This window comes from Pseudorhodoferax sp. (assembly GCF_047601025.1).
GTDB lineage: Bacteria > Pseudomonadota > Gammaproteobacteria > Burkholderiales > Burkholderiaceae_C > Pseudorhodoferax.
The window spans coordinates 1,342,480-1,452,766 of record NZ_JASGJZ010000001.1 but is presented as its reverse complement, the minus strand read 5'-3'; the positions used below and the strand labels follow the sequence as shown (position 1 = coordinate 1,452,766).

Below are 110,287 nucleotides of genomic sequence, written 5' to 3'. Positions count from 1 at the left end.
GCTGGTCGAAGCCGCGCAGGGCCTCGAACAGGAAGGCCGGCGCGCCCTGCACGGCGGGCTGGCCCAGGCTGAAGTGCAGCGGCCACAGCACGAAGCAGGTGACCGCCAGCAGCTGCGCCGTGAGTAGGCGCGCGGCGTGCCGGTCCACGGCGTGCCGGCTGCGGCCCAGGAACAGTGACAGCGCGTAGAAGACGTTGATCGACCAGTAGGGAAAGATGGTCCAGGCCCAGAACGGCAGGCCGCGCTCCCAGTCGAACACCACGCTCGGCACCTGCGCGCGCGTGCTGGCCCACCAGTTGGCCAGGCCGTAGCTCAGGTAGAACAGCGGACCCAGCAGCGCTAGCCAGGCGGCGGCGCGTTTCCAGGGGCGCGGCCGGGCGGGCCGCGCGCCATCGCCGCGTGCGGCAGCCGGCAGCGGGGGGGTGTTAGCGGCCATGGACGGTGTCGGGCACGCAGCCTTCGCGGGCCTCGTCGTGGGCCGGGCGGTCCGGCGCGGCCAGCAAGGCGCCCAGTCGCTCGCGCTCCGACGGGCTGAGCAGCTCTTCCCGGGCCCCGTTGGCCAGCAGGATGCCCGCCATCGCCTTGTTCTCCAGGTGCACGGCATGCTGCAGCGGCGTCCGCGTGTCCGGCCACATGGGGATGTCGACGCGTGCGCCGTGCGCCACGAGCATCTGCAGGAAGGGGCCGGCCCGCGCAGGGTCGCGGACGTCGAGCATGTAGCGGGACAGCGCGAGCACCGGCGGAGTTCCCGGGGAGGGGCTGGCGATCTCGACGATGCTCGGCGTCCTGGCGGGCTGCACGGGCATGCCGTGCACGTCGATGAGCCAGCGCCCCACGCGCAGCGCGGCCCCGCTGGCGGCCGCGACCAGCAGCGTGTCGTTGTCGGTGTCCAGCATCCGGCCCCGTATGCCGATCGGCACCCCCCGCGCCAGCAGCTCCTGGAGGCGCTCGAGCCGGTCCAGCTCGGCCGCCGTCCACAGCGCTTTGCGCCGGGCCGTTTCGTCGCTCACGGGAAAGAGCAGCTGGAGCATCGCCGCATCGTCGCGCGCCACCGCGACTTCCAGCGCCGACAGCAAGGGCAGATAGCGCCCTTCGCACGTGTGCATGCTCAGCTGGGGCGCGCCATGGCCGGCAGCGGCGGTCAGGCCCTGCGCGACCAGGAAGGCGGCAGCGCGTCGCGCCCGGGCGTCCGCGGCTTTCAGGAGTCCGTCGGACCCGCAGTGGTCGCCGCAGTCCGCCCACGCCGTGCGCAGTGCGTCCACGTCGTCGCGCGCGATCGCCGCGTGCACGGCGGCCTGCCGCTCCCAGCGTCGTGCTTCGACGTGGGATTCCCAGGCCGCCGGCGCCAGCCACACCACCGTGCCCAGGACGACCAAAGCCTGGCAGACCACCAGGCCCTTGAACCACGTGGCCGCGCCGTAGAAATACCAATAGCCGGCGTGCAGCAGCAGGGACACGGCATTGCCCGCCAAGGCGACCAGCAGTGCAACGGCATAGCCCAGGCCATCGAACCAGCCGGACGAATCGGAGGCCAGCTCGGCCCCGATGCACCACGCGCAGGCGAACAGCCACAGGCCGCCCACGCAGCCACTGGTGACCGCCCACGCGTCTTTGCCGCTCTGCGGCGTCTGCCGGCCGCGCAGCGCACCGGCTGTCATGCCGTCGTCCGCATCGCCAGCGAGACCGTGAAGATGCCCCAGCGGTCCACGCGCTGCGCGATCTTGCGAAAGCCCGCTTCTTCGACGAGCTGGTCCATCTCGGCCTGCGTGCGCCGGCGCATCACCCAGGCCTGGCCCTGGCGGTGGCTGGTCAGCGCGCGGGCGATCATCTCCAGCTGCGGGTGCCAGGGCTGGCCGGTGTAGACCAGGTAGCCGCCGTCCTCCACCGCGTCGCCCACGCCCGCCAGCGAGCGGCGCACCATCTCGTTGTCGGGGAACAGCTCGTACAGGCCCGAGACCACCGCCAGCGTGGGGCGCGGCATGGTGGCGGCCAGGCTGGCGCGGTCGAAGGCGTCGGCCTGCACGAACTGCGCGCGGTCCTGCAGCTCGCGCTCGGCGATCAGCCGGCGGCCGTCGCGCACGTTGATCTCGCTGTAGTCGCGCAGCAGGATGGAATGCACCTTCACCGGGCTCGCGGCCACCGCGTCCAGCACGTAGCGGCCGTGGCCGGCGGCGATGTCCATCAGCCGCACCTCGCGGTGCGCGGCGGCCAGGCGCTCCATCGCGTCGCGCAGCAGTTCCTCCACGTGCAGCTTGCGTTGGCGGATGCCGCGCCAGCCGATGGAGTCGAGGTAGGTGCGGTCGATGGCCTGGCCGACCAGCGGCGCGCCGGCGGCCTCGTTGCGGTAGACGTAGTCCAGCGTGCTGCCCGAATCGAAGCCGGTGGCATGCCCCAGCGCGATGCCGCGCGAGAGCCTGCCGCCCAGGCGCAGGCCGGCACGCGTCGCGGCCCAGTACAGCCCGCGCGGCGACAGCGGATGCAGCGGCGCGGCCAGCGCGCGCGACTCGTCGGCCGTCGCGCCCTGCCGGTCGGCGCCGCGCAGGTCCACCGGCGGCGCCGGCTGGTCGAAGCCCTGCAGGACGAAGCGGCGCACCGCGGCCACGGCGCCGGCGCGGTCCTTCTCGCCCAGCGTGTCGTGGAAGAAGCCGGGCAGCTCGATCTTCTCCTTCACCGCGCTGCCCAGGCGTGCGAAGAAGCGGTGCTGCGGCGCGTGGTGCACCACCCAGTCGGCGCCCGAGATCAGCAGCTGCGTGGGCAGCACGATGGCGTTGGCGTCCTGCACCACGCGCTCGGCCGCCGCGTACAGGTCGAGCAGGATGTTGACCGCGATCGGCCGCGAGATCAGCGGGTCGCCGTCGTAGCTGGCGATGCGCGCGGGGTCGTGCGTGAGGAACTTCGCCTTCACGTAGCTGTTGACGAAGAACAGGCCGCGCAGCCGGTGCATGAGCGCCAACCCCGGCCGCGCGAACGGCACGTAGAGCTTGACCTTGAAGGCCGGCGAGGCCAGCGTGAGGCCGCGCACCTTCGGCGCGTAGTCGTGCGCCCAGGTGGCGATCAGCACCGCACCCACGCTCTGCGCCACCACGTGCAGGTCGGCCTCGGGCACGCCGTGGTGCTGCGCGATGTGCTCGACGAAGGTCTGCACGTCGCGCACCGAATGCGCGAAGCTGGGGCTGTGGCCGCGCGCGCCCGGCGAGCGGCCGTGGCCGCGCGCGTCCCAGGCGAAGAAGTCGAAGTCGGGCAGGTCCAGCTCGTCGACCAGGTGCGCCATGCGCGCGCCGTGCTCGTGGCCGCGGTGGAACAGCAGCACCGCGCCGCGCCGCGCGGCGCCGGTGGCCGGCCAGTGGCGGTAGAACAGCGCCACGCCGTCGTGCGTGTCGAAGTGCAGTTCCTGGGCGGTGCGGGGCGGGCTGGCGGTCATGGCAGGGTTGGCGGGGCGGCGGTGGCGCCGGCCTCGGCGAGGGCGCGGCGCACGCGGTTGACGGTGGTCCAGGCGACCAGCGCGGTCAGCAGCGGCATGAGCCAGGCGCTGGCCGCGGGCAGGGGGCCGCCCAGCGCCACGTACAGGCCCAGCACGCCGACGACGAAGGCGCGGTCGCTCTTGCCGAGCGGGCCGTCGTAGCGCCGGCTTGCGCCCACGCTGGGGCCGAGCGCGCCGGCGAATTCGCTGAGGCCGGCGGCGACGATGAACGCCCCGACCCAGAAGCCGCCGAGCGGCGCGACCAGCGCGAACGGCGCGTACAGCGCGGCGTCCGACAGCACGTCGGTCAATTCGTTGAGGAAGGCGCCCAGCCGGCTCTGCTGGCCGTGCTCGCGGGCCAGCATGCCGTCGATGGCGTTGAAGGCCATGCGCAGCAGCATCCACGCCGGCACCAGCGCGAAGGCCCGGCGGCCCGGCGCCGCGAAGAACAGCCAGGCGCCCAGGGCCACCGAGATGGCGCAGGCGGCCACGGTGACCTGGTTGGCGGTCGTGCCGGCGGCCGCCAGCCGGCCGACCATGGGCCGCAGCAGTGCCTGGAAGCGTGGTTTGAGTTGGTAGATGGACATCGCGCCGCCCCGCGGGCTCCTGGTCCCGGGCCCCCCGACCCGGCAGGGCGGCATTCTGCCTGCGGATGTGCGCCGCACGCGCGCCGCCTGGGGCGCATGTGTGACTTACGACCAGGGCAGCCGCGTCAGGCCGGCAGCGCGATCACGAAGCAGGCGCCGCCGCCGTCGCGGCCCTCGCAGCGCACCGAGCCGCCGTGCCGCTCGGCGATGGACTTCACCAGCGCCAGCCCCAGGCCCACGCCGCCGCTGCTCTCGCTGGCGCCGGGCAGGCGGTAGAACGGCTCGAAGATGCGCTCGCGCTGGGCCGGCGGGACGCCGGGCCCGCGGTCCGACACGCGCAGCACGGCCTGGCCGCCGGCGTGCGCCAGCTGCACCTCGACCGCGCCCTGGCCGCCGTGGCGGCGCGCGTTCTCCAGCAGGTTGCGCACGGCGCGGCGCAGCAGCTTGGGCACGCCGCGCACGATCACCGGCGCGGCCCCGCCGTCCTCGCCGGCGCCGGCTTCCAGGGCCACGTCCAGCCGCGCGCATTCCTCGGCCGCCAGGCCGGTCAGGTCGACCTCCTCGACGGTGCCCAGGTCGGCCTCGCGCGCGTCCAGCCGGCTGGCCAGCAGGATCTCGTCGACCAGTTGGTCCAGCTCGGCGATGTTGCGGCGGATCTCCTCGCGCAGCGCCGGCGTGGGCGCGTCCCCCATCAGCTCCAGCCCCATGCGGATGCGCGCCAGCGGCGAGCGCAGCTCGTGCGAGGCATTGGCCAGCAGCGACTTCTGCGCGCCGATCAGCTGCTCGATGCGCTCGGCCGCGGCGTTGAAGCGCTGCGCCAGGAAACCGACCTCGTCGTTGCCGGACATCGGTACCCGCGCCGACAGGTCGCCCGCGCCCCAGCGCTCCACGCCGCTCTGCAGCCGCTCCAGCCGGCGCGTGAGCCGGCGCGCCACCGGGTACATCACCAGCGCAGCGCCGATGCCCACCATGGCCAGCACCCACAGGAAGCCGTCCGGCGGCCGGCCCCAGGTCGAGCGCGGCGGGCGCGGCATGTGGATCACCAGGTCCTGCCCGTCGCGCATGTGGACCACGAACTCCGGCCCGCTCTTGAGCTGGGCGTAGCTGGCCAGCGTCTCCGGGTCCGGCGGCGCGTTCTCGCCCTCGCGGTGCAGCGGCACCCGGCCGTCCGGGCCGCGCATGCCGCGCCAGGCGCCCTGGCCGAGCACCTCGCCGGCCGTGTTCTGCACGATCACCGTGCGCGCCGGCGGGTCCGTCGTCATGCGCCAGACCCAGCCCAGCAGCAGCATCAGCACCGCCACGGTGGCCAGCACCGACAGCCAGATGCGCACGTACAGGCGCTGCAGCAGGCCCGGCAGCGGCCGGCGCGGCGCGGCGTCAGTCCTGCTGCTTGGCGAAGACATAGCCGGCGCCGCGCACCGTCACGATGCGCTTGGGGTTCTTGGGGTCGGTCTCGATGGCCGCGCGGATGCGGCCCATGTGCACGTCGATCGAGCGGTCGAAGGCCTCCAGCTCGCGGCCGCGCACGGCCTCCATGATCTGCTCGCGGCTCAGCACGCGGCCGGCGCGCTCGGCCAGCGTGACCAGCAGGTCGAACTGGTAGGCCGTCAGCTCGCACGGCCGGCCGGCCACGGTGACGCTGCGCGCGTCGCGGTCGATCTCCAGCGAGCCGAAGCGCAGCACCTGGCTGGCCTCGCGCACGCCTTCGCTGCGCCGGCGCAGCACGGCGCGGATGCGCGCCAGCAGCTCGCGCGGCTCGAACGGCTTGGGCAGGTAGTCGTCGGCGCCGAGCTCCAGGCCGATGATGCGGTCCAGCGGGTCGCCCTTGGCCGTCAGCATCAGCACCGGCACGCGCGCCATCTCGCCCTGGGCCGAGCGGATCCGGCGGCAGACCTCCAGGCCGTCCATGTCGGGCAGCATCAGGTCCAGGATCACCAGCTCGGGCAGGCCGACGGGCTGCTGCAGCCGCGCCAGCCCGTCGGCCGCATTGGCCGCGTGCTCGACCGCGAAGCCGGACTGGCCCAGGTAGGCGACCACCATCTGGGCCAGCCGGGTGTCATCCTCGATCATCAACAGGGGTGTGGTCATGGGTGTTCCGTGCGCGGGAAGACGTGCGGCCGCCATGGTGCGCGCATGCCGCGGACGGGCGTTGTCATCGCCGTAAAGATTCGTAAAGCGTGGTCAGCGCGGGCGGGGCCCGGCCTGGCGCGCCGCCAGCGCCACCAGCACCAGCACCGGTAGCCCCAGCAGCGCCGTGCCGGTGAAGAAGCTGGCGTAGCCGTAGGCGTCGACGAAGCGGCCCGAGAAGCCGGCGACGAACTTGGGCAGCAGCAGCATCAGCGAGCTGAACAGCGCGTACTGGGTGGCCGAGTACTGCACGTTGGTCAGGCTGGACAGGTAGGCGATGAAGGCCGCCGAGGCGATGCCGCCGGCCAGGTTGTCGGCCGAGACCACCAGCGTCAGGCCGACCAGGTCGTGGCCGCGCCCGGCCATCCAGGCGAACAGCAGGTTGCTGGCCGCGCTCAGCGCCGCGCCCAGCATCAGCACCCGCAACACTCCCAGCCGCATGGCCAGCGCGCCGCCGGCGAAGGCGCCGGCCAGCGTCATCGCCACGCCGTAGACCTTGCTGACGGTGGCGACCTCGGCCTCGCTGAAGCCCAGGTCCACGTAGAACGGGTTGGCCATGATGCCCATCACCACGTCGCTGATGCGGTAGACCGCGATCAGCGCCAGGATCAGCGCCGCGTCCCAGCCGTGGCGGCGGAAGAAGTCCGCGAACGGCTCGACCAGCGTCTGCCGCAGCCACTCGGCCGGGCTGCGCGCCGGCGCGAAGGCGCGCGGCGCCGGCTCGGCCGACAGCAGCACCGTCAGCACGCCGATCGCCATGGAGGCGGCCATCGCCAGGTAGGCCGCGGTCCAGGCCGCGTTCTCGTAGCCGGTGGCGCCGAGCCGCGCGGCGGCCACGATCCACAGCGCGCCGGCGCCGGCCCAGATCATCGCCAGCCGGTAGCCGGTCTGGTAGGCCGCGGCCAGCGCGCCCTGGCGCTCGGCCGCGGCCGACTCGATGCGGTAGGCGTCCAGCGCGATGTCCTGCGTCGCCGAGCCGAAGGCCACCAGCAGCGCGCACCAGACCAGCGGCGCGAGGCCACCGCGCGGATCGGCCAGCGCCATGCCCGCCAGGCCCGCCACCACCAGGCCCTGCGCCAGCAGCAGCCAGCTGCGCCGCCGGCCCAGCCGGCGCGTCAGCAGCGGCAGCGGCAGCCGGTCCACCAGCGGCGCCCAGACCCACTTGAAGCCGTAGGCCAGGCCGACCCAGCTCAGGTAGCCGATGGTGGTGCGGTCGATGCCGGCGCCGCGCAGCCGGAAGCTCAGCGTGCCCAGCACCAGCAGCAGCGGCAGCCCGGCCGAGAAGCCCAGCGCCAGCATGCGCAGCGTGGCCGGTTCGCGGTAGACCCGCAGCGTCTGCGACCAGGAAGGGCGGGCCTCGGGTGCCGGTCCGGCGGGAACTTCCAGGGGCTTTGCCGGGCGCGAGGTCATCCGGGAATAATACGTCGCGGCCCCTGTCGACCGGCCGCGCGAAGACCGCATGAAGCCCCTGAACATCCTGGCCGCGCTGGGCCTGTCCACGGCCCTGCTGGCCACGCCGGCGCTGGCCCAGCGCGACGGCATCGACGTCGGCGAGAACTCCGTGTTCACGCGCATGGTCTCGGCCGAGCAGATGGAGGCCATGGCCCAGCAGCAGTACCGCCAGGTGCTGAGCGATGCGGCCCAGCAGCGTGCGCTGGCGCCGGCCGACAACCCGCAGCTGCGGCGCCTGCGCGCGATCGCCGCCCGCATCGTCCCGCACGCGGTGCAGTGGAACCCGCGCGCCAGGAACTGGCGCTGGGAGGTCAACCTGATCGGCAGCAAGCAGATCAACGCCTGGTGCATGCCGGGCGGCAAGATCGCCTTCTACACCGGCATCCTGGACCAGCTGAAGCTGACCGACGACGAGGCCGCCGCCGTGATGGGCCACGAGATCGCGCACGCGCTGCGCGAGCATGCGCGCGAGCGCGCCGGCAAGAATGCCGCCACCAACCTGGGCGCCAACGTGCTGTCCGAGCTGTTCGGCCTCGGGGCGCTGGGCCGTACCGTGATGGGCGGCGGCGTGCAGCTGCTGTCGCTGAGCTATTCGCGCTCGGACGAGACCGAGGCCGACCTCGTCGGCCTGGAGCTGGCCGCGCGCGCCGGCTACGACCCGCGCGCCGCCGTCACGCTGTGGCAGAAGATGAACGCCGCCAACAGGGGCGCGCCGCCGCAGTGGTTCAGCACCCACCCGGCCGGCCAGACGCGCATCGCCGAGATCGAGCGCAATCTGCCCAAGGTCATGCCGCTGTACGAGCGGGCGCGCAGCGGCGGCTGAAGCACCGCGCCGCCGCCCCGCGGCGGTGGCGCTTCACGCCTGCGGCCGGCCGTTGCGCGCCGGCACCGCCAGCCCCAGTCGGCGCGCCAGCCGCACGAGGTTGGCCCGGTCCAGGCCGAGCGTGCGCGCCGCGGCGGCCCAGTTGCCGCCGTGGGCGGCCAGGGCTTCGCCGATGGCCTGGCGCTCGAAGGCGGCGACGCGCTCGCGCAGCGGCGGGGCCGGTGGGAGGGCGGGCGCGGACCGCGCGGCCGGCACCGGCGTCGCCGCCGCGGCGGCCGGCGCCAGGCCCAGGTCGTCCGCCGCCAGCGTCAGCACGCGCGGGCGCTGCGCATGGCGGGCGAGCGCCCGCAGCGCCGCGCGCGCCAGCACGTGCTCCAGTTCGCGCACGTTGCCGGGCCAGGCGTGGCCCAGCAGCGCCTGCTGGGCCTCGGCATCGAGGCGCAGGTTGCCCAGGCCGAGCGCGGCGCGCTGCTCCTCCAGGAAGGCGCCGGCCAGCAGCAGCACGTCGCGCCCGCGCTCGCGCAGCGGCGGTACGTGCAGCGGGTAGGCGACCAGGCGGTGGTACAGGTCGGCGCGGAAGCGCCCGGCGCGCACCTCGGCCGCCAGGTCGCGGTTGGTCGCCGCGATCAGCCGCACGTCCACGCGGTGCTCGCGGTCCGAGCCCAGGCGCTGCAGCTGGCCGTTCTGCAGCACGCGCAGCAGCTTGGCCTGTACCGCCAGCGGCAGTTCGCCGACCTCGTCGAGGAACAGCGTGCCGCCGTCGGCCAGCTCGAACTTGCCCTGGCGCTCGGCTACGGCGCCCGAGAAGGCGCCGCGCACGTGGCCGAACAGCTCGCTCTCGACCAGCGCGTCGGGCAGCGCCGCGCAGTTCAGGCTGACCAGCGGCCGGCCGGCGCGCGGCGAGGCCGCGTGCAGCGCCTGCGTCACCAGTTCCTTGCCGGTGCCGGTCTCGCCGCTGACGAGCACCGTCAGCGCGCTGGGGCCGACCAGCGCGATCTCGCGCAGCAGCGCGCGGTGCGCGGCGCTGCGGCCGGCCAGCCGGCGCGCGCGGCCCTGGCCGGCGGCGCGGCGGTATTGCTCGGCGCGGCGGTGCTCGTCCTCGGCGCGCAGCGCCAGGTCGTCCATGCGCTCGGCCGCGGCCACCGTGGCGGCGGCCAGGTCGGCCAGGCTCTGCAGCGCCGCCATGTCGACGGCGTCGAAGCGCGACAGCGCCAGCGCGTCCAGCGTCAGCAGGCCCCAGGGCCGCTCCTGCACCCGCAGCGCGCAGCCCATGCAGTCGTGCACCGGCAGGTGGCCGTGCACGTGCTCGACCAGGCCGTCGTAGGGGTCGGGCAGGCCGCAGTCGGGCGCGAAGCGCAGCGGGCCACCGGCGGCCAGCAGCGTCGCCAGGCGCGGGTGCCGGTCCACGCGGAAGCGCCGGCCCAGCGTGTCCGGCGCCAGGCCGTCCACGGCCAGCGGCACGAGTTCGTCGCCTTCCAGCCGCAGCAGCGCCGCGGCGTCGGCCGGCAGCAGCTGGCGCACCGCGTCCAGCAGCCGCCGGTAGCGTTCGGACGGCGGGATCTGGCGCGCCAGGTCGGCCACCAGCGGCAGCATCGCGGCGAGCAGGGCCTGGGGTGTCATGCGGACTCCGAAAAGGTCGATCCGACCTGGATGCGAAGCAGGTCATTCTGACCCATGGCGCGGCAATCGCTTGTCCTGCAACGGATTTCTCCCTGGCACGGACCCTGCCTCGTGGCCCGCTTCACCGTTCCACCCGAAAGAAGCATGCTGACCCCTGCGCAACGCGACATCGTCAAGAGCACCGTGCCCCTGCTGGAAACCGGCGGCGAGGCGCTGACCACCCACTTCTACGGCCTGCTGTTCCGCGACCACCCCGAGGTGCGCCCGCTGTTCAACCAGGCCCACCAGGCCAGCGGCGACCAGCCGCGCGCGCTGGCCCACGGGGTGCTGATGTACGCGCGGCACATCGACGAGCTGCAGGCGCTCGGCCCGCTGGTGCAGCAGATCGTGCAGAAGCACGCGGCGCTGCAGGTGCTGCCCGAGCACTACCCGCTGGTCGGCGACAGCCTGCTGCGCGCAATCCGCGAGGTGCTGGGGCCTGAGATCGCCACCGACGCCGTGATCGACGCCTGGGCCGCCGCCTACGGCATGCTGGCCGACCTGCTGATCGGCGCGGAGGCCGCGGTCTACGACCAGAAGGCCGCGGCGCCCGGCGGCTGGCGCGGCGCGCGGCCGTTCCGCGTGGCGCGCAAGCAGCGCGAGAGCGCCGAGATCACCTCGTTCTACCTGGAGCCGGTGGACCGCGGCCCGCTGCTGGACTTCGAGCCGGGGCAGTACCTGGGCCTGCGCCTGGTCGTGGACGGGCAGGAGATCCGCCGCAACTACTCGCTGTCGGCCGCGCCCAACGGCCACTACTACCGCATCAGCGTCAAGCGCGCCGAGGGCGGCGTGGCCTCCAACCACCTGCACGACGTGGTGCAGGTGGGCGACGTGCTCGAGGTGTTCCCGCCGGCCGGCGACTTCCGGCTGGCCGACAGCCACCGGCCGATCGCGCTGATCAGCGGCGGCGTCGGCATCACGCCCACGCTGGCGATGCTGGACGCGGTGCTGGCCTCGCCCGGCGACCGGCCGGTCTACTTCATCCACTGCGCGCGCAACGCCGAGGTGCACGCCTTCCGCGCGGACGTGGACGCGCTGGCCGCGCGGCATGCGCGGCTGCGGGTCTTCTACTGCTACGAGCAGCACGACGAGGACGAGGGCGACGGCGCGCCGCACGCCATCGGCCGCATCGACCGCGAGCGCCTGGCCGCCTGGCTGCCCGCCGACCGCGACCTGGACGCCTACTTCCTCGGCCCCAAGCCCTTCATGGCCCAGGTGCGGCGCGACCTGCGCGCGCTGGGCGTGCCGGACGCCCAGGCGCGCTACGAGTTCTTCGGGCCGGCCGCGGCGCTGGAGTGAGCGGCGGGGGCGGCCGGTGGATCCGGCGGGCGCGCGCCCGCCGCGCCGGCTAGCGGTACAGCGCCAGCACCCCGATGCGCCGGTCGATGTTGCCCCGCATGCGCTTGAACGCCGGGCTGCCCACCTCGCCGTAGCGGCGCTCGAACACGGCCTGCGGCAGGAACTCGGGCAGGTCGCGCAGCGGCGGCAGCAGGTCCTGCTCGGTCAGGCCCGCGGCCAGGCGCTGCTGCAGCCGGCCCTGGTCCGCCGCCACGGCCAGCGCGCCGAAGCGCGCGCCGGCGCGGTCGGCCGCGAGATCGGCGAAGGAAAAGCCGCCGCCGTCCTGGCCGGCGTCTTCCTGCGCCTTGTACGGGCCGACGGCGTCGGCCAGCGGCGTGCCGGCCACGGCGGCCAGCGCCGCCGAGACGGCGAAGTGCTGGGCCAGGTCGCTGCGGCCGGCCAGGTGCACGTTGCGCGGCAGCGGGGCCGGCGCATCGGCCAGCGCCGGCACGATCGCCGCCAGGCCCTTGCCGTTGACGTGGAAGGCCAGCGCCAGCAGCGCGGCGCGCTGCTCCGCGGCGCGCGCGGCGGCGTTGCCGGCGGCGCGGCGGCCGGCCAGCTCCAGCAGCGGCTGCAGCAGCGCGGGCAGCGGCTGTCCCGGCGCGGCCGCCTGTGCCGCCGCTGCTTGCAGGTGCTCCTGGTAGACGCGCAGGCGGGCGGTCTCCTCCGGGCCGGCCTGCGCGGCCTTCAGCGCGGCCGGCGCGCCGTCGTTCCAGGCGTAGGCGATGCGCAGCGCGTCGGGCGTGATCTGCACCTGGGCGATGGAATCCAGCGCCTCGGCGCCGGGCTGGCGCTGCAGCCAGCCCAGGCCGCGCGCCAGCAGCCAGTCGGCCACCGGCTGCGGCAGCGCCAGCCGGCCCAGGCGCATGTCCTGCACCTGCGGCAGGTCGCCGGCCTGCACCAGCTGCGCCTGCACGTTCAGCCAGGGGCCGAACGGGTTGCTGGGCAGCGGCAGGCTCAGCCGCAGCCGGGCGCGGCCGGGCTGCAGCTCGGCGCGCGCCTGGCCCTTGGCCGCGTGCGCGGCCAGGTGGGGCAGCAGCAGGTCCAGGTCCTCCTGCGTCAGCGTGATGGTGCGCAGCACGCCGGGCGGGGCGCGGCGCGGATCGCTGCGCGCGGCCAGCTGCCTGGCGCGGGCGGCCTCGGCGGGCGTGGCGGCGGCGCGCGCGACGGCCGGCGCCTCGTCGCTGCAGTACCAGGCCAGCGCCAGCAGGCCCGCCACGCCCAGCGGCAGGACGACGGCGGCCGCCAGCAGCAGCGCGGCGAGGCTCTTGGCAAGGAAACGCATCGCGGCATGCTACGGCATGGCCCTGGCACGGCTTTCGCATGACAATCCGCGGCCCCACCCGCTGCCGGAGAACCCGCTTGGACCTGCCCGCCCACCAGCTCATGATGACCGTGCTCATGACGCCGGACACCGCCAACTTCGCTGGCAACGTGCACGGCGGCACCATCCTCAAGCTGCTCGACCAGGTGGCCTACGCCTGCGCGGCGCGCTATTCGGGCTGCTACGTGGTCACGCTGTCGGTGGACGAGGTGATGTTCCGCGAGCCGATCAAGGTCGGCGAGCTGGTGACCTTCCTGGCCTCGGTCAACTACACCGGCCGCTCCTCGATGGAGATCGGCATCAAGGTCATCGCCGAGGACATCCGCACCCAGGCCTCGCGCCACGTGAACAGCTGCTTCTTCACGATGGTGGCGGTGGACGAGGAGCGCAAGCCGGTGCCCGTGGCGCCGCTGCGCCCGTTCTCGCCCGACGAGCGGCGCCGCCACGCCCAGGCGCAGGCGCGCAAGCAGCTGCGCCACGAGCTGGCCCAGCGCTCCGCGGAGATCCGCGCGCAGGCCGACAAGGTTTGAGTCGAACACGTCCCTTCACGCCCATGCTTGTCGATGCGAACCGCAAGCTCCTGCAACCGTTCGGGCTGCGAGAAAGGACGGTCCAACGCCTGCGCCCAGTGCCCACGCACGGGCTGCATGGACTGGCCCAAGGGACGGCGCTCGGGCGACCCGAGTCGGTCCGAGGCATCAAGAACAAGGCGTTGTGAACGGATCCCCCACACCCGCTCGAGGCCCCCGATGAGCGTCCGCGTGCATCGCCATCGCCGTGTCCGGGCCGGGGCACGCCTCCCGTTCGGGCGTTGCCGTGATTGCCTTGGCACCGGCCAGGGCCAGGGCGGCGCCCTGCGCCTGCGGCCCGTCGCCCTCCGTCGTGGGCGCGATCGATCCATCCACCGCTTCTGATCGGCGCGGCTGCTGCTGCGGTACGCTGCGGCCCCGTCACGACTTCCCTTCCGACCGCAGCCATGAACTCGTTCAGCCTCGAAGCCCCCGACACCCTGTTTGGCCTGCGCATTCCCATCGCCCAGGCCTTCGGCCTGCGCGGCGTGCGCATCGGCGACGACCAGGCCACCGTGCTGATGCCCGCCGATCCGCGCTACACCAACAGCCGCGGCGACGTGCACGGCGGCGCCTACGCGGTGCTGATGGACGCCGTGCTGTCCTGCGCCGCGCGTGCGCACGCCCCGAGCCGCTACGGCGTGATCACCGTGGACCTGGTGCTGCACTACGTGGCCGGCACGCGCGGCGACGTGATCGCCACCGCCCGCTGCGAGCGGCGCGGCAAGTCGCTGTGCTTCGTGCGCGGCGAGGCGCGCGACGCCGACGGCACGCTGCTGACGCTGGCCACCGGCACCTTCAAGCTGGTCGAGCGGGCGCCGGCGCCGTGACGACGCCCCCGCGTGCCGTGCCGCCGCCGGGCGGCCGCATCCGATGAACCCGCAGCAGGCCGCCGTCCTGCGCGGGCTGCTGCTGTCGCAGCAGGTCGCGGCGCTGGCCACGCTGCACCGCGGCGCGCCGGCCGTGTCCATGGTGCCGTACGCGCTGCTGCCGCAGGGCCGGGGCTTCGTGCTGCACGTGAGCGGCCTGGCCACGCACACGGCCGACATGCTGGCCGAGCCGGCCGTCGCGCTGCTGGTCGTGGCGCCGGAAGGCGCGGCCCCGTCCGCGCGCGAGCGCCCGCGCGCCAGCGTGCAGGGCCGCGCCACGCCGCTGGCGGCGGACGGCGCGGCGCATGCCGAGGCGCGCGCGTGCTACCTGGCCCGCTTTCCCGAGAGCGCGGAGACCTTCGGCTTCGCCGACTTCTCGCTGTTCCAGGTGGCGGTGCGCGCGGTGCGCTTCGTCGGCGGGTTGGGCGATGCGACGTCCATCCTGGCGCCGCGCTATGCCGAGGTGATGGCGTAGTAGCGGCGGCGGGGGCGCGCCGGGCGTGCCCGGGGCCCGGCGCGCCCTGGTGCGTTAATCAGTCGGCCGGGCGGTCCGGCCCGTGCGGCCGGCGCAGCTGCCCGGCCAGCCAGGTGGCTTGCGCGCGCGTGAGCTCGCCCGCGCCGCGGCCGAAGTAGTGCCGCGCGGCGGCCTCGGCGCCGCAGACGCCTGCGCCCCACGGCGCGTTGTCCAGGTACAGCCGCAGGATGCGGGCCTTGCCCAGCGTCTGCTCCATCTCCACCGCGTACAGCAGTTCGCGCAGCTTGCGCTCCAGGCGGCGCTCGCCGCCGGTCACCAGGCGCTTGGCCAGCTGCTGGCTCAGCGTGCTGGCGCCGCGGCGCACGCCGCCAGCCGAGCGGTTGGCCGCCAGCGCGGCCTGCAGCTCCTGCAGGTCGTAGCCGGGATGCTCGAAGAAGCGCTGGTCCTCGGCGGCCAGCACGGCGCGCGCGAGAACGTCGCCGCGCCGCAGCCGGCTGGGCGGGCCGCAGGCGGAGACGGCATCGGCCAGCAGCCCGGTGCCCAGGCCCTGGACGGTGAAGCCGTCCATCCGCGGCGCGATGCGCAGCCGGCCGGCCGGCAGGTCCCACGCCGCCTGCAGCGCGAGGCGGCCGCCGATGCGGGCCTGCGCCAGCTCGGGCAGGCGCGGGGCCAGCACGGCGTAGGCGTCGGCGATCGGCGTGCCGGGTAGCCGCAGGCGCAGCGCCAGGCCGTCCTGCCGCAGCCGGCCGCTGAACCAGGCCTGCAGCGCCGGGCCGCCTTCCGTGCCGGTGTCGGCGCGCAGCACGCCGTGCAGGTGCTCGCCGTCGCGGAACACCGCCAGCGCGAGGCGCGGCAGCTCCACCGGCGCGTCGCCCAGCGCCGGCAGCGCGACGCGGCAGGGCGCGCACGCCAGGTGCAGGCTGCGGTCGGCGCGCGACCACTGCCAGTGCACCGGGCCCCAGCGCGTGGCGAAGCGCCGCCCGTCCAGCCACGCCGCGAAGGCCGGTGCCGTGGCCAGGCGCAGCAGCGTGGGCACGCCGGCGCGGACCTGCCAGGGGCCGACCGGCAGCGTCGCCGCCCATTCCCCCGGCCGCGGCGCCAGCAGGTGCAGCAGCAGCGCCACCGCCGCCAGCAGGAGTGCGGCCAGGGCGAGCAGCGCGGGGACGGCGCGGCGCATCAGGGCACCGGCTGCGCGGTGGTCACGGCCAGCCAGGGGCCGGTGGACCGGCCGCGCTGGGCCGCCCAGTACCAGGCCGAGGTGTCGGTGAAGGCCTGGCCCCGGGCGTCGGTGATGCGCTCGCACACGCGCAGCGGCACGCTGCCGTCGCGCCGGGCCGTGAAGCAGCGCCAGTGGCGCTGCTGCGCGTCGCGCTCCAGGCCGGGGCCGGCGATGCGCCAGCCCAGCGCGCGGTAGCAGTCCGCGGCCGGGTGCAGCATGCGCGTGGGCGCGTCCACGTGGCGCAGCACCAGCGCTCGGCGGCCGTCGGTGGCGCGCAGCAGCGCGCCCGGGAACCGGCGCGCGAAGCGCTGCTCCACGGCCGTCGGCGCCAGCGGGCGCAGCGGCGCGCCGTCCCACTGCGCCGGCCATTCCCAGTCCGCCCGGGGTGCTGGCGCCGCCGCCGGCGCCAGCGCCAGCGCCAGCGCCTGCATGGCGGACCAGGCGGCGCTGGCGGCCAGCACCGCGCCGAAGGCCGTCTTGTGCAGCACGCGGTGCACGAAGCGGTTCGCGAACAAGGCCTCAAGCCGGCTGGGCATGGCGATCTCCGTTGAACGTTTGCGGCCGCTGCATGCGCCAGGCGATGGCGCCGCACACGGCCGCCAGCACCACCAGGCCCAGCGCCTCGTGGGCCCAGGCCGGCAGCGGCCGGCCGGCGCCCTCGGCCGCGACCAGCAGGCTGTTGCGCAGCACGTTGCCGGCCAGCACCGCCAGGCCGGCGAACGGCAGCCGCGCCAGCACCGCGCGGTCGGGCAGGCCCGACCACAGCGCCGCGGCGCAGGCCGTGGCATAGCCCAGCCAGGCCATCTGCACGCCCGAGCAGGGCGCATCGACGACGACGAGCCGCCCGTCCACCAGCAGCGTGCTGCCCTCGCGCCAGACCGTGAAGAACGGCGCCAGCAGCCAGCGCGAGGCCTCGGCCGTCAGCACCCGCAGCGGATAGCCGGCATAGAACTGCAGCGAGGACAGCAGCGGCAGCGCCAGCACCGCCAGCCCCAGCACCGGCGTGGCGGCGACGCGGCGCGGCAGGAAGGCCAGCAGCGCGCAGGCCAGCGCCAGCACGGCCAGCAGGCTGGCCGCCAGCGGCGGCAGGGCCGGGCGCGCCAGCGCGGCCGCCGGCGTCAGCAGCGTGGCCAGCGCCAGCCAGCCCAGCGCCGGCGACGGCCGCAGCGCGCGCCGGTGGTGCACGGCCAGCAGCGCCAGGGCGGCCACGGCCAGCAGGCCCAGCGGGTCGTCCGAGCCGTCGGCCAGCCGGCGCGCCATCCAGCTCCAGGCCGGCAGCAGGGCCACGGCCTGCAGCGCCAGCCAGGCGCCGGCGGGCAGCCGGTCGACGGCGATGCCCCAGCGCACGAAGCGCGGGCTGCGGACCAGCGCGTGGGCGTTCATGCCGTGAACCTCCCGGCCCGGGTGCGGCGCGCGCGCCGGTGCAGCAGGGCCAGCACCGACAGCGCGACCAGCGCCGCGCCCAGCGTCCCGGGCTCGGGCGTGCTGGGCACGGCCACGCCGGACACCACGGCGGCGGATTCGCCCAGCGCCAGCGGGCCGACGCCCTGCGGCAGCGGCTGCGGCTGCTGCACATGCGGGGTGCCGGCCGGATCGGGGTTGCGCACCACCTGGTCCACGGCGACGAAGCTGGTGTACGGCGTCAGCAGCGCGTGGGCCAGGCCCAGCCGCGTGATCTCGGCGCGCAGCGCGTCGCCGCCGTCCAGCGCCTCCTGGTCCGTCAGCTGCGCGATGCGCTGGCGCGCCCACAGCGCCGGCAGCGCGGCGCCCTGGCCGGGCCCGGCCGCCGGCGGCACCGGCACGGCCTGCCGCCAGGGGCCGTCGGCGCCCTGGCCTTCGACGACCAGCCGCCCCTGCGCCGGGCCGCGCCACTTGCCGAACACCACGACCGGCCGCTCGCCCAGCACGTCGGGCTGCACGGCCGGCTCCAGGTCGTACACGTCCAGGCCCTCGAAGCGCAGCCGCACGCCGGTCAGCACCGGCGCCTCGACCATGCGCCACAGGCGCACCGCCTGCTCGGGCGCCTGCACCGGGTCGGTGATGACGAAGGGCTCGCCGCCGCCGGCGCGCGCCAGGCCCTCGATCAGCGCACGGTTGACCGAGGAGCCGATGCCGAACGCGAACAGGTTGGCCTGGTCCAGGTGCCGGCGCACCAGCGCGAAGGCTTCCTGCTCGACCGTCACGTAGCCGTCGGTCACCAGGACGACGGTGCGCGACACGTCCGGCGCCTTGGGGCTGGCGTAGACGCGGCGCAGCGCCGGCAGCAGCTCGGTGCCGCCGCCGCCCTGGGCCGCGGCCAGCATGGCCAGCGCGCGCCCGATGTTCGCGGGCGTGGCCGGCACCGACGCCGGCGCCAGCATGCGGCTGCTGCCGGAGAACAGCAGCAGGTTGAAGCGGTCCGTCGGCCGCAGGCCGCCGGCCAGCCGCTGCAGCATGGCCTTGGCCGTGTCCAGCGGAAAGCCGTGCATGGAGCCGGAGACGTCGACCACGAACACGATCTCGCGTGGCACCACCTGCGTGGCCGCCACGGCCTGCGGCGGCTGCACCAGCGCGAGGAAGAAGTTCTCCGCATCCGGCCCCTGGCCCGGCGCCAGCATCAGGCCGGCGGCGAGCTGGTCGCCGGCCAGGCGGTAGTCGAGCACGAAGTCGCGGTCGTTGGCCGGGCCGCTGTCCACGGCCAGCCGGACGCGCGCATGGGTCGGCCGGTCCTGCGCCTGGTCCACCGCGATCGCATGCGTGCGCGAGCGGATGTCGTGCAGCGGCAGCGGCGCGTCCAGCCGGGCCTGCAGCGTGAAGCGGCTGGCCGGCGGCGCGCCGGCGGGCAGCGTGGGCTGCGCGGCCCAGGGCGCGCCGTCGCCGGCCGGCACGGCGGCGCTGGCGTAGCGCGGGCCGACGACGGTCGGGAACACGAACTGGTAGCGCCCGTCCTGCGGCAGCAGCAGCTCGGTGTAGCGCAGCTCCACCTGCACCGCGTCGCCGGGCAGGATGTTGGCGACGCGCATCTGGAACACGTTGGGCCGGTGCTGCTCCAGCAGCGCGGCGGTCCTGCCCTCGCGCCTGGCCGTGTCGTACTCGATGCGGGCCTGCTGCTTCTCGCGGATTTGCGCCGTGACCAGCCGGTCCGCGATGCGCACCTGCAGGCCGCCCACGGCCGCGCGTGTGGAGCCTGGGAACACGTAATCGGCCTCGATCGCGGCCGTGCCGCGGTTGCGGTAATGCTGGACCACGCGCACCTCGGCGATCACGCCGGAGACCTGCACCTCGACCGCGGTGCTCTCGAGCGGCAGCGTGTCCACGCCGGGCATGCCGCCGCGCACGAAGAAATAGGGGCTCTCGGTCTGCTGGCGCGGGCCTTCGGCGCGCGTCTGCGCCTGCAGGGGCAGGTGGAGCAGGGCCGCGTACGCGGCCAGTGCCGCGCTGGCGAGCCAGCGCCACAGCGCGCTTTGGGGAAGCAGGAGCAAGGTGTTCATGGGTGTCCGCCGCTGGGTTGCCGTGCGAAGCTGCACGCCGCGGACTGTGGGCGGCGCGTGAGAAGGCCGTTCGAAGCCTTGCCGCGTCTGTGAAGCCTGTGTGAAGTGCCGGTGACGCCGGCCTGCTTCTAGCCTGCTTCTACACTGCGGGGCCGTTGCCGCCAGCCGACGCTCGCCATGATGACTTCTGCGCTTGTTCCGACCCGCCGCACCAGCCTGAAGGCCGCCGCCGCGCTGGCGCTGCAGGGCGCCTGGCCCGGGCCGTCGCTGGCCCAGGCGGCGCCGACGCCGCGTTCCGAAGGGCCGCTGGGGCCGCTGCTGGCCCGGCGCCTGCAGCACCAGGGCGTCGCGCTGGCCGCGATGCGCATCCGCCAAGGCCAGGCCGAGCATGGCAGCGCGGCCGTGCGCGGCCCGCTGCCGGACGCGCTCGACCTGTTCGCGCTGGGCTCGATCACGAAGACCTTCACGGCGCTGCTGCTGGCCGATGCCGTGGTGCGCGGCGAGATCCGGCTCGACGACGCGGTCGAGGACGTGCTGCCCGACGGCCTGCGGCTGCGCGACAGCCGGGACCAGCCATTGCGCTGGCGTGACCTGGCCACGCACCGCAGCGGCCTGCCGCGCCTGCCCGGCAACCTGCTGACGGCCGGCGCCGCAGACCCGTATGCCGGCTACGGCTGGCGCGAGATGGCGCTGTTCCTGCGCGGCTGGCGCGGCAGCCGGCCGCGCGACACGCAGTACGCCTATTCCAACCTGGGCTATGGCCTGCTGGGCCAGGCGCTGGCCCTGCGCGCCGGCGCCGGCGACTACCCCGCCTTGCTCGCGCGCCGTGTGCTGCAGCCGTTGGGGCTGGCGGCCGACATCGGCTTCGCGGCGCCGGCCGGCCGCCGCACGGTGCAGGGCCACGACGCCGACGGCCGGCCCGCCGGCCCCTGGCACTTCGAGCCGGCCATGGCCGGGGCCGGCGCGCTGCTGGGCTGCACGCGCGGCCTGCAGCGCTATGCGCAGGCCGCGCTGGGCGCGTTCGAGCACCCGCTGCAGCCGGCCTTCACGCTGTGCCTGCAGCGCCATGGCGACGGCCCGGGACCGATCAACCCGGTCGGGCTGGCCTGGCTGCTGGCGCCGCTGGACGGGCGCACGCTGTTCAACCACGAGGGTGCCACGGCCGGTTTCGCCGCCTCGCTGTGGCTGGACCCGGTGCGCCGCACGGCCGCGGCCGTGCTGTCCGGCGCGGCCACCGAGGTCGGCGACCTGGCGCTGCACCTGGCGGCGCCCGAGGTGCCGCCCAAGGACTTCGCCGCCACGCGGCAAGCGGCCATGGAACTGCCCGCCGACGCCGTGGCGCCGCTGACGGGCGTGTACGCGTTCACGCCGCAGTTCAAGCTGCAGCTGCGCGCCGAGGGCGCGCGCCTGTTCGCGCAGGCCACCGGGCAGGGCGAGTTCGAGCTGTTCGCCCAGGGGCCGCGGCGCTTCTTCGCGCGCGTGACGCCGCTGGAGGTAGCGTTCGAAGGCGAGCAGGGCGTGCCGCCGGCGCTGCTGCTGTTCCAGGGCGGCCAGCAGATGCGGGCCGTGCGCGAGTAGCGGTTGCCGCACCCGCGCCCGTGCCCCGCCGGCACCGCCCTACCGCATCAGCGGCAGCACCAGCGTGGCCAGCGCGCCGCCGCCGGCCGCGTTCTCCAGCCGCGCCTGCCCGCCGTGCTGCTGCGCGATCTCGCGCACGAAGGCCAGGCCCAGGCCGGTGCTCTTCTTGCCGCTGGCGGGCCGCGCCAGCGAATAGAACTTCTCGAACACGCGGTGGCGCGCGTAGTCCGGGATGCCGGGGCCGTGGTCGCGCACGGTGATGCGGGCCTGGCGGCCGTCGGCGTCGAGCGCCAGCGCCACCGCCGTGCCGGCCGGCGCGAAGTCCAGCGCGTTGGCCAGCAGGTTGCTGACGGCGCGGCGCAGCAGGAACGGGTCGCCCCAGGCCGTGGGCCGCGCTGCGAGCGCCAGTTCGATGCGCAGCCCGCGCGCCGCCGCGGCCGCCTGGTGGCCGGCGGCCAGCTCCTCCAGCAGCGGCGCCAGCGGCACGGCCCGGGCGTGCGCCAGCACGCGGCGGCTCTCCAGCGCGGTCAGTTCCATCATGCGGTCGACGATCTCCTGGATGCGCTGCGTCTCGCGCGCGATGTGGGCCAGGAAGCGCTCGCGCTCCGGCGCCGGCATGGCCGCGTCCTCCAGCAGCTCGGCCGCGCCGCGGATCGCCGACAGCGGGCTCTTGATCTCGTGCGTCAGCGTGGCCACGTGGTCGGCCACGGTGTTGCGGCCGGTCAGCGCGTCGCGCGTCTCGTGCACGCCGGCGCGCAGCAGCGCCGCGGCATGGCGCAGCATCGGGCCGGGCCGCAGCCGCGGCTGGCCGCGCGCCCAGGCCAGGTAGTCGCGCACCAGGCCGAACGGGCGCACCAGCCAGGCCGAGACGATCAGCGACAGCACCAGCAGCGCCGCGGCCGAGCCCACGCCGACCCAGATGGTGCGCCAGCGCGCGTCCTGCACGAAGCGGCCGAAGCTCTGCAGCGGCTTGCCGACGCTGACCACGCCGATGGTCACGCGGTCGCGGCTCCGGATCGGCGCGGCCACGTACATGACCGAGCTGGCCGGGTCGTTGGCCGCGTCGCGCGAGGTGCGCGCGCCGTACAGGCCGTCCAGCGTGTAGCGCACGTCGCGCCAGCCGATGAAGTCCTCGCCCAGGTGGCGGTTGGTGCCCTGCCGGTCGGCGTCGAACAGCACGCGGCCCTCGGCGTCGGTCACGTAGACGCGCAGTTCCACGCGCGTCTTGCGCAGGCCGTAGATCTGCGCGTCGAACTGGCGCGCGTAGAGCGACTGCACCAGCGGCGCCAGCCGCGCGGCGTCGATGCGCTCGCCCTGCACGTCCTGCTCGATCAGGCTGGCCAGCAGGTTGGCCGTGTCCACCAGCGACTCCTCGGCCGACTCGCGGTAGCGTGGATCGATGTCGCCGACCACGCGGAACAGCAGGAAGGCGATGCCCGCGCAGTAGATCGCCAGGATGCCGAGGAAGATGCGCGTGCGGCGGCTCACGACGGCGCGCGGGCGGAAGCGGGCGGCAGGTCCTCGTGCAGCGCGTAGCCCACGCCGCGCAGCGTGCGGATCGCCTCGACCCCGGGCGCGACCGCCTTGAGCTTGGCGCGCAGCGTCTTCACGTGCGCGTCCACGGTGCGGTCCAGGCTCTGCGCGTGGTCGTCCCAGACCATGTCCAGCAGCTCCTCGCGCGTGTAGACGCGGCCGGGCCGCTGCACCAGCAGCGCCAGCAGCCGGTACTCGTAGCGCGACAGCTCCAGCGCGCGGCCGTAGTAGCGGATGCGGCGGCGCTCGCCGTCGACCTGGAACACCGGCGGCGCGGCCGGCGCGGATGCAGGCGCGGGTGCGGACGCGGGCACGGGCACCGCCGCATCGGCGCGCGCGCTGCGGCGCAGGATGGTGCGCACGCGCGCCACCAGCTCGCGCGGCGAGAACGGCTTGGCGACGTAGTCGTCCGCGCCCAGCTCCAGGCCGACCACGCGGTCGATCTCGTCGCTGCGCGCGGTCAGGAACAGCATGGGCACGGCCTCGGCGCCGGGCAGCTCGTGCAGCCGGCGGAACAGCTCGAAGCCGTTCATGTCGGGCAGGCCCACGTCCAGGATCGCCAGCGCCGGCGGACGGGCGCCGAACTGCGCCAGCGCCTCGCCGGCGGTGGCGCACCACACCGGCTCGTAGCCGTCGGCGCGCAGCACGTAGCACAGCGTGTCGGCGATGCCGGACTCGTCCTCGGCGATCAGGATGCGGGCGCGCGCGACGGGGGCGGGAGCGGACATGGGCGCATGGTAATCAGGCCGCCCGGCGGCCGCGTATGCTGCGCGCCGCGGCGATCCCGTCCATGCCGTGCCGCCGGCGCATCGAGGGAACCCATGCCTGCACGCATCCGCATCAGCTCCGGCTCGACGTTCGAGGAACAGATGGCCTATTCGCGCGCCGTCGTCGACGGCGAATGGATCTTCGTCTCCGGCACCACCGGCTTCGACTACGCCGCGATGACCATCGCCGGCGACATCGTGGCGCAGGCCGAGCAGTGCTTTCGCAACATCGCCGCCGCGCTGGCGCAGGCCGGCGGCAGCCTGGCGGACGTGGTGCGCGTGACCTACGTGCTGCCCGACGCCAGCCTGTTCCCGCAGTGCTGGCCGGTGATGCGCCGGTACCTGGGCGAGGTCAAGCCGGCCGCGATGATGATCAGCGCCGGGCTGGTCGATCCGCGCATGAAGATCGAGATCGAGGTGACGGCGCGGCGGCCGCCGGCCGGCAGCTGATCAGCGCGGCGCCAGCGCCGCCTCCACCGCCAGCGCCACCGCCGCCAGCCGCGCGTCGTCGCCGTGCACCGAGGCCAGCATCAGCCCCACCGGCAGGTCGCCCGGCGCGTGGCAGGGCAGGCTGAACGCGCAGCCGTCCAGGAAGTTGACGGCGAAGGTGTTGCGCAGCAGCAGGCCGTTGGCGCGGAAGAAGGCGTCGTCCGCGGCCAGCGCGTCGATCGGCGGCGCCACGATGGGCACGGTGGGGCACAGCAGCGCGTCGAAGCCCTGCAGCGCCTGCTCCATGCGCGCGATCCAGTCGCGGCGCCGGTCCTGCATCGCGATGTAGTCGGCCGCGCCGACCGACAGGCCCAGCGCGATGCGCGCGGCCACGCGCGGGTCGAACTCGGCGCGGCGCGTGGCGATGGCGTCGCGGTGCACGGCCGCGGCCTCGATGGGCGAGAAGCCGCCCGGCGCGTTGATCCGCGCGATCTCGGCCAGTTCGGCCAGCGTGGTGTCGACGACGATGGCGCCGGCCGCAGACAGGCGCGCCACGGCGCGCTCGAAGGCCTGGGCCACGGGCGCCTCGATGTCGTCGAACATCAGCGTGCGCGGCACGGCCAGGCGCAGGCCTTGCAGCGGGCGGCGGCGCACCGCCAGCGGCGCGTCGGCCAGCGCGGCGTCGGCCGCCAGGCAGTCGTCCACCGAGCGCGCCATCGCGCACACCGTGTCCAGCGTGCGCGACAGCGGGAACGCGCCGGTGCGCGGCGTGCGCGCCTGCGTGCTCTTGAAGCCGACGATGCCGCACAGCGCGGCCGGGATGCGGATCGAGCCGCCGGTGTCCGAGCCCAGGCCCAGCACCGACAGGCCCAGCGCCACCGCCACCGCCGCGCCGGAGGAGGAGCCGCCCGGGATGCGCGCCACGCCGGGGTCGGCCGGGTTGCGCGGCGTGCCGTAGTGCGGGTTGATGCCCACGCCGGAGAACGCGAACTCGGTCATGTTGGTCCGCCCGACGATGGCCGCGCCCTGCGCGCGCAGGCGCTGCACGGCCAGGCTGTCGCCGGCGGCGGGCGGCGCGCCACGGCGCACCACGGAACCGGCCAGCGTGGTCTCGCCGGCCACGTCGTACAGGTCCTTGACGGATACCGGCAGGCCGGCCAGCGGCGGCGGCCGCACGCCGGCGCGGCGCGCGGCATCGGCGTGGCGCGCGGCGGCCAGCGCGGCGTCGGCGTAGAGCCGGGTGAACACGTGCTCGGCGGCCGGCGCGGCGGCGCCCGCGAGCGCCTGGTCGACGAGCGCCTCGTGCGAGGTGCCGCCGGCGTCGAGCCGCGCGCGCATGGCGGCGATCACGGGGCGCGTCATGGCTGCGGCGCGGCGCTGGGGCGCGCGGTGGTGGGGGCGTGGTCGGAGGCGAGGGGCATGCGGGCTCCTGGGGCGGGGGTGCATCGTAAACGCGGTGGTGGTCCGGTTCGCGGCGGCGGGGCGTATGTCGTGAGACGTGGGTGCCTGGTCTGGGTGGAGGCAAATGAGGACCGCGAACAGTGCGTGCGGATTTTTCGGGCGGAGGCCAAGAACAATCCGGTGGGACGACGGGCTATGTGACTGCTGCAGGCTGCGAACTGCCGGTCGCGCCCCCGTTGGTGAAGGACTGCTTTGACCGGCAGCAGCGACAAGACCGGCTTGCACCCACAGCAGCAATTGTGGAATGCGCAGCTGCCAGCACGGCTTGATTCCCACGCCCTAACGGCCGGCTGCGGCGGAGGCTGCAGACGGGGCCGGCACGGCAGTGGAGACGGCTCCCGGGGCGTTGACTACTGCAAATGCCGATGGCAAGAACATGACGCAAGATTGTGCGACGCAAGATCATGTGGCGTGACATTTTTCACATTTGAGCGCTCAGAGACTCCGTGCATCAGCAGATGTGCCGAACGTTCAATGGGTATTTCCGGTGCGCCATTTGTGTGCAAACGTTACATTCATAAGAGCACTAAGGACGACGAATGGACGCCCCCCCGACTCTTGCGCCGGACGAGTTGACCGTGACCGACGGTCTAGTCATCGATATTGAAGCAGATGCCACCGTGGGCTATGCCTCTATTCAAAACTCAGTTCCCGTCATCCGGTCAATTCGAATAACGAACCGAGGCGACGAGCCGCTGAGTGGCATTGAGTTGGTGCTCTCTTGCAACCCGTCATTCGCAAGGGGCGCAAAGCTCCGATTCGATAGGCTCGGCCCTCATGAGTCACGCACTATCGCGCCAGTTGATCTCCATGCGGACCATGCCTTTCTTTCGGACCAGCAGGAAGGGCTGACTGCCTCTATCACAGCCGTGGCCACGGTGCAGGGTGAAGAGCTTCAGCGCGCGGTGCGGCCGGTGCAAGTCTTGGCCTATGACCAGTGGGCAGGGACCCGAGCGCTGCCCGAGTTGCTCGCTGCGTTCTCGATGCCGAACAACCCTTCTGTGGATGTCCTTGTGGGCAAGGCTTCTCAGTTGTTGCGCAAGACGCACCCGGAGCTGTCCATGGACGGCTATCAATCGAAGAATCGAGAGGTCGTATGGAAGCAGGTTTCGGCGATCTACAGCACGCTCGCCGCAGAAGGCTTGCAGTACGCGGAGCCGCCAGCGTCCTTCGGCAACGACGGCCAAAAGATTCGCACGCCCGATCGCATCTTGGAGACGAAGGTTGGCACATGCCTGGACTTGGTCATGCTCTTCTGCTCCTGCCTGGAGCAGGCGGGTCTGAGGTCTGTGGTACTCGTCAAACAGGGACACGCATGGGTAGGTGTTTGGCTTCATCAAGCGTCCTTCGCCCATCCCCTGCTCGACGATCCGCAGGACGTCCGCAAGCGCATCGCCACCGGCGAGTTCGTCGCTTTTGAGACCACGGGTGTCGCAATGCACCCCAGCCACCGGCCCTCTTTGCGTCACGCGATGGAACGCGGACAGGAGCATCTCGAATCTAGCGAGTTCCTGTTCGCGGTAGATGTCTTCATGGCGCGGGGCGCGCAGATTCGTCCTTTGCCGAGCCGGGTGACCGCAGCCAGGGCCGTCGCGGATGACACCTTCATCGAGCCGGATGCGATTGAACCGTTGCCCCTCCTTCCGCCATTGGACCCGGATTCACTGGCGCCCATAGACATTGCCGCTGAAGACACCCCGGAGGGGCGGCTCGCCAAGTGGAAAGCACGACTGCTAGACCTGACGCTGCGCAATCGGCTGCTGAACTTCAAGACGACCAAGACAACGCTGCAGTTTGTTGCGCCTGACTTGGCCGCGCTGGAGGATGCGCTTGCCGAAGGGCAGGAGTTCAGCATCAAGCCGCTGCCCACTTTCTTTGCCGAAGGGGGCGACCCGAGGGTCGCTCAGGTGCACGCCAGCCGCAACGGCAGTGCGCCTCTGGACGACATGGCCAGTGAGTCACTGGCAAACAAGGAGCTGATTGCTCGCATGCGTGCGGAGACGCTCGATGGCAATCTGCTGGGCATTCATTCCGTCGCGAAGACCGGCCTTGAAGAAGGCGGTGCCAACACGCTGTACCTGGCCGTTGGCTTGCTGAAATGGACTGAAGCAGAGAAGTCCGAGGCCTCGCACGTCGCTCCAATCCTGCTGATTCCGGTCACGCTTTCTCGCCAATCCGTGAGGAGCGGCTTTCGACTGTCTCGGCATGACGACGAAGCCATCGTCAATCCCACGCTTCTTCAGCTTCTGCGCAGTGCGTTCGAGCTGAAGGTGCGTGGCCTAGACACGGCGCCGACGGACGACAAGGGTGTTGACGTTCAGCGTATCCTGCAAGCGTTTCGACTCGCCGTTCGCGACATTCCGAAGTGGGAGGTCCTGGACGAAGCGCACCTAGGCATCTTCTCCTTCACCAAGTACCTGATGTGGAAGGATCTGCAGGACCGAACGGAGCAGCTCAAGGCGAATCCGGTTGTGAAGCACCTCATCGAGAACCCAGGTGAGGCATTTGCAGTTGAGCGACTTGAGGGCAACGGCATTCGGCTGGACGATGCCTATCGCCCTCAGGACATCTTTGCCCCGATGTTGTCCGACTCATCACAGCTCGATGCGATTTGCGCCATCGATTCCGGGCGCAACCTGGTTCTTGAGGGGCCACCCGGCACGGGCAAAAGCCAGACCATCACCAACATTATTGCCCACAGCCTGGCCAAGGGACGCACGGTCCTGTTCGTGTCAGAAAAGATGGCTGCGCTGGAAGTCGTCCATCGCCGCCTCACTGACATTGGCTTGGCACCTTTTTGCCTGGAGCTTCACTCCTCCAAGGCCAAGAAGACCGAAGTCCTTGCACAGCTCGGCAAAGCGCTTGAAGTTAGCGGGCAGAAGACGGAGAGCGAGTGGTCGCGTGAGGCAGAGCGCTTGGCGTCCCTGCGCAGCGAACTCAATGGTGTCGTTGACGCCCTCCACCGCGAACACCCGAACGGGCTGACGCCATTCACAGCTATCGGTACCTGTCTAGAAAACCATGGCGCGCCTTGCTCGGCGATGCCATGGACGGATGCGGCAGTCCACAGTCAAGACGATCTCGACAAGCTTCGCGAACTCGCTCGGCGGATTTCCGCATTGGGTCAAGCGCTACCGCAACTGGAAGGCCATCCGCTCGCACTCATCGGAAAGGCCGATTGGTCTCCATCCTGGCAAGACCAGTTGGTCAACGCCGGTGCACAGCTGAATGCCTCGGCAGAGACACTGAAGAAAAAGCTGGCGCCTGTAGCAATGACCCTGGGCTTGCCAGAAGCAGGTGTGAGTACCGAGATGCTGGCTGCACTGGATCACCTTGCTGACATCCTCATGGCTGCGCCGAAGGTCCCTCAGTCACTGGCGCGCAAGGCGCATGACGCAGACGCGAGAGCCCGTATATTGGCACTTACCAAGCATGGTCGTGCCCGCCAAGCTCACTGGGATCGTCTCGGCCCCGGCTGGAGCGTCCAGTTTGCCAAGCTCAATGCCGTGGAGCTGCGTGGGCAGTGGGCTCAAGCCGTCAACACCTGGTGGCCAAAGAATTGGTTTGCAAAGCGCTCAGTCCTTGGTCGACTGGCATCCGTAAGAGACGATGGTCGCCCACCGCTTGCGTCGATGCTGGATACAGCACTTGTGCCGCTGGCCGACGTGAACGAGGAAGATCAGGCCCTCCTGGGCATGCGACCTGAAGCGGAAGGCTTGCTGCAAGAGGCCTACGCAGGCTTGAGTACGGACTGGGGTTCCGTGGAAAGTCACGCCAGTTGGGCAAAGGACTTTTCTGACGCTTGCGTGCGACTTGCAGGCAGCGACCACGCTCTGAACGAGAACCTGAAGCAGCGGCTGGAACCGCTGGTCGGCGAGCAACGGGCGCGGCTTGAACCCTCAGGCGCGGTGGGCCGCAGCCTGATCGAGTTCCGAGAGGCACACCGACATCTGCTCGCGGGTCTTCAAGCTGTTAGTGAGTTGGCAATGCCGACGAAATCATTGACGGGCGCGGCGGAAGCCAACGGTGCTCTCGAACGGCTGCAGTCGACACTCCTAGCTTGGCAGCAGTCGCAGCGGGCACTGCAGTCCTGGTGCCTGTGGCGCAGCGTGCGCGACGCAGCCGTCGCTCAAGGCCTTCAAGGCCTTGTTACCACCGTCGAATCCGGACAAATCCCACTGTCTGGCGTCGAAGCTCATTTCGAGCACAGCTACCGCAGTTGGTGGCTCAAGCGGGTGGTCGACGTCGACCCTGTTTTGCGCGGTTTTTCGAGCGCGGACCATGAGCGCAAGATCCAGGAGTTCCGGGCGGCAGATTCAAAGTTCCAAGGGTTGACGCAAAGCTACATCGCCGCAACGCTCAGCGGCAAGGTGCCGTCGGCGACCTCGGCCATGGTCGGCGCCGACAGTGAAATGGGAAAACTGCGCAGGGAATTGCAGAAACAGCGTCGCCACATGCCTGTCAGGCAGCTTGTTCAGGGCATGCCAACGCTGCTTCCAAAGCTCAAGCCCTGTCTGCTGATGTCCCCGTTGTCCGTCGCGCAGTATCTGGCGGCCGGACACTCCCAGTTCGATCTGGTGGTCTTCGACGAGGCGTCGCAGATCGCCGTCTGGGATGCTGTGGGCGTCATCGCCCGCGGTCAACAGTTGGTGGTCGTGGGCGACCCCAAGCAGTTGCCTCCGACAAGCTTCTTCTCGAGTGGTGACAGTGGTGACACCACCGGTGATGGCCAGCAGGTCGACGACCTGGAGAGCATCCTGGACGAATGCCTGGGCGCCGGCATGAACAGGAAGAGCCTGAAGTGGCACTATCGCAGCCGGCATGAAAGCTTGATCACTTTCAGCAATGTTCACTACTACGACTCAGAGCTGGTGACCTTCCCCTCGCCGGTCACGGACGACGTGGCGGTTCGACTGCAGAAAGTCGATGGCGTGTACGATCGGGGCGGCTCGCGCACCAATCGAGCGGAGGCTGACGCGATCGTGGATGCCATCGAGCAGCATTACTTGAAAGAAGGCGGGCGAGGAAAGACCGTTGGCGTGGTCACGTTCAATTCCACACAGCAATCGCTCATCCTCAATCTCCTGGACGCTCGTCGGCGCGCGAACGTCAATCTGGACAAGGCGCTTGCTCAAGCTTCGCAGGAGCCGCTGTTCGTGAAGAACCTGGAGAACGTACAGGGTGACGAGCGTGATCTCATCTTCTTCTCGATCACGTACGGTCCCGATGCTGCGGGCAAGGTGACGATGAACTTCGGACCGCTCAATGGCGAAGGCGGCCATCGGCGACTGAACGTCGCCGTTTCGCGTGCTCGGCACGGCGTAGTCATCTTCAGCACGCTGAAACCAGAACAGATAGATCTGAATCGCGTCCGCGCCGCAGGCGTGCGCGATCTGAAGCACTATCTGGAGTTCGCACTGCGTGGGCCGCGCGCCATTGTTGAGCAGGCGCTTCCCACCGGGCTCGCGCCAGACAGTCCATTCGAAGTCGCAGTCATCAAGATGCTTCGTGACCGTGGTTGGGTTGTGCACCCTCAGGTCGGCTGCTCAGGGTATCGCGTCGATCTCGGCATCGTGGACCCTCGCGCGACGGGTCGATATCTGGCAGGCGTGGAGTGCGACGGCGCGACCTATCACTCCGCCGCGACTGCTCGAGATCGTGACCGTCTTCGCCATCACATTCTTGAAGGGCTTGGATGGCGGCTGTACAGAATCTGGTCGACAGACTGGTGGCTGGATCCTGAGCGCGAGATCGAAAAGCTAGTAGCCAAGCTCGAGTCCCTTCTTCAGGCGCCGGATCCTGCGGAGTCAGCACCAGAGGTAGCGGAGGTCGCTGAAGCGGCTGACGAAACTTCCTCACGGCCCACAGCCGACGTTGACGACCCATTCTCCACCGCTGAATCGACAAGTCCGACATTGCCAATCTATCGGCCGGCGGAGCTTGACCAAGGCTCACCAGACTCTTTCTACGAGGCGGCGGCATCAGCAGCACTCCAGCGTCAACTGACCTTTGTTATTGAGAAGGAAGGTCCGATTCTTGAAAGCGTTCTCTTCAGGCGAGTGGCGCGCGCCTGGGGCCTTGAACGAACCGGTACACGGATCGTTGATCGTCTTCGCCGGCTCACACCCTCCAGCATCGTCAAGACGGTGGATGGGGAGCGCACCTTCTACTGGGCCAGTGGCACTTCGCCTGCGCACCTGTGCCCATTCCGCGTGTCGGATGGCGACGAGCGCTCTCGCCGCGCCATCGCCGAAGTGTCACTTGAAGAGATCGCATCCCTGATGCGGCATATTTTGGATCAGGCAGGTGGCTCGACCAAGCTGGAGCTTGCTCGAATCACTTGCCGGATGCTGGGCACCAGTCGACTGACCGCAGAGGCGGAGACACGAACGTTGGCCGCTGCTGATTTGCTCGTGAGCCTTGGCATCGCGTCGACTGACGGCGATGTCATACGTCTGATGGCCTGACACGCCTCAGCCTCATGTCGATCTCTTCATTTCTGTTTACTTGATAGGGTCGCTCCAGTTCACATTGGTGGTTGTTGAACTCAAGCGTGACAACTGCGCGCATATGCAGCTTCAGGCGCTGTGCTATGCGTCAATGGTTTCAGCAATCCTTCATAAAGCTGCCTTTGGCGAGTTGGAGGTGAGCGACTGCAATCGCTGCAAACCAGACAACCCAAGCCCGCAGCCCCCGCAGCCGCGACGCCCCGCAAGCCGCCCGCCCCCGCCCCGCTCAAATCCCAAATTCGTACTCGACCGTCAGCGGCGCATGGTCCGAGAAGCGCTGGTCCTTGTAGATCGCCGCGGTGCGGGCGTGCGCGGCGGTGGCCGGCGTGGCCAGGTGGTAGTCCAGCCGCCACCCGACGTTGTTGGCCCAGGCCTGGCCGCGGTTGCTCCACCACGTGTAGCACTCGCTGGTGGTCTCCGGGTGCAGGCGGCGGTAGACGTCGATCAGGCCGGTCTCGGACAGCAGCTTGGTCATCCAGGCCCGTTCCTCGGGCAGGAAGCCGCTGTTCTTCTGGTTGCTGCGCCAGTTCTTCAGGTCGATCTCGCGGTGCGCGATGTTGATGTCGCCGCACAGGATGAACTCGCGCTCGCGCTTGAGCGCGACGAGGTAGGGGTCGAACAGGTCCAGGAAGCGGAACTTGGCGGCCTGCCGCAGCTCGCCGGAGGAGCCGCTGGGGAAGTAGCAGCTGATCAGCGAGAACTTGCGCTGCGGCGTGTCGAAGCGCAGTTCCAGGTAGCGGCCCTCGGCGTCGAACTCCGGCGCGCCGAAGCCGGTTCGCACCTCGCTGGGCGCATGCCGGGTGTAGATGGCGACGCCCGAATAGCCCTTCTTCTCGGCGAAGTGGAAATGGCCCTGCAGGCCGGCCAGCTGCTCGAAGCGGCCCTGCACGTCGGCCCACTGCGCCTTGACCTCCTGTACGCAAATACAATCCGGGCCCGTTGCGGCGATCCAGGCTTCCACGCCCTTGGTGGCGGCCGAACGGATGCCGTTGAGATTCAGGCTGGTCAACTTGAACAAGGAAGCTCCCATGTTGGAACCCAGGACCGGCGCCGCGGGCGCCGGCCGGAACGATGCACTGGCCCAGGACTTCGTGCGCTTCGCGGTCGAGACCGGCGTGCTGCGCTTCGGCGAGTTCAAGACCAAGGCGGGCCGCATGAGCCCGTATTTCTTCAACGCGGGCCTGTTCGACGATGGCGCCAAGCTGGCCCGGCTCGCGGAATTCTATGCGTCGGCCCTGGAGGCCGGCGGCATCGGCTTCGACATGATCTTCGGCCCGGCCTACAAGGGCATCCCGCTGGCCGCGGCGCTGGCCGTGGAGTTCGCGCGGCGCGGCCGCAGCCTGCCGTTCGCCTACAACCGCAAGGAGGCCAAGAACCACGGCGAGGGCGGCCAGCTGGTCGGCGCGCCGCTGCAGGGCCGGGTGCTGGTGGTGGACGACGTGATGTCGGCCGGCACGGCGGTGCGCGAATCCATCGCGCTGATCCGCGCGGCCGGCGCCGCGCCGCACGCGGTCGTGATCGCGCTGGACCGCCAGGAGATGGCCACCGAGGGCGGCCGCGACGTGCCGCACAGCGCCGTGCAGTACGTGCGGCGCCAGCTCGGCCTGCAGGTCTGCGCGATCGCGCGGCTGGAGGACCTGCTGCAGTACCTGGCCAAGGGCGGCGAGGCCGCGCTGGCCGAGCACCATGGCCGCGTGCTGGCCTACCGCCAGCGCTACGGCGTGCTGGAAGACGGGGCCCCGTGACCGCGCGCCGGGGCCGGCTGCTGCTTGGCGCCGCACTGGCCGCCGGCGCAATCGGCGGCGCGCAGGCCCAGCCGCAGGGCTCGATCTACACCTGCGTGGACGCGCAGGGCCGGCGCATCACCTCGGACCGGCCGATCCTGGAGTGCATCGACCGGGTGCAGAAGGAACTCAACCCCAGCGGCACGGTGCGGCGCCAGATCGGCCCGTCGCTGACCGCAGCCGAGCGCGAGGCGATCGAGGCGCGCGAGCACCGTGCCGCCGAAGAGCAGCGCCGCGCCGGCGAGGAGCTGCGCCGCAACCGCGCGCTGCTGGCGCGCTACCGCGACCAGGCCGCGCACGACCGCGCGCGCGCCGAGGCGCTGGCCCTGGTGGACGGCGGGCTGGACGTGGCGCACCAGCGCCTGGCCGAGCTCGCGCGCCAGCGCATCCGGCTGGACCAGGAGCTGGAGTTCTACGTCAACACGCCCGAGCGCGTGCCGGCGCCGCTGCGCCGCCAGGTCGAGGAGCACGACGCCGCCGTCGCGCAGCAGCGGCGCTTCATCGCCGAGCAGGAGGCCGAGCGCCGCCGCGTGAACGAGCGCTACGACGAGGAACTGGCGCGGCTGCGCCAGCTGTGGGCCGAGCAGGCCGCGTCGACCCGCGCGCCGCGCTGAGCCGCGTTCTCAGTGGCCGATCCGCGCGCGCAGCAGCGCGTTGACCTGGGCCGGGTTGGCCTTGCCGCCGCTGGCCTTCATGACCTGGCCGACCAGCGCGTTCAGCGCCTTGTCCTTGCCGGCCTTGAACTCCTCGATGTTCCGGGGGTTCGCGGCGACGACCTGGTCGACGATGGCCTGCAGCGCGCCGGCGTCGTTCATCTGCCGCAGGCCGCGGGCCTCGATCAGCGCGTCGACCTCGGTGCCCTCGCCGTTCCACAGCGCGTCGAACACCTGGCGCGCGGCGGCGTTGGACACCGTGTCGTCGGCGATGCGGGCCAGCAGCGCGGCCAGCTGCGCGGCCGACACCGGCGCCTGCTCGATGGCCAGTTCGCCCGCGTTCAGCCGGCGCGAGATCTCGCCCATGACCCAGTTGCTGGCCAGCTTGGCCTGGCCGCTGGCCTGGGCGGCCTGCTCAAAGTAGGTGGCGGTGGCCTTGCTGGCGGTCAGCTGCGCGGCGTCGTAGGCCGGCAGGCCGTAGTCGGCGACGAAGCGCTGGGCCATCGCGCGCGGCAACTCGGGCATCGCGCCGCGCACCTGCTCGATCCATTCGGGCGCGATGACCAGCGGCGGCAGGTCCGGGTCGGGGAAGTAGCGGTAGTCGGCCGCGTCCTCCTTGGTGCGCATCGCCCGCGTCTCGCCGGTGTCGGGGTCGAACAGCACGGTCGCCTGCTGGATCGCGTGGCCGTCCTCGATTTGCTCGATCTGCCAGCGCACCTCGAAATCGATGGCCTGCTGCATGAACTTGAAGCTGTTCAGGTTCTTGATCTCGCGCCGCGTGCCCAGCGGCTGGCCGGGCTTGCGCACCGAGACGTTGGCGTCGCAGCGGAAGCTGCCCTCCTGCATGTTGCCGTCGCAGATGCCGATCCAGGTCACGATCTTGTGCAGCTCGCGCGCGTAGGCCACGGCCTCGGCGGAGGAGCGGATGTCCGGTTCGGTCACGATCTCCAGGAGCGGCGTGCCGGCGCGGTTCAGGTCGATGCCGCTCAGGCCGGCGAAGTCCTCGTGCAGCGACTTGCCGGCGTCCTCCTCCAGGTGCGCGCGCACCAGGCGCACGGTCTTGGGCGTGTCGCCGAGGTAGAAGCTGACCGAGCCGCCCTGCACGACCGGGATCTCGTACTGGCTGATCTGGTAGCCCTTGGGCAGGTCCGGGTAGAAGTAGTTCTTGCGCGCGAAGATGCTGCGCGGCGCGATCGTCGCGCCCAGCGCCAGGCCGAGCCGGATCGCGCGCTCGACCGCGCCGCGGTTCATGACGGGCAGCGTGCCGGGCAGCGCCAGGTCCACCGCGCAGGCCTGGGTGTTGGGCTCGGCGCCGAAGGCCGTGGAGGCGCGGCTGAAGATCTTGCTGGCCGTCGACAGCTGGGCATGGGTCTCGAAGCCGATCACGACTTCGTAGCCGTGGACGAGGGGTGCGGTCATTGAAACAGCGTCCTTTGTGTGTTTTTTAGATTCGATGAAAGAACGTATCCCCTGGAATTCTCGGTTTCTCTTTCAATGAATCCCATGCTTTCCAACTGATTGAACACTCTTCGGATGTTGCGGTTGAAGGAGTCGAACGAGCGGATGTCGCGCTGGTCGTTTCCTTCCGTTGCCCAGAGGGCGAAGCTGGCCTGTTTTGCGCTGATGGTCCGGCGGGAACTGAAATGGTTGTACCGGTAGATCACCGCAAGCACCTTGCGCCATAGCAGCGCAAGATCGTCAAGAGCGCTGCCGAAAATATTGCGCAGTTCGGCCTCGAAGTTGTCGGACAGCAAATTCCGGTCGGCGACGTAGACTGGGTAAAGCTCAGTACTGCGGCTGTCGCGCTCGATCAGGCGTGCCGCCTCGAGCGTCTTGATTGCTTGTGCATGGTTGTTGTCAGACGTCAGCAAGACACAATACTTGCCTTCGGTGTTCGCCCATTCACTCTTGATCAAGTAGGCCAAGACCGCCTTCTTTTCCGTGCTGAGTTCATCGAAAGAGCCCAGCTTCTTCGCGATATAGGCATCACGCGAATCGAACAGTTCCTGCATCCGTTCATCGAGCAAGTTGCCGGCTTGCAGAACTAGAGTGACTTCGTCCGACTTGAACTTGAAGTACGGAAGATTGAGCTTGTCTTCCAGGCAGAGGTTGACCAGCGTCGACATGCCGATGCCCCGGCCCTCCCATTTTCTGTAGACCCGCAGCACGTCTGCCAGCCGGGGGTTGCGCGGCTTCGTCTCGGGGACGACGCGTAGCAGGGGGGGGGCAGGAGAGGAACCGATCTGGGGATGGTTGAGCAGCAACTGATCTCGGAAACGTCCGGGATTGGAGATTTCGAGTTGCCGCCCCGGGGTAATGGAGATGACGACTTGCTTGTTGATCGAATAGTCGCGGTGTGCCAGTGCGTTGTTGATCGTCTCCCGCAAGACCGCTTCTGGATACTGAGAACTGGCAACGCCGCCCTTCGATGTGCCGACGCCCACGTGGATGTTGCGCAGGACGTATGCGTTGGCCTGTTCCAGCAGTGGCAAAACGTTGGCGACGATGTCCTGCTTGTCCTGCACAATGACACTGTCTGTTCGTGCGGCATTCACGTAGCCATGCACATGGGCGCGAAATCCCAGGAGGTCGCCTGGATAAGCGCCGCAGACCAGCCCCCCGAGTATCGTGAGCTTGCCATCGATCAAGAACCGCTTGCGCGTCAGAAACGGGATTGCTTCCTGCAGGGAGGGTTTCAGGTTCTCGATGCGTTGAAGCTTGTTGAGCTGAATGATGTATTCGTTCAGCCGGTCGAGGTCGACGCTTTCGAGTCCTTCGCCATGCAGGGGCTCTAACTCTCGTGCCTGGGAAATCTCTTCCAGAAATTCTGTTTGCCGGTCGAGCTCCGCCTGCTTGACTGCATGATCACCTGTCAAGTGACGCCGGTACGCCTTTCCCTTGAAGAAGAGAAAGCGCTTGTCCGCTGGCAGTTCATCGACGCGCTGAATTGCAATCCGGCTTCCCATGAATGGAATGATCTCCACGGGTGGCAGGTACTCATTCACATCGAAAGGCCGTTTGTCTGCATCCGTGAACACGTGGCGCAGATCGAGCAATTTGGGCTCTACTGCAGGGTCATAGCCAGTCACTTCGTAGCGACGTTCACGGCCCTGCCCGGACTCTTTGATGCCCAGCACCAGTACGCCGCCGCGCGTGTTCAGAAAAGCGTTGACGGATTTATAGCGTTCCGTCCAGTCCTGGCTTGTCGAAGGACACGGCTTGAACTCGACTGTGTCGCTTTCCAGTTCCTCGAACCGGCTTTGAGCAACCAGCTGTGCAAGCTTCTCCAGCAATAAAGACAGGTCATCCATGCGTTGTCAGAGAGGCGGATGGAGGAGGTGGAAGTCGGTCGCCTGCTGCAGGCGGTGCGCCGCGTTCAGCAGCCTCGCCTCGGCGAAGTAGTTGCCCAGCAGCTGCAGCCCGACCGGCATGCCGCCGTCGCCGAAGCCGGCCGGCACGCTCATGCCGGGCAGGCCGGCCAGCGAGCCGGGCAGCGTGTAGATGTCGGCCAGGTAGTTGGCCAGCGGGTCGCCGGCCTTGTCGCCGAGCCGCCAGGCGACCGTGGGCGCCACCGGGCCGGCGATCAGGTCGCAGGCCTGGAAAGCCTGCTGGAAGTCGTCGGCGATCAGCCGGCGGATCTGCTGGGCCTTCAGGTAGTAGGCGTCGTAGTAGCCGTGGCTCAGCACGTAGGTGCCGATCATGATGCGGCGCTTGACCTCGTCGCCGAAGCCTTCGGCGCGGGTCTTGCGGTACATGTCGAGCAGGTCGTCGTAGTGCGCCGCGCGGTGGCCGAACTTCACGCCGTCGAAGCGGCTGAGGTTGGAGCTGGCCTCCGCCGGCGCGATGACGTAGTAGGCCGGGATTGCCAGTTCGGTGCGCGGCAGCGAGATCTCGACCAGGCGGGCGCCGAGCTTCTCGTACTCCTTCAGCGCGGCGTCTAGCGCCGCGCGTACGTCGGGCGCGAGGCCGTCGCCGAAGAATTCCCGCGGCAGGCCGATGCGCAGGCCGTCCAGCGGGGCGTCGAGCTGGCGGCCGAAGTCCTCGGCCGGGCGGTCCAGCGAGGTGGAGTCGCGGTCCGGGTCCGGGCCGCACAGGCAGGACAGCAGCAGCGCGCAGTCCTCGGCGCTGCGGGCCATGGGGCCGGCCTGGTCCAGGCTGGAGGCGAAGGCCACCATGCCGTAGCGCGAGGCGCGGCCGTAGGTCGGCTTGATGCCGGTGATGCCGCAGAACGCGGCCGGCTGGCGGATCGACCCGCCGGTGTCAGTGCCGGTGGCGGCCGGCACCAGCCGGGCGGCCACGGCCGCGGCGCTGCCGCCGGACGATCCGCCGGGGATGCGCGCGGCGTCCCAGGGGTTGCGCACGGCGCCATGGGCCGAGTTCTCGTTGGACGAGCCCATCGCGAACTCGTCGCAGTTGAGCTTGCCCAGCGTCACGGCGCCGGCCTCGGCCAGCCGCGCGACCGCGGTCGCGTCGAACGGCGAGCGGTAGCCGGCCAGCATCTTCGAGCCGGCCGTGGTCGGGAAGTCGCGCGTGACGAAGATGTCCTTGTGCGCGATCGGCACGCCGGCCAGCGGGCCGGCCGTGCCGGCGGCGATCGCCGCGTCGGCCGCGCGGGCCTGGGCCAGCGTGGCCTCGGGATCGAGCGCGACGAAGGCGTTCAGGTGGCCGTGCTGCGCGATGCGCGCGAGGAAATGCTGCGCGGCCTCGACGGCCGAGAGCTCGCGCGCCCGGATCTTGCCGGCCAGTTCGGCCACGGAGGCCCAGGTGGGGTCGAAGGCCATGCTCACTCGATCACCCTGGGCACCAGGAACAGGCCGCGCTCGACGGCCGGGGCGCTGCGCTGGTTGGCGGCGCGGTCGTCGGGCTCGCTCACGCGGTCCTCGCGCAGGCGCAGCTGGACGTCGGCGACGACCTCGGTCGGGTGGGCCAGCGGCACGACGCCGGCGGTGTCCACGGCCCGCATGCGCTCGACGATGTCGAAGAAGCCGTTGATCTGGCCGAGCATGCGGTCGCGCTCGGACGCGTGCAGTTCCAGCCTCGCCAGGTCGGCGATGCGGGTGATGTCGTCAAGGGTCAGGGCCATGGAAAACAAGCAAGCAACAGGGCCGCGCGAACGCCCGGCAGCAGGGCCGCTACAGGGGTTTTCACGGGGGGATCGGGTATTATCCCGCCTTTGCGCACCGGCCTTTCCCGGGCCGCCCGACGCGCCGAATTTCATCCCCGACCGATCTGAAGCAAGGGCGACCGCGCGCCCGCAGCGCGCCGCGCCCCCGAGAGGAATTTTTCAATGTTTGGTGCTTTCCGTCGGTACTTCTCGACCGACCTGGCCATCGACCTCGGCACGGCCAACACCCTGATCTACGTGCGCGGCAAGGGCATCGTGCTGGACGAGCCCTCGGTCGTCGCGATCCGCCACGAAGGCGGCCCGCAGGGCAAGAAGACCATCCAGGCCGTCGGCAAGGAAGCCAAGGCCATGCTGGGCAAGGTGCCCGGCAACATCGAGGCGATCCGCCCGATGAAGGACGGCGTGATCGCCGACTTCACCGTCACCGAGCAGATGCTCAAGCAGTTCATCAAGATGGTGCACCCGCGCGGCGTGCTGCGGCCCAGCCCGCGCATCATCATCTGCGTGCCCTGCGGCTCCACGCAGGTCGAGCGCCGGGCGATCCGCGAATCGGCGCTGGGCGCTGGCGCCTCGCAGGTCTACCTGATCGAGGAGCCGATGGCCGCCGCGATCGGCGCCGGCCTGCCGGTGGCCGAGGCCTCGGGCTCGATGGTGGTGGACATCGGCGGCGGCACCACCGAGGTCGGCGTGATCTCGCTGGGCGGCATGGTCTACAAGGGCAGCGTGCGCGTCGGCGGCGACCGCTTCGACGACGCCATCATCAACTACATCCGCCGCAACTACGGCATGCTGATCGGCGAGCCCACGGCCGAGGCCATCAAGAAGAACATCGGCTCGGCCTTCCCCGGCTCCGAGGTCAAGGAGATGGAAGTCAAGGGCCGCAACCTGTCCGAAGGCGTGCCGCGCAGCTTCACGATCTCGTCCAACGAGATCCTGGAGGCGCTGACCGACCCGCTGAACAACATCGTCGCCTCGGTCAAGAACGCGCTGGAGATGACGCCGCCCGAGCTGGGCGCCGACATCGCCGAGCGCGGCATGATGCTGACCGGCGGCGGCGCGCTGCTGCGCGACCTGGACCGCCTGCTGGCCGAGGAGACCGGCCTGCCGGTGCTGGTGGCCGAGGACCCGCTGACCTGCGTGGTGCGCGGCTGCGGCACCGCGCTGGAGCGCATGGACCGCCTGGGGTCCATCTTCACCAGCGAGTGATTCCCGGGGGGAGGCGATGCCGCTCGGTACGCTGGACAGGACCCCGCCACCCTTCTTCAAGCAGGGCCCGTCGGCCCTGACCAAGCTGATGGTGTTCAGCGCGTTCGCGCTGTTCCTGATGGTGGCCGACGCGCGCTTCACGCTGATGCGGCCGCTGCGCGCGGCCGTGGCCGCGGTGCTCTACCCGGTGCAGATGGCCGCGCTCGAGCCGATTCGGCTGCTGCAGGAAGGGCGCGGCTACCTGGACGGCCTGGCCGCGGTGCAGGCGCGCGCCGACGCCGCCGAGCGCCGCATGACCGAGCAGTCCGTGCGCGCCGGCCAGGTCGAGCAGCTGCTGCTGGAGAACGCGCAGCTGCGCAGCCTGCTGGGCCTGGGCGCCCGGCTGGCGGCGCCGGGCCAGGCGGCCGAGGTGCTGTACGACGCGGCCGACCCCTACACGCGCAAGGTCGTGATCGACCGCGGCCTGACCCACGGCATCGCGCCCGGATCGCCGGTGGTGGACGCCGACGGCGTCGTCGGCCAGGTCACGCGGGTGCTGCCGCTGGTCAGCGAGGTCACGCTGCTGATCGACCGCGACCAGGCCATCCCAGTGCTGAACGTGCGCACCGGCGCGCGCAGCGTGGCCTATGGCAACCCGGGCGTGCTGGGCGGCGTGCTGGAGCTGCGCTTCATGGCCGGCAACTCCGACGTGCAGGCCGGCGACCTGCTGACCACCAGCGGCGTGGACGGCGTCTACCCGCCCGGCCTGCGCGTGGCCCAGGTCGAGGCGGTGGAGCGCCAGGCCGATTCCACCTTCGCGCGGATCTACTGCCGGCCGCTGGCGCGGCTGGTCGGCGTGCGGCACGTGATGGTGCTGCAGCCGCTGGATGCGCCGCCGGACGCGCCGGCCGAGGGGGCCGCGCGATGATCATGCGCCGCGGCCAGCAGCTGCTGCTGCCGGCCAGACCGCTCTTCATCTGGTGCAGCCTGATCGCCGCGCTGCTGGGGAACATGGTGCAGAACATGGGCCTGTGGGGCCGCGCGCCCTGGGCGCCGGACCTGGTGGCCGTGGTGCTGGTGTTCTGGACCGTGCACCAGCCGCTGCGCGTGGGCGTGGGCACGGCCTTCGTGTTCGGCCTGTGCATGGACGTGCACCAGGCTTCCTGGCTCGGCCAACACGCGCTGGCCTACACCGTGCTGAGCTACCTGGCCATCATGATCCACCGGCGGCTGCTGTGGTTCGCGGTGCCGCTGCAGGCGCTGCAGGTGCTGCCGCTGTTCGTCGCGGCCCATGCCATCGAATGGGTGCTGCGGCTGCTGGGCGGCGGCCTCTTCCCGGGCTGGCAGGTGCTGCTGAGCCCGCTGATCGAGGCCGCGCTGTGGCCCGTCGTCAGCGTGGCCTTGCTGCTGCCGCAGCGCCGCGCGCCCGATCCGGACGACAATCGCCCGCTCTGAAACAGCGCCGCCGCGCGCCTGCACTTCCATGACCGAGTTCAAGGACGTCGAACGCGAACTCGCGGGCTTTCGCCGGCGCGTGGTCGTGGTCGGGCTGGTCGTGGTGCTGGCCTTCGCCGGGCTGTTCGCGCGGCTGGTGGTGCTGCAGGTCATGCGCCACGACGACCTGCGCGCCCAGGCCGAGCGCAACCGCACGGCCGTGGTGCCGGTGGCGCCCACGCGCGGCCACATCGTGGACCGCAACGGCGTGGTGCTGGCCAGCAACTACTCGGCCTACACGCTGGAGATCACGCCGTCCAAGGCCGGGCCGCTGGAGCCGGCGATCGACGCGCTGTCCCAGGTCGTCGAGATCACGCCGCGCGACCGGCGGCGCTTCCGCAAGCTGCTGGACGAGTCGCGCAACTTCGAGTCGCTGCCGATCCGCACCCGGCTGACCGACGAGGAGGTGGCCCGCTTCGCGGCGCAGCGCTACCGCTTCCCGGGCATGGACATCAAGGCCCGGCTGTTCCGCTACTACCCGCAGGGCGCGCTGGCGGCGCACGTGGTCGGCTACATCGGCCGCATCAACGCGGCCGAGAAGGAGCGGCTGGAGGAAACCGACGAGGACGGCGACTACCGCGGCACCGAGTACATCGGCAAGCTCGGCATCGAGCAGAGCTACGAGAAGGAGCTGCACGGCAAGGCCGGCGCCGAGCAGATCGAGACCTCGGCCGGCGGGCGCGCCGTGCGGCGGCTGGCCAGCAGCAAGGCCACGCCGGGCGACACCGTGGTGCTGTCGATCGACCTGCGGCTGCAAAAGCTGGTGGAAGACCTGTACGGCGACCGCCGCGGCGCGCTGGTCGCGCTCGATCCCAAGACCGGCGAGGTGCTGGCCTTCGTCAGCAAGCCGACCTACGACCCCAACCTGTTCGTCGAAGGCATCGACCAGGAAAGCTGGAGCGCGCTGAACGAGTCCATCGACCGCCCGCTGCTGAACCGCGCGCTGCGCGGCACCTACCCGCCCGGCTCGACCTACAAGCCGTTCATGGCGCTGGCCGCGCTGGAGACCGGCGCGCGCCGGCCCGGCGACATCACCCACGACGCCGGCTCCTGGACCTTCGCCGGCCACACTTACCGCAGCCACGGCGACTACGGCCTGGGGGCGGTGGACATGCACCGCAGCATCGTCAAGTCCAGCAACGTCTACTACTACGCCCTGGCCAACGACATGGGCGTGGACGCGATCCACGACTTCATGGTGCCGCTGGGCTTCGGCCAGATCACCGGGCTGGACCTGCCCGGCGAGGTGCGCGGCGTGCTGCCCAGCCAGGCCTGGAAGCGCAAGGCCTACCGCCGGCCCGAGCAGCAGCGCTGGTACGCGGGCGAGACCATCTCGCTGGGCATCGGCCAGGGCTACAACACCTTCACGATGCTGCAGCTGGCGCATGCCACGGCCATCCTGGCCAACGGCGGGGTGAAGCACACGCCGCACCTTGCGCTGGAGATCGAGGACGGCGCGACCGGCGCGCGCCGCCCGGTGGCGCCTGAAGCCGGCCGCAGCCTGGGCTACCAGCCGGCCAACATCGCCGTGGTGCGGCGCGGGCTGGTCGGCGTGACGCAGGAGGGCACGGCCGCGCGCGTGTTCGCCGGTGCGCCCTACGTGTCCGGCGGCAAGACCGGCACGGCGCAGGCCGTCACCATCGGGCAGAAGAGCCGCTACAACGCCGCGGCGCTAGCAGAGCGCCAGCGCGACCATGCGCTGTACATGGCCTTCGCGCCCGCCGACGACCCGAAGATCGCGCTGGCGCTGATCGTGGAGAACGCTGGCTGGGGCGCCGAGGCGGCCGCGCCGATCGCGCGCCGCGTGTTCGATTTCTGGGTCGCCGGCCTGTACCCGAGCGAGGCCGACCTGGAGCACGTGCGCGCCGGCAAGGGCGGCCCGCCGGTCGGCAAGCCGCGCGCGATCTCCGAGGTGCCGGACCTGCCAGCGCCGCCGCTTGCGGGCGCGGCGAACGCGGCGGACCTGGCCGGGCTCGCGCCGCTGCAGGTGGCGCGCAGCCCGGCTGCCGTGGCCGTGGCGCGCTGACGGAGGGGCTGCGGCCCGGGCAAAAAAAAGCGCCGCAGAAGCGGCGCCAGGGTAAACATCTCGTGTGGATGTCTGAGTGATGTTCTTGGAATGCTGAATGTCTCCTCGGACCTCTCGCGTTCACCGAGCCGGGGCTGGCGAACAACAAGCGGAAATATAGACAATTTGTCAGGCTTTCAACATCGGGATAAACCCTGTGTCAGCCCCGTGTCAGCTAGCGGGTGTTTCAGCGCGGCTCCAGGTGCCCCAGCGGCAGCGCGCTGCTGTCCTTGACCTCGCCGAGCGAGAAGCTGGTGTGCAGGTCCTTCACGTTCGGCAGGTTGATCAGCACCTCGCGCGCGAACTGCGCGAAGCTGTCCAGGTCGCGCGACACCACCTGCAGCTCGAAGGTGCCGGCGCCGCTGATGTAGTGGCAGGACACGACCTCGGGCAGCGTGCGGATCGCGTCCTCCAGCTCGCGCGTGACGTTGCCGCTGTTGCGGTCCGCATCCAGCCGCACGAAGGCCAGCACGCCGAGGCCGATCTTGCGGCGGTCGATCTCGGCATGGTAGCCCTTGATGAAGCCGGCTTCCTCCAGCGCCCGCACGCGGCGCCAGCACGGCGCGGCCGACAGCCCCACGCGCTGCGCCAGCTCGGCATTGCTGAGCCGGCCATCGGCCTGCAGTTCTTGCAGGATCTTCCGATCGAACTTGTCGAGTGTTTCCATATCGGCGTGTTTTGGGAAATGATCTTTCCAGATGTTCCGGAATCGGCGAATAGAAAGCAAGGACATATCGGCACCGGCTCAATACACTGGTCCGTAGAAGCGAGCGCATGAAGAGCGCATGCCCGCTGTGCATGAGGCGGCCGCCCCCGCCGGGAGATGTCCACGATGAACGCCCCTTTGCCCGAACACATCCGCAAGGCCCTGGAAACGGTCACGCTGGACGACAAGTACAGCCTGGACTACGGCCGCGCCTTCATGAGCGGCGTGCAGGCGCTGGTCAAGCTGCCGATGCTGCAGCGCCTGCGTGACGCCCAGGCCGGACGCAACACCGCCGGCTTCATCAGCGGCTACCGCGGCTCGCCGCTGGGCGGCTACGACCAGATGCTGTGGAAGGCGGCCAGCTACCTGCAGGCGCAGAACATCGTGTTCCAGCCCGGCGTGAACGAGGAACTGGCCGCCACCGCGGTCTGGGGCACGCAGCAGCTCGGCTTCGCGCCGCCGGGCAGCAACCGCTTCGACGGCGTGTTCGGCATCTGGTACGGCAAGGGCCCGGGCGTGGACCGCTGCTCCGACGTGTTCAAGCACGCCAACATGGCCGGCACCAGCCCGCTGGGCGGCGTGATCGCGGTGGCCGGCGACGACCATGTGTCCAAGAGCTCCACGGCCGCGCACCAGAGCGACCACATCTTCAAGGCCTGCGGGCTGCCGGTGTTCTTCCCGGCCAACGTGCAGGAGATCCTGGACCTGGGCCTGCATGCCTTCGCGATGAGCCGCTTCGCCGGCGTGTGGACCGGCATGAAGACGATCCAGGAGATCGTCGAGTCCAGCGCCACGGCCGTGATCGACCCCGGGCGCGTGCAGATCGTGCTGCCGACGGACTTCGAGATGCCGCCCGGCGGCGTGCACATCCGCTGGCCCGACCATGCGCTGGAGCAGGAGGCCCGGCTGTTCCACTACAAGTGGTATGCCGCGCTGGCCTACATCCGCGCCAACCGGCTGAACCACAACGTGGTCGCGGGGCCGAACGACCGCTACGGCCTGATCGCCAGCGGCAAGGCCTACAACGACACGCGCCAGGCCCTGCTGGACCTGGGGCTGGACGACGCCGCCTGCCGCCAGCTCGGCATCCGGCTGCACAAGGTCGGCGTGGTCTGGCCGCTGGAGGCGCAGCTCACGCGCGACTTCGCGACCGGCCTGCAGGAGATCCTGGTCGTCGAGGAGAAGCGCCAGGTCATCGAGTACCAGCTCAAGGAAGAGCTGTACAACTGGCGCGCCGACGTGCGGCCCAACGTGCTCGGCAAGTTCAACGAGGTCGAGGGCGATTTCTCGGGCGGCGAATGGTCCATGCCCAACCCGACCGCGAACACGCTGCTGCGCGCCAATGCCGACCTGTCGCCGGCGCTGATCGCCAAGGCCCTGGCCCAGCGCCTGGAGAAGACCGGCGTGCTGGCCGCCGGCGGCGCCGACATGGTGGCGCGCGTGGACGCCCAGCTCGCGATCCTGCAGGCCAAGGAGCGCGCCATGCAGAAGCTGGAGCTCGGCGGCGTGCAGGGCGCCGACCGGCTGCCCTGGTTCTGCTCGGGCTGCCCGCACAACACCTCCACCCGCGTGCCGGAGGGCTCGCGCGCGCTGGGCGGCATCGGCTGCCATTTCATGGCGACCTGGATGGACCGCAGCACGATCGGCTTCACCCAGATGGGCGGCGAGGGCGTGCCCTGGGTCGGCCAGCAGCCGTTCACGACCGAGCGGCACCTCTTCGCCAACCTGGGCGACGGCACCTACTTCCACAGCGGGCTGATGGCGATCCGCCAGAGCATCGCCGCCGGCGTCAACATCACCTACAAGATCCTCTACAACGACGCGGTCGCCATGACCGGCGGCCAGCGCGTCGGCGAGCGGCCCGAGGGCCATTCGGTGCTGCAGATCGCCGAGAGCCTGCACGCCGAGGGCGTGAAGAAGCTCGTCGTCGTGACCGACGAGCCGGAGAAGTACCGCGGCGTCGCGATCCCGGGCGACGACGTGCAGGTGCGGCACCGCGACGAACTGGACGCGATCCAGCGCGCGTTCCGCGAGATTCCCGGCACCACGATCATCATCTACGACCAGACCTGCGCGACCGAGAAGCGCCGCCGCCGCAAGCGCGGCACGGCGGTCGATCCGGCCGTGCGCGTGGTCATCAACGAGCTGGTCTGCGAGGGCTGCGGCGACTGCGGCGTGCAGTCCAACTGCCTGTCGGTCGAGCCGCTGGAGACCGAGTTCGGCCGCAAGCGCCAGATCAACCAGAGCAGCTGCAACAAGGACCTGAGCTGCCTGAAGGGCTTCTGCCCCAGCTTCGTGACGGTGGAGGGCGGCAGGCTCAAGGGCCGGGCCAAGGCCCAGGCGCCGTCGCCCTACGCCCTGGGCGAGCTGCCCGAACCGGCGCTCCCGCCGCTGTCCGGCACCTGGGGCATCGTGGTCGCCGGCGTCGGCGGTACCGGCGTGATCACGATCGGCCAGCTGCTGGGCATGGCCGCGCACATGGAGGGCAAGGGCATCGTCACGCAGGATGCAGCAGGCCTGGCGCAGAAGGGCGGCGCGACCTGGAGCCACGTGCTGATCGGCCCGTGCCAGGACGACATCCGCACCACGCGCGTGTCCATGGCCGCGGCCGACCTGGTGCTGGGCTGCGACCCGCTGGTCGCCGCCGGCAAGGAGACCACGGTGCGCATGCGCGAGGGCCGCACCCGCGTGGCGCTGAACACGCATGGCGCGCCGACCGCGGCCTTCGTGAAGAACACCGACTGGCAGAACCCGGCCGCGGCCTGCGCGGCCGAGTTGGCGCAGATCGTCGGCGAGGCCGCGCTCGGCCGCTTCGACGCCGACACGGCCGCCAGGCAGTTGATGGGCGACACCCTGTACGCCAACCCGATGATGCTGGGCTATGCGTGGCAGAAGGGCTGGATCCCGCTGGAGCGCGCCTCGCTGCTGCGCGCGATCGAGCTGAACGCCGTGGCCGTGGAGCAGAACAAGGCGGCCTTCGAATGGGGCCGCCGGGCGGCCGCCGACCCGGCGTCCCTCGGCGGGTTGCTCGGCGCTGCCGGCCAGCAGGTCATCGAACTGCGCAAGCGCGACACGCTGGACCAGTTGGTCGCGCGCCGCGTCGCCTTCCTGACCGACTACCAGAACGCCGCCTACGCCGCCGACTACCAGGCCTTCGTCGACAAGGTGCGCGCGCGCGAGCAGGCCATGGGCACGCCCCGGCACCTGCCGCTGACCGAGGCCGTGGCGCGCTATCTGTTCAAGCTGATGGCCTACAAGGACGAGTACGAGGTCGCGCGGCTGCACAGCGATCCGGCTTTCCTGCAGCGCATCGAGGGCATGTTCGAGGGCGACTACACGCTGCACTACCACCTGGCGCCGCCGCTGACCGCGCGGAAGAACGACAAGGGCGAACTGCTCAAGCGCAAGTACGGCCCGGCCATGCTGACCGGCTTCCGTCTGCTGGCGAAGCTCAAGGGCCTGCGCGGCAGTGCACTCGATCCGTTCGGCCGCAGCGCCGAGCGCCGGGCCGAGCGTGCGCTGATCGCCGAATACCGCGCCAGCATCGAGGAGGTGCTGGCCGGCCTGAACGCCGCCAACCATGCCGTGGCGCTGGACATCGCGCGCATTCCGGAGCAGATCAAGGGCTACGGCCACGTGAAGGAGCGCAACCTCGCGGCTGCGCGGCGCCGCTGGGCGCAGCTGCAGGCCGCCTTCCGCGATCCGGCGGCGCCGGCCCGCGCGGCCTGACGCCGGGCGCGCCGCCGGCCTTACGCCGGCAGGGGCCTCCCCGGCGCGCCCCAGACCGGGGCATACAATCCCATGCTTTTCGTCCGCCCCGCGCGCATGCGATGCGCGGGGCCGCGCGCCCACGCTGCGCGCGCCATCCGACCTTGCACCCTCTTGTGGAGCCGCTCCGTGCTGATTTCTTCCGCTTTCGCGCAAACCGCCCCTGCCGCTGCCGGCGGCGGTGGCCTGATGTCCTCGCTGGGCAGCATGCTGCCGCTGCTGCTGATGTTCGTGGTGCTGTACTTCATCATGATCCGGCCGCAGATGAAGAAGCAGAAGGAGCACCGCGCCATGATCGACGCGCTGGCCAAGGGTGACGAGGTCGCCACCGCCGGCGGCCTGCTGGGCCGGGTCACCAAGGTGGGCGAAGGCACGCTGAGCGTGGAGATCGCCAGTGGCGTGGAAGTGCAGCTGCAGCGCCATGCCGTGGTGCAGGTGCTGCCCAAGGGCACCATCAAGTAAGCCGTCGTTGCGAGGAGCGCGCCGCCCGCGGCGCACACGATCATGAATCGATATCCGGTGTGGAAGTACGCGACCATCGTGGTCGTGCTGCTTCTGGGGCTGATCTACGCCCTGCCCAATTTCTTTGGCGAGGCACCGGCCGTCCAGGTGTCCGCCGGCAAGTCCACGGTCAAGGTCGACGATGCGACCCGCGTGCGCGTCGAGCAGATCCTGCAGGAGGCCGGCGTCGCGCCCGACCTGGTCACGCAGGACGCCGGCTCCGTGCGCGCGCGCTTCGCGACGCCGGACCAGCAGCTCAAGGCCCGCGACGCGCTGCAGCATGCGCTGGTGCCCGATCCGGCCGACCCGTCCTACATCGTCGCGCTGAACCTGGTGTCGCGCTCGCCGGCCTGGCTGACGGCGCTGAACGCCCACCCGATGTACCTGGGGCTGGACCTGCGCGGCGGCGTGGACTTCCTGCTGCAGGTGGACATGAAGGGCGCCATCGACAAGCGTGCCGAGTCCTTCGCCGGCGACCTGCGCGTGGCGCTGCGCGACAAGAACATCCGCGGCGCCTCGGTCAACCGCAACGGCCAGGCCGTGGAGATCACGTTCCGCGACCGCGAGGCGCTGGAAGCCGCCCGGCGCGTGCTGCAGGACCAGTTCCCCGACCTCACGGCCACCGACACGCAGGACGGCAACGTCTGGCGCATGGTCGCCAGCATCAAGCCCGAGGCCGCGCGCCGGCTGCAGGATGCCGCGCTCAAGCAGAACATCACCACGCTGCACAACCGCATCAACGAGCTGGGCGTGGCCGAGCCGGTGATCCAGCAGCAGGGCCTGGAGCGCATCGTGGTCCAGCTGCCCGGCGTGCAGGACGTGGCCAAGGCCAAGGACATCCTGGGCCGCACGGCCACGCTGGAGGTGCGCCTGGTCGACGAGAGCACCGAGGCGCGCAGCGCCGAGACCGGCGGCGGCGCCGTGCCGTTCGGCTCCGAGCGCTATCCGGACCGCGCCGGCCAGCCCGTCATCGTCAAGCGCCAGGTGGTGCTGACCGGCGAGAACCTGACCGACGCCCAGCCCGGCTTCGACAGCCAGACCCAGGAGCCGACCGTCAACCTGACGCTGGACGGCAAGGGCGCGCGCATCTTCCGCGACGTCACGCGCGAGAACGTCGGCAAGCGCATGGCCATCATCCTGTTCGAGAAGGGCAAGGGCGAGGTCGTCACCGCGCCGGTGATCCGCACCGAGATCGGCGGCGGCCGCGTGCAGATCTCCGGCCGCATGACCACCACCGAGGCCAACGACACCGCGCTGCTGCTGCGCGCCGGCTCGCTGGCCGCGCCGATGGAGATCATCCAGGAGCGCACGATCGGCCCCAGCCTGGGCGCGGACAACATCAGCAAGGGCTTCAACAGCGTGCTGTACGGCTTCCTGGCGATCATGGTCTTCATGTGCGCCTACTACGCGCTGTTCGGCGTGTTCTCCTCGATCGCGCTGGCGTTCAACCTGCTGCTGCTGGTGGCCGTGCTGTCCATGCTGCAGGCCACGCTGACGCTGCCCGGCATCGCGGCCATGGCGCTGGCGATCGGCGTGGCGATCGACTCCAACGTGCTGATCAACGAGCGCATCCGCGAGGAGCTGCGCGCCGGCGCCTCGCCGCAGGCGGCCATCCACGCCGGCTACGACCGCGCCTGGGGCACCATCCTCGATTCCAACGTCACCACTCTGATCGCCGGCCTGGCGCTGCTGGCCTTCGGCTCCGGGCCGATCCGCGGCTTCGCGGTGGTGCACTGCCTGGGCATCCTGACCTCGATGTTCTCGGCCGTGTTCTTCTCGCGCGCGCTGGTGAACCTGTGGTACGGCCGCAAGAAGAAGCTCAAGAGCGTGTCCATCGGCACGGTCTGGCGGCCCGGGAACGACAGCGGCGACGTCGCCGTGCAGACCAAGTAAGGCGGGGGCACGACCATGGAATTCTTCCGCATCCGCAAGACCATCCCGTTCATGCGCCACGCGCTGGTGCTGAACATCGTCTCCTTCGTGACCTTCGCGCTGGCGGTGTTCTTCCTGTTCCACCGCGGGCTGCACCTGTCGGTGGAATTCACCGGCGGCACCGTGATGGAGGTGGCCTACCAGCAGTCCGCCGACATCGGCCAGGTGCGCGAGACCGTCGGCAAGCTCGGCTATTCCGACGTGCTGGTGCAGGCCTACGGCAGCTCGCGCGACGTGCAGATCCGCCTGCCCGCGCGCAAGGACATGAACGCCACGCAGCAGAGCGAGCAGGTGATGCAGGCGCTCAGGGCGGCCGATCCGGCCGTCGCGCTGCGCGGCGTGGAGTTCGTCGGCCCGCAGGTCGGCGAGGAACTGACCAGCAAGGGCCTGAAGGCGCTGGCCGTGGTGGTGGCCGGCATCATGATCTACCTGGCGTTCCGCTTCGAGTGGAAGTTCGCCGTGTCCACGGTGTTCGCCAACCTGCACGACGTGGTCATCATCCTGGGCTTCTTCGCGTTCTTCCAGTGGGAGTTCTCGCTGGCGGTGCTGGCGGCGGTGCTGGCGGTGCTGGGCTATTCGGTCAACGAGTCGGTGGTGATCTTCGACCGGGTGCGCGAGAACTTCCGGCGCTACCGCAAGCTGTCCACGCAGGAGGTCATCGATTCGGCGATCACCTCCACGATCAGCCGGACCATCATCACGCACGGCTCCACGCAGCTCGTGGTGCTGTCGATGTTCTTCTTCGGCGGGCCCACGCTGCACTACTTCGCGCTGGCGCTGACGATCGGCATCTGCTTCGGCATCTACTCGTCGTGCTTCGTCGCGGCGGCCATCGCGATGTGGCTGGGCGTCAAGCGCGAGGATCTGGTGAAGGCGGCCAAGAAGGAGGAAGATCCGAACGACCCCAACGCTGGCGCCGTCGTCTGACACCCACAGCCTTCCCATGGCCTCCCAAGCTCCTTCCGACCATGCCCTGGCGCGCCGGACGCGCGAGCGCTTCGTCGCCGAGATGTGCCGCGGGCTCGGCGAGCTCGGGGCGGCCGTCAAGGAGCGGCTGACCGAGGCGCTGGAGCAGGTCAGCTCCGTGCGCGAGATGCAGGAGCGCCGGGACGCCTGGACGCTGTTCCAGAGCCACGGCCGGGCCTGGGAGGAGGGCACCGCCAGCGCTTGGCGGCGGGCCGCGCAGGCCGTCGGCGCGCCCCCGGTGGCCGCGCGGCCGGCCGCGGCCGGGGGCGACCTGCAGCTCGAGCTCGTCGGCGACGAGGCGGTCGAGAACAAGATCCAGGCCTCGCGCCTGGCGCTGGCCCTGCGCGAGCGCGCCGGCGGCCCGCTGGCCGAGCTGTGCGTGGGCGTGCAGCATCTCGAGCGGCGCGAGGAACTGCCGGAGCACGACGTGCTGCGGCCCGAGGCGCTGATGCTGCTGCTGGTCGAGCAATGGACCGTGGCCGGCCTGCAGCGCAGCAGCCTGCCGCTGGTCATGGACACGCTGCAGCGCCATCTGGCCGGCGACATGCTGCAGGCCTGCAAGGCCTGCGACGCCCTGCTGAGGGCCGCCGGCGTGCAGCCGGACGCCGACCTGCGCCAGCGCGTGCGGCTGACCCAGATGGCCGGCCCCGGCGCCGCCCCGGCTGCGGCGCGGAGCGCGCCGGCGCCGGTGCCGTCGTCGTCCGGCTGGATGGCGACGGCCATCGGCGCTGCTGCCGCGGCGCCCGGTCCTGCGCCGCGCGGCGCGGCGCCCGCGGCGCAGCCGGCAGGCGGAGGGGAGGGCGGTGCAGCGGGCGAGGCGCCGCTGTCGCCGCTGGCGCGCGCGCGCCGGCGCGCCCAGGGCGTGCTGGGCCAGCTGCGCCGCGTGCTGAGCGAGCAGGCCGGCCATTTCTTCGAGCCCACGGCCAAGCAGGAGATCTCGCCCACGCTGGCCGACGCCATCCGCAGGAGCCGGCACGTGGTGTTCGACTCGGACCTGCTGCTCGGCGACACCGAGCCGGCCGGCACCGGCGGCTACACCCAGGCCAACGTCGTGCGCGCGGCCGCCGTGCTGCGCGAGCATTCCAACGAGCTCAAGCGCAAGGCCGCCACCGACAGCGAGAAGGCCACGATCGAGATCGTGGCGCTGATGTTCCAGAGCATCCTGGCCGAGGAGCGCATCCCCGCGGCGATCCGCGTGTGGTTCGCCCGGCTGCAGCTGCCGGTGCTGCGGGTGGCGCTGGCCGAGCCGGAGTTCTTCGGCACGCTGAACCATCCGGCGCGCCAGCTGATCGACCGCATGGGTTCCTGCGTGCTGGGCTTCGACGCCCGCGCCATCGGCGGCAGCGCGCTGGAGGCCGAGATCCGGCGCGTGGTGCAGGTCATCGAGCAGTACCCGGAGACCGGCCGGCGCGTGTTCCAGCTGGTCTACGACGAGTTCCAGAAGTTCCTGTCCCGGTACCTGACCGAGAAGGGCGCGGCGTCCAAGGTGGTCAGCGTGGCGCAGCAGGTCGAGCAGAAGGAGACGCTGGCGATCCAGTACACGATCGAGCTGCGCAACCTGTTGCAGGACATGCCGGTGCGCGAGGAGGTGCGCGAGTTCCTGTTCAAGGTCTGGGCCGAGGTGCTGGCCATGGCCGCCGTGCGCAAGGGTCCGCAGGACGAGGAGACCGTGGCGCTCAAGCGTTCGGCCGCCGACCTGGTCTGGGCCGCCAGCGCCAAGCCCAACCGGGCCGACCGCACGCGCGTGATCCAGAGCCTGCCGCAGCTGCTGCAGCGCCTGCGCCAGGGCATGACGCTGCTGGGCCTGGCCTCGCCGGTGCAGGAAGGCCATATCAAGCGCATCAGCGACACGCTGGCCGACGCCTTCATGTCCAAGACCGAGGCGATCCCGCAGGCCCGCATCGACCAGATGGCCCAGCGCCTGGCCAACCTGGAGGACTTCGTCAGCGACGACAGCATGGGCGACCTGGCGCTGGACGCCGACAGCATCGAGCTGATGCTGGGCATCGACGCCTCGTCGATCGACGTGATCCCCGACGCCGGTGCCCGGCCCGGCGACGCCATGCTGGACTGGGCGCGCGAACTCCAGGTGGGCCACTGGTTCACGCTGGACCACAACCAGAAGGTCAGCCAGGTGCAGCTGGCCTGGCGCAGCGAGCGCCGGCAGCTGTACCTGTTCGCGTCCATGGACGGGCGCAGCACGCTGATCCAGATCAAGCGCGTGGCCGCCTACCTGCAGGCCGGCCTGCTGATCCCGCAGGAAGAAGAGGCGCTGACGCTGCGCGCCACGCGCCAGGCGCTGGAGAAGCTGGACGCGAATCCGGAGCGGCTGCTGGCCGTGCCGGCGGGCTAGCCGGTCACGAGGCGCTGGAACAGCGCGCCCGGCAGGCGGGCGACCTGGCCCTGCAGCTCCAGCTCCAGCAGGCGCGCCTGCAGCCGCGGCGCCGGCAGGCCGGTGCGGGCGACCAGCGCATCCAGGCCGATCGGGTCGAAGCCCAGCTGGGCCAGCACCGCGTCCTCCGCCGCGGCCGGCGCCTCTTCGGCCGGCACGGGGCGCGGGGCGGGCGGTGCGCCGAACTCCTCGAACACATCCTCCAGGCAGGTCACCAGCTTGGCGCCCTGCTGGATCAGCGCGTGGCAGCCCTGCGACTGCGGCGCGTGGATCGAGCCGGGCACGGCGAACACCTCCTTGCCCTGCTCGGCCGCGAGCCGGGCCGTGATCAGCGAGCCCGAGCGCAGCGCTGCCTCCACCACCAGCGTGCCGCGCGACAGCCCGGCGATCAGCCGGTTGCGGCGCGGGAAGTTCTCGGCCAGCGGCGGCGTGCCGAGCGGGTATTCGGACAGCAGCATGCCGTGCGCCGCGATCGCGTGCGCCAGGGCCCGGTGCGCCTTGGGATAGACCCGGTCCAGCCCGGTGCCGACGACCGCGATCGTGGCCGGCTGCGGGCTGTCGGCGGGCATGCCGGCCAGCGCGCCCTCGTGGGCGGCGCCGTCCACGCCCAGCGCCAGCCCGGACACCACGGTCCAGCCGGCCGCGGCGCAGCCCTGGCCGAACTGGCGCGCATGGGCCAGGCCCTGCGGTGTCGGCTGGCGGCTGCCGACGATGGCCAGGCCCGGCGGCGCCTCGGGCCGGGCGACGAAGGCCGGCCAGCGCGCGAAGTCGCCCATCGCGTGCAGCAGCAGCGGCGGATCCTCCATGCGCAGCAGCGCCGCGGGATAGTCGGGCTGGCCGGGCGCCAGCAGGCGGCGCTGCTGCGGCGCCTCCTGCAGCCAGGCGAGCGTGGCCTCCAGCAGCGCGGCGTGGCCCGGCGGCGGCTGCCGCAGGGCCTGCGCCACGCCGGCCGGCACCGCCTGGGCCAGCACGGCCTCGTCGCGGGCGAACACCGCCTCGGGGGTGCCGAAGGCGCGCAGCAGGCGGCGCGCCGTGGCGTTGCCGACGCCGGGCGTGCCCAGCAGCCGCAGCCAGGCGTCGAGTTCGCTGCGTTCCATCGGCGGCGCCGTTCCCGCCGGCTTCTCAGCGCGGCGTGACGAGCCGGTCGCCGACCTTCACGCCGGTGCGGATGTCCAGCAGCAGGCCGTAGGACACGCGCTCGAAGGTGCGGAACACCATCAGCAGCCCGTTCGGCTCGTCGGGCAGCTTCATGACCGGCTTGGCCGGATCGGTGCCGTCGACCATGGTGCCGCCATCGCTCAGCACCATCAGCACGTGGCCGCGCTCCAGGCCGTCGCGCGTGCCGCGGTTGATGGCCACGACCTGGTTCTGCGCGGCATTGGTGTTGGGGATGGCGATGCCGTAGATCGAGGCGACGCGGCCTTCGATCTGCGCCGCCGGCGCGTGCGGCGTGTAGCTGCGCAGCTCCGGCGGCGGCTCGGGCAGCAGCCGGTCGCCGATGCGGATCTCTTCCTTGGACGACAGGATGCTCAGCGCGGCCGGCACGATCTCCACCGCGGGCTTGCCGTCGCGGCCGCGCGTCTCGCGCGTGCCTTCGGGCTGCGCCAGCGTGGCCTTGCCGAGGTAGTAGGCCTCGTAGCCCAGCACCTCGCCGGACGTCGGGTCCTTGATCGGCACCGCGTCGCGCACGACGCGGAAGTTCTGCGGCGCGTCGCCCGCGGCGGCGGCCAGCGGTGCCGCGGGCGAGCCGCGGGCGTAGGCGCGGTCGCCCGGCGACAGCATCACCCGCTGCTCGCGCGTGGCCACGATGCGCGGGGCCTGCTGCAGCGCGTTCTCCGCCACGATCAGCGATTCGGTCAGGAAGGGCTCGATCAGCCCGGGCTGCAGCGTGGGCAGCGCGCTGTCGGCCAGCGAGGTGCTGCGCACGCGCGGCGACACGCGCACCGTCTGCAGCCCGCCGTCCGGCGCGCGCGTGCCGAGTACGGCGCGGCCGCCGCTGCGGTCCAGGAACAGCTGCTGGCCGGGATAGATCAGGTGCGGGTCGCGGATCTGCTGCAGGTTCATGCCCCACAGCTCCGGCCAGCGCCAGGGGCGCGCCAGGAACAGGCCGGCAATGCCCCACAGCGTGTCGCCGCTCCTGACGGTGTAGCTGTCCGGCGCGTTCGGCGCCAGCTCGGACAGCGCCACGCCACGCTGCGCCACCTGGGCAGCGGTGTCGCGCTGGGCCGGCGTGACGGCGGGGGTGGGCTGGGCCAGTGCCGGCAGCGCCGCCAGCATGGCCGCGGCAGCCAGCGTGGCCGTGCCGAGGCGGTTGTGCGTCATGCGTTGCACCAAAGACTGTTCAGAAAATGCGCAAAAAAGCGTCGGCAATTGTGCGTCGTAGCCCCTGGCCGAACAACGATTATTGCGCCCGGCCTGCGAGCGCCCGGTTGAAAGTGGCGAAAATAGCCACACCTGCCGTTCTTGCCGCTTCCTCGCTGTCCATGGCCTTGCTTCCCATCCTCCAGTATCCCGACACCCGGCTCCACAAGGTGGCCAAGCCGGTGGCGGTCGTGGACGACCGCATCCGCCGGCTCGTCGCCGACATGCTGGAGACCATGTACGCGGCCAAGGGCATCGGCCTGGCCGCCACCCAGATCGACGTGCACGAGCGCGTGATCGTGATCGACGTGTCCGAGGAGCGCGACACGCCGCTGGTGCTGGTCAACCCCGAGATCACCTGGGCCAGCGCCGAGCGCAGCCTGGGCGACGAAGGCTGCCTGTCCGTGCCCGGCGTCTACGACGGCGTGGAGCGCGCCAGCCAGGTGCGCGTGCAAGCGCTCGACGAGCATGGCCGCTCGCGCAGCGTCGAGGCCGACGGCCTGCTGGCCGTCTGCATCCAGCACGAGATGGACCACCTGCTCGGCAAGGTGTTCGTCCAGTACCTCTCGCCGCTCAAGCGCAACCGCATCAAGACCCGGATGCTCAAGGCCCAGCGCGAGCTGGCGCGCGAGTCCGCCTAGCCCCCATCGCCCATGCGCTGCCTTCCGCGCCGGATTGCCATGGCGCTGGCCGCTGTCTGGCTCGCCGGCTGCGCCGTCGTGCAGCCGGGCATGACGCGCGCCCAGGTATTCGCCGCCTGGGGCCAGCCCACGCGCAGCGTCTCCCTGCAGGGCGGCGAGCGGCTGCAGTACACGCAGCAGCCGGCCGGCCAGCAGGCCTGGATGGTCGATCTGGATGCGGCCGGCCAAGTCGTCCGCGTGCGGCAGGTGCTGACGGAGCAGGAGTTCGCCCGCATCGCCACGGACGGTTCCTGGACGCGCGCCGACGTCGAACGCGAGTTCGGCCCCGCGCCGGACCGCGAGCGCGTCAGCAGCTGGGACGGCCCGATCCTGACCTACCGCTGGCGCAGCGGCGCCACCGACCTCTACTACTGGGTCTACCTGGACCACGCCGGCATCGTGCGCCGTGCCCACCAGGGCATGGACTGGCACGCCATGCGGCGGGTCCTCCACTGAGCATTCCATGCGCATCGTCTTCGCGGGCACGCCCGAGTTCGCGCGGGTGGCGCTGCAGTCCCTGCACGCCGCCGGCTTCCAGATCCCCCTGGTGCTGACCCAGCCGGACCGTCCGGCCGGCCGGGGCATGAAGCTGCAGGCCTCGCCGGTCAAGCAGTTCGCGCAGCAGCACGGCTGGCCGGTGGCGCAGCCGCGCAGCCTGCGGCTGGACGGCCGGTACCCGGAGGACGCCGCGGCCGTGCGCGAGGCGCTGCTGGCTGCGCAGGCCGACGCCATGGTCGTGGCCGCCTACGGCCTGATCCTGCCGCGCTGGGTGCTGGACAGCATGGGCCCGCCGGCCGCGGGGCACGGGGACGCCGCCGCGCCGGGCACGGGCGCCCGGCGCTTCGGCTGCCTGAACATCCACGCCAGCCTGCTGCCGCGCTGGCGCGGCGCGGCGCCCATCCATCGCGCGGTCGAGGCCGGCGACGCCGAGACCGGCGTGACCATCATGCAGATGGACGAGGGCCTGGACACCGGCGCCATGCTGCTCGCCGAGCGGCTGGCCATCGGCGGCGACAGCACGGCGCAGCTGCACGACCGCCTGGCCGTGCTGGGCGGGCGCCTGATCGTCGAGGCACTGCGCCGGGCCGAGGCCGGCACGCTGCGCCCGCAGCCGCAGCCCGACGCAGGCGTGACCTACGCGCACAAGATCGAGAAGGCCGAGGCGCCGCTGGACTGGCGGCTGCCGGCCGCCGTGCTGCAGCGCCGCGTGCGCGCGTTCGATCCGTTCCCGGGCGCCATCGCCCGGCTCGGTGGCGAGACCATCAAGTGCTGGGCGGCCGAGGCCCTGCCCGGTGCCGCCCAGGCCGCGCCTGGCACCGTGCTGCAGGCCGATGCGGCCGGCATCGCGGTGGCGGCCGGCGAGGGCGTGCTGCGCCTGACCGAGCTGCAGCGCGCCGGCGGCCGGCGCCTGCCGGCCGCGGCCTTCCTGGCCGGTTTCGCGGTGCAGGCCGGCCAGGTCTTCGACGCCGCGGCGGCCTGATGTTCCTGTCCACGGAGATCCGGCGCCGGCCGGCGTTCCGGGAGGGCTGGCGCGAGATGCTGCCGGTGGCCCTGGGCATCGGCGCCTGGGGGCTGATGACCGGCGTGGCCATGCTCAAGTCCGGCCTGTCGGTGGTCGAGGCGGTGGCCATGACGCTGCTGGTCTACGCCGGCAGCTCGCAGCTGGCGGCGCTGCCGCTGTTGGTGGCCGGCGCGCCGATCTGGGTGATCCTGGCCACGGGCTTCTGCGTGAACCTGCGCTTCGTGGTGTTCAGCCTGCACCTGCGGCCCTACCTGATACATCTGCCGCGCTGGCGCCGCATGCTGCACGGCTACCTGACGGCGGACATGGGCTATGCGATGTTCACGCGCCGCCATCCCCGGCCCGGCACCACGCCGGCCGAGCGCGATGCGCAGGAAGCCTACCTGACCGGCGGCTACTGCGTGGCCTGGCTGGCCTGGATGGGCATGAGCCTACTCGGCATCGCGCTGGCCAGCGCCATCCCCACGCACTGGGGGCTGGGCTTCGCCGGCGTGCTGAGCCTGCTGGCCATCGTCTGCTCCATGGCGACGACCCGGCTGCGCGTGCTGGCCGCGCTGATCGCCTCGGCCACGGCCGTGGCCGCCTACGCGCTGCCGCTGAAGCTGAACATCGTGGTGGCCATCGGCGTCGCCGTGCTGGCCTGCTTCTGGCTGGAGCGCCAGCTCGAGCTGAACCCCGACGAGGACGCGCGATGAGCGGGGCCTGGGCCGACTGGACCACGCTGGCCGTGATCGCCGGCCTGACCGGCGTGACGGTGCTCACGCGCTGCTTCTTCTTCATCCTGGACCGGCCCTGGGGCCTGCCGGAGTGGGCGCTCCGCGCGCTGCACTATGCGCCGGTGGCGGCGCTGGCGGCCGTGGTCGCGCCCGAGATCGTGATGAGCCAGGGCCACCTCATCGCGACCTGGCAGGACGCGCGGCTGTTCGCGGCCGCGGCCGGCGCGGCCTGGTACTTCCGGCGCGGCGGCGTGCTGGGCACCATGCTGGCCGGCATGGCGGTGTACCTGCCGCTGCACCTGGGGCTGGGCTGGTAGGGCGTTCCTACAATGGCGGGTTGTTCTTCCACCCTTCCAACGCCATCACCATGAACGTTCTCCGCTTTTCCGACCTGTGCGCCCAGGGCAAGGCCGCCGGCCAGCGCGTGTTCATCCGTGCCGACCTGAACGTGCCGCAGGACGACGCCGGCAACATCACCGAGGACACGCGCGTGCGCGCCTCCGTGCCCTGCATCCGCATGGCGCTGGACGCCGGCGCGGCCGTGATGGTGACCTCGCACCTGGGCCGTCCGAAGGAAGGCGAGTTCAAGCCCGAGGATTCGCTGGCCCCGGTGGCCCGGCGCCTGGGCGAGCTGCTGGGCCGCGAGGTGCCGCTGGTCGCGGACTGGGTCGACGGCGTGCCGCTGCAGCCCGGCCAGGTCGTGCTGCTGGAAAACTGCCGCGTCAACAAGGGCGAGAAGAAGAACGACGAGGCGCTGGCCAGGAAGCTGGCCGCGCTGTGCGACATCTACGTGAACGACGCCTTCGGCACCGCCCACCGGGCCGAGGCGACGACCTACGGCATCGCGCAGTTCGCGCCGGTCGCCTGCGCCGGCCCGCTGCTGGCGGCCGAGATCGACGCCATCACCAAGGCGCTGGCGAGTCCCAGGCGCCCGCTGGTGGCCATCGTCGCCGGCTCCAAGGTCAGCACCAAGCTGACCATCCTGCAGTCGCTGGCCAAGAACGTGGACGGCCTGGTCGTCGGCGGCGGCATCGCCAACACCTTCCTGCTGGCCGCCGGGCTGCCGATCGGCAAGAGCCTGGCCGAGCCCGACCTGGTCGGCGAGGCCAAGGCCGTGATCGAGGCCATGAAGGCGCGCGGCGCCGAGGTGCCGATCCCGGTCGACGTGGTGACGGCCAAGACCTTCGCGGCCGATGCGCCGGCCACCGTCAAGGCCGCCGCCGACGTGGCCGAGGACGACCTGATCCTGGACATCGGCCCCGAGACGGCCGCGCTGCTGGCCGCCAAGCTGAAGCAGGCCGGCACCATCGTCTGGAACGGCCCGGTCGGCGTGTTCGAGTTCGACGCCTTCGCCAAGGGCACCGAGGCCATCGCCCGCGCGATCGCCGAGAGCAGCGCCTTCAGCATCGCCGGCGGCGGCGACACGCTGGCCGCGATCGCCAAGTACGGCATCGAGAAGGACGTGGGCTACATCTCTACCGGCGGTGGCGCCTTCCTCGAAGTGCTGGAGGGCAAGACCCTGCCGGCGTTCGAGATCCTGGGCAAGCGCGCGGCGGGCTGAGCGGCCCGTTCAGCGCTGCGCGGGCGGCGCCACGCCGGTGGCGACCAGCCGGCGCAGCTTGGCCAGCAGGGTCTTGGCGCGCCGTTCGTTGGCCAGGCCCATGCGCACCATGATCTTCTGGCCGGCCGACAGCGACTGCAGCTCCGGGTCGGCGAACTCGTAGCGCACCCAGGGCCGCGGGTCGGCGATCTCGCCGCGCACTTCCAGCAGCCGTACCGCCAGCGGCCCCGGCGGCTCGGGCGCCTGCAACAGATGGTCCAGCACGGCGACCAGCCGGTCGTTGAAATAGCGGCCGGGGTAGCCCAGCTCCTCGTAGGCCTGCTGGAACAGCGGGTAGAGCCGGGCGTAGAGCTGCACCGCGCGTTCCAGCGGCACGGCCTCGGCGAACGACAGCAGCGCGCCGTAGCGTCCGGCGTTGGGCGGCGCGATCGTGGCGTTCTCGCCTTCGCCCTGCACCAGGAAGCGCTGCGGCATCGGCTGCACCGGCCACAGCCGGGCCGGCGCGCTGGCGCGCGGCAGGTTGTCCACCGTGGCGACCGTTCGGCGCACGAAGCCGTCGGTGAGCAACAGCGATTGCACCGTGCCCTCGCCGAGCAGGTCCGCCAGCGCGGCGGCCACGTGGGTATCTGCCTCGGCCAGCGCGGGCAGCGCCGGGTCGGGGTGCTGCAGCGGATCGACCGGGTTCTGCGGCCCGGAGGCGGTTGGTTCAGGCGCCGGTGCCTCGGCGGTTTCGGGCGGCGGTGTGGCGCTGGAGGCCGCAGCCGGCTCGGGTTCCGGCGCTGCTGGCACGGGAGCCTGGGACTCGCGCCACCAGAACCACCAGGCCAGCGCGGCCAGCAACGCGAGGAGCGCCAGCAGCCAGGGGCCGCGGGCGGAAGGACGGGGGGGATGCAGGTCGCGGTGGTCGGGCGGGGGCATGCGGTGTCCTTGGCATGGGGTGGTCGGCCGCCCGTGTGACCCGCGCCCGCCCGGGGCGTTCCGCCAGCGCGTTCAGGCGGGCGTGGCGCGCAGCGCGCTGGTCGCGCGGCCCTGGAAGTCGGTCCAGCACTGGCGCGAGAAATCGTACAGCTTGCAGGCGCGTGCCGTCTCGAAATACCACTTCCACGAGAAGCGTTGCACGATGATGCGCCCGGGCAGCAGCTGCTCCAGCACCGCCTGCGCTTCCTTGAGCTTGTACAGCGGGATGCTCATGTCCACATGGTGCGCCGTGTGCTCCATGATGTGGTGCAGCAGCGCGCCGATCTGCAGCGGGAAGGTCAGGTGCACCGTGGTCGAGACGAAGGGCTGGGCGCGCTGCCAGGCGGCCTTGTCGTCGTGCCACTGCACCTTCACGTGCGTGTGGTGGCCGTAGATCACGAAGCCCATCATGGTGAACCAGAACAGCATGGGCACCACGAAGCCGAACAGCAGCACGAGCCAGACCGCCTGCCCGGTGGCCAGCGCCGCGGCCACCAGCGCGCCGATCCACAGCAGCGCGAAGCCGGTGACCAGCAGGCAGTCCTTCGTGAAGATCGGGCGGTGGCTGTTGCCGATGGCCGACTTGCTCGGGAACATCATCTTCTTCCACCAGATCTCGACCATGTAGTACAGGCCGGGGCCCCAGCCGCTGCGGTAGATGCGCTCCATCAGCCGCCGGACGGGCGACATCGCCGCGTATTCCTGCTGCGTGGACGGGGCCCAGACGAAGTCCACGCCCTTCAGGTTGGTGAAGCCGTGGTGCACCACGTTGTGCCCCATGTCCCACAGGCTGTAGGCCGTCAGCGAGGGCAGGAAGGCGATGCGGCCCAGCCACTTGTTCAGCCGCCGGTGCGGCGTGAGGCTCTGGTGGCAGGCGTCGTGGCCGACCACGAACAGCCGGCCGATGACGAAGCCGGCCGCCAGCGCGCAGGCCAGCCTGGCCCACAGGCCGTCGAACCATACGGTGCCGACCACCAGGGCCGCGAACAGCGCCATGTCGAACGCCAGCAGTACCAGGGCGCGCAGCGTGGTGCGTTGTGCGATCGGGATCAGCCAGGAGCGGATGACCTTGCGGTGCGGCAGCGGAGCATCGGGCGCCAGGGGCGCCGGCAGGTCCGTCCGGGCGGAGGCAGGGGAAGCTTGCATGAAAAAAGCAGCGGAAAAAGTCAATCGAAAAACCTTGGACGATAGCGCAACCGCGCACGGCCAGGGTGACCGACGTCAAAGCGCAGCGAATCCGCCACACCGCCATGTGAGAATTGCACGATCAGGAGACATTCCCCATGAGCATTTCCCGACTGCCCCGCCACGCCACCAAGATCGTCGCCACGCTGGGCCCGGCTTCCAGCACGCCCGAGATGCTCGAGCAGATGATCCGCCACAAGGTCAGCGTGGTACGGCTGAACTTCAGCCACGGCACGGCGCAAGACCACATTGCGCGTGCGGCCATGGTGCGCGAGGCCTCGCGCAATGCCGGGCGGGAGGTGGCCATCATGGCCGACCTGCAGGGCCCCAAGATCCGCGTGGGCAAGTTCGCCGAGGGCCGGGTGATGCTGGTGCCGGGCGCCAAGTTCGTGCTGGACGCCGCCCGCAGCACGCTCGGCGACATCGACGGCGTGGGCCTGGACTACAAGGACCTGCCGCGCGACGTGAAGGCGGGCGACCAGCTGCTGCTGAACGACGGCCTGATCGTGCTGGTCGTCGACGCCGTCAAGGGCGAGCAGGTGTTCACCACCGTCCGGCTCGGCGGCGAACTGTCGAACAACAAGGGCATCAACAAGATGGGCGGCGGCCTGACCGCGCCGGCGCTGACGGCCAAGGACATGGAGGACATCAAGACCGCGATGAGCTTCCAGGCCGACTACGTGGCCGTGAGCTTCCCGAAGAACGCCACCGACATGGAGATGGCGCGCCAGCTGTGCAACGTGGCCGCGGCCGAGTACGGCCACAAGCCCGGCATGATCGCCAAGATGGAGCGGGCCGAGGCGATTCCGAAGCTGGAGGAGATCCTCTCGGCCAGCGACGGCATCATGGTCGCGCGCGGCGACCTGGCGGTGGAGGTCGGCAACGCCGCCGTGCCGGCGCTGCAGAAGAAGATGATCCGCACCGCCCGCGCGATGGACAAGGTCGTCATCACCGCCACGCAGATGATGGAGTCCATGATCACCAACCCCGTGCCCACGCGCGCGGAGGTCAGCGACGTGGCCAACGCCGTGCTGGACGGCACCGACGCCGTGATGCTCTCGGCCGAGACCGCCTCGGGCCGCTACCCGCTGGAGACGGTGCAGGAGATGAGCCGCATCTGCGAGGCCGCCGAGTCCGCCGAGGACAAGCAGCTCGACGCCGACTTCAGCGGCCGCACCTACCAGCGCATCGACCAGTGCATCGCCATGGGCGCGCTGTTCACGGCCCACCACGTCGGCGCCAAGGCCATCGTGGCGCTGACCGAGTCGGGCTCCACGCCGCTGTGGATGAGTCGGCATGCGGCGCACATCCCGATGTACGCGCTGACCTCGCGGCTGGCCACGCAGCGCAAGCTGGCGCTGTACCGCAACGTACGCCCGCTGCTGCTGATGGACGTGATGACCGACCGCGACACCGCGCTGGAGCAGGCCGAGGCCCACCTGAAGCAGCGCGGCCTGGTGGTCAGCGGCGACGTCTACGCGATCACCTGCGGCGAACCCATGGGCGCGCCCGGCGGTACCAACATGCTCAAGATCTGCCGGGCGAGCTGAGCGGCGCTGCCGCCGCCCGGTCCGGGCCGGCGGGGTGGCGTGCCTACAATTGAGGGTTCTTTCCGCCGTCGACACGGCCCCATCATGCAAAGAGGATGCACCCAGTGAACCAGGACCAGCTGAAGAAAGTCTCCACCGGCAACGGCTTCATCGCCGCCTTGGACCAGAGCGGCGGCAGCACGCCCAAGGCGCTCAAGCTCTACGGCGTCGCCGAATCCAGCTACAGCGGCGACGAGCAGATGTTCGACCTGGTGCATGCCATGCGCAGCCGCATCGTGACCAGCCCGGCGTTCGATGGCCGCCGCGTGCTCGGCGCCATCCTGTTCGAGATGACCATGGACCGCCAGTTCGACGGCGTGGACGTGGCCCGGTACCTGTGGGAGAAGAAGCAGGTCGTGCCGTTCCTGAAGGTCGACAAGGGCCTGGCCGAAGAGGTCGACGGCGTGCAGCTGATGAAGCCCATGCCCGAGCTGGACGCGCTGCTGGCGCGCGCCGTCGCCAAGGGCATCTTCGGCACCAAGATGCGCTCGGTCGTCAATGCCGCCAACCAGAAGGGCATCGATGCCGTGCTGGACCAGCAGTTCGCCGTCGGCCAGCAGATCCTGAAGGCCGGCCTGATGCCGATCCTGGAGCCCGAGGTCAACATCAAGGCCACCGACAAGAAGGAAGCCGAGGCGCTGCTCAAGCAAGGCTTCCTCCAGCGCCTGGACGCGCTGCCGCAGGGCCAGCAGGTCATGCTGAAGCTGACCATCCCGACGGTGGACGGCTTCTACACGGAACTGGTCCGGCATCCCAAGGTCGTGCGCGTGGTCGCGCTGTCCGGTGGCTACAGCCGCGACGAGTCCAACGCCATGCTGGCCCGCAACCCCGGCGTGATCGCCAGCTTCAGCCGCGCGCTGACCGAAGGCCTGACGGCCCAGCAGTCCGACGCGGAATTCAACCAGGCGCTGGACGGCGCGATCGAGTCGATCTACCAGGCCTCGATCACCTGATCGGCCGCTTGCGCCCCCTGCCAAGCCGCTCGCCGAGCGGCTTTTTCATGTCCTCGGCATTCTCCGGGCACACTGCCGGATCTGCACCCGCGCCGTTCCCCACTTTCCCCATCGAAGCCATGACCCCTGTCCTGCACACCTCCAAGCTGACCTCCCTGCCGCTGCTGGCGCGCGGCAAGGTGCGCGACAACTACGCCGTCGGCACCGACCGCATCCTGATGGTCGCCAGCGACCGCATCAGCGCCTTCGACGTGATCATGGGCGAGCCGATCCCGGGCAAGGGCGCGCTGCTGACGCAGATGGCGCTGTTCTGGTTCGACCGGCTCGGCCACCTGTGCCCCAACCACCTGACCGGCGAGGCGCCCGAGAGCGTGGTCGCGCCGGACGAGGTGGAGCAGGTGCGCGGCCGCGCGATGCTGGTCAAGCGCCTCAAGCCGATCCCGGTCGAGGCCGTGGTGCGCGGCTACCTGGCCGGCAGCGGCTGGAAGGAGTACCAGGAGGGCCAGGCCGTGTGCGGCGTGCCGCTGCCCGCAGGGCTGCAGAACGCCAGCCAGCTGCCCCGGCCGATCTTCACGCCGGCCTACAAGGCCGAGGCCGGCATGCACGACGAGAACATCCGCTTCGAGCAAGTGGTCGAGATCGTCGGCCCGACGCTGGCCGCGCAGATCCGCGACACCAGCATCGCGCTCTACGAGGCGGCCTGCGCGATCGCGCGGCCCAAGGGCATCATCATCGCCGACACCAAGTTCGAGTTCGGCCTGGACGAGGCCGGCACGCTGCACCTGATGGACGAGGTGCTGACGCCCGATTCCTCGCGCTTCTGGCCGGCCGAGAGCTGGCAGGCAGGCAGCAATCCGCCGAGCTACGACAAGCAGTTCGTGCGCGACTGGCTGGAGTCCGTGCGCATCGACGGCCGGCCCTGGGACAAGACGCCGCCGGCACCGCGCCTGCCGCGCGACGTGGTGGAGAAGACCGCCGCCAAGTACCAGGAGGCCTGGCAGCGGCTGAACGGCTGATCAGTTCAGCGCCATGCTGAGCTTGCGGCGGTAGCTGGACACCAGCGCCGCCTGCGGGTCTTCCGCCATGGCGGCCTTGCCGGTCAGCTCGATGCCGCCGGCGCTCTTGCCGGCGGCGTCCGGGCCGGCCTTGGGCTTGGGCGGCGTCAGCAGCTCCAGGAGTGCGACGTAGAGCTTGCGCGGCACCTCGTCGCCCCATTTCTTGTCGCGCATGACGATCTCCAGCAGCTCGTCCATGGCGGCCGTCCATTCGCCGCGCGCCACCAGCGCGCGCGCCTTGGCCAGCCGCAGGTCGAAGTCGCGCTTGTTCTGCGCGATGCCGGCGTCGAACTGTTCCACGCTCCAGTCGCGGCGCGGGTCCTGCGCCGCGGCCAGCAGCGCCTGGCGCCACTGGGCCAGCGCCTCGAAGCGCAGCTGCACCGGGATCTGCACCAGCGCCGGTTGCAATGCCGCGCCGGCTTCCTCGAACTGGCCGGAGGAGATCAGCAGCTTCACGTAGTCGTGGCGCGCGTCGTCGTTGGCCGGGTTGATGGCCAGCGCCTCCTGCAGCTTGGCCAGCGCGGCGTCGGCGTCGCCCGAGGCCAGCAGGTCCTGCGCCTGCTCGGCGTCGTCGGCGCTGGCCAGCTCGTCCTCGCCGGGCACGTGCTTGTCCAGGAACTGGCGGATCTGCGCCTCCGGCACCGCGCCGACGAAGCCATCCACCGGCTGGCCGCCGGAGAACATCACGCAGAACGGGATGCTGCGCACGCCGAACATCTGGCTGAGCTGGCCGGCGATCTCGGGCACCTTGTCGGCGTCGAGCTTGGCCAGCAGGAAGCGGCCGGCGTAGTCGCGCTCGAGTTTCTCCAGCACCGGGCCGAGCTGCTTGCAGGGGCCGCACCACTCGGCCCAGATGTCCAGCAGCACCGGCTGCTGCAGCGAGGCTTCGACCAGTTCGGCCTGGAAGTTGTCGAGGGTGATGTCGATCATCGGGAAGAGCCCTGGGGGGTGAAACGTAAAATTGCGCCCATGAGCGCAGTACAGGTCGGGGTCGTCATGGGCTCCAGCAGCGACTGGGACACCATGCAGCATGCGGTGGGCATTCTCCAGCAATTCGATATCGCCCACGAGGCACGCGTGGTCTCGGCGCACCGCATGCCGGACGACATGTTCGCCTACGCCGAGGCCGCGGCCGGCCGCGGGCTGAAGGCCATCATCGCCGGCGCCGGCGGCGCCGCGCACCTGCCCGGCATGCTCGCCGCCAAGACCACCGTGCCGGTGCTGGGCGTGCCCGTGGCCAGCCGCCACCTGCAGGGCGTGGATTCGCTGCACAGCATCGTGCAGATGCCCAAGGGCATCCCGGTCGCCACCTTCGCCATCGGCCAGGCCGGCGCGGCCAACGCGGCGCTGTTCGCCGTGGCCATGCTGGCGGGCGAAGACCCGGCGCTGCGCCGGCGGCTCGACGCCTTCCGCGCCGAGCAGACCGCCGCCGCGCGCGCCATGGCGCTGCCGCCGGCATGAAGCCGCCGGTGCTGCTGCCCGGCGCGACGCTGGGGGTCCTGGGCGGCGGCCAGCTCGGCCGCATGTTCGTGCACGCGGCCCAGGCCATGGGCTACGCCACGGCCGTGCTGGACGCCGACGACGCCAGCCCGGCCGGCCGCGTGAGCCACCACCACGTGCAGGCCGGCTACCTGGACGACGCCGGCCTGGCCGCGCTGGCGCGCTGCTGCGATGCCGTGACCACCGAGTTCGAGAACGTGCCGGCGTCCGCGCTGGCGCGCCTGGCCGCGCAGCTGCCGGTGGCGCCGGCGGCCGAGGCCGTGGCCGTGGCGCAGGACCGCGCACAGGAGAAGGCGCACTTCACCCGCATCGGCGTGCCCTGCGCCCCCTACGCCGTGATCGACGGTGCCGAGGCGCTGGCGCGCGTCGACGCCGCGTTGCTGCCCGGCATCCTGAAGACCGCGCGGCTGGGCTACGACGGCAAGGGCCAGGTGCGCGTGGCCACGCGCGAGGCGCTGGCCGCGGCCTGGCAGCAGTTGCGGGGCGTGCCCTGCGTGCTGGAGAAGATGCTGCCGCTGGCGGCCGAGTGCTCGGTGATCGTGGCGCGCGGGCGCGACGGCGGCATGGTCCATTTCCCGGTGCAGCACAACCTGCACCGCGACGGCATCCTGGCCGTGACCACCGTGCACGCGGGCGTACTGCCGCCCGCCGTGGCCGCGCAGGCGGTGGCCGCGGCCCGCGCCGTCGCCGAGGGCCTGGCCTACGTCGGCGTGCTGTGCGTGGAGTTCTTCGTGCTGCAGGACGGCCGCCTCGTCGTCAACGAGATCGCGCCGCGCCCGCACAACAGCGGCCACTACACGATCGACGCCTGCGACGTCTCGCAGTTCGAGCTGCAGGTGCGCACGCTGGCCGGCCTGCCGCTGGTGGCGCCGCGCCAGCACAGCCCGGCCTGCATGCTGAACCTGCTGGGCGACCTGTGGTTCGACCCGAACGCGGCGCGCGCCGCGGCCAGCGATGCGCCGGCCACCCCGCCCTGGGACCGGGTGCTGGCGCTGCCCGGCGTGCACCTGCACCTGTACGGCAAGCTCAAGGCCGCGCGCGGCCGCAAGATGGGCCACCTGACGGTCACCGGCGCCACGCCCGAGGCGGTGCGCGCCACCGCGCTGCAGGCCGCGGCGCTGCTGGGCATCGCGGCGTTCTGAACATGGTCCTCGACGCCGCCGCGCCAGGCGCGATCGAACGTGCCGCCCAGGCACTGGCCGACGGCGAGCTGCTGGGCCTGCCGACCGAAACCGTCTACGGCCTGGCCGCCGACGCCGGCAGCGACGCCGCCGTGGCGAAGATCTACGCCGCCAAGGGCCGTCCCTCCGACCATCCGCTGATCGTGCACGTCGCGCCCGGCGAGCCGGGCCGCATGCCGGCCGGCGTGGCCGCCTTCGCGCAGGACTGGCCGGCCTGCTGGGTCGAGACGCTGGCGCAGCGCTTCTGGCCGGGCCCGCTGACGCTGATCCTGCCGCGCCGCGCCGGCCGGGCCGAGGCGGCCGCGGCCGGGCAGGCCTCGGTCGGCCTGCGCTGCCCCGCGCATCCGGTCGCCCAGGCCGTGCTGCGGGCGGCGGCCCGGCGCGGCGTCGCCGGCGTGGCCGCGCCCAGCGCCAACCGCTTCGGCCGCGTGAGCCCGACCACGGCGGCCCACGTCGCGGCCGAGTTCGGCGAGCCGCTGCTGGTGCTGGACGGCGGCCCCTGCGCGGTCGGCATCGAATCGACCATCGTCGACGCCACGCGCGGCGTGCCGGTGCTGCTGCGCCCCGGCGGCATCGGCCGCGCGGAGATCGAGCAGGCCTGCGGCCTGCCCGTGCGCGCCCGGGACGAGCTCGCCGCCGACCCGCGTGCCAGCGGCACGCTGGCCGCCCACTACGCGCCGCAGGCCCGCGTGCGCCTGATGGCCGCCCCGGCGCTGCAGGCTGCGCTGGACGTGCTGGGCGCCGAGCCCGACGCCGCCGCCCCGGGCGACCCGCCGGCCGTGGCGGTGTACGCCCGCACGCCCCTGCGCACCCCGGCCCGGCGCGTGCGGCTGCACCCCATGCCGGGCGATGCCGCCGCCTGCGCGCGCGAGCTGTTCGCCGTGCTGCGCGCGCTGGACGCCACCGGCGTGCGCCTGATCTGGGTGGAGACGCCGCCCGACGCACCGGCCTGGGACGGCGTGCGTGACCGTTTGCAACGGGCGGCCGCGGCGTGAGGCCGGGCCAAGCCGCGCCGTACACTCGCCGCAACCCATTCTGGAGAGACCGATGAGTCGATTTTCCTGGCGCCGTACCGCCGCGGCGCTGACCCTTTGTGCCTCGGCGGCCCTGCTGGCCGCCTGCGGATCGAGCAGCACCGAGTCGCAGCTGTCGCCGGCCCGGCTGATCTCGTTCGGCGATGCGTTCTCGGACCTGGGGCAGGGCGGCGGCAAGTACACCGTCAACGATGGCACCACCAACCACTGGCTGCAGCAGCTGGCGGCCGAATACGGCCTCACCATCACCGCCTCGGCCAGCGGCGGCCTGGGCTATGCGCAGGCCAGCGCCCGCATCACGGCCAAGCCCGATCCGGCTGGCAGCAGCGCCACGCCGACCCTCACCGAGCAGATCGACGCTTTCCTGGCCGCCGGCGGCCGCTTCGCCGAGAACGACCTGGTCGTGGTGAACGGCGGCATGGCCGACGTGGTGACGCAGGGCAAGGCCTTCCTGGCCGGCAGCCAGACCGCGGACCAGATGGTCGCCAACCTGCAGCAGGCCGGGCGCGAGTTCGGCGCCCAGGTGCGCCGGCTGGTCGAGGCCGGCGCCCGGCACGTGGCCGTGGTCGGCACCATCAACCTGGGGATCACGCCCTGGGGCCAGAGCTCCGGCCAGCCCGGCGCGTTGGAGAACGCGAGCCTGCGCTTCAACGAGGCCTTCCTGGTGTCGGTGGTCGACCTGGGCAGCTCCGTGCTGTACGTGGACGCGGCCTACTACTTCAACCTCGCGGCCAAGGATCCGAGCAGCTTCTCGATGAACAACTCGGTCGACGTGGTCTGCACCTCGGTGGACGCCGGCGAGGGCATCGGCCTGGGCGCCGGCCGCGTCAACTCCGCGCTGTGCACGCCCGACACCATCCGCGCGGGCGCGACCTACAACAGCTACATGTTCGCCGACGAGTTGTACACCACGCCGAACCTGCAGCGGCTGTTCGGCGACTACGCCTACGACCGCATCCGCAACCGCTGGTGAGCCGGCGGCGGCGCTGCCGTCCTCCCGCACGTGAAAAGAGCCCCGCCGGGGCTCTTTTCCATGGGGCGGGCGTTTTTCAGCGCCAGCCGCGCGCGTCCAGCGCCGCCAGCACCATGTCGCGCAGCAGCGTGTGCCCGTAGGGCGTGGGATGCACCGTGTCGGCGAACAGGTAGCGCGAGGTGTCCTGGCCCGGCAGCGTGGTGGCCGTGGTGCAGGTCAGCGACGGGGCCAGGAAGCCCGGTGCGTTCGGGAAGGTGTTGGTGCAGGCCGGCGTGGTGACGTTGGTCAGGCCGTAGTTCGCCGGCGTGGCCACCTGGCGGGTGTTCTCGGCGTACAGGTCGATCTGCGCGACCGTGGCCTGCGTGCCCTGCAGGCCGGCCGCCAGCGCGGCGTTGAAGGTCTGCGTCATCTGGTCGACCAGCGCCTGGGTGCCGGGCGCGGCCGCCTCCGCGGCCAGCATGGCCGGCGTGCGGCTGACATTGGGCAGGTTCAGCACGGCGACGCGCGTGGCGCCCTTGGCCACGATCTGCTCGCGGATCAATTGGGCCAGCTCGGTGGCCGCCTGCGCCATCGCCGCCATCGTCTGCTGCACCGCGGCCGCGGCCTGCTCCTGGTTCGCCGCGCCGGCGATGGCCGCGCCCATCGCGTCGGCGTGCACCAGCAGGTCGTTGGCGCCGGCCAGCACCGTCACGAGCTCGGCGCCGGTGAAGCGGCCGCCGTGGGCCGCCAGGTGGTTGGCGATCTGCGTCGCCACGGGCACGGTCAGCTGGCCCAACTGGCCGGTGAAGGCCACCGCGGGGTCCGGCGACGCCGCGAGCGCGGCGTTCCACGGGCCGATGGGATCGGTCACGCGCGAGCCGCCCTGGCCGTAGGCCGTGCAGGCCGGATGGTCGGCGACGGGCGCCGCCAGGTCCGCGAACACGCCGGTGGCCTGCAGCCCGGTCTGCGCCGCGCACGGGGCGGGCAGGTCCAGCGCCGTGGCCAGTTGCTCGACCCAGACGCCCTGCGCGGCGCCGTTGACGGTGTACTTGCCGCCGCCCAGCGCCGCGATGCCCGGGGTGCGGTAGCTGCCGACGTCGGACAGGCTGTCGCCGAACGACACGAGCGCCTGGTACCGCGGGCCGTCGCCGCCGCCGCAAGCGGCCAGCGCCAGGGCCGCCAATACCGTCAGTCCTGCTGTCTTGAAGTGCATGGAGGCAACCTCTCGTCGGTGATGGGATGGGAAAGTGATGTGCGCGGATCGCGCACGGGATGTTCGTGTATTGGCAGATTCTTCTCGAATCCAGATGGGATTCCTGCCAGGAATCGGGCGGTAGGCTCCCGTGGCCGTGCGTTTTTCCGCAAATTTGTGGATGGCTGCCGGCGATTCGGCCGGGATCAGTGCAGGTCGTTGGCCGTCCACTCGAGCAGCGCGTCCAGGGCCGGACGGGCCGCCGAGGCCTGCGGGTGGTTCACCAGGCCCACGACCGCGTACTGCTGTCCGCTCTGGCCGCGCACGTAGCCGGCGACGGCGGCCACGTCGCGCAGCGTGCCGGTCTTGAGCCAGGCGTTGCCGACCACCTGGGCCAGGCCCCGCTCGCGCATGCGCTCGGTGGTGCCGTCGATGCCGGCCAGCGACAGCGACTGCCGGTAGACCTCGGCCTGCGCATGGTGGCTGGCCAGCAGCAGCAGGCGGCCGAGCGCGCCGGCGCTGATGCGCTCGTCACGGCTCAGGCCGGCGCCGTTGTCCAGCACCGGGGCCGGCGTGGCGGCACCGACGAAGCGGCGCCACCAGGCGGCGAGGGCGGCGCGGCCTTCTTCCATGCGGCCGGGCAGCGCGCGCCGGGCCGCCAGCGTCAGCACCAGCTGCTGCGCCATCACGTTGTTGCTGCGCTTGTTCACGTCGGCGATGACCTCGGCCAGCGGCAGCGAGGGCGCCTCCAGCAGCAGCCGGGCACCGGCCGGCCGTCGCCCGGCGCGGGCCGCGCCGTCCAGCTCGCCGCCGGCGGCGCGGAACAGCGCCAGCAGCGCGCGCTGGGCGTAGCTGGCCGGCTCCACGTAGGCCACCGCCCATTCGCGCTCGCCGCAGGCGGCCGGGTAGCGGCCGGCCAGCCGCACCGCGTTCGGGTCCGAGAAGTCCGCCTGCAGCGCGCCGCGCCAGTCGCCGCAGGCCGGGCCGCGCGCCAGCGCCACCTGGGCCGGCACCGTCACGCCGGCCAGCGGCGGCTCGGCATGGACCAGGGCCGTGCCGTCGTCCTGCGGGGCGAAGCGCAGGATCAGCGCCTTGAAGTTGACCAGCAGCCCGTCCGGCGCGACGTTGTAGGGCCGCAGCGGCTCGTTGTCGAAGGCCGCCGGGTCGCGCGCGGGCGCCTCGAACACGCTGCCGTCCAGCACCATGTCGCCGCGCACCTGGCGCACGCCGGCGGCCTGCAGCGCGCGGAACGCGGCGTCCACGCGTTCGAGCACCAGCTTGGGGTCGCCGCCGCCCTCGATGTACAGGTTGCCGTCGAGCACGCCGTCGGCGACGGGGCCGTCGGCATAAAAGCGGGTCTTCCAGGTGTAGGCCGGGCCGAGCTGGTCCAGCGCCGCCAGCGTGGTCACCAGCTTCATGACCGAGGCCGGGTTCATCGCCGCGCCCTCGCGGTGGGCTAGCCGCGGCGGGCCGCCGTCCAGCGGCTGCACCAGCAGCGCCACCGCGTCGCGCGGCACGCGGGCGTGCGCCAGCGCCGTCGCGATCTCCGGCGGCAGCGGGCGGGCGTCGCCGGACGGCGCGGCCCGTGCGGCCAGGGCCAGCGCGGCCGCGGCCAGTGCGGCCACGCCGGCGAGGGCCAGGCGCAGGAATCGTGATGGCAGCGGCGGCATGGGCGGCGAGTCTACCCACCGATAATCCCGGCGATGGACGAGGCTTCGGACGGCATGCACCTGCTCGCATTCGACACCAGCACCGAGCGCGTGTCGGTGGCGGTGTGCGCCGGCGCGCGCGTGCTGGCGTGCGAGGCCGCGGGCGGCGCCCAGGCCTCGGCCACGCTGCTGCCGGCGATCCTCGGGCTGCTGGCCGAGGCCGGCCTGGCGCTGGAGCGGCTCGACGCGATCGCGTTCGGCGCCGGCCCCGGCTCGTTCACCGGCCTGCGTACGGCCTGCTCGGTCGCGCAGGGCCTGGCCTTCGGCACCCGGGCGCGGCGTGCCGGCGGCGTGCCGGTGCTGCCGGTCGACACCCTGCTGGCCGTGGCCGAGCAGGCGCGCCAGCAGGCCGGCGCCACGCAGGTCGTGGCCGCGCTGGACGCCCGCATGGGCGAGGTCTATGCCGGCCGTTACCGGCACGTGCAGGGCCGCTGGCGGCGCGACGGCGATTTCGAGCTGTTGGCGCCGCAAGCGCTGCAGGTGCCAGCCGGTTGGGTGCTGGCCGGCAACGCCGGCGCGGCCTACGGCCCGCGCCTGGGCGCGGCGGCGCCGGGCCTGGCCGCGCTGCCCGAGGCCGCGGCCATGCTGCGGCTGGCGCCGCAGCTGCTGGCCGAGGGCGCGGCCGTGCCGGACCATGCGGCGCTGCCGCGCTACGTGCGCGACAAGGTGGCCAAGACCACGGCCGAGCGCGCGGCCGAGAAGGCGGCCGCGGGGGCCGTGCGGTGAGCGCGCGCCCGGTCGCCCCGGCCGAGGCCAGCTTCGAGCCGCTGACCGAGGCCTGGCTGCCCGCCGTCCTGCGCATCGAGCAACAGGCCTACACCCACCCGTGGACGCTGCGCAACTTCCAGGACGCGCTGTCCGCTGGCTACCAGGCCCAGGGGCTGGTGGCGGACGGGGAGCTGCTGGGCTACTTCATCGCGATGAAAGGCGTGGACGAGGTGCACCTGCTGAACATCACGGTGTCCCCGGCGTACCAGCGCCAGGGCCTGGCGTGGCTGATGCTGGACGCGCTGGCGCTGTGGTCGCGCGGCCAGCGCGCGCAGTGGCTGTGGCTGGAAGTGCGCGTCAGCAACCTGCGCGCGGCCCGGATCTACGCCGCCTTCGGCTTTCGCCGCGTCGGCCTGCGCAAGGGCTACTACCCGGACGCCGGCCAGCGGCGCGAGGACGCCATCGTCATGAGCCTGGCGCTGTGAGGAGCGGGCAGGCATGGCGCTGAACCTCGATGCGCGCCAGCGCGCGATGCTGGAGGAGATGCGGGTGCGCGTCTGGTGGCCGCAGCCGGCCGCGCAGCCACAGCCTGCGGCGGTACCGGTACAGGGATCGAATCAGGCGCCGGCCGATCCGCCACCGGCGCCGGTGCTGCGCGTGGCGGAGCCGCCTCCGCCACCGCGGGTGCCCATCGCGGTCCCGGTGGCTGTCGTGGTCCCGGAGCCGGCGCCGGCGCCGGCGCCAGTGCCGGCTGCCGCCGTGGCGCCCGACGGCCGCGCCGACGCCATCGCCGCCATGGACTGGCCGGCGCTGCAGCACGCCGTGGCCGGCTGCCAGGCCTGCAAGCTCTGCGGCACGCGCCGGAACACGGTGTTCGGCGTCGGACCCGCGGCGGCGGACCCGGCCACGCCGCCGCACGTCGACTGGCTGGTCGTCGGCGAGGCCCCCGGCGAGCAGGAAGACCTGCGCGGCGAGCCCTTCGTCGGCCCGGCCGGCAAGCTGCTGGACAACATGCTGCGCGCGGTCGGCGTCAGCCGCCACGGCGAGGCCGGGGCGCCGCAGCGCGCGGCCTTCATCGTCAACGTGCTCAAGTGCCGCCCGCCCGGCAACCGCAACCCGGCGCTGGAGGAGATCGCGCAGTGCGAGCCCTTCCTCAAGCGCCAGATCGCGCTGCTGCGGCCGCGCATCATCCTGGCGGTCGGCCGTTTCGCGGTGCAGTCGTTGCTGGCCGGCAGCGTGCCGAACGTGCACGCCACGCCGCTCGGCCGGCTGCGCGGCAAGGTCTACCGCTACGAGGGCGTGCCGGTGGTCGTGAGCTACCACCCGGCCTACCTGCTGCGCAGCCTGCCCGAGAAGGCCAAGGCCTGGGCCGACCTGTGCCTGGCCCTGGAGACGCTGCAGGCGCAGTGAGGCGCCGGCTCCGCCCGGCGCGCGGCTTGGCTACAGCCAGTTGCCGCCGTGCGGCAGCCGGATCTGCTGGGCCGGGTCGCCGCCGCCGACGAAGGCGCCGATCAGCAGGCTCAGCAGCGAGACGAACAGGCTGGCGAACAGCGCCGTCCAGAAGCCCGAGATCCGGAAGCCGCGCACCAGCGCGGCCACCAGCAGGATCACCAGCGCGTTGACGACCAGCAGGAACAGGCCGAAGGTCAGCAGCGTCAGCGGCAGGGTCAGCACGATCAGCAGCGGCTTGACGATGGCGTTCGCGAACCCCAGCAGCAGCGCCGAGACCAGCAGCGCGCCGGTGCTGTCGAACTTCAGGCCGCGGAAGATGTGGCTGGCGGCCCACAGCGACAGCGCGGTGATGGCCCAGTGGACCAGGAAGGGGGTCAGCGAATGCAGCATAGGCGGGCCATGCTACCAGCGCCTCTCCCGGCGGCCGGCCGCCACGGCGCTACTGGAACGCCACCTCGGCGAAGCTGCGCAGCTTGCGGCTGTGCAGCTGGTCGATGCCCTGGGCGCGCAGCAGCTCCAGCGCGCGGATGCCGATGCGCAGGTGCTGGTCCACGCGCTCGCGGTAGAAGTGGTTGGCCATGCCGGGCAGCTTGATCTCGCCGTGCAGCGGCTTGTCGGAGACGCACAGCAGCGTGCCGTAGGGCACGCGGAAGCGAAAGCCGTTGGCCGCGATCGTGGCGCTCTCCATGTCCAGCGCCACCGCGCGGCTCTGGCTGAAGCGGCGCTGCGGCTCGTTGTTCGGCAGCAGCTCCCAGTTGCGGTTGTCGGTGCTGGCCACGGTGCCGGTGCGCAGCACGCCCTTGAGCTCCGGTCCGGCGAGCTGCGTCACGTCGCGCACGGCCTGCTCCAGCGCCAGCTGGATCTCCGCCAGCGCCGGGATCGGCACCCACAGCGGCAGCTCCTCGTCGAGCACGTGGTCCTCGCGCACGTAGCCGTGCGCCAGCACGTAGTCGCCCAGCTGCTGCGTGTTGCGCAGGCCGGCGCAGTGGCCCAGCATGATCCAGGCGTGCGGGCGCAGCACGGCGATGTGGTCGGTGATGTTCTTGGCGTTGGCCGGGCCGACGCCGATGTTGACCATGGTGATGCCGGTATGGTCCGGCCGCGCCAGGTGGTAGGCCGGCATCTGCGGCAGCCGCGGCGGCGGCGCGCCGAGCGTGTCCGCCGCCGCGGCCGGCAGGCCCCGGCGCCGCGTGACGACGTTGCCGGGCTCGACGAAGGCCGCGTACTCGCCGCGCTCGTCGGCCATGGCCTCGTGGCCCATGCGCACGAACTCGTCGATGTAGAACTGGTAGTTCGTGAACAGCACGAAGTTCTGGAACCAGTCCGGCGCCGTGCCGGTGTAGTGGCGCAGCCGGTGCAGCGAGTAGTCCACGCGCGGCGCGGTGAACAGCGCCAGCGGCAGCGGCTCGCCGGGGCGGGGCGTGTAGGTGCCGTTGGCGATGCCGTCGTCCATCGCGCCCAGGTCGGGCAGGTCGAACAGGTCGCGCATCAGGCCGCGGCGCTCGGCGCTCAGCGTGCCTTCCACGTGGTCGTTCTCGGCGAACGAGAAGTGCACCGGGATCGGCTGGTGGCTGGTGCCCACCTCCAGCGGCACCTGGTGGTTCTCCAGCAGCAGGCGGAACTGCTCCAGGTAGTAGTTGCCGAACAGGTCCGGCCGCGTCAGCGTGGTCTCGTAGCGGCCGGCGCCGGCGACGAAGCCGTAGGCCAGGCGGTCCAGCTCGTCCTCGACCTTGGCGCGCGACAGCGTCTCGGTGTGTACCCGCACGAACGGGTAGCAGGCGCGCACGTGGCCGGCCAGCGTTTCGCCGGCCACGTAGCGCGCCATGGCGTCGCGCAGGTGGGCGATCTGCTGGTCGTAGATGCGGCGCACCTGTTGCAGCGCGGCGGCCGGATCGGTGTAGCGCGTCGGGGCGATGAACGGCGGCAGGTAGGGCATGCGGGCATTGTGCAACGCCGCATGGCCGCTCAATCCTGCGCCGGTTCGCGCAGGGTCACGAATTCCTCGGCGGCCGTCGGGTGGATGCCGATGGTGGTGTCGAAGACCGCCTTGGTCGCGCCCGCGCGCAGCGCCACGGCGAAGCCCTGCACGATCTCCGGCGCGTCCGCGCCGACCATGTGCAGGCCGACCACCCGGTCGGAGTCCTGGTCCACGACCAGCTTCACCAGCGTGCGCTCGCCGCTGCCGGACAGCGTGTGCCGCAGCGGCCGGAACTCGGTGCGGTAGACGGCGACGCGGCCGAAGCGGCGGCGCGCCGCGGCCTCGGTCAGGCCCACGGTGCCGACCGGCGGATGCGTGAACACGGCGGTGGGCACGTTGTCGTAGTCCACCCGGCGCGCCGCCCGGCCGGGCGCCGGGCCGAACAGGTGGTCCACCAGCGCCATGGCCTCGGCCGTGGCCACCGGCGTCAGCGGCAGGCGGGTCGACAGGTCGCCCAGCGCATGGATGGACGGCACGGTGCTGCGGTAGTGCGCGTCGACGACGACGGCGCCCCGCTCGTCCAGGCGCACGCCCAGCGCCTCCAGCCCGATGCCGGCCGTGTTGGGCCGCCGGCCGGTGGCCACCAGCACCGCGTCGGCGGCCAGCTGCGCGCCGTCGGCCAGCGTCAGGCGCAGGGCCTGCCCGTCCCGCGCGATGCGCGCCACCCGGGCATCCAGGCGCAGGTCGATGCCGCCGCGGCCCATCTCCGCGGCCAGGAAGCGGCTCACGTCCTCGTCGAACGAGGAGAGGATCCGCCCGCCGCGCTGCAGCTGCGTGACCTCGGCGCCGAGCCGGCGGAAGATCGCCGCGAACTCGCAGGCGATGTAGCCGCCGCCGACCACGACCAGCCGCCGCGGGAACGGCTCCAGGTCGAACATCTGGTCCGAGTTCAGCGCCAGCTCCCGGCCCGGGATGTCGGGCAGGAAGGGCGCGCCGCCGGTGGCCAGCAGGATGTGCCGGCCGGTCAGCCGGCGCGCGCCGACCACCAGCGTGTGCGCATCGGCGAGCCGGCCCCGGCCCTCGACGATCTCGGCGCCGGCGCCGCGGAGCAGGTCGCGGTAGACGCCGTTCAGCCGCGCGATCTCCCGGGCGCGGTTGGCCTTCAGCGTGGCCCAGTCGAAGCGCGGCGCGGCCGGCAGCGTCCAGCCGAAGCCGGCGGCCTCCTCGAAGGCCTCGGCGTACTGCGCGGCGTAGCTGTAGAGCTTCTTCGGGATGCAGCCCACGTTCACGCAGGTGCCGCCCAGCGCGGCCGCCTCCACCAGCGCCACGCGGGCGCCGCGCTGCGCGGCCATGCGCGCGGCCCGCACGCCGCCGCTGCCGCCGCCGAGCACCAGCAGGTCGTAGTCGAATTCGTCCATCGCCGCTCCTTCGGATACAGGGGCCCGCAGTCTAGGCAATCACCCGAACCGCCGCAGTCCGCGCCCGCGCGACCAGACCCAGGCCGACTGCGCCGGGTCGCCCGGGAAGTCCGGCCGGCGCCAGAGCCAGACCATCGCGAAATGCTCGGCGCAGGCGTAGTGCGTGAGCCAGACCTCGGCGCTGGCCAGCACCTGCGGCCAGGGCGTGGCCAGGTGGTCGGACCAGGCCAGCAGCTCCAGATCGCCGGCGGCCACGCCGTCGTACAGCCCGGCCTCGGCCTTCTTGAATTTGCGCGAGAACGCGTCGACCGCCGGCTCCAGCAGCGGCAGATGCGCCGGCGGCGCGTCCGGCGGCGGCAGGCGCGGCGCCTGGCGCGCCAGCGCCTGGCTGTCCTGCTCGGTCAGGCGCACCAGCTCCACCGCGATGCGGTGGTCGCTCTCGACGGACTTGGCCAGGATGTCGGGCTCCCGTTCGTTCGGGTTGCCGCTGGCGACGGAGGCCAGGTCCACGTCGGCCCGGTAGCGCTGCGCGAACTCCACGAAGATCGCGCGCTCCAGCGCGGCCTTGTGCTGGTCGCGCAGCATCGGCGACGGCCTGGCCATGGTTCAGCGGGCAGTGGACATCCAGCCCTCGCGCAGCTCGCGCTTGAGCACCTTGCCGATGGCGTTGCGCGGCAGCTCGTCCGCCAACACCAGCGCCGACAGCCGCTGCGTCTTGCCGACGCGCGCGTTGACCCAGTCCTTCAGCGCGTCGGCCTCGAGGGCCTGGCCCGGGCGCAGCACCACGAAGGCCACCGGCGTCTCGCCCCAGGCCTCGGACGGCACGCCGACCACGGCCGCCTCCTGCACGGCCGGGTGCTCGCGCAGCGCGGCCTCCAGGTCGCTCGGGTAGATGTTGAAGCCGCCCGAGATGATCATGTCCTTCTTGCGGTCGAACAGCACCAGGAAGCCGTCGGCGTCGAAGCGGCCGATGTCGCCGGTGCGGATGAAGCGCTTGCCGTCGGGCGCGAACCACTCGGCCTCGCGCGTCTTGTCGGGCTGGCCGTGGTAGCCGGTCATCATGCCCGGCGAGTGGCCGACGACCTCGCCGGCCTCGCCCGGCGGCACCTCGCGGCCGGCGTCGTCGATCAGCCGGATGTCGCTGGTGGCGGCCGGCCGGCCCACGGTGTGCAGCTTGTCCGGGTAGGTGTGCGCGTCGAGGATGCAGCTGCCGCCGCCTTCGGTCATGCCGTAGAACTCCACTAGACCGCCGGGCCAGCGCCGCAGCACCTCGGCCTTCAGCGCGGCCGGGAACGGCGCGCTGGTGCAGAACTTGAAGCGGAAGCTGGACAGGTCGTGCCGCGCGAAGTCCGGCTGCGCCAGGATGCGCTGGTACTGCACCGGCACCAGCATGGTGTGCGTCACGTGGTGCCGTTCGGCCAGGCGCAGGTACTCGGCCGCGTCGAACTTGGCCATCAGCAGCACCGTGCCGCCGAAGGCCAGCGTCGGGAAGAACAGCACCAGCGTGGTGTTGGAGTACAGCGGCGTGGACAGCAGCGTCACCGTGTGCGCGCCGTAGTCGTACTGCAGCCCGCGCTGCACGTGCGACCAGCGCATGCCGTGCGACTGCACGATGCCCTTGGGCAGCCCGGTCGTGCCCGAGGAGTAGATGATGTTGAACGGCGCCGCGGCCTCCACCGGCACCGGCTGCGGCGCGCGGCCGGCCGCGGCCAGCCATTCCTCCAGCGGCTGGCCGGCGGCCGGGTCGCCGTCCAGCGCGATGCGCGGCGGCTGGCGTTCGCCCTGCGCGACCTGGCTGCCGGCATCGATGAACAGCAGCCGCGCGCCGGCGTTGTCCACCATCTGCGCCAGGCCCTGCGGCGTGACGCCGGGCGCCAGCGGCGCGACCACCACGCCGGCGCGCAGCGCACCCAGGAACACCGTGGCGTAGGCGATGGAGCTGGCGGCGCAGACCGCGATGCAGTCGCCGGGCGCGAGGCCGGTCGCCTGCAGCGCGCCGGCCACGCGGTCCATGCGCGCGTCGAGTCCGGCGTAGTCCAGCCGTTCGCCGCCCTGCACGAAGGCAGGGTGCTGCGGCTGCCGGCGGGCGTGCAGGGCGATCAGGTCGGCGATGCGGGCGAAGGGCTGGGCGATCAGGTCGTGCATGGGAGGAGGGCAGTTGAGGATGGTCTCGGGTGGGTGCGGCGGTGCGCATCATGTCCGCCTGCAGGCGCGGCTACCATGCAGGCATTCCATGACGAACGACCCTGCGTTCCCCGCGCCCGGCGCAGCGCCGATTCTGCGGCCGGGCGCGCGCTTCATGCTGGCGCATCCGGCGCACTGGATCGCGCTGGGCTTCGGCTCGGGCCTGTCGCCCAAGGCGCCCGGAACGGCCGGCACGCTGTGGGCCTGGCTGGCCTACGTGGTGCTGCAGGCCTACCTGACGCCGGCCCAGATCGGCGGGCTGATCGCCGTCTCGCTGGCGCTCGGCTGGTGGGCCTGTACGGTCTGCGCGCGCCACCTGGGCGTGGCCGATCCCGGCGCCATCGTCTGGGACGAGGTCGTGGCGTTCTGGATCGTGCTGTGGCTGCTGATGCCGGCCGGCTGGGCCCTGCAGCTGGCGGCGTTCGCGCTGTTCCGCTACTTCGACGCGGCCAAGCCCGGCCCGGTGGCCTGGGCCGACGGGCTGTTCAAGGGCTTCGGCGCGCGCGGCGGCTTCGGCATCCTGTTCGACGACCTGGTGGCGGCCGGCTGCACGCTGCTGGTGCTGGCCCTGTGGAGGTTCTGGTGGTGAACGACGCATCCCCGGACGCGCTGGTCGCGCGGCTGGCCGACACGCTGCGCGCGCGCGGCCTGATGCTGGCCACGGCCGAGAGCTGCACCGGCGGCCTGATCGCCGGCGCCTGCACCGACCTGGCCGGCTCCAGCGACTGGTTCGAGCGCGGCTTCGTGAGCTATTCCAACGCCGCGAAGACCGAGCTGCTGGGCGTGGACGCGGCGCTGATCGCGCGCCATGGCGCCGTCAGCGAGCCGGTCGCGCGCGCGATGGCCGAGGGCGCGGTGCGCCATGCGCACGCCCAGCTGGCCGTCGCCGTGACGGGCGTGGCCGGTCCCGGCGGCGGCAGCCCGGACAAGCCGGTCGGCACGGTGTGGTTCGGCTGGTGCCTGCCGGGCGGCACGCACGCCGAGGCGCGGCGCTTCGACGGCGACCGCGCGGCGGTGCGCGCGGCCACCGTGCGGCATGCGCTGGCGCGGCTGCTGGAACTACTCGGCTGAAGGACAGGACGCGGCGCGCCAGCGCGCGTCCAGCGCATCGGCCGCCAGCGGCTGCGCGGTGTCGATGCGCAGCAGGTGCGGCTGCTCGGCGGTGGCCGGCCGCGGGGCGTGTGGCAGCAGGCGTTCCAGCACGGCGGCGTCGGCCTCCGACGGATCGTCGCGGCGCTGCATGCGCGCCGTCACGCGTGTGCGCAGCAGGTCCGCCGGCGCCTCGCACCACAGCACGGCGAACGGCACGCGCTGCTGCGCCGCCAGCGCCGCGAACGCGGCGCGCTCGCCGGCCTGCAGGAAGGCGGCGTCGACGATCACCGGCCAGCCCGCCGCCAGCGCGGCGCGCGCCAGCTGCAGCAGCCGCGCATAGGTCCGTGCGGTACTCGCGCGGTCGTAGATCGTGCCGTCCGACGCCTGCAGCGGGGCCAGGCCGTGCAGCCGCTTGCGCTCGACGTCCGAGCGGATGCGGATGGCGCCGGCGGCCTGCAGCAGCTGCAGCGCTACGTGGCTCTTGCCGCTGCCCGGCAGGCCGGCCGTGATGGCCAGGCGCGCCGCCGCCGGCTGCGCCAGCGCGCAGGCCAGCGCCAGGTAGCCGGCCGCATCCGGCGTGCCGCGCGGCAGGGGGCCGAGCATGGCCACGCGGGCGCGCACCAGCGCGCGGCAGACCAGCCAGAAGCGCAGCGCCGGCAGGCCGGCGTGGTCGCCGCCGTGCGCCAGGTAACCGTCGAGCAGCCGCCAGGCCAGCGCCGGCGCGCCGTGGGCGATCAGGTCCATCAGCGCGAAGGCCAGGTCGTGCAGCACGTCGATCCAGCGCAGCGCGGGGTCGAACTCCAGCGCGTCGAAGGCCGTGGCCTCGCCGTCGTCCAGCGTCAGCAGGTTGGCCAGGTGCAGGTCGCCGTGGCCCTCGCGCACGCGGCCGCCGGCCAGCCGCTCGGCCCACAGCGGCGCCAGGCGTTCCAGCTCCGTGCCGAGCCAGCCGCGCAGCGCCTGCCAGGCGCCGGCCTGCGCGCGGCCGGACGGCGTGGCGCACCAGGCGTCCAGCGCCTCGGCCAGATCCGCCACCACGTGCCGCTGCACCGCCGCGCTGCCGTAGCCGCTGGCGGGCGCCGCCACGGCCGCCTGCGCGTGGAAGCGTGCCAGCCGCTCGGCCAGGCGGTCCACCTCGGCGGGCTGCAGCCGGCCGGCCACGATGCGCTCGCGCCAGAGCGCGCCGTCCGCAAAGCGCCGCATGCGCAGCGCCACGTCCACGACCGGCCCGCTGCCGCCCAGCGTGGGGCCGCCGGGACCGTCGTGCACGTCCACGCAGTCGCGGTACAGCTGCGGCGCGAGGCGGGCGTTCAGCCGCAGTTCCTCCTCGGCGTCGCGCCGGCGCGCGGCGAGCGTGCGCCAGTCCAGGAACGGCAGCCGCACCGGCTTCTTGAATTTCCAGGCCGTGCGGCCGTGCAGCAGGATCCAGGAGATGTGGGTCTCGATCAGTTCGGGCGGTGCGCCGCCGCCGGCCAGGCTGCGGCGCAGCGCCTCGATGCGCGCGCGTGCGTCGGCCACCGTTCGTTCGGGGTCTTGCTGCATGTCAAGGGTCGATGCGGTGCCGGGTTCTAGACTGGTTGCAACTGCATTGTGGAGGCACCATGGCCCAGACCTATTCCGAATCCGACGTCCGCCGATTGCTCGATGCGCGCGAGCGCGAACTCGACGCCGAGATCGCGGCGTCGCAGCAGCGCGAGGAGCCGGCGCCGCGCGAGGTCGGCGACATGAAGGACGGCGCCGAGCTCAACGCGCTGGCCGAGGTCGCCACGGCCGAGATGGAGCGCGACCTGGCCGAGCTGCGCGGCCTGCGCGCCGCGCGCCAGCGGCTGGACGAAGGCCGCTACGGCATCTGCGAGGATTGCGGCGAAGACATCGACGCCGCCCGCCTGCGCGCCCAGCCGTCCGCGCTGCGCTGCATCCGCTGCCAGAGCGCGGCCGAGCGGCACCAGGGCGCCCCCGGCCATTGAGGGGGGGGAGGGCGTGGATATCCATGGGCCGTGCCGGGCGGCGCGCTTGCACTAGGATGCGCGTCCCTGCTTCGGACCGAAGCGTTCACTCCCAAGGAGCCACCATGACCACCCCGCTCGACAAAGTCCTCTACACCGCCCAGACCCATACCACGGGCGGCCGCGACGGCGCCGGCAAGTCCTCCGATGGCCGGCTGGACGTGCGCCTCAGCGCGCCCGGCGGTGCCGGCACCGGCACCAACCCCGAGCAACTGTTCGCGATCGGCTACTCGGCCTGCTTCCTGGGCGCGATGAAGGCGGTCAGCGGCAACGTCGGCGTCGCCGTGCCGGCCGATGCGGCCGTCGACGCCGAGGTTGACCTCGGCCCCACCGCCAAGGGCTACGGCGTCGCCGTGCGCCTGAAGGTCACGCTGCCCGGCGTGGAGGCCGCGGCCGCCAAGACGCTGGTCGACGCCGCGCACCAGGTCTGCCCGTACTCCAACGCCACGCGCGGCAACATCCCGGTCGACATCACGATCGCCTGATCGCCTGATCGCCTGATCGCCTGATCGCCTGATCGCCTGATCGCCTGATCGCCTGATCGCCTGATCGCCTGATCGCCGGGGCCGGCGCGTGCCCGCGCGACAATCGCGCGATGCCTTCCGACCCGCTGTTCGGCGACGCGCCGCGCCACCCCTACGACCGGCTCACGCCGGACCGCGTGCTCGACGCGCTGGACGGCATCGGCCTGGTCGGCGACGGGCGCCTGCTGGCGCTCAGCTCCTACGAGAACCGCGTCTACCAGGTGCACCTGGAGCGCGCGCCCGACGGTGTGCCCGAGGTCGTCGTCGCCAAGTTCTACCGGCCGGGCCGCTGGAGCGAGGCGCAGATCCTGGAGGAGCACGCCTTCGCCGCGGAACTGGCCGCGGCCGAGGTGCCGGCCGTGGCGCCGCTGGCGATCGGCGGCCGCACGCTGCACCGCGACGCGGATTTCCAGTTCGCCGTCAGCCCGCGCCGCGGCGGCCGCGCGCCGGAGCTGGACGACTTCGAGGTGCTGGAGTGGACCGGCCGCTTCCTCGCGCGCATCCATGCGGTGGGCGCCGCGCGGCCGTTCGCGGCCCGGCCGGCGCTGGACCTGGCCGGCTTCGGCCAGGCCTCGCGCGACTGGCTGCTGCAGCACCAGATGGTGCCGCTGGACGTGCAGGCCGACTGGGCGCGCGCCTGCGACGAGGCGCTGGCCCTGGTGGCCGCGAGCCCGCTGGCCACCGTCGGCCAGCCGGACGGCATCGCCTGCCTGCGCCTGCACGGCGACTGCCATCCCGGCAACATCCTGTGGACGCCGACCGACCGCCCCGGCGGCGGCCCGCACTTCGTGGACCTGGACGACGCCCGCATGGGCCCGGCCGTGCAGGACCTGTGGATGCTGCTCTCCGGCGACCGCCGCCAGCGCACCGAGCAGCTGGGCGGCCTGCTGGACGGCTACGAGCAGTTCCGCCCGTTCGACCGGCGCGAGCTGGCGCTGATCGAGCCGCTGCGTACGCTGCGGCTGATCCACTACAGCGCCTGGCTGGCGCGCCGCTGGAGCGATCCGATCTTTCCGGCCAGCTTCCCCTGGTTCGGCAGCAGCGACTACTGGCAGGGCCAGGTCCACATGCTGGTCGAGCAGATCGAGGCGATGCAGGAGCCGCCGCTGCGCGCCTAGCGTTCCGCGGGGCGGGGCTGCCGGCGGCCGACGAGGCCGTCAGGGGCCGCCGCCCTGTTCCTCGCTGCTGGCGGCCGGCCGGTGGCGGTCGCGCGGGTCGTAGATCACCGTGCCGGTGCCCACGCCGGCGCCCACGCGCGCGCCGCCGACGCTGGTGCCCACCCCCACGCCGGCGCCGGCCGAGACCTGGCCGCGCTGGTTGACGCCCACGCCCACGCCGACCGGCCCCACGCCGGTGCCGACGCCCAGGTGCACGTCGCCGCCCGAGCTGACGCCCACGCCGAGCGACACGCCGGGCAGCACCGGTACGCTGATCCCCGCGCCCGCGGCGCAGCCGCCGAGCACTACGGTGGCGGCCAGCGCTGCAGCGGCAGCGCGCATCGGGTGGGGCAGGGTGGTCGTCATCGCGGCTTGGACCCTCAGGCGAGCAAAGCGTTCACGCGCCGCACGTAGGCGGCCGGATCGTCCGGCAGCCCGCCTTCGGCCAGCAGCGCCTGGTCGAACAGGATGTGGGCCAGGTCGTCGAAATGGTCCGAGCCCTCCAGCTTCCGGACCAGCGGGTGCCCGGCATTGACTTCCAGCACCGGCTTCACGTCCGGCGCCTGCTGGCCGGCCTGCTTCAGCATGCGGGCGAGCTGGGTGCTCATGCCGTGGTCCTGCACCACCAGGCAGGCCGGCGAATCCACCAGGCGCGTGGTCACGCGCACGTCCTCGGCCTTGTCCTTCAGCGCCTCCTTCAGCCGGGCCAGCAGCGGCTTGAAGGTCTCGGCGGCTTCCTCGGCGGCCTTCTGCTCGGCCTCGTCCTGCAGCTTGCCCAGGTCCACGGCGCCCTTGGCCACGGACTGCAGCGGCGTGCCGTCGAACTCGTGCAGGTACGACAGCGCCCACTCGTCCACCCGGTCCGTCATCAGCAGCACCTCGATGCCCTTCTTCTTGAAGACCTCGAGCTGCGGGCTGTTCTTGGCCGCGGCCAGCGTGTCGGCCGTGATGTAGTAGATGGCTTCCTGGCCTTCCTTCATGCGGCTCTTGTAGTCGGCCAGCGAGACGTTCACGGCGTCGCTGGTGGTGCTGGCGTAGCGCAGCAGCTTGGCGATGCGCTCGCGGTTCGCGAAGTCCTCGCCCAGGCCCTCCTTCAGCACCGCGCCGAACTCGGCCCAGAAGCGTGCGAACTTGTCGGACTCGTCGGCGTACTGCGCGGCGGCCTCGGCCGCCGGCGTGGGGGCGTTCTTGTCCTCCACGTCGGTCACGCCCTCGGTCGGCTCCGGCGCCGGCACGGCATCGCCCGAGCCCACGTCGATCTTGCCCTCGGCGCTCTCGGGCGCGGTCTTCTGCTTCTTGGCCAGGTCCTCCAGCATCGACAGCACGCGGCGCGTGTTGCCGTCGCGGATCGCGCGCACGTCGCGGCTTTCCTGCAGCAGCTCGCGGCTGACGTTTAGCGGCAGGTCCGACGAATCGACCACGCCCTTCACGAAGCGCAGGTAGGTCGGCAGCAGCGCCTCGGCGTCGTCCATGATGAACACGCGCTTGACGTACAGCTTCAGCCCGCCCTTCTTGTCGCGGTTCCACAGGTCGTACGGCGCCTTGGCCGGGATGTACAGCAGCTGCGTGTACTCGGTGCTGCCCTCCACGCGGTTGTGGCTGTGGGCCAGCGGCGCCTCGTGGTCGTGGCTGATCTGCTTGTAGAACTCGTCGTACTGTTCGGGCGTGACGTCCTTCTTGGGCCGCGACCACAGCGCCGTGGCCTTGTTGACGGTCTCCCACTCGTCGGTGAGGACCATCTCGCCGCCCTTGTTGTCCTCGCCTTCCTTCCACTCCTCCTTGCGCATCAGGATCGGCAGCGAGATGTGGTCGGAGTACTTGGCGATGATGGACTTGAGCTTCCAGGTGCTCAGGTATTCCTCGGCGTCGGGCCGCAGGTGCAGCGTCACGCTGGTGCCGCGCGCCGCGCGCGTGATGGCCTCGACCTCGAAGTCGCCGGTGCCACCGGACACCCAGCGCACGCCCTGCTCGGGCGGCAGGCCGGCGCGGCGCGATTCCACGGTGATCTTGTCGGCCACGATGAAGCCGGAGTAGAAGCCCACGCCGAACTGGCCGATCAGCTGCGCGTCGACCTTCTGGTCGCCCGACAGCCGGGCCATGAACTCCTTGGTGCCGCTCTTGGCGATGGTGCCCAGGTTGGCGATCGCCTCCTGCTCCGACAGGCCGATGCCGTTGTCGGCGATCGTCAGGGTCTTGGCGGCCTTGTCGAAGGAGACGCGCACCTCCAGGTTGGGCGCGTCCTCGTAGAGCTTGGCGTCGTTCAGCGCCTCGAAGCGCAGCTTGTCGCAGGCGTCCGAGGCGTTGGAGATCAGTTCGCGCAGGAAGATCTCGGGGTTGGAGTACAGCGCATGCGTGACGAGGTGCAGCAGCTGCGCCACCTCGGCCTGGAAGGACAGGGTTTGCTTGGTCATCGTCGTCTTGGTGGGAGATGGGTGCCCCGGCGCCATGCCGGAGCGGCAGGGGCGCAATTATGGGCGGCCGCACGCGTCTTCAAGCCGTGGGCGCGCGGGCCGCGAATGCGGCACTGCACCAAATTGTTACAAACTCGGGGGGCTGCTGTTACGTTTTCGGGTGTGCGCGTGCCGACAATGCCAGCCCAGGGCGCCGACGGGCGCCTTCTCCTTTCCCGTTTCCTCGACAAGAAAGCGCACACACATGGATAGCAGCATCAAGAAATGGACGGCCGAGTTCCTGGGCACGTTCTGGCTCACCTTCGGCGGCTGCGGCAGCGCCGTGCTGGCGGCGGCGTTCCCGCAGGTCGGCATCGGCCTGCTGGGCGTGTCCCTGGCGTTCGGCCTGACGGTGCTGACCGGCGCCTACGCCTTCGGCCCGATCTCGGGCGGGCACTTCAACCCGGCCGTCTCCGTCGGCCTGGCCGTGGGCGGGCGCTTCCGCTGGGCCGAGCTGCCCGGCTACGTGATCGCCCAGGTGCTCGGCGCCATCGCCGCGGCCGGCGTGCTGTACCTGATCGCCAGCGGCAAGCCCGGCTTCGAGGTCGGCGGCTTCGCCAGCAACGGCTTCGGCGAGCTCTCGCCCGGCCACTACGGCATGACCGCCGTGCTGGTCTGCGAGGTCGTGATGACCGCCATCTTTCTGCTGGTGATCCTGGGCAGTACCGCCAAGCGCGCGCAGGGCGGCTTCGCCGGCATCTCGATTGGCCTGTGCCTGACGCTGATCCACCTGGTGTCGATCCCGGTGTCCAACACCTCGGTCAACCCGGCCCGCAGCACCGGCCCGGCGCTGTTCGCCAGCACCGCCGCGACCGGCCAGCTGTGGCTGTTCTGGGTCGCGCCCATCGTCGGCGCGGTGATCGGCGCGCTGATCTACCAGGCCGTCCTGAGCGACGACTGAAGACGCAAGGCCAAGCCGGGCCGCCCGCGAGTTCCTCGCGGGCGCCGGCTGGCTATCGCCGGGGCCGCTGGGCGCGTCCGTTCAGAACCGCTCCCCCGGCGCCAGGTAGCGCCACTGCCCCGGCGGCAGCCGGCCTAGCAGCACGCGGCCCATGCGGATGCGCTTCAGGCCGACCACGCGCAGGCCGACCAGCTCGCACATGCGGCGGATCTGGCGCTTGCGCCCCTCCGTCAGCACGAAGCGCAGCTGCTCGGCGTTCTCCCATTCCACCCGGGCCGGCTTCAGCGGCCGGCCGTCCAGCGCCAGGCCGTGCCGCAGCCGCGCCAGCCCCTCGGCCGGGAACGCCGCCCGCACGTCCTGCGCCACGGCGCCGTACTGCACGCGCACCAGGTATTCCTTCTCGACCTGCGCGTCCTCGCCGATCAGCTGGCGGGCGACGCGGCCGTCCTGCGTCAGCACCAGCAGGCCCACGGAGTCGATGTCCAGTCGCCCGGCCGGGGCCAGTCCGCGCAGTTGCGCCGGCGCGAACTGCAGCGGCGCGCGGTCCTCGGCCCAGCGGCTGCGCGCGCTGACCAGCGTGACGGCGGGCAGGTGCCCGTCCTCGGCCTGGCCGCTGACGTAGCCCACCGGCTTGTGCAGCAGGATCGTGACCTGCCGCGCCTGCGCGCCCTGGGCGGCGCGTTCCACCGTGATGCGGTCGCCGCCCGCCACCTTCTGCCCGGTCGTGGCCGGCTGGCCGTTCACCCGCACCCAGCCTCGGTCGATCCAGTCGTCGGCCTCGCGGCGCGAGCACAGGCCAAGGTCGGCCATGCGCTTGTTTAGGCGCACCAGGCCGTCGGGCGAAGGCGAGGCCGCGGCCGCGGCCGCTTCGGACCGGGGGATGCGGCGGACCGCGGGCGGGGCGGGGGGCTTGGGCGGTGGCGTGTTCATGCGGGGCCGGGCGCCGCCCCGGGCGGGGCGGGCGCGCAGTCTACGCCAGCGCCGCGTCCGCGGCCGGCGGCATCACCTGCCGGTAGCCGTGCCAGGTCGCATGGCCCAGCCAGGGCACGACCACCAGCACGCCCGCGGCCCAGGGCAGCGCCAGCGCGGCCAGCGTCAGCGCCACGATCAGCAGGCCCCACAGCAGCATCACGCCGGGCCGCGACAGCACCAGCTGGAAGCTGCGCAGCCCGGCCGTGATCGCGTCGAGGCCGCGGTCCATGATCATCGGGATCGAGACCGCGCAGGTCGAATAGACCAGCGCCGCGAAGATGCCGCCGACCAGCGCGTAGACCGCCACGAACTGCCAGTTGTGCGGGTTGAACACGGCCTGCAGCACGCCGGCCGTGGTCGGCATGCCGGTGTAGAAGAACACCGCGAACACCACCAGCGAGGCCCGGCCCCACAGCAGCTCCAGCACCATCAGCACCAGCACCAGCATGCCCATGCTGGGCAGGTGGCGGTCCCAGCAGGTCAGCGAGGCCGCGAGGTCCTGCGGCAGCCCGGCGCCGCGGCGCCGGCTGATGTCGTACAGCCCCATCGCCAGGAACGGCCCGACCAGGAAGCAGCCCGAGACCATGGTCATGGTCCATTCCGGGCTGCCGCGGAACACCAGCCGCAGCACCACCGCCATGGCCCAGAAGCAGGCGCCGAAGAACAGCGACTGCGGCCAGGCCGCCCACAGGTCGCGCCAGCCGCGCGCCAGCCAGCCGAACGGCGAGGCCAGGCGCAGCGTGCCGAGCGCGAGCGAGGGCGGCGCGGCCGGCGGAACCGCGGGCGCGGCGGCCGGGGAACTGGGGTCGGTGGTCATGGCGGCAGGTTCGGAAGGCGGCCGCATCGTCACGGCGCCGCCGCCCGCCGTCAATGCGGGATCGCCCTGCGCCGGCGAATGACAAAAATGTCACTGCCGCGCGGCAAAAAAGTCCCCACTGAGCACGTGGGTGTGACAAACGACCGCTGCGGCCCGGCATCGCAGGCCGTATCCGGGTGGCATGCAAACTGCTGAAGCGATCTACATCTTTTTCTGACAACGAACCGGGGAGTGCGCGAATGAAGCGATCCATGCAGCAGGGCTTTACCTTGATCGAACTGATGATCGTGGTGGCGATCATCGGCATCCTGGCGGCGGTGGCGCTGCCGGCGTACCAGGACTACACGGCGCGGGCCAAGATCTCCGAGGCGATCCTGGCCGGGTCGGCGTGCCGCACCAGCATCACGGAGACCATTCAGTCCGGCGTTTCCGGGACGACGACGGTCGATGCGAACCAGTGGGGCTGCGAAGTGAGCTCCGGCTCGGGCACCCGCTATGTCGACAAGGTGGAGACAACCGCTTCGGGCACTGGCGCAGGCGGTGGCGTGAACGTCGTCGTGACGACGACAGGCATTGCCACGGGCGCCGATGGCACGATCCGCTTGGCTCCGTGCAGCAACGCTGCGACGTCGTTCTCCACGTGCACCCAGCCCGCGTTCGGCCAGGCCGTGAACACGTGGATCTGCGGCCCCGGAAAAACGGGTACGCCGGTTCAGGCCAAATTCCTGCCCGGTTCCTGCCGCGTTCCGGACTGAGGGTCAACAACGCCTTGATCGATATGGATCGGTCCTCCCGGCCCAGATAGGCTGGGATCCCAAAGAAAGCGACTTCGGTCGCTTTTTTTGATGGCCTCTTCCAGAACCCTGTACCTCGGCCTGTTGTTGTTCGGCCTGTCCTGGCTGGGCTACGACCACTACCGCCCCTGGGTGAACTTCCACTCGGAGGCGCTGGCCTGCGCCGGCCTGCTGCTGCTGGTGGCCAGCCGCCTGCTGGACCGTGGCGCGCTGCCCGCCTGCCCGGCCATCGCGTGCTGGCCGCTGGCTGCCGCCGCGTCGGCCTGGCTGTGGTGGGTGCTGGGCATCGGCCTGTTCGCCGGCGACGCCCTGATGGCGAGCCTGTACCTGGCCGCCCTGGCGGCCGCGCTCGCCGTCGGCATGGCCTGGGTGCGGCATCCGGCGCCGGCCGTGCGCGAGCGCGTGCTGGTTGGCTTCGCGGCGGCCGTTGCGTTCGCCGCGATCGCCTCGGCCGCGATCGGCCTGCTCCAGTGGCTGGCGCTGACCGGTCCTCTGGGCATGTACGTGGTGCAGGGCGATCCGGGCGACCGGGCCATGGGCAACCTGGGGCAGCCGAACCAGCTCGCCACCCTGCTGCTGACGGGCATGGCGGCGCTGCTGATGCTGTTCGAATGGCGCCGCGTCGGCCGTGCCGTGCTGGCGCTGGCCATCGGCTTCCTGACCCTGGTGCTGGTGCTGACGCAGTCGCGCTCGGGCATGGTCGGCGTGCTGGTGGCGGCGGTGTTCCTGGGGTGGAAGGCGCCGCAGTTCCCGCGGCTGCGGCGCGCGGCCGTGCTGGCCTGGGTCGCCGGCTTCGCGCTGGCCACGGCCGTGCAGCCGGTGGTGGCCGATGCCCTGTTGCTCGGCGGTGGCCGCGGTGCCGCATCGCTGGCGCACACGGGCGACCGGCTGTCGATCTGGTCCCAGGTCGCCGCCGGCATCGCGCAGGCGCCGTGGGCCGGCTACGGCTGGCTGCAGACGCCGACCGCGCAGGCCGCCGCGGCGGCCACCGTGCCGGGAGACCTGACCTACGGGTTCGCCCACAACGTGGTGCTGGACCTGATGGCGTGGAACGGCATCCCGCTGGGATTGCTGTGGACGGGGCTCGTCGCCTGGTGGCTGTGCGTGCGCCTGGCGCGGGCCTCGGCGCCGCTGGCCGTGGCGGCGCTGGCCGGGCTGTTGCCGCTGGCGGTGCACAGCCTGCTGGAATTTCCGTTCGCCTATGCCTATTTCCTGGTGCTGGCGGGCCTGCTGGCCGGGATCGTCGAGGCGCTGCACCCCGGCGCACGCGCGCATCCGCTGCGGCTGCGCTGGGCGTGGCCGGCCTTCGCCTGCGCGGCCGTGCTCGGCGTCGCCATCTGCCGCGAGTACCTGCTGGTCGAGGAGGATTTCCGGGTCGTGCGCTTCGAGAACATGCGCATCGGCCGCACGCCGGACGACTACCGGGTGCCGGAGATCCGGCTGCTGACGCACATGGGCGAGATGCTGGCGGCGGCCCGCATGCGCCCGGCACCGCAGATGGCCGCGCAGGACCTGGAGCGCCTGCGCAGGACGGCACTGCGCTTTCCGTTCGGCTCCCTGCACCTGCGCTACGCCGGCGCACTCGCGCTCAATGGCGACCCGGCCGGCGCCGAGCGGCAGATGCGGGTCATCGCCGGCATGTTCGGCGCGTCCTACCACGCCGCGGCGCAGGCCGAACTGCGCGCGCTGGTCGAGCGCTACGCCGCAGAGGCGCCGGGCGGCCTCCACTGACGGCTCCGGCATCATCGAAGCATGGTCGCCTGGCAATTCCGATGGTTCGTCCGCCCGCTGCTGGTGGGGCGCGAGGTGTGCTCGACCGTGCCGCCGAACGGCGCGGATGGCCGCTTATCCGGTGGCATGGCCTGACGATGGCCGCTGGCCAGTCGCTGCCGCCACCGCTGCGGGCCGCTCCGGTCCTGGTCGCCGTGCTCTGTGCGCTGCCGTGGCTGAATCCCGTGGCGTTCGGCCCGGTGCCCTCGGTGCTGCCCTGGCTAGCCAGTGCGGCCGCGGTGGCGGCGGCGTTGCTGCTGTGCCAATGGGGCGCGCCGCCGGCTGCGGCGCGCCCCGCTGTCGCGGGCGGCTGGGGTTGGTGCGTGCTGCCCGTACTGTTGCTCTGCGCCGTCGCCTTTCCCCGTGCAGCTGCGCCGCCGCCGTACGAGGCGCTGGCGCTGGCCGGTGCCCTGGCACTGGTCGGCCTCGGTGCCGCGCTGGTGCGGCGGCATCCTGCCGGCAGCCAGGTCGCCGGCCTGCCCTGGCCCTGGTGGTGCGCGCTGCTGCCCTGGCTGCTCGCCGGCCTCGCCAGCAGCGTGCTGGCCCTGCTGCAGTACTTCGGCCTGGCCGACGCGCTGGTGCCCTGGGTCAGCTGGGCGCCGCTGGGCGAGGCCTTCGCGAACCTGCGCCAGCGCAACCAGTTCGCCTCGCTGACCAGCATCGCGCTGGCCGTGCTGCTGGCCGCGTGGCTGCTGCCGGCGCGCGGCCTGCCGCGCCGCGACTGGCCGGCATGGGCCATGGCGGCCGCGCTGCTGGTGGCCGGCAACGCGGCCTCGGCCTCGCGCACCGGCCTGCTGCAGCTGCTGGTGCTGGCCGTGCTGGCGCTGCTGTGGCGGCGCGACCGGCGCGTGTGGCTGGCGCTGGGCGGGCTGTTCGGCGTCTACGCCGTGGCCGCGTTCGCGCTGCCCTGGGCCGCCGGCCTCGACCCGGCCGGCCACGGCATGTTCTCGCGCCTGCGCAGCGGCGACGCCCTGTGCGCCAGCCGCCTGACGCTGTGGCGCAACGTGCTGCAGCTGATCGCGGCGCGGCCCTGGCTGGGCTGGGGCTGGGGGGAGCTGGACTACGCGCACTACGTCACGCTGTACGACGGCCCGCGCTTCTGCGACATCCTGGACAACGCCCACAGTCTGCCGCTGCACCTGGCGGTGGAATTGGGTGTGCCGGTGGCCGTGCTGTTCTGCGGCGCCGTGCTGGTCTGGGTGCTGCGCGGCCGGCCCTGGCGCGAGACCGATCCGGTGCGGCGCACGGCCTGGATGGTGCTGGCCGTGGTCGGCGTGCACAGCCTGCTCGAATACCCGCTGTGGTACGGGCCGTTCCAGCTGGCGCTGGGGCTGTGCCTGGGCCTGCTGGCGCCGGCGCGCCCGGCTGCGCCCGGCGGTGGGAGGGCGGCGCCGGTGGCGCTGGCCGCCGCCATGCTCGGTGCCGTGGCCTATGCCGGCTGGGACTACCACCGCATCGGCCAGATCTACCTGCCGCCGGAGCTGCGCGCGCCCGCCTACCGCGCTGACACGCTGGCCAAGCTGCAGCACAGCTGGCTGTTCCGCCGCCAGGTGCTGTTCGCGGAACTCGGTGTGACCGAGTCGACGCCGCAGAACGCCGCGGCCCAGTACGCGCTGGCGACCGAGCTGCTGCATTTCTCGCCGGAGCCGCGCGTGGTCGAGCGCCTGCTGGACAGCGCGCGGCAGCTGGGGCTGGACGACGAGGTCGCGTTCCACGCGGCGCGCCTGCGGGCCGCGTTTCCCGAGGCCTATCTGGCCTGGCTGTCGGCGGCGTCGTCCGACCGGTAGTCCCCCGACTTGCCGCCACGCTTTTCCAGCAGCCGCACGCCGGTGATGGCCATGCCGCGGTCCACGGCCTTGCACATGTCGTAGATGGTCAGCAGGCCGACCTGCACGGCCGTCAGCGCTTCCATTTCCACGCCGGTGGGGCCGATGGTCTCGGCCGTCACCGTGCAGTCGACGCCGGCCACCGGGCTGCCGGGCGCCGGCAGCGCGAAGGCGACGGCCACGCGCGTCAGCGCCAGCGGGTGGCACAGCGGGATCAGCTCGCTGGTTTTCTTGGCGGCCTGGATCGCGGCGATGCGCGCCACGCCCAGCACGTCGCCCTTCTTGGCGGTGCCGCTGCGCACCAGGTCCAGCGTGGCCGGCTGCATCTCGATGCGGCCGGTGGCCACGGCCACCCGGCGCGTGGCGGGCTTGCCGGCCACGTCCACCATGTGGGCCTGGCCGTCGGTGTCGAAATGGGTCAGCGGGGGCATTGGGCGGTCGGGAGAGGGGGGATGGGCGGGCGCGCGGCTGAACCTGCCGGCGCTTCGCGCATCATAGGGGCATGTTTTCTCCGATCCTGCCGGGCGCGCGGCGCCTGCTGTCCCTGGCGCTGGCCGGCGCGCTGCTGGCGCTGCACGCCGGCCCGCCGCACGCCCAGGGCCTGCCCAGCCTGGGCGATGGCAATTCGATGACGACCGCGGCCGAGCGCCGGCTGGGCGAGCGCATCGCGCGCGAGCTGTACCGCGATCCGGACTACATCGAGGACGCGGTGCTCGAGGACTACGTGCGCAGCATCTGGCAGCCGCTGCTGGCCGCCGCCAAGGCGCGCGGCGAGCTGACCGGCGAGCTGGACGAGCGCTTCGCCTGGGAGATCCTGATGGGGCGCGACCGCAGCATCAACGCGTTCGCGCTGCCGGGCGGCTACCTGGGCCTGCACCTGGGGCTGATCGGCGCGGTGTCCACGCGCGACGAACTGGCCTCGGTGCTGGCGCACGAGCTGACCCACGTCACGCAGCGGCACATCGCGCGGCTGATGGACCAGTCCTCGCGCATCACGCCCTGGGCCATCGGCGCCATGGTGCTGGGCGCGCTGGCCGCCAGCCGCAACCCGGACGCGGCCGGCGCCATGATCATGGGCAGCCAGGCCGCGGCGGCGCAGAGCCAGCTGAACTTCTCGCGCGACATGGAGCGCGAGGCCGACCGCATCGGCTACGGCGTCATGACCCAGGCCGGCTTCGACCCGGCCGGCTTCGTGGGCATGTTCGACAAGCTGCAGCAGGCCAGCAAGCTCAACGACAACGGCGCCTTCCCGTACCTGCGCAGCCACCCGCTGACCACGGAGCGGCTGGCCGACATGCAGGCGCGCCAGGCCTTGCTGGCGCGCCGCGCGCCGCCGGCCCGTCCGGACATCGAGCAGGCGCTGATGTCGGCGCGCGCGCGCGTGCTGTCCAACCCGGGGCCGGACCGGCTGCGCGCCTGGATCGGCGAGGCCCAGTCGCTGGCGGCGTCCGCCGCGCCGGCCCAGGCCGCGCCGGTGCTGTATGCCGGCGCGCTGGCGGCCAGCCAGCTGCGCGAGCGCGCCACCGCCGATGCGCTGCTGGAGCGCCTGCGCCCGGCCGTGCAGGGCGATCCGCGCGCGCTGCGCCAGCTCCACCTGCTGGATGCGGAGCTGGCCTCGGCCGCCGGCGACGTGGCGCGCGCCCAGGCCGCGCTGGCCGCCATCCCGGCCGCGCAGGCCGGGCGGGCCGAACTGCTGCTGGGCGCGCCGCTGTGGATCCGCGAAGGCCGGGCCGCCGAGGCCGCGCAGCAGCTGCAGCTGCAGGTCGCGCGCGATCCGCGCGACGCCACGGCCTGGCGGCTGCTGGCCAGCGCCTACGCGGCGCAGGGCCAGACGCTGCGCGCGCTGCGCGCCGAGGCCGAGCAGCAGGTCGCGCGGCTGGACTACCCGGGTGCGCTGGACCGGCTGAAGGCCGCGCAGAACTACGCGCGCGGCCCGCGCCAGGGCAACGGGCCGGACGACCACATCGAGGCCTCCATCATCGACACGCGGGCGCGGCAGGTCGAAGCCATCGTCCGCGAGCAGCAGCGGGAGGAGAAGGAGGAGCGCTGACCGCGCCGGGGCCGCGCCCGCGGCCCTAGCAGTAGTCGGCGGCCAGCAGCACCGCCAGGCCCAGCACGCCGGCGAGCATGCCCGGCAGCGGACGCGGCGGTGGCTTGTGCTCGGCCGGCGGCGGCGCCAGGGGCTGCAGCTCGGTGCCGAACTTGGGCCGGCGCGCGTCCAGCAGGTGCGGCGTGCGGTGCCGGGCCGCGAGCTCGGTCTGCAGCTCGGCCAGCGGGCCCTTGGCCAGCACCTCGGTGACGCGGTGGCCGCGCTGGCGCAGCCAGGGCGAGACCTCGCCGAACAGCTTGTCCGACCAGCGCGCGCGCCAGTTCTCGCGCGCGCTGTGGCTGACCCATTTGCTGATGCGGTGGGTCATGCGCGGCGCGCAGGCGACCAGCACCCAGTGCACCGGCGGCAGCGGCGTGGCGGCGGGTCCGGCGTCGAGCACGGCACCCAGCTCCTGCCGGGCGTGGGCCGCGTCGTCGATGTACACAATGACCGTCTCCATGGCATCTCCGGGTCGGCGGATCGTGGGGTCGGCCCGGGGCTGCCGCCGCAGTCCCGGGCCCTGTTCTCTGCGTGCTCAGGCGGCCGGCTGGCCGGCGGCGCGCCGCTCGCGCAGCCAGCCCGCGGCCAGCACGCCGGCGACGACGGCCGCCGTCAGGGCCCAGCGCAGCGCGGGATTGTCGGCGAAGGTGCCGCCCAGCACCGGTTCGTTGACGATCATCTTGGCCGCCGTGAACGCCAGCACCGCCGCGCCGGCCTTGATGATGACCGGGAAGCGCTCGACCAGCTTGAGCACCATGGTGCTGCCGAACACGACGATCGGCACGCTGACCAGCAGGCCGATGACCACCAGGTCCATGGCGCCGTGCGCGGCGCCGGCCACGCCCAGCACGTTGTCCACGCCCATCAGCGCGTCGGCGACGATGATGGTCTTCATCGCGCCCCAGAAGGTGGTGGCCGCGGGGCCGTGGCTCTCGCCGCCGCCGTCCTGGTTGTCGGCCAGCAGCTTGTAGGCGATCCAGACCAGGCCCAGGCCGCCGGCCAGCATCAGGCCGGGGATCTTCAGCAGCCAGACCACGCCCACGGTCATCAGCGCGCGCACGCCGATGGCGCCGACCGTGCCCCAGATCACGGCTTTCTTCTGCAGGTTCGGGGGCAGGCTGCGCGCGGCCAGCGCGATCACGATCGCGTTGTCGCCGGCCAGCACGAGGTCGATGAGGATGATGGCCAGCAATGCCGACCACCAGGCGGTGGACATGAACTCCATGGACGAGGCTCTCCGTGTGTGGACTGGATCGAACCGGAGGCGGGCGCGGCCGGCGGCGCGCACGGCGGACGCCGCGGCAAGCACGCTTCGACCAGCACCCGTCCCGGGTGTGGATCGAAGGTCTTGCTCGGCATGTCGTTGTCCGTTGTATGCCCGGCCTGCCGGAAGCGAACGCTTCGTCATGACGGCATGGCCGATGTCTGCCGCGGCGGCGCTCCTGCTGTGGAGTGCCTCCCTGCCGCGGCGGTGGGAGCTACTCCCCTTCGCGGCGCGGATTAGAGCATCGCGGCGTGCTGCGCCGGCGCAAATCCCCGGCGGCGAAGGGACTTGACGGGCGCTATGATCCGCGCCCCATGGCCGGCATCCACATCACCGACATCGAGGCCGCCATCAACCACTGGCGCGAGCGCACGCCCTCGCCCGACGGCGTGACGCTGGGCCCGGAGCTGCGGGCCCTGGCCGAGGTCTACGCGCTGATGGTCTACTACCACGAGGACGAGGCCGACGAGGCGACGATGCCGCCCGCGGCCAGGGACGCCTGGCTGGCCTGGTACGCCACGCAGCCGGACACGCCCTGCATCGCGATCTGCTCCACCAGCCAGGGCGACGACGCCTGCAAGGGCTGCGGCCGCACGTTCGAGGAGGTCCAGCTGTGGCCCGCCATGACGCCGGCCGAGAAGCGCGCCACCTGGCGCCGCATCACGCTGCAGGGCGAGGCCTGGCGCTTCAACCGCTATGCGGAGCGGGCCGGCGAGCGCCCCGCCGCCGGCGGGGAAGAGCCCGGCGCGGCCGGCTGAATCTCAGGGCTTCCAGCGCTCGCAGGCGATCTCCAGGCTGCGCTGCGCGTCGGACAGCAGCAGCTGCCCGTCCTGCACCGTGGCCTGCAGCTGCATGCTGCGCTCGGCCATCCGGGCCAGCGCCTGGCTGGTCTCCGTGGGAATGCGCCAGACCGTCAGCTTGTCCTGCCGCGCGAGCTTGTGGCGGATGCCCTGCCACCAGACCTCGGCCGCGTGGTGGTAGGCGTAGACCGCCACGGCGTCGGCCCGGCTGGCGGCCTTGGCCAATGCGCGTTCCTCGGGCTGGCCGACCTCGATCCACAGCCGCGCCTGGCCGGTGAAGTCGCGCAGGATCACGTCCGGATCGTCGGGGTCGGACAGCCCGGCGCCGAAGGCCAGCACGCCGTCGCCGCCGCAGACCGTCTGCAGCGCGTGCGCGTTCAGCGCCAGCGCGGCCAGGCGCACCATCATGCGCTCGTCGGTCTCGCTCGGGTGGCGGGCCAGCGTGAACGCGTGCTCGGCGTAGTAGCCGTGGTCGATGTCGGCGATCGAGAGATGCGCCTTGAAGACCGTGGACTTCAGCGCCATCAGGTGCGGCGCGCCAGTTCGACGGCCTTGCCGACGTAGGTCGCCGGCGTCAGCGCCAGCAGCCGCTGCTTCTCGGCCTCGGGGATCTGCAGCGAGCGGATCAGCCCGTGCAGGTCGGCCGCGGCCACGGTCTTGCCGCGCGTGACTTCCTTGAGCTTCTCGTAGGCGCCCGGCACGCCGTAGCGGCGCATCACGGTCTGGATCGGCTCGGCCAGCACTTCCCAGGCGGCGTCCAGGTCGGCGTCCAGCGCCTCGCGGTTCAGCTCCAGCTTGTTCAGGCCGGTCATCAGCGAGGTGTAGGCCAGCAGCGCATAGCCCAGCGCCACGCCCATGTTGCGCAGCACCGTGGAGTCGGTCAGGTCGCGCTGCCAGCGGCTGACGGGCAGCTTGTCGGACAGGTGGCGCAGCAGCGCGTTGGCCAGGCCCAGGTTGCCCTCGGCGTTCTCGAAGTCGATCGGGTTGACCTTGTGCGGCATCGTCGACGAACCGATCTCGCCGGCCTTGAGCCGCTGCTTGAAGTAGCCCAGGCTGATGTAGCCCCAGACGTCGCGCGACCAGTCGACCAGGATGGTGTTGGCGCGCGCCACGGCGTCGAACAGCTCGGCCATGTAGTCGTGCGGCTCGATCTGGATGCTGTAGGGCTGGAACGTCAGCCCCAGGCCCTCGACCACGCCGCGGCTGAAGCCTTCCCAGTCCACCTCGGGCCAGGCCGACAGGTGGGCGTTGTAGTTGCCCACGGCGCCGTTCATCTTGGCCAGCAGCGCCACGCCGGCGATGCGCGCGCGCGCCGTCTGCAGCCGGCGCAGCACGTTGGCGACCTCCTTGCCCACGGTCGTGGGGCTGGCGGTCTGCCCGTGCGTGCGCGAGAGCATGGGCACGTCCGCGTGGGCGGTGGCCATCTCGCGCAGCTTGTCGACGATCGCGTCCAGCGCCGGCAGCAGCACGGTGTCGCGCGCGGTCTTGAGCTGCAGCGCGTGGCTGGTGTTGTTGATGTCCTCGCTGGTGCAGGCGAAGTGCACGAACTCGGACGCCGCCTGCAGCTCGGTCCGGCCCTCGAACTTGCCCTTGATCCAGTACTCCACCGCCTTCACGTCGTGGTTGGTGGTCTTCTCGATCTCCTTGATCGCCAGCGCGTCGGCCTCGCCGAACTGCGCGACCAGGCCGTTCAGGTAGGCGCGCGACTCGGCCGACAGCGGCTTGAATTCGGCCAGCCCGGCATCGCCCAGCGCGATGAACCAGGCGACCTCGACCTGCACGCGCCGGTGCATGAAGCCCTGCTCGCTCATCAGCGGCCGCAGCGGGGCGAGTTTGGCGGCGTAGCGGCCGTCCAGCGGCGAGAGGGCGGAGATCGGGGGCAGGCTCATGGGCGCGGATTGTAGGTGCCGCCCTCCCCCTAGAATCCGGCCGGCCCGGGGCGTTTCCCGGAGGCGCTTCCACGATCCATGTCGCTCAAACTCATCGGTTCCCGGTCCAGTCCCTACGTGCGCAAGGTGCGCATCGTCATGGCGGAGAAGAAGCTGGACTACCAGTTCGTGGAAGAGGACGTCTGGGCCGACACGACCACCATCGCGCGCGCCAATCCGCTCGGCAAGGTGCCCTGTTTGCTGATGGAAGGCGGCGAGGCGGTGTACGACTCGCGCGTGATCGTCGAGTACCTGGACACCTTGTCGCCGGTCGGCCGGCTGATCCCGGTGCCGGGCCGCGAGCGCGCCGAGGTCAAGACCTGCGAGGCCCTGGCCGACGGCGTGATGGACGCCGGCGTGCTGGCCCGCATGGAGGCCATCTGGCCGCACCGCGCCGACAGCGAGCGCAGCCAGGCCTGGATCGACCGGCAGCTCGGCAAGGTCCACGCCGGCCTCATGGCCCTCAGCCAGGGCCTGGGCGACAAGCCGTTCTGCAGCGGCATCCACCTGAGCCTGTCGGACATCGCGGTCGGCTGCGCGCTCGGCTGGCTGGAGTTCCGCTTTCCCCACATCGACTGGCGCAGCGCCCATCCGAACCTGGCGCGGCTGCAGGACAAGCTGATGCAGCGCCAGAGCTTCGCCGACACCCGTCCGGGCTGAGAAGCCGTGGACGCATCCCTCGCAGCCATGCGAGGCCCTCGACAGGCGTCCACTTGCACCGCTCCACTTGCACCGCCACCGCCCTTGGGGCCGGGGCGCGATTGATGCCTGCCTAGCATCCGACGCCAGGGCCGTCCGGCCCTGGCTGTGTCGGCTGTATGAAAGGCTGCGAAGCGCCCCGGGGCGAACGAGGGGGAGGGAGGAGGAGGAGAACCACCCCGGGATTGCGTCCCGCCACACGGCGGGAAGGCTTCGCAGCGAAAAAGGATCGGATGCGGTGCCGGGCATGCGCCCAGCTGCATCACCCCCGCATGGAGCGCCGGGCGCAGCGAAAAGTTCCCGCATTGTTCCGCGTCCGCGGGTAAAAAAATGTTCGGGCCGCGATCGCCCTGCCTGGCTGCAGGATTCGGGCGACGGGCGGGGCGGACGGCATCCCCGGTGCACGCCGCGGCGCGCGGCGCTGCTAGCATCGCCGGCCATGAGCGCCTTCGCCCCCCCGGCCTTCCTCGCCAAGATCTGCGCGCGCGCCGACGCGCCGGCGCGGCTGGCCGCGCTGCCGCGGCCCTGGGTGTTCACCAACGGCGTGTTCGACATCCTGCACCGCGGCCACGCCACCTACCTGGCGCAGGCGCGCGCGCTGGGCGGCAGCCTGGTCGTGGCGCTGAACAGCGACGCCTCGGCGCGCCGGCTCGGCAAGGGGCCGGACCGGCCGCTGAACGGCGAGGCCGACCGCGCGGTGATGCTGGCCGCGCAGGGCGCGGTGGACCTGGTGACCTGGTTCGACGAGGACACGCCGCAGGCCCTGATCGCCGAGCTGCGGCCGGACCTGATCGTCAAGGGCGGCGACTACGACATGGAGCGCCTGCCCGAGACCGCGCTGGTCCGGCGCTGGGGCGGCCGCGCGCTGGCCATCCCGTTCGTGGACGGCTACTCGACCACCGCGCTGGTCGCGCGCATCCGGCAGCCGACGTAGGCGCCGCGTTCAGCGCGGCGCGGCGGCGTCCTGCCGGCCGCGCAGCCGGCGCGCCCCGCGGCGCAGCCACTGCTCGAAGTCGTCCACGTAGGTGAACACGGCCGGCACCACCAGCAGGCTCAGCACCGTGGAGGTGATCAGCCCGCCGATCACGGCCGTGGCCATCGGCGAGCGGAAGCTGGCGTCGGCCGCGCCCCAGCCGACCGCGATCGGCAGCATGCCGGCGCCCATGGCCAGCGTGGTCATGATGATCGGCCGCGCGCGCTTGTGGCAGGCGTCCAGCAGCGCGTCCCAGCGGTCCATGCCGCGCTCGCGCCGCGCCACGATGGCGTATTCCACCAGCAGGATGGAGTTCTTGGTCGCGATGCCCATCAGCATGATCAGCCCGATCAGCGAGGGCATGGAGAAGCTGCGGCCGGCCAGCAGCAGCGCCACGAAGGCGCCGCCCAGCGACAGCGGCAGCGCCGCCAGGATGGTGGCCGGCTGCAGGAAGTCCTTGAACAGCAGCACCAGCACCACGTAGATGCAGACCACGCCGGTCAGCATGGCCAGGCCGAAGCCGGTGAACAGCTCGGCCATGGCCTCGGCGTCGCCCACGTCCACGATGCGCACCGAGGGCGGCAGGTTCTTTACGGCCGGCAGCTGGCGCACCGCCTCGGCCACGTCGTTCAGCCCGCGCGTGGACAGCTCGATCTCGAAGTTCATGTTGCGCGCGCGGTCGTAGCGGCTGATCACCGCCGGCCCGCCCGACAGCTCCAGCCGGGCCACCTCGCCCAGGCGCACCGGGCCGCGCGCGCCGGGCACGGCCAGCCGCTCCAGCAGCGTCAGGTCGTGCCGCGCGCCGTCGGCCAGCCGCACCATGATCGGCACCTGGCGCTCGGCCAGGTTGAGCTTGGCGAGCTGGTTGTCGTAGTCGCCCATGGTGGCCACGCGCAGCGTGTCGGCGATGGCCGCGCTGGTCACGCCCAGGTCAGCCGCGCGCGCGAAGTCGGGCCGCACCACGATCTCCGGCCGCACCAGGCTGGCCAGCGAGGTCACGTTGCCGATGCCGGGGATGGTGCGCAGCTCGCGCTCGACGGCGGTGGCGGCCTGGCGCAGCGCGTGCGGGTCCTGGCTGGACAGCGCCAGCACGTACTTGTCGTTGGAGCCGCCCAGGCCCACGCCGGTGCGCGCGCCGGGCAGGTCGGCCAGCGCCTCGCGGATCTGCTGCTCGATCACCTGCTTGCGCGGCCGCGTGCCGCGCGGGGCGAGCTGCAGCGTCAGCGTGGCCTTGCGCGCCTCGACGAAGTTGCCCGAGAACGGGTCCGCGCCCGCGCTGCCGGCGCCGATGGCGGTGTAGATGTCGCCGATGTGGTCGATCCGCAGCAGCCGCTGGCGCACCTGCTCGGCCATCGCCACGGTCTGCGCCAGCGTGCTGCCGGGCGGCAGCTCCACGCGCACCTGGGTCTGGGCGTTGTCGTCCGGCGGGATGAAGCCCGAGGGCAGCAGCGGGATCAGCGCCAGCGAGCCGACGAAGAACAGCGTGGCGCCCGCCATCGTCGCCAGCCGGTGCCGCAGGCAGGCCCGCGCGGCGCGCATGTAGCCGGCCAGCCAGCCCGGCTCGCGCTCCTGCGCCACCAGCGGCTTGAGCAGGTAGGCCGCCATCATCGGCGTGAGCAGCCGCGCGACGACCAGCGAGGCGAACACCGCGAGCGAGGCCGTCCAGCCGAACTGCTTGAAGAACTTGCCGACCACGCCGCTCATGAACGCCGTGGGCAGGAACACCGCGATCAGCGTGAACGTGGTGGCCACCACGGCCAGGCCGATCTCCTCGGCCGCCTCCATCGCGGCCTGGTAGGGCGTCTTGCCCATGCGCAGGTGGCGCACGATGTTTTCGACCTCCACGATGGCGTCGTCCACCAGGATGCCGACCACCAGCGACAGCGCCAGCAGCGTGATGATGTTGATCGAGAAGCCCAGCAGGTGCATGCCGATGAAGGCCGGGATCACCGACAGCGGCAGCGCCACGGCCGAGACGATGGTGGCGCGCCAGTCGCGCAGGAACAGCCAGACCACCAGTACCGCGAGCACGGCGCCCTCGTACAGCAGCTTCATCGAGGCGTCGTACTCCTCGGCCGCGATCTTCACGAAGTCCAGCGTGCGCGTGAGCCGGATGTCCGGGTGGTCGTGCCGCAGCTGCGCCAGCGCGCGCTCGACCGCGGCGCCGACCTCCACCTCGCTGGCGCCGCGCGAGCGCGCGACCTCGAAGCCCACGACCGCGCGGCCGTTGAGCAGCGCGGCGGCGCGCGGCTCGGCCACCGTGTCCTCGACCGCGGCCACGTCCGCCAGCGCGATGCGCCGGCCGTCGGGCAGCGGGATCTGCACCCGCCGCAGCTCGTCGGCCGAGGCCACCGTGGCCAGCGTGCGCACCGGCTGCTCGGCGCCGCCCAGGTCGGCGCGGCCGCCGGCGCTTTCCTGCTGCACCAAGCGCAGCTGGCGCGAGACGTCGGCCGCCGTCGCGCGCAGGGCCTGCAGGCGCGCCGGGTCCAGCGCCACGCGGATCTCGCGCGTCGCGCCGCCCACCCGGTTGACCGCGCCCACGCCGGGCACGGCCATCAGCCGGCGCGCCACGGTGTCGTCCACGAACCAGGACAGCGCCTCGTCGTCCAGCCGGTCCGACGCGATCGCGAACGCCAGGATCGGCTGCGCCGCCAGGTCCAGCTTGGTCACGATCGGGTCGCGCAGGTCGGCCGGCATGTCCGAGCGCACGCGGCTGACGGCCGAGCGCACGTCGTCCACCGCCTCCTGCACCGGTTTCTCGAGCACGAACTCGCATGCGATGGTGGCCGTGCCGTCGGTCAGCGTGGTGGTGATGTGCTTGAGGCCCTGCAGCGTGGCGATCGCGTTCTCGACCTTGCGCGCCACGTCGTTCTCCAGCTGCGCCGGCGAGGCGCCGGGCAGCGTGGCGGTGACGATCACGACCGGCAGGTCCATGTCCGGGAAGTTCTGCACCTTCATCGCGCGGAACGCGAACAGCCCGGCCAGCGTCAGCAGCGCGAACAGCATCGCCGCCGGCACCGGGTTGCGGATCGACCAGGCGGACAGGTTCATCGCGCGGGCTCCGCGGCCGGGCCGTCCACCACGCGCACCAGGTCGCCCTCGTTCAGGAAGCCGGCGCCCTCGGTCACGACGCGCGCGTCCGGCGGCAGCGCGCCGGCGATCTCGATGCGCTCGCCCACGCGCCGGCCGGCCTGCACGCGCACCGGGCGCACGCGCTGGTCGTCCTGCAGCAGCATCACGGTGTTGAAGCCGTCGCGCGGCACCACGGCCGCGGCCGGCACCGTCAGCGCCTCGCTGCGGCCGAGCACGAACACGCCGCTGGCGAACATGCCGGCCTTCAGCGGCGCGGCGCGCGCCGGCGGCACGTCCACGTAGACCAGCGCCTGGCGCGTCTGCGGATCGACCGTGGGCGCGATGCTGCGCACGCGGCCGGCCACCTCGCCGCCGCCCGGCACGGCCACGCGCACCGGCATGCCCACGGCGAGGCTGGCGAGGTCCGCGGCGCCGACCTCGGCGCGCCATTCCAGCCGGCCCTGGCGGATCAGCCGGAACAGCTCGGTGCCGGCGCCGACCACGCTGCCGACCGTGGCGCTGCGCGCGGAGATCACGCCGTCGTCGGGCGCCAGCACCTGCGTGTACTGGCCGCGCAGCCGCTGCGCGGCCAGCACGGCCTCGGCCGCCTGCACGCGCGCCTGCGCGGTCTGCTCGGCCGTCTGGTACTGGGCGATCTGCTGCTGGCTCAGCGCGCCGGTCTGCTCCAGCGTGCGCGCGCGGGCCGCGTTGCCGGCCGCGTCGGCGGCGCTGGCGCGCGCCTCGGCCAGCGCGGCGCGGGCCTGGGCCACGTCGGCCTGCACGGCCTCGCCGGCGAAGCGCGCCAGCACCTGGCCGCGGCGCACCGTGTCGCCCACGTTCACGCGCACCTCGGCCAGGCGCAGGCCGTTCGATTCGGAGCCCACGCTGGCCTCCTGCCAGGCGGCCACGTTGCCGTTGGCCGGCAGCAGGCGTTCGAGCTCGGCCGGCTCGGGCGTGGCCACGCGCACGGCCAGCGCCGGGCGCGCGGCCGGCGCCGGCGCATCGGGGACGGTGGCCGGCGCTGCGGCCGGGCGCCGCAGCCACAGCGCGGCGGCGATCAGCGCCAGCACGGCGACGGCGGCGATCAGGAGGAGGCGGCGGGAGCGTTGCATGGTCTCGTCAGGGGGCGGGGGAGGGGGGCAGCGCGGCGGCGGCAGCGTCCGGCCGTTGCCAGCCGCCGCCGAGCGCGCGGTACAGCGCGACGAAGGCCTCGGCCCGCTCGCGCTGCAGCGCCACGCGCGCGGTCTGCGCCGCGAACAGCGCGCGGCGCGCGTCTTCCAGCTCGAACTGGCTGGCCAGGCCGGCGTCGCGGCGCGCCTGCACGGCGTCGAGCGAGGCCTGGTACTGGCGCACGGCCTCGTCGGCGTCGCCGGTGCGCGCGGCGGTGCCGTCCAGGCCCTGCAGCGCGTCCTCGACCTCGCGCACGGCCTGGCGCACGCGGGCACGGTACTGCGCCGCGGCCTCGCCGTAGCGCGCATGGGCGGCCTCGGCGTCGGCCGCGCGCTGGCCGGCGTCGAACAGCGGCAGCGACAGCGCCAGCGGGCCGATGCTCCAGGTCTGCAGGCTTTCGCTGACGCCGGCGCCGCGCACGCGCGCGGCGGTGATGCTGCCGGCCAGCGACAGGCGCGGGTAGCGCTGCGCCTCGGCCGCGCCCACGTCGGCGCTGGCCGCGGCCACGGCCAGCTCGGCCGCGTAGACGTCGGGCCGCTGCGCCAGCGCCTGCGCCGGCACGGCGGCCACGGGCTGCAGCGCGGCCGGCAGCGCCGCCTCCGCCTCCGCATCCGCGGCGGCCAGCCGGGCCTGCAGGCGCGGCGCGTCCCAGGCGGTCAGCGCGGCCAGGGCCTGCAGCTGCAGCGCGCACTGCGTGCGCTGCTGGCGCAGCCGGGCCGAGGCGTCGGCCGCGCCGGCCCGCGCCAGCGCCGCGTCCGCCGGCGCCGCGAAGCCGGCCCGCGCCGAGAGCTCGGTCAGCCGCGCGCTGTCGCGGCGCGAGCCGGCGTCCTGCTCGGCCACGGCCAGTTGGCGGCGGCAGGCGCGCTCGGCGAACACCGCGTTGGCCGTCTCGGCCGCCACCGCCACGCGCGCCTCGTGCCACTGCGCCTGGCTGGCGGCCAGGCGCGCGTCGGCCGCGTCGCGGCCGGCCGCCAGGCCGCCGAACAGGTCCAGCTCCCAGCCCGCCTGCAGCCCGGCCTGGGCCGTCGTGAACGTGGGCAGCGTGGCCGAGCCGCCGCCGGCCGCGCCGGACAGCGCATTGCCGCGGCTCAGCGCCAGCTGGCCGTCCAACGCCGGCAGGCCGGCTGCGCCGGCCTGCACGCGCGCGGCGCGCGCCTCGGCGATGCGCGCGGCCGCGCTGGCCAGCGTCGGGCTGGCGGCCTGGGCCGCCTCGACCAGTTCGGCCAGCAGCGGATCGCCGGCATCGCGCCACCAGGCGGCCAGTGCCGGCACGGCGCCGCCGTGCGGCAGCGGCGGGGGCCGCGGCGCCAGCCACTGTGCCGGCACCGGCGCCTCGGCGCGGGCGGGCGGCCGGGTGAGGCTGCAGCCCGGCAACAGCAGCGCCAGCGCCAGCCAGCCGGTCAGGGGCAATCGGTTCATCGTCTGCGTGTGGAGGGGGTGGCCGCGCCCGCGGGCGTTCCCGGCCGGGGGCCCGCACCCGGCACCGCGCCGACGGGCGGGCCGCAGGGTGCGGACGGGTGGCGCGCATTACATCACGCAAGGTTGACCGCCAGAGGGCACTGCCAACGTTGGCAGCAGGGCATTTGTTGCCGCTCGGGCGGATGGAGCCGCGCAGAGGGCGTGTTCGGGGCGCGTCCCCCGTCCTGGCCGCGAAAATGGCGCGCTTCAACTTCTTCGCCGTCCCATGCCGCACACCGCAGGCAGCGTTCCAGCGCCACCAAAAGAGACGTCTCCGCGAGGGATGCGTCGGGCCGGAGATGCCTTCAGTCTGCTCAAGCTTGGCCAGGCGCTGGTGGCTGGCTTCGGCAAGCCGAGGGAAGTGGTGAAGCCGGAGGTGGCCCATGGCTGACCCGATTCAACCGCTGCCCGGCGAATTCCTGCTCTACGAGACCGAGGACGGGCGCACCCGCGTCGAATGCCGCTTCGTGGCCGATACGCT

Annotated in this window: 97 protein-coding genes and 1 pseudogene (2 of these 98 running past the window's edge); 50 read left to right on the top strand and 48 right to left on the bottom strand. The window is 72.2% G+C overall.

Annotated features, from left to right (window positions below; all coding sequences use genetic code 11):
- The 7 genes from QM782_RS06810 to QM782_RS06780 form a co-directional block, all read right to left on the bottom strand.
- Positions 1-436, bottom strand: the 5' portion of a protein-coding gene (locus QM782_RS06810) for a phosphatase PAP2/dual specificity phosphatase family protein (RefSeq protein ID WP_415202158.1). It extends 962 nt beyond the left edge of the window; only the first 436 of its 1,398 coding nucleotides appear in the window; the start codon lies at positions 434-436; its stop codon lies beyond the left edge, outside the window.
- On the bottom strand, positions 426-1,658 hold the full coding sequence (locus QM782_RS06805) for a hypothetical protein (RefSeq protein ID WP_415202157.1): 1,233 nt from the start codon (positions 1,656-1,658) through the stop codon (positions 426-428). The genes QM782_RS06810 and QM782_RS06805 overlap by 11 nt, the downstream gene beginning before the upstream one ends.
- Positions 1,655-3,421, bottom strand: coding sequence for a bifunctional alpha/beta hydrolase/class I SAM-dependent methyltransferase (locus tag QM782_RS06800; RefSeq protein ID WP_415202156.1), 1,767 nt, complete (start codon positions 3,419-3,421; stop codon positions 1,655-1,657). Before QM782_RS06800 ends, QM782_RS06805 begins: the two co-directional genes overlap by 4 nt.
- Positions 3,418-4,047 (bottom strand): CDP-alcohol phosphatidyltransferase family protein, encoded by a 630-nt coding sequence (locus tag QM782_RS06795; protein WP_415202155.1) that lies wholly within the window; start codon positions 4,045-4,047, stop codon positions 3,418-3,420. The genes QM782_RS06800 and QM782_RS06795 overlap by 4 nt, the downstream gene beginning before the upstream one ends.
- A gap of 125 nt (positions 4,048-4,172) precedes the next feature.
- Positions 4,173-5,450: a sensor histidine kinase gene (locus QM782_RS06790; RefSeq protein ID WP_415202154.1), complete on the bottom strand. Its 1,278-nt coding sequence runs from the start codon at positions 5,448-5,450 to the stop codon at positions 4,173-4,175.
- Positions 5,425-6,135 carry a response regulator gene (locus QM782_RS06785; RefSeq protein ID WP_415202153.1) on the bottom strand — a complete coding sequence of 237 codons (711 nt, stop codon included), beginning with the start codon at positions 6,133-6,135 and terminating at the stop codon, positions 5,425-5,427. Before QM782_RS06785 ends, QM782_RS06790 begins: the two co-directional genes overlap by 26 nt.
- Before the next feature lie 93 nt (positions 6,136-6,228).
- Positions 6,229-7,584, bottom strand: coding sequence for an AmpG family muropeptide MFS transporter (locus QM782_RS06780; protein ID WP_415202152.1), 1,356 nt, complete (start codon positions 7,582-7,584; stop codon positions 6,229-6,231).
- A 49-nt stretch (positions 7,585-7,633) separates the two neighbouring features.
- Here QM782_RS06780 and QM782_RS06775 point away from each other — a divergent pair, with 49 nt between their 5' ends.
- Positions 7,634-8,449: a M48 family metallopeptidase gene (locus QM782_RS06775; protein WP_415202151.1), complete on the top strand. Its 816-nt coding sequence runs from the start codon at positions 7,634-7,636 to the stop codon at positions 8,447-8,449.
- A gap of 33 nt (positions 8,450-8,482) precedes the next feature.
- Here the strand turns inward: QM782_RS06775 and norR are convergent, their stop codons facing one another.
- Positions 8,483-10,069: a nitric oxide reductase transcriptional regulator NorR gene (gene norR, locus QM782_RS06770; RefSeq protein ID WP_415202150.1), complete on the bottom strand. Its 1,587-nt coding sequence runs from the start codon at positions 10,067-10,069 to the stop codon at positions 8,483-8,485.
- Positions 10,070-10,213: 144 nt separating this feature from the next.
- Between norR and hmpA the strand changes: the two genes are divergently transcribed.
- Positions 10,214-11,407 (top strand): NO-inducible flavohemoprotein, encoded by a 1,194-nt coding sequence (gene hmpA, locus QM782_RS06765; protein ID WP_415202149.1) that lies wholly within the window; start codon positions 10,214-10,216, stop codon positions 11,405-11,407.
- Between the two features lie 49 nt (positions 11,408-11,456).
- On the opposite strand, the gene QM782_RS06760 is transcribed toward hmpA, so the two are convergent.
- The gene (locus QM782_RS06760; RefSeq protein WP_415202148.1) at positions 11,457-12,731 is read right to left on the bottom strand and encodes a hypothetical protein; all 1,275 of its coding nucleotides are present in this window, start codon (positions 12,729-12,731) and stop codon (positions 11,457-11,459) included.
- A 77-nt stretch (positions 12,732-12,808) separates the two neighbouring features.
- Between QM782_RS06760 and QM782_RS06755 the strand changes: the two genes are divergently transcribed.
- The 3 genes from QM782_RS06755 (at position 12,809) to QM782_RS06745 (ending at position 14,683) form a co-directional block, all read left to right on the top strand.
- Positions 12,809-13,300 carry an acyl-CoA thioesterase gene (locus QM782_RS06755; protein WP_415202147.1) on the top strand — a complete coding sequence of 164 codons (492 nt, stop codon included), beginning with the start codon at positions 12,809-12,811 and terminating at the stop codon, positions 13,298-13,300.
- Between the two features lie 446 nt (positions 13,301-13,746).
- A complete protein-coding gene (locus QM782_RS06750) occupies positions 13,747-14,169 on the top strand; it encodes a PaaI family thioesterase (RefSeq protein ID WP_415202146.1) in 423 nt (140 codons plus the stop codon).
- A gap of 43 nt (positions 14,170-14,212) precedes the next feature.
- The gene (locus tag QM782_RS06745) at positions 14,213-14,683 is read left to right on the top strand and encodes a pyridoxamine 5'-phosphate oxidase family protein (protein WP_415202145.1); all 471 of its coding nucleotides are present in this window, start codon (positions 14,213-14,215) and stop codon (positions 14,681-14,683) included.
- 58 nt (positions 14,684-14,741) lie between these two features.
- Here the strand turns inward: QM782_RS06745 and QM782_RS06740 are convergent, their stop codons facing one another.
- From QM782_RS06740 to QM782_RS06725, 4 genes are read right to left on the bottom strand one after another with little or no spacing between them, the layout of a single operon-like run.
- Positions 14,742-15,860, bottom strand: a complete 1,119-nt coding sequence (locus tag QM782_RS06740) for a biosynthetic peptidoglycan transglycosylase (RefSeq protein ID WP_415202144.1) — start codon at positions 15,858-15,860, stop codon at positions 14,742-14,744.
- Positions 15,860-16,438, bottom strand: coding sequence for a hypothetical protein (locus QM782_RS06735; RefSeq protein ID WP_415202143.1), 579 nt, complete (start codon positions 16,436-16,438; stop codon positions 15,860-15,862). Before QM782_RS06735 ends, QM782_RS06740 begins: the two co-directional genes overlap by 1 nt.
- Positions 16,422-17,285, bottom strand: a complete 864-nt coding sequence (gene xrtQ / locus QM782_RS06730) for an exosortase Q (protein WP_415202142.1) — start codon at positions 17,283-17,285, stop codon at positions 16,422-16,424. Before xrtQ ends, QM782_RS06735 begins: the two co-directional genes overlap by 17 nt.
- Complete coding sequence (locus QM782_RS06725; RefSeq protein ID WP_415202141.1) at positions 17,282-19,372, bottom strand: VIT domain-containing protein; 2,091 nt, start codon at positions 19,370-19,372, stop codon at positions 17,282-17,284. The genes xrtQ and QM782_RS06725 overlap by 4 nt, the downstream gene beginning before the upstream one ends.
- A 180-nt stretch (positions 19,373-19,552) precedes the next feature.
- Between QM782_RS06725 and QM782_RS06720 the strand changes: the two genes are divergently transcribed.
- On the top strand, positions 19,553-20,950 hold the full coding sequence (locus tag QM782_RS06720) for a serine hydrolase (protein ID WP_415202140.1): 1,398 nt from the start codon (positions 19,553-19,555) through the stop codon (positions 20,948-20,950).
- A gap of 39 nt (positions 20,951-20,989) precedes the next feature.
- On the opposite strand, the gene creC is transcribed toward QM782_RS06720, so the two are convergent.
- Both creC and creB read right to left on the bottom strand, forming a co-directional pair.
- The gene (gene creC, locus QM782_RS06715) at positions 20,990-22,438 is read right to left on the bottom strand and encodes a two-component system sensor histidine kinase CreC (protein WP_415202139.1); all 1,449 of its coding nucleotides are present in this window, start codon (positions 22,436-22,438) and stop codon (positions 20,990-20,992) included.
- Complete coding sequence (gene creB / locus QM782_RS06710) at positions 22,435-23,211, bottom strand: two-component system response regulator CreB (RefSeq protein WP_415202138.1); 777 nt, start codon at positions 23,209-23,211, stop codon at positions 22,435-22,437. The genes creC and creB overlap by 4 nt, the downstream gene beginning before the upstream one ends.
- A gap of 93 nt (positions 23,212-23,304) precedes the next feature.
- Here creB and QM782_RS06705 point away from each other — a divergent pair, with 93 nt between their 5' ends.
- Positions 23,305-23,700, top strand: a complete 396-nt coding sequence (locus tag QM782_RS06705) for a RidA family protein (RefSeq protein WP_415202137.1) — start codon at positions 23,305-23,307, stop codon at positions 23,698-23,700.
- Here QM782_RS06705 and QM782_RS06700 read toward each other — a convergent pair whose 3' ends face one another.
- Complete coding sequence (locus QM782_RS06700; RefSeq protein ID WP_415202136.1) at positions 23,701-25,041, bottom strand: amidase; 1,341 nt, start codon at positions 25,039-25,041, stop codon at positions 23,701-23,703.
- A gap of 677 nt (positions 25,042-25,718) precedes the next feature.
- On the opposite strand from QM782_RS06700, the gene QM782_RS06695 reads away from it, so the two are divergent.
- On the top strand, positions 25,719-31,607 hold the full coding sequence (locus tag QM782_RS06695) for a DUF3320 domain-containing protein (RefSeq protein ID WP_415202135.1): 5,889 nt from the start codon (positions 25,719-25,721) through the stop codon (positions 31,605-31,607).
- Between the two features lie 268 nt (positions 31,608-31,875).
- Here QM782_RS06695 and QM782_RS06690 read toward each other — a convergent pair whose 3' ends face one another.
- Complete coding sequence (locus QM782_RS06690) at positions 31,876-32,667, bottom strand: exodeoxyribonuclease III (protein WP_415202134.1); 792 nt, start codon at positions 32,665-32,667, stop codon at positions 31,876-31,878.
- A gap of 10 nt (positions 32,668-32,677) precedes the next feature.
- Between QM782_RS06690 and pyrE the strand changes: the two genes are divergently transcribed.
- Together pyrE and QM782_RS06680 are read left to right on the top strand one after the other, a co-directional pair.
- Positions 32,678-33,394: an orotate phosphoribosyltransferase gene (pyrE, locus tag QM782_RS06685; RefSeq protein WP_415202133.1), complete on the top strand. Its 717-nt coding sequence runs from the start codon at positions 32,678-32,680 to the stop codon at positions 33,392-33,394.
- Positions 33,391-34,047 carry a DUF4124 domain-containing protein gene (locus tag QM782_RS06680; protein ID WP_415202132.1) on the top strand — a complete coding sequence of 219 codons (657 nt, stop codon included), beginning with the start codon at positions 33,391-33,393 and terminating at the stop codon, positions 34,045-34,047. The genes pyrE and QM782_RS06680 overlap by 4 nt, the downstream gene beginning before the upstream one ends.
- A 9-nt stretch (positions 34,048-34,056) precedes the next feature.
- Here QM782_RS06680 and gatB read toward each other — a convergent pair whose 3' ends face one another.
- From gatB to gatC, 5 genes and pseudogenes are all read right to left on the bottom strand, one after another.
- Positions 34,057-35,505 (bottom strand): Asp-tRNA(Asn)/Glu-tRNA(Gln) amidotransferase subunit GatB, encoded by a 1,449-nt coding sequence (gene gatB / locus QM782_RS06675; RefSeq protein WP_415202131.1) that lies wholly within the window; start codon positions 35,503-35,505, stop codon positions 34,057-34,059.
- Positions 35,502-36,473 (bottom strand): ATP-binding protein, encoded by a 972-nt coding sequence (locus QM782_RS06670; RefSeq protein WP_415205603.1) that lies wholly within the window; start codon positions 36,471-36,473, stop codon positions 35,502-35,504. The genes gatB and QM782_RS06670 overlap by 4 nt, the downstream gene beginning before the upstream one ends.
- Positions 36,474-36,977: 504 nt before the next feature.
- A pseudogene (locus QM782_RS06665) lies at positions 36,978-37,397 on the bottom strand (helix-turn-helix domain-containing protein); the annotation flags it as partial.
- A gap of 6 nt (positions 37,398-37,403) precedes the next feature.
- Positions 37,404-38,867, bottom strand: coding sequence for an Asp-tRNA(Asn)/Glu-tRNA(Gln) amidotransferase subunit GatA (gatA, locus tag QM782_RS06660; RefSeq protein WP_415202130.1), 1,464 nt, complete (start codon positions 38,865-38,867; stop codon positions 37,404-37,406).
- 2 nt (positions 38,868-38,869) lie between these two features.
- Positions 38,870-39,169: an Asp-tRNA(Asn)/Glu-tRNA(Gln) amidotransferase subunit GatC gene (gene gatC, locus QM782_RS06655; RefSeq protein WP_415202129.1), complete on the bottom strand. Its 300-nt coding sequence runs from the start codon at positions 39,167-39,169 to the stop codon at positions 38,870-38,872.
- A gap of 204 nt (positions 39,170-39,373) precedes the next feature.
- On the opposite strand from gatC, the gene QM782_RS06650 reads away from it, so the two are divergent.
- The 4 genes from QM782_RS06650 to mrdA are packed head-to-tail and all read left to right on the top strand — an operon-like array spanning position 39,374 to position 43,916.
- Positions 39,374-40,417 (top strand): rod shape-determining protein, encoded by a 1,044-nt coding sequence (locus tag QM782_RS06650; protein ID WP_415202128.1) that lies wholly within the window; start codon positions 39,374-39,376, stop codon positions 40,415-40,417.
- A gap of 16 nt (positions 40,418-40,433) precedes the next feature.
- On the top strand, positions 40,434-41,324 hold the full coding sequence (gene mreC, locus QM782_RS06645) for a rod shape-determining protein MreC (protein WP_415202127.1): 891 nt from the start codon (positions 40,434-40,436) through the stop codon (positions 41,322-41,324).
- Positions 41,321-41,851: a rod shape-determining protein MreD gene (gene mreD / locus QM782_RS06640; protein WP_415202126.1), complete on the top strand. Its 531-nt coding sequence runs from the start codon at positions 41,321-41,323 to the stop codon at positions 41,849-41,851. Before mreC ends, mreD begins: the two co-directional genes overlap by 4 nt.
- A 28-nt stretch (positions 41,852-41,879) precedes the next feature.
- Positions 41,880-43,916 carry a penicillin-binding protein 2 gene (gene mrdA, locus QM782_RS06635; protein WP_415202125.1) on the top strand — a complete coding sequence of 679 codons (2,037 nt, stop codon included), beginning with the start codon at positions 41,880-41,882 and terminating at the stop codon, positions 43,914-43,916.
- A 226-nt stretch (positions 43,917-44,142) separates the two neighbouring features.
- Here the strand turns inward: mrdA and QM782_RS06630 are convergent, their stop codons facing one another.
- Positions 44,143-44,622, bottom strand: a complete 480-nt coding sequence (locus tag QM782_RS06630; RefSeq protein ID WP_415202124.1) for an Lrp/AsnC family transcriptional regulator — start codon at positions 44,620-44,622, stop codon at positions 44,143-44,145.
- A gap of 165 nt (positions 44,623-44,787) precedes the next feature.
- Here QM782_RS06630 and QM782_RS06625 point away from each other — a divergent pair, with 165 nt between their 5' ends.
- From QM782_RS06625 to QM782_RS06605, 5 genes are all read left to right on the top strand, one after another.
- Positions 44,788-48,390: an indolepyruvate ferredoxin oxidoreductase family protein gene (locus QM782_RS06625; RefSeq protein ID WP_415202123.1), complete on the top strand. Its 3,603-nt coding sequence runs from the start codon at positions 44,788-44,790 to the stop codon at positions 48,388-48,390.
- Between the two features lie 168 nt (positions 48,391-48,558).
- Entirely contained in the window at positions 48,559-48,891 is a 333-nt protein-coding gene (gene yajC / locus QM782_RS06620) for a preprotein translocase subunit YajC (protein WP_415202122.1), read from the top strand.
- A gap of 42 nt (positions 48,892-48,933) precedes the next feature.
- The gene (gene secD / locus QM782_RS06615) at positions 48,934-50,823 is read left to right on the top strand and encodes a protein translocase subunit SecD (protein ID WP_415202121.1); all 1,890 of its coding nucleotides are present in this window, start codon (positions 48,934-48,936) and stop codon (positions 50,821-50,823) included.
- A 15-nt stretch (positions 50,824-50,838) separates the two neighbouring features.
- Positions 50,839-51,789, top strand: a complete 951-nt coding sequence (gene secF / locus QM782_RS06610; RefSeq protein WP_415202120.1) for a protein translocase subunit SecF — start codon at positions 50,839-50,841, stop codon at positions 51,787-51,789.
- Positions 51,790-51,805: 16 nt separating this feature from the next.
- Complete coding sequence (locus QM782_RS06605) at positions 51,806-54,181, top strand: DUF1631 family protein (protein WP_415202119.1); 2,376 nt, start codon at positions 51,806-51,808, stop codon at positions 54,179-54,181.
- Here QM782_RS06605 and dprA read toward each other — a convergent pair.
- On the bottom strand, positions 54,178-55,317 hold the full coding sequence (dprA, locus tag QM782_RS06600) for a DNA-processing protein DprA (RefSeq protein ID WP_415202118.1): 1,140 nt from the start codon (positions 55,315-55,317) through the stop codon (positions 54,178-54,180). The genes QM782_RS06605 and dprA overlap by 4 nt on opposite strands.
- A 25-nt stretch (positions 55,318-55,342) precedes the next feature.
- Positions 55,343-56,542: a LysM peptidoglycan-binding domain-containing protein gene (locus tag QM782_RS06595; RefSeq protein ID WP_415202117.1), complete on the bottom strand. Its 1,200-nt coding sequence runs from the start codon at positions 56,540-56,542 to the stop codon at positions 55,343-55,345.
- 161 nt (positions 56,543-56,703) lie between these two features.
- Here QM782_RS06595 and def point away from each other — a divergent pair, with 161 nt between their 5' ends.
- The 6 genes from def to QM782_RS06565 are packed head-to-tail and all read left to right on the top strand — an operon-like array spanning position 56,704 to position 61,060.
- Positions 56,704-57,222 carry a peptide deformylase gene (gene def, locus QM782_RS06590; protein WP_415202116.1) on the top strand — a complete coding sequence of 173 codons (519 nt, stop codon included), beginning with the start codon at positions 56,704-56,706 and terminating at the stop codon, positions 57,220-57,222.
- A gap of 39 nt (positions 57,223-57,261) precedes the next feature.
- Positions 57,262-57,717: a hypothetical protein gene (locus QM782_RS06585; RefSeq protein ID WP_415202115.1), complete on the top strand. Its 456-nt coding sequence runs from the start codon at positions 57,262-57,264 to the stop codon at positions 57,715-57,717.
- 7 nt (positions 57,718-57,724) lie between these two features.
- Positions 57,725-58,741, top strand: coding sequence for a methionyl-tRNA formyltransferase (locus QM782_RS06580; protein ID WP_415202114.1), 1,017 nt, complete (start codon positions 57,725-57,727; stop codon positions 58,739-58,741).
- Positions 58,741-59,478 carry an AzlC family ABC transporter permease gene (locus QM782_RS06575; protein ID WP_415202113.1) on the top strand — a complete coding sequence of 246 codons (738 nt, stop codon included), beginning with the start codon at positions 58,741-58,743 and terminating at the stop codon, positions 59,476-59,478. Before QM782_RS06580 ends, QM782_RS06575 begins: the two co-directional genes overlap by 1 nt.
- Entirely contained in the window at positions 59,475-59,816 is a 342-nt protein-coding gene (locus tag QM782_RS06570) for an AzlD domain-containing protein (RefSeq protein ID WP_415202112.1), read from the top strand. The genes QM782_RS06575 and QM782_RS06570 overlap by 4 nt, the downstream gene beginning before the upstream one ends.
- A 50-nt stretch (positions 59,817-59,866) precedes the next feature.
- On the top strand, positions 59,867-61,060 hold the full coding sequence (locus QM782_RS06565) for a phosphoglycerate kinase (RefSeq protein ID WP_415202111.1): 1,194 nt from the start codon (positions 59,867-59,869) through the stop codon (positions 61,058-61,060).
- Positions 61,061-61,069: 9 nt separating this feature from the next.
- On the opposite strand, the gene QM782_RS06560 is transcribed toward QM782_RS06565, so the two are convergent.
- Both QM782_RS06560 and QM782_RS06555 read right to left on the bottom strand, forming a co-directional pair.
- Positions 61,070-61,978: a DUF3014 domain-containing protein gene (locus QM782_RS06560; protein ID WP_415202110.1), complete on the bottom strand. Its 909-nt coding sequence runs from the start codon at positions 61,976-61,978 to the stop codon at positions 61,070-61,072.
- A 72-nt stretch (positions 61,979-62,050) separates the two neighbouring features.
- Positions 62,051-63,163: a fatty acid desaturase gene (locus tag QM782_RS06555; protein WP_415202109.1), complete on the bottom strand. Its 1,113-nt coding sequence runs from the start codon at positions 63,161-63,163 to the stop codon at positions 62,051-62,053.
- A 137-nt stretch (positions 63,164-63,300) separates the two neighbouring features.
- Between QM782_RS06555 and pyk the strand changes: the two genes are divergently transcribed.
- The 3 genes from pyk (at position 63,301) to QM782_RS06540 (ending at position 66,760) form a co-directional block, all read left to right on the top strand.
- The gene (gene pyk / locus QM782_RS06550; RefSeq protein ID WP_415202108.1) at positions 63,301-64,752 is read left to right on the top strand and encodes a pyruvate kinase; all 1,452 of its coding nucleotides are present in this window, start codon (positions 63,301-63,303) and stop codon (positions 64,750-64,752) included.
- 104 nt (positions 64,753-64,856) lie between these two features.
- Complete coding sequence (locus QM782_RS06545) at positions 64,857-65,744, top strand: fructose bisphosphate aldolase (RefSeq protein WP_415202107.1); 888 nt, start codon at positions 64,857-64,859, stop codon at positions 65,742-65,744.
- A 119-nt stretch (positions 65,745-65,863) separates the two neighbouring features.
- The gene (locus tag QM782_RS06540) at positions 65,864-66,760 is read left to right on the top strand and encodes a phosphoribosylaminoimidazolesuccinocarboxamide synthase (protein WP_415202106.1); all 897 of its coding nucleotides are present in this window, start codon (positions 65,864-65,866) and stop codon (positions 66,758-66,760) included.
- On the opposite strand, the gene QM782_RS06535 is transcribed toward QM782_RS06540, so the two are convergent.
- Complete coding sequence (locus QM782_RS06535) at positions 66,761-67,729, bottom strand: tetratricopeptide repeat protein (protein WP_415202105.1); 969 nt, start codon at positions 67,727-67,729, stop codon at positions 66,761-66,763.
- A 39-nt stretch (positions 67,730-67,768) separates the two neighbouring features.
- Here QM782_RS06535 and purE point away from each other — a divergent pair, with 39 nt between their 5' ends.
- Genes purE through QM782_RS06515 form a run of 4 tightly spaced genes read left to right on the top strand, consistent with a single transcriptional unit; the run spans position 67,769 to position 71,487 of the window.
- Positions 67,769-68,260: a 5-(carboxyamino)imidazole ribonucleotide mutase gene (gene purE, locus QM782_RS06530; RefSeq protein WP_415202104.1), complete on the top strand. Its 492-nt coding sequence runs from the start codon at positions 67,769-67,771 to the stop codon at positions 68,258-68,260.
- Positions 68,257-69,441 carry a 5-(carboxyamino)imidazole ribonucleotide synthase gene (locus QM782_RS06525; protein ID WP_415202103.1) on the top strand — a complete coding sequence of 395 codons (1,185 nt, stop codon included), beginning with the start codon at positions 68,257-68,259 and terminating at the stop codon, positions 69,439-69,441. The genes purE and QM782_RS06525 overlap by 4 nt, the downstream gene beginning before the upstream one ends.
- Before the next feature lie 2 nt (positions 69,442-69,443).
- The gene (locus tag QM782_RS06520) at positions 69,444-70,475 is read left to right on the top strand and encodes an L-threonylcarbamoyladenylate synthase (RefSeq protein WP_415202102.1); all 1,032 of its coding nucleotides are present in this window, start codon (positions 69,444-69,446) and stop codon (positions 70,473-70,475) included.
- Between the two features lie 52 nt (positions 70,476-70,527).
- Positions 70,528-71,487: an SGNH/GDSL hydrolase family protein gene (locus QM782_RS06515; protein ID WP_415202101.1), complete on the top strand. Its 960-nt coding sequence runs from the start codon at positions 70,528-70,530 to the stop codon at positions 71,485-71,487.
- Positions 71,488-71,563: 76 nt separating this feature from the next.
- Here the strand turns inward: QM782_RS06515 and QM782_RS06510 are convergent, their stop codons facing one another.
- Positions 71,564-72,679, bottom strand: a complete 1,116-nt coding sequence (locus QM782_RS06510) for an SGNH/GDSL hydrolase family protein (protein ID WP_415202100.1) — start codon at positions 72,677-72,679, stop codon at positions 71,564-71,566.
- A gap of 185 nt (positions 72,680-72,864) precedes the next feature.
- Positions 72,865-74,328: a D-alanyl-D-alanine carboxypeptidase/D-alanyl-D-alanine-endopeptidase gene (dacB, locus tag QM782_RS06505; protein ID WP_415202099.1), complete on the bottom strand. Its 1,464-nt coding sequence runs from the start codon at positions 74,326-74,328 to the stop codon at positions 72,865-72,867.
- Between the two features lie 54 nt (positions 74,329-74,382).
- On the opposite strand from dacB, the gene tsaB reads away from it, so the two are divergent.
- The 3 genes from tsaB to QM782_RS06490 are packed head-to-tail and all read left to right on the top strand — an operon-like array spanning position 74,383 to position 76,485.
- Positions 74,383-75,093, top strand: coding sequence for a tRNA (adenosine(37)-N6)-threonylcarbamoyltransferase complex dimerization subunit type 1 TsaB (gene tsaB / locus QM782_RS06500; RefSeq protein WP_415205602.1), 711 nt, complete (start codon positions 74,383-74,385; stop codon positions 75,091-75,093).
- Positions 75,090-75,560: a ribosomal protein S18-alanine N-acetyltransferase gene (rimI, locus tag QM782_RS06495; RefSeq protein ID WP_415202098.1), complete on the top strand. Its 471-nt coding sequence runs from the start codon at positions 75,090-75,092 to the stop codon at positions 75,558-75,560. Before tsaB ends, rimI begins: the two co-directional genes overlap by 4 nt.
- A gap of 13 nt (positions 75,561-75,573) precedes the next feature.
- On the top strand, positions 75,574-76,485 hold the full coding sequence (locus QM782_RS06490) for a uracil-DNA glycosylase (protein WP_415202097.1): 912 nt from the start codon (positions 75,574-75,576) through the stop codon (positions 76,483-76,485).
- Between the two features lie 30 nt (positions 76,486-76,515).
- Here QM782_RS06490 and QM782_RS06485 read toward each other — a convergent pair whose 3' ends face one another.
- From QM782_RS06485 to QM782_RS06465, 5 genes are read right to left on the bottom strand one after another with little or no spacing between them, the layout of a single operon-like run.
- Positions 76,516-76,917: a phage holin family protein gene (locus QM782_RS06485; protein WP_415202096.1), complete on the bottom strand. Its 402-nt coding sequence runs from the start codon at positions 76,915-76,917 to the stop codon at positions 76,516-76,518.
- Between the two features lie 49 nt (positions 76,918-76,966).
- Positions 76,967-78,463, bottom strand: coding sequence for an AMP nucleosidase (locus QM782_RS06480; RefSeq protein ID WP_415202095.1), 1,497 nt, complete (start codon positions 78,461-78,463; stop codon positions 76,967-76,969).
- A gap of 29 nt (positions 78,464-78,492) precedes the next feature.
- Positions 78,493-79,863 (bottom strand): glutathione-disulfide reductase, encoded by a 1,371-nt coding sequence (gorA, locus tag QM782_RS06475; RefSeq protein WP_415202094.1) that lies wholly within the window; start codon positions 79,861-79,863, stop codon positions 78,493-78,495.
- 39 nt (positions 79,864-79,902) lie between these two features.
- Positions 79,903-80,466 carry a hypothetical protein gene (locus QM782_RS06470; protein ID WP_415202093.1) on the bottom strand — a complete coding sequence of 188 codons (564 nt, stop codon included), beginning with the start codon at positions 80,464-80,466 and terminating at the stop codon, positions 79,903-79,905.
- 3 nt (positions 80,467-80,469) lie between these two features.
- Positions 80,470-82,008 carry a class I adenylate-forming enzyme family protein gene (locus QM782_RS06465; RefSeq protein ID WP_415202092.1) on the bottom strand — a complete coding sequence of 513 codons (1,539 nt, stop codon included), beginning with the start codon at positions 82,006-82,008 and terminating at the stop codon, positions 80,470-80,472.
- Positions 82,009-82,096: 88 nt separating this feature from the next.
- On the opposite strand from QM782_RS06465, the gene QM782_RS06460 reads away from it, so the two are divergent.
- Positions 82,097-82,636, top strand: coding sequence for a phosphatidylglycerophosphatase A (locus QM782_RS06460; protein WP_415202091.1), 540 nt, complete (start codon positions 82,097-82,099; stop codon positions 82,634-82,636).
- Positions 82,633-83,118 carry a CinA family protein gene (locus QM782_RS06455; protein ID WP_415202090.1) on the top strand — a complete coding sequence of 162 codons (486 nt, stop codon included), beginning with the start codon at positions 82,633-82,635 and terminating at the stop codon, positions 83,116-83,118. Before QM782_RS06460 ends, QM782_RS06455 begins: the two co-directional genes overlap by 4 nt.
- Here QM782_RS06455 and QM782_RS06450 read toward each other — a convergent pair.
- A complete protein-coding gene (locus QM782_RS06450; protein WP_415202089.1) occupies positions 83,107-84,678 on the bottom strand; it encodes an AAA family ATPase in 1,572 nt (523 codons plus the stop codon). The two genes, QM782_RS06455 and QM782_RS06450, sit on opposite strands and share 12 nt — an antisense overlap.
- Positions 84,679-84,737: 59 nt before the next feature.
- Here QM782_RS06450 and QM782_RS06445 point away from each other — a divergent pair, with 59 nt between their 5' ends.
- From QM782_RS06445 to QM782_RS06435, 3 genes are all read left to right on the top strand, one after another.
- A complete protein-coding gene (locus tag QM782_RS06445; RefSeq protein WP_415202088.1) occupies positions 84,738-85,103 on the top strand; it encodes a TraR/DksA family transcriptional regulator in 366 nt (121 codons plus the stop codon).
- A 104-nt stretch (positions 85,104-85,207) separates the two neighbouring features.
- Positions 85,208-85,627 carry an organic hydroperoxide resistance protein gene (locus tag QM782_RS06440; RefSeq protein WP_415202087.1) on the top strand — a complete coding sequence of 140 codons (420 nt, stop codon included), beginning with the start codon at positions 85,208-85,210 and terminating at the stop codon, positions 85,625-85,627.
- Between the two features lie 110 nt (positions 85,628-85,737).
- Positions 85,738-86,784, top strand: a complete 1,047-nt coding sequence (locus tag QM782_RS06435) for a serine/threonine protein kinase (protein ID WP_415202086.1) — start codon at positions 85,738-85,740, stop codon at positions 86,782-86,784.
- A 39-nt stretch (positions 86,785-86,823) separates the two neighbouring features.
- Here the strand turns inward: QM782_RS06435 and QM782_RS06430 are convergent, their stop codons facing one another.
- Positions 86,824-87,189: a hypothetical protein gene (locus QM782_RS06430; protein WP_415202085.1), complete on the bottom strand. Its 366-nt coding sequence runs from the start codon at positions 87,187-87,189 to the stop codon at positions 86,824-86,826.
- 14 nt (positions 87,190-87,203) lie between these two features.
- Positions 87,204-89,234 carry a molecular chaperone HtpG gene (gene htpG, locus QM782_RS06425; protein WP_415202084.1) on the bottom strand — a complete coding sequence of 677 codons (2,031 nt, stop codon included), beginning with the start codon at positions 89,232-89,234 and terminating at the stop codon, positions 87,204-87,206.
- Between the two features lie 244 nt (positions 89,235-89,478).
- On the opposite strand from htpG, the gene aqpZ reads away from it, so the two are divergent.
- Positions 89,479-90,174, top strand: a complete 696-nt coding sequence (aqpZ, locus tag QM782_RS06420; RefSeq protein ID WP_415202083.1) for an aquaporin Z — start codon at positions 89,479-89,481, stop codon at positions 90,172-90,174.
- An 81-nt stretch (positions 90,175-90,255) separates the two neighbouring features.
- Here aqpZ and QM782_RS06415 read toward each other — a convergent pair whose 3' ends face one another.
- Together QM782_RS06415 and QM782_RS06410 are read right to left on the bottom strand one after the other, a co-directional pair.
- Positions 90,256-91,104: a pseudouridine synthase gene (locus QM782_RS06415; protein WP_415202082.1), complete on the bottom strand. Its 849-nt coding sequence runs from the start codon at positions 91,102-91,104 to the stop codon at positions 90,256-90,258.
- A gap of 40 nt (positions 91,105-91,144) precedes the next feature.
- Complete coding sequence (locus tag QM782_RS06410) at positions 91,145-91,963, bottom strand: DUF2189 domain-containing protein (RefSeq protein WP_415202081.1); 819 nt, start codon at positions 91,961-91,963, stop codon at positions 91,145-91,147.
- A 239-nt stretch (positions 91,964-92,202) separates the two neighbouring features.
- Between QM782_RS06410 and QM782_RS06405 the strand changes: the two genes are divergently transcribed.
- From QM782_RS06405 to QM782_RS06395, 3 genes are all read left to right on the top strand, one after another.
- Complete coding sequence (locus QM782_RS06405) at positions 92,203-92,718, top strand: pilin (protein ID WP_415202080.1); 516 nt, start codon at positions 92,203-92,205, stop codon at positions 92,716-92,718.
- Between the two features lie 90 nt (positions 92,719-92,808).
- A complete protein-coding gene (locus tag QM782_RS06400; protein ID WP_415202079.1) occupies positions 92,809-94,488 on the top strand; it encodes a Wzy polymerase domain-containing protein in 1,680 nt (559 codons plus the stop codon).
- A gap of 137 nt (positions 94,489-94,625) precedes the next feature.
- Positions 94,626-96,314: a PglL family O-oligosaccharyltransferase gene (locus QM782_RS06395; protein ID WP_415202078.1), complete on the top strand. Its 1,689-nt coding sequence runs from the start codon at positions 94,626-94,628 to the stop codon at positions 96,312-96,314.
- On the opposite strand, the gene moaC is transcribed toward QM782_RS06395, so the two are convergent.
- On the bottom strand, positions 96,275-96,784 hold the full coding sequence (gene moaC, locus QM782_RS06390; protein WP_415202077.1) for a cyclic pyranopterin monophosphate synthase MoaC: 510 nt from the start codon (positions 96,782-96,784) through the stop codon (positions 96,275-96,277). The genes QM782_RS06395 and moaC overlap by 40 nt on opposite strands.
- 71 nt (positions 96,785-96,855) lie before the next feature.
- On the opposite strand from moaC, the gene QM782_RS06385 reads away from it, so the two are divergent.
- On the top strand, positions 96,856-98,403 hold the full coding sequence (locus tag QM782_RS06385; RefSeq protein WP_415202076.1) for a M48 family metalloprotease: 1,548 nt from the start codon (positions 96,856-96,858) through the stop codon (positions 98,401-98,403).
- A gap of 25 nt (positions 98,404-98,428) precedes the next feature.
- Here the strand turns inward: QM782_RS06385 and QM782_RS06380 are convergent, their stop codons facing one another.
- Both QM782_RS06380 and QM782_RS06375 read right to left on the bottom strand, forming a co-directional pair.
- The gene (locus tag QM782_RS06380; RefSeq protein ID WP_415202075.1) at positions 98,429-98,902 is read right to left on the bottom strand and encodes a hypothetical protein; all 474 of its coding nucleotides are present in this window, start codon (positions 98,900-98,902) and stop codon (positions 98,429-98,431) included.
- Positions 98,903-98,977: 75 nt separating this feature from the next.
- Positions 98,978-99,667, bottom strand: a complete 690-nt coding sequence (locus QM782_RS06375; RefSeq protein ID WP_415202074.1) for a TerC family protein — start codon at positions 99,665-99,667, stop codon at positions 98,978-98,980.
- A 353-nt stretch (positions 99,668-100,020) separates the two neighbouring features.
- Here QM782_RS06375 and QM782_RS06370 point away from each other — a divergent pair, with 353 nt between their 5' ends.
- Positions 100,021-100,464, top strand: a complete 444-nt coding sequence (locus QM782_RS06370; protein ID WP_415202073.1) for a DUF3717 domain-containing protein — start codon at positions 100,021-100,023, stop codon at positions 100,462-100,464.
- A gap of 3 nt (positions 100,465-100,467) precedes the next feature.
- Here the strand turns inward: QM782_RS06370 and QM782_RS06365 are convergent, their stop codons facing one another.
- Positions 100,468-101,031, bottom strand: coding sequence for a YaeQ family protein (locus tag QM782_RS06365; RefSeq protein ID WP_415202072.1), 564 nt, complete (start codon positions 101,029-101,031; stop codon positions 100,468-100,470).
- Positions 101,031-102,395 carry an adenylosuccinate lyase gene (gene purB / locus QM782_RS06360; RefSeq protein ID WP_415202071.1) on the bottom strand — a complete coding sequence of 455 codons (1,365 nt, stop codon included), beginning with the start codon at positions 102,393-102,395 and terminating at the stop codon, positions 101,031-101,033. Before purB ends, QM782_RS06365 begins: the two co-directional genes overlap by 1 nt.
- A gap of 78 nt (positions 102,396-102,473) precedes the next feature.
- On the opposite strand from purB, the gene QM782_RS06355 reads away from it, so the two are divergent.
- Entirely contained in the window at positions 102,474-103,094 is a 621-nt protein-coding gene (locus QM782_RS06355; protein WP_415202070.1) for a glutathione S-transferase N-terminal domain-containing protein, read from the top strand.
- A gap of 478 nt (positions 103,095-103,572) precedes the next feature.
- Complete coding sequence (locus QM782_RS06350) at positions 103,573-104,067, top strand: adenylyltransferase/cytidyltransferase family protein (protein WP_415202069.1); 495 nt, start codon at positions 103,573-103,575, stop codon at positions 104,065-104,067.
- Positions 104,068-104,076: 9 nt separating this feature from the next.
- Here the strand turns inward: QM782_RS06350 and QM782_RS06345 are convergent, their stop codons facing one another.
- Genes QM782_RS06345 through QM782_RS06335 form a run of 3 tightly spaced genes read right to left on the bottom strand, consistent with a single transcriptional unit; the run spans position 104,077 to position 109,767 of the window.
- Positions 104,077-107,157 carry an efflux RND transporter permease subunit gene (locus tag QM782_RS06345; protein WP_415202068.1) on the bottom strand — a complete coding sequence of 1,027 codons (3,081 nt, stop codon included), beginning with the start codon at positions 107,155-107,157 and terminating at the stop codon, positions 104,077-104,079.
- On the bottom strand, positions 107,154-108,290 hold the full coding sequence (locus QM782_RS06340; RefSeq protein WP_415202067.1) for an efflux RND transporter periplasmic adaptor subunit: 1,137 nt from the start codon (positions 108,288-108,290) through the stop codon (positions 107,154-107,156). Before QM782_RS06340 ends, QM782_RS06345 begins: the two co-directional genes overlap by 4 nt.
- 7 nt (positions 108,291-108,297) lie before the next feature.
- Entirely contained in the window at positions 108,298-109,767 is a 1,470-nt protein-coding gene (locus QM782_RS06335; RefSeq protein WP_415202066.1) for an efflux transporter outer membrane subunit, read from the bottom strand.
- Positions 109,768-110,032: 265 nt separating this feature from the next.
- Here QM782_RS06335 and QM782_RS06330 point away from each other — a divergent pair, with 265 nt between their 5' ends.
- The gene (locus QM782_RS06330) at positions 110,033-110,197 is read left to right on the top strand and encodes a hypothetical protein (protein WP_415202065.1); all 165 of its coding nucleotides are present in this window, start codon (positions 110,033-110,035) and stop codon (positions 110,195-110,197) included.
- On the top strand, positions 110,190-110,287 hold the 5' portion of the coding sequence (locus tag QM782_RS06325) for a virulence RhuM family protein (protein WP_415202064.1). The gene runs 955 nt beyond the window's last position; only the first 98 of its 1,053 coding nucleotides appear in the window; its start codon is at positions 110,190-110,192; the stop codon falls past the right edge of the window. Before QM782_RS06330 ends, QM782_RS06325 begins: the two co-directional genes overlap by 8 nt.

What these genes read in the sequence shown, in the direction of transcription:
- QM782_RS06560 (WP_415202110.1), bottom strand. Translation starts at nt 61,978, where the DNA reads ATGCCCCCGCCCGACCACCGCGACCTGCATCCCCCCCGTCCTTCCGCC.
- QM782_RS06370 (WP_415202073.1), top strand. Translation starts at nt 100,021, where the DNA reads ATGGCCGGCATCCACATCACCGACATCGAGGCCGCCATCAACCACTGG.
- QM782_RS06775 (WP_415202151.1), top strand. Translation starts at nt 7,634, where the DNA reads ATGAAGCCCCTGAACATCCTGGCCGCGCTGGGCCTGTCCACGGCCCTG.
- pyrE (WP_415202133.1), top strand. Translation starts at nt 32,678, where the DNA reads ATGTTGGAACCCAGGACCGGCGCCGCGGGCGCCGGCCGGAACGATGCA.
- QM782_RS06535 (WP_415202105.1), bottom strand. Translation starts at nt 67,729, where the DNA reads ATGATCGACATCACCCTCGACAACTTCCAGGCCGAACTGGTCGAAGCC.
- QM782_RS06800 (WP_415202156.1), bottom strand. Translation starts at nt 3,421, where the DNA reads ATGACCGCCAGCCCGCCCCGCACCGCCCAGGAACTGCACTTCGACACG.
- gatA (WP_415202130.1), bottom strand. Translation starts at nt 38,867, where the DNA reads ATGGCCTTCGACCCCACCTGGGCCTCCGTGGCCGAACTGGCCGGCAAG.
- QM782_RS06460 (WP_415202091.1), top strand. Translation starts at nt 82,097, where the DNA reads ATGACGAACGACCCTGCGTTCCCCGCGCCCGGCGCAGCGCCGATTCTG.
- dacB (WP_415202099.1), bottom strand. Translation starts at nt 74,328, where the DNA reads ATGCCGCCGCTGCCATCACGATTCCTGCGCCTGGCCCTCGCCGGCGTG.
- def (WP_415202116.1), top strand. Translation starts at nt 56,704, where the DNA reads ATGGCCTTGCTTCCCATCCTCCAGTATCCCGACACCCGGCTCCACAAG.
- moaC (WP_415202077.1), bottom strand. Translation starts at nt 96,784, where the DNA reads ATGCCCCCGCTGACCCATTTCGACACCGACGGCCAGGCCCACATGGTG.
- htpG (WP_415202084.1), bottom strand. Translation starts at nt 89,234, where the DNA reads ATGACCAAGCAAACCCTGTCCTTCCAGGCCGAGGTGGCGCAGCTGCTG.
- QM782_RS06450 (WP_415202089.1), bottom strand. Translation starts at nt 84,678, where the DNA reads ATGCAGCAAGACCCCGAACGAACGGTGGCCGACGCACGCGCGCGCATC.
- QM782_RS06485 (WP_415202096.1), bottom strand. Translation starts at nt 76,917, where the DNA reads ATGCTGCATTCGCTGACCCCCTTCCTGGTCCACTGGGCCATCACCGCG.
- purE (WP_415202104.1), top strand. Translation starts at nt 67,769, where the DNA reads ATGAGCGCAGTACAGGTCGGGGTCGTCATGGGCTCCAGCAGCGACTGG.
- mreD (WP_415202126.1), top strand. Translation starts at nt 41,321, where the DNA reads ATGATCATGCGCCGCGGCCAGCAGCTGCTGCTGCCGGCCAGACCGCTC.
- QM782_RS06580 (WP_415202114.1), top strand. Translation starts at nt 57,725, where the DNA reads ATGCGCATCGTCTTCGCGGGCACGCCCGAGTTCGCGCGGGTGGCGCTG.
- QM782_RS06335 (WP_415202066.1), bottom strand. Translation starts at nt 109,767, where the DNA reads ATGAACCGATTGCCCCTGACCGGCTGGCTGGCGCTGGCGCTGCTGTTG.
- QM782_RS06790 (WP_415202154.1), bottom strand. Translation starts at nt 5,450, where the DNA reads ATGTCTTCGCCAAGCAGCAGGACTGACGCCGCGCCGCGCCGGCCGCTG.
- QM782_RS06340 (WP_415202067.1), bottom strand. Translation starts at nt 108,290, where the DNA reads ATGCAACGCTCCCGCCGCCTCCTCCTGATCGCCGCCGTCGCCGTGCTG.
- QM782_RS06330 (WP_415202065.1), top strand. Translation starts at nt 110,033, where the DNA reads ATGCCGCACACCGCAGGCAGCGTTCCAGCGCCACCAAAAGAGACGTCT.
- QM782_RS06605 (WP_415202119.1), top strand. Translation starts at nt 51,806, where the DNA reads ATGGCCTCCCAAGCTCCTTCCGACCATGCCCTGGCGCGCCGGACGCGC.
- QM782_RS06585 (WP_415202115.1), top strand. Translation starts at nt 57,262, where the DNA reads ATGGCGCTGGCCGCTGTCTGGCTCGCCGGCTGCGCCGTCGTGCAGCCG.
- aqpZ (WP_415202083.1), top strand. Translation starts at nt 89,479, where the DNA reads ATGGATAGCAGCATCAAGAAATGGACGGCCGAGTTCCTGGGCACGTTC.
- QM782_RS06380 (WP_415202075.1), bottom strand. Translation starts at nt 98,902, where the DNA reads ATGGAGACGGTCATTGTGTACATCGACGACGCGGCCCACGCCCGGCAG.
- QM782_RS06575 (WP_415202113.1), top strand. Translation starts at nt 58,741, where the DNA reads ATGTTCCTGTCCACGGAGATCCGGCGCCGGCCGGCGTTCCGGGAGGGC.
- QM782_RS06625 (WP_415202123.1), top strand. Translation starts at nt 44,788, where the DNA reads ATGAACGCCCCTTTGCCCGAACACATCCGCAAGGCCCTGGAAACGGTC.
- QM782_RS06725 (WP_415202141.1), bottom strand. Translation starts at nt 19,372, where the DNA reads ATGAACACCTTGCTCCTGCTTCCCCAAAGCGCGCTGTGGCGCTGGCTC.
- QM782_RS06365 (WP_415202072.1), bottom strand. Translation starts at nt 101,031, where the DNA reads ATGGCGCTGAAGTCCACGGTCTTCAAGGCGCATCTCTCGATCGCCGAC.
- QM782_RS06350 (WP_415202069.1), top strand. Translation starts at nt 103,573, where the DNA reads ATGAGCGCCTTCGCCCCCCCGGCCTTCCTCGCCAAGATCTGCGCGCGC.
- secD (WP_415202121.1), top strand. Translation starts at nt 48,934, where the DNA reads ATGAATCGATATCCGGTGTGGAAGTACGCGACCATCGTGGTCGTGCTG.
- gatB (WP_415202131.1), bottom strand. Translation starts at nt 35,505, where the DNA reads ATGACCGCACCCCTCGTCCACGGCTACGAAGTCGTGATCGGCTTCGAG.
- QM782_RS06415 (WP_415202082.1), bottom strand. Translation starts at nt 91,104, where the DNA reads ATGAACACGCCACCGCCCAAGCCCCCCGCCCCGCCCGCGGTCCGCCGC.
- purB (WP_415202071.1), bottom strand. Translation starts at nt 102,395, where the DNA reads ATGAGCCTGCCCCCGATCTCCGCCCTCTCGCCGCTGGACGGCCGCTAC.
- QM782_RS06780 (WP_415202152.1), bottom strand. Translation starts at nt 7,584, where the DNA reads ATGACCTCGCGCCCGGCAAAGCCCCTGGAAGTTCCCGCCGGACCGGCA.
- tsaB (WP_415205602.1), top strand. Translation starts at nt 74,383, where the DNA reads ATGCACCTGCTCGCATTCGACACCAGCACCGAGCGCGTGTCGGTGGCG.
- QM782_RS06405 (WP_415202080.1), top strand. Translation starts at nt 92,203, where the DNA reads ATGAAGCGATCCATGCAGCAGGGCTTTACCTTGATCGAACTGATGATC.
- QM782_RS06570 (WP_415202112.1), top strand. Translation starts at nt 59,475, where the DNA reads ATGAGCGGGGCCTGGGCCGACTGGACCACGCTGGCCGTGATCGCCGGC.
- xrtQ (WP_415202142.1), bottom strand. Translation starts at nt 17,285, where the DNA reads ATGAACGCCCACGCGCTGGTCCGCAGCCCGCGCTTCGTGCGCTGGGGC.
- QM782_RS06740 (WP_415202144.1), bottom strand. Translation starts at nt 15,860, where the DNA reads ATGCGCCGCGCCGTCCCCGCGCTGCTCGCCCTGGCCGCACTCCTGCTG.
- pyk (WP_415202108.1), top strand. Translation starts at nt 63,301, where the DNA reads ATGAGCATTTCCCGACTGCCCCGCCACGCCACCAAGATCGTCGCCACG.
- QM782_RS06595 (WP_415202117.1), bottom strand. Translation starts at nt 56,542, where the DNA reads ATGACGCACAACCGCCTCGGCACGGCCACGCTGGCTGCCGCGGCCATG.
- QM782_RS06345 (WP_415202068.1), bottom strand. Translation starts at nt 107,157, where the DNA reads ATGAACCTGTCCGCCTGGTCGATCCGCAACCCGGTGCCGGCGGCGATG.
- QM782_RS06540 (WP_415202106.1), top strand. Translation starts at nt 65,864, where the DNA reads ATGACCCCTGTCCTGCACACCTCCAAGCTGACCTCCCTGCCGCTGCTG.
- norR (WP_415202150.1), bottom strand. Translation starts at nt 10,069, where the DNA reads ATGACACCCCAGGCCCTGCTCGCCGCGATGCTGCCGCTGGTGGCCGAC.
- QM782_RS06515 (WP_415202101.1), top strand. Translation starts at nt 70,528, where the DNA reads ATGAGTCGATTTTCCTGGCGCCGTACCGCCGCGGCGCTGACCCTTTGT.
- QM782_RS06490 (WP_415202097.1), top strand. Translation starts at nt 75,574, where the DNA reads ATGGCGCTGAACCTCGATGCGCGCCAGCGCGCGATGCTGGAGGAGATG.
- QM782_RS06400 (WP_415202079.1), top strand. Translation starts at nt 92,809, where the DNA reads ATGGCCTCTTCCAGAACCCTGTACCTCGGCCTGTTGTTGTTCGGCCTG.
- QM782_RS06440 (WP_415202087.1), top strand. Translation starts at nt 85,208, where the DNA reads ATGACCACCCCGCTCGACAAAGTCCTCTACACCGCCCAGACCCATACC.
- QM782_RS06355 (WP_415202070.1), top strand. Translation starts at nt 102,474, where the DNA reads ATGTCGCTCAAACTCATCGGTTCCCGGTCCAGTCCCTACGTGCGCAAG.
- QM782_RS06750 (WP_415202146.1), top strand. Translation starts at nt 13,747, where the DNA reads ATGAACTCGTTCAGCCTCGAAGCCCCCGACACCCTGTTTGGCCTGCGC.
- QM782_RS06735 (WP_415202143.1), bottom strand. Translation starts at nt 16,438, where the DNA reads ATGCCCAGCCGGCTTGAGGCCTTGTTCGCGAACCGCTTCGTGCACCGC.
- QM782_RS06795 (WP_415202155.1), bottom strand. Translation starts at nt 4,047, where the DNA reads ATGTCCATCTACCAACTCAAACCACGCTTCCAGGCACTGCTGCGGCCC.
- QM782_RS06395 (WP_415202078.1), top strand. Translation starts at nt 94,626, where the DNA reads ATGGCCGCTGGCCAGTCGCTGCCGCCACCGCTGCGGGCCGCTCCGGTC.
- QM782_RS06630 (WP_415202124.1), bottom strand. Translation starts at nt 44,622, where the DNA reads ATGGAAACACTCGACAAGTTCGATCGGAAGATCCTGCAAGAACTGCAG.
- QM782_RS06520 (WP_415202102.1), top strand. Translation starts at nt 69,444, where the DNA reads ATGGTCCTCGACGCCGCCGCGCCAGGCGCGATCGAACGTGCCGCCCAG.
- gorA (WP_415202094.1), bottom strand. Translation starts at nt 79,863, where the DNA reads ATGGACGAATTCGACTACGACCTGCTGGTGCTCGGCGGCGGCAGCGGC.
- QM782_RS06480 (WP_415202095.1), bottom strand. Translation starts at nt 78,463, where the DNA reads ATGCCCTACCTGCCGCCGTTCATCGCCCCGACGCGCTACACCGATCCG.
- QM782_RS06555 (WP_415202109.1), bottom strand. Translation starts at nt 63,163, where the DNA reads ATGCAAGCTTCCCCTGCCTCCGCCCGGACGGACCTGCCGGCGCCCCTG.
- QM782_RS06785 (WP_415202153.1), bottom strand. Translation starts at nt 6,135, where the DNA reads ATGACCACACCCCTGTTGATGATCGAGGATGACACCCGGCTGGCCCAG.
- QM782_RS06465 (WP_415202092.1), bottom strand. Translation starts at nt 82,008, where the DNA reads ATGCACGACCTGATCGCCCAGCCCTTCGCCCGCATCGCCGACCTGATC.
- QM782_RS06760 (WP_415202148.1), bottom strand. Translation starts at nt 12,731, where the DNA reads ATGCGTTTCCTTGCCAAGAGCCTCGCCGCGCTGCTGCTGGCGGCCGCC.
- QM782_RS06705 (WP_415202137.1), top strand. Translation starts at nt 23,305, where the DNA reads ATGCCTGCACGCATCCGCATCAGCTCCGGCTCGACGTTCGAGGAACAG.
- hmpA (WP_415202149.1), top strand. Translation starts at nt 10,214, where the DNA reads ATGCTGACCCCTGCGCAACGCGACATCGTCAAGAGCACCGTGCCCCTG.
- QM782_RS06410 (WP_415202081.1), bottom strand. Translation starts at nt 91,963, where the DNA reads ATGACCACCGACCCCAGTTCCCCGGCCGCCGCGCCCGCGGTTCCGCCG.
- QM782_RS06720 (WP_415202140.1), top strand. Translation starts at nt 19,553, where the DNA reads ATGACTTCTGCGCTTGTTCCGACCCGCCGCACCAGCCTGAAGGCCGCC.
- QM782_RS06565 (WP_415202111.1), top strand. Translation starts at nt 59,867, where the DNA reads ATGAACGTTCTCCGCTTTTCCGACCTGTGCGCCCAGGGCAAGGCCGCC.
- secF (WP_415202120.1), top strand. Translation starts at nt 50,839, where the DNA reads ATGGAATTCTTCCGCATCCGCAAGACCATCCCGTTCATGCGCCACGCG.
- QM782_RS06805 (WP_415202157.1), bottom strand. Translation starts at nt 1,658, where the DNA reads ATGACAGCCGGTGCGCTGCGCGGCCGGCAGACGCCGCAGAGCGGCAAA.
- mrdA (WP_415202125.1), top strand. Translation starts at nt 41,880, where the DNA reads ATGACCGAGTTCAAGGACGTCGAACGCGAACTCGCGGGCTTTCGCCGG.
- QM782_RS06470 (WP_415202093.1), bottom strand. Translation starts at nt 80,466, where the DNA reads ATGGCCAGGCCGTCGCCGATGCTGCGCGACCAGCACAAGGCCGCGCTG.
- QM782_RS06510 (WP_415202100.1), bottom strand. Translation starts at nt 72,679, where the DNA reads ATGCACTTCAAGACAGCAGGACTGACGGTATTGGCGGCCCTGGCGCTG.
- dprA (WP_415202118.1), bottom strand. Translation starts at nt 55,317, where the DNA reads ATGGAACGCAGCGAACTCGACGCCTGGCTGCGGCTGCTGGGCACGCCC.
- QM782_RS06430 (WP_415202085.1), bottom strand. Translation starts at nt 87,189, where the DNA reads ATGACGACCACCCTGCCCCACCCGATGCGCGCTGCCGCTGCAGCGCTG.
- mreC (WP_415202127.1), top strand. Translation starts at nt 40,434, where the DNA reads ATGCCGCTCGGTACGCTGGACAGGACCCCGCCACCCTTCTTCAAGCAG.
- QM782_RS06700 (WP_415202136.1), bottom strand. Translation starts at nt 25,041, where the DNA reads ATGACGCGCCCCGTGATCGCCGCCATGCGCGCGCGGCTCGACGCCGGC.
- QM782_RS06525 (WP_415202103.1), top strand. Translation starts at nt 68,257, where the DNA reads ATGAAGCCGCCGGTGCTGCTGCCCGGCGCGACGCTGGGGGTCCTGGGC.
- QM782_RS06435 (WP_415202086.1), top strand. Translation starts at nt 85,738, where the DNA reads ATGCCTTCCGACCCGCTGTTCGGCGACGCGCCGCGCCACCCCTACGAC.
- QM782_RS06745 (WP_415202145.1), top strand. Translation starts at nt 14,213, where the DNA reads ATGAACCCGCAGCAGGCCGCCGTCCTGCGCGGGCTGCTGCTGTCGCAG.
- QM782_RS06385 (WP_415202076.1), top strand. Translation starts at nt 96,856, where the DNA reads ATGTTTTCTCCGATCCTGCCGGGCGCGCGGCGCCTGCTGTCCCTGGCG.
- QM782_RS06445 (WP_415202088.1), top strand. Translation starts at nt 84,738, where the DNA reads ATGGCCCAGACCTATTCCGAATCCGACGTCCGCCGATTGCTCGATGCG.
- QM782_RS06375 (WP_415202074.1), bottom strand. Translation starts at nt 99,667, where the DNA reads ATGGAGTTCATGTCCACCGCCTGGTGGTCGGCATTGCTGGCCATCATC.
- creB (WP_415202138.1), bottom strand. Translation starts at nt 23,211, where the DNA reads ATGTCCGCTCCCGCCCCCGTCGCGCGCGCCCGCATCCTGATCGCCGAG.
- gatC (WP_415202129.1), bottom strand. Translation starts at nt 39,169, where the DNA reads ATGGCCCTGACCCTTGACGACATCACCCGCATCGCCGACCTGGCGAGG.
- QM782_RS06650 (WP_415202128.1), top strand. Translation starts at nt 39,374, where the DNA reads ATGTTTGGTGCTTTCCGTCGGTACTTCTCGACCGACCTGGCCATCGAC.